The sequence below is a fragment of the Paraburkholderia sp. A3BS-1L genome, from assembly GCF_051125215.1.
GTDB lineage: Bacteria > Pseudomonadota > Gammaproteobacteria > Burkholderiales > Burkholderiaceae > Paraburkholderia.
In genome coordinates, this window is sequence record NZ_CP120443.1 from 509780 (window position 1) to 625122 (window position 115343).

At 65.2% G+C, this 115343-nt stretch carries 90 protein-coding genes, 4 tRNA genes, 6 rRNA genes and 2 pseudogenes (2 of these 102 running past the window's edge); 56 read left to right on the plus strand and 46 right to left on the minus strand.

Annotated elements, in window-relative coordinates; genetic code table 11:
* From pgaC to glmS, 4 genes are all read left to right on the plus strand, one after another.
* Positions 1 to 162: the final stretch of a poly-beta-1,6-N-acetyl-D-glucosamine synthase gene (pgaC, locus tag P5W99_RS17495; RefSeq protein ID WP_421026455.1), read on the plus strand. Its footprint begins 1107 nt before the window's first position; 162 of the gene's 1269 nt are visible here — the last part of the coding sequence; its start codon lies beyond the left edge, outside the window; its stop codon occupies positions 160 to 162.
* On the plus strand, positions 140 to 733 hold the full coding sequence (locus tag P5W99_RS17500) for a Biofilm PGA synthesis auxiliary protein PgaD (protein WP_421026456.1): 594 nt from the start codon (positions 140 to 142) through the stop codon (positions 731 to 733). Before pgaC ends, P5W99_RS17500 begins: the two co-directional genes overlap by 23 nt.
* Positions 734 to 921: 188 nt before the next feature.
* Positions 922 to 2127: a hypothetical protein gene (locus P5W99_RS17505; RefSeq protein WP_421027060.1), complete on the plus strand. Its 1206-nt coding sequence runs from the start codon at positions 922 to 924 to the stop codon at positions 2125 to 2127.
* Between the two features lie 11 nt (positions 2128 to 2138).
* Complete coding sequence (gene glmS, locus P5W99_RS17510; RefSeq protein WP_421026457.1) at positions 2139 to 3956, plus strand: glutamine--fructose-6-phosphate transaminase (isomerizing); 1818 nt, start codon at positions 2139 to 2141, stop codon at positions 3954 to 3956.
* 387 nt (positions 3957 to 4343) lie between these two features.
* On the opposite strand, the pseudogene P5W99_RS17515 reads toward glmS, so the two are convergent.
* Positions 4344 to 4481: pseudogene (locus P5W99_RS17515) on the minus strand (acyl-CoA dehydrogenase); the annotation flags it as partial.
* 471 nt (positions 4482 to 4952) lie between these two features.
* On the opposite strand from P5W99_RS17515, the gene P5W99_RS17520 reads away from it, so the two are divergent.
* From P5W99_RS17520 to P5W99_RS17565, 10 genes are all read left to right on the plus strand, one after another.
* A 16S ribosomal RNA gene (locus P5W99_RS17520) occupies positions 4953 to 6485 on the plus strand.
* A gap of 65 nt (positions 6486 to 6550) precedes the next feature.
* Positions 6551 to 6627 (plus strand) — tRNA-Ile (locus tag P5W99_RS17525).
* A gap of 49 nt (positions 6628 to 6676) precedes the next feature.
* Positions 6677 to 6752, plus strand: a tRNA-Ala gene (locus tag P5W99_RS17530).
* A 292-nt stretch (positions 6753 to 7044) separates the two neighbouring features.
* Positions 7045 to 9924 (plus strand): 23S ribosomal RNA (locus P5W99_RS17535).
* A 169-nt stretch (positions 9925 to 10093) separates the two neighbouring features.
* A 5S ribosomal RNA gene (rrf, locus tag P5W99_RS17540) occupies positions 10094 to 10207 on the plus strand.
* Together the 16S, 23S and 5S rRNA genes with 2 tRNA genes alongside form the textbook arrangement of a ribosomal RNA operon.
* Positions 10208 to 11016: 809 nt before the next feature.
* Positions 11017 to 12900, plus strand: a complete 1884-nt coding sequence (locus tag P5W99_RS17545; protein ID WP_434664014.1) for a DUF2138 family protein — start codon at positions 11017 to 11019, stop codon at positions 12898 to 12900.
* Between the two features lie 2 nt (positions 12901 to 12902).
* Complete coding sequence (locus tag P5W99_RS17550) at positions 12903 to 13592, plus strand: DUF1175 domain-containing protein (protein WP_421026459.1); 690 nt, start codon at positions 12903 to 12905, stop codon at positions 13590 to 13592.
* Between the two features lie 8 nt (positions 13593 to 13600).
* Positions 13601 to 18514 carry an alpha-2-macroglobulin family protein gene (locus P5W99_RS17555; RefSeq protein WP_434664017.1) on the plus strand — a complete coding sequence of 1638 codons (4914 nt, stop codon included), beginning with the start codon at positions 13601 to 13603 and terminating at the stop codon, positions 18512 to 18514.
* A gap of 13 nt (positions 18515 to 18527) precedes the next feature.
* Positions 18528 to 20237: a DUF2300 domain-containing protein gene (locus P5W99_RS17560; RefSeq protein WP_421027061.1), complete on the plus strand. Its 1710-nt coding sequence runs from the start codon at positions 18528 to 18530 to the stop codon at positions 20235 to 20237.
* 72 nt (positions 20238 to 20309) lie between these two features.
* Positions 20310 to 21128 (plus strand): YfaP family protein, encoded by an 819-nt coding sequence (locus P5W99_RS17565; RefSeq protein WP_434664020.1) that lies wholly within the window; start codon positions 20310 to 20312, stop codon positions 21126 to 21128.
* Positions 21129 to 21155: 27 nt separating this feature from the next.
* Here P5W99_RS17565 and P5W99_RS17570 read toward each other — a convergent pair whose 3' ends face one another.
* Positions 21156 to 21989: an isocitrate lyase/PEP mutase family protein gene (locus P5W99_RS17570; protein ID WP_434664023.1), complete on the minus strand. Its 834-nt coding sequence runs from the start codon at positions 21987 to 21989 to the stop codon at positions 21156 to 21158.
* Between the two features lie 296 nt (positions 21990 to 22285).
* Here P5W99_RS17570 and P5W99_RS17575 point away from each other — a divergent pair, with 296 nt between their 5' ends.
* Positions 22286 to 23470 (plus strand): pyridoxal phosphate-dependent aminotransferase, encoded by a 1185-nt coding sequence (locus P5W99_RS17575; protein WP_421026463.1) that lies wholly within the window; start codon positions 22286 to 22288, stop codon positions 23468 to 23470.
* A gap of 50 nt (positions 23471 to 23520) precedes the next feature.
* On the opposite strand, the gene P5W99_RS17580 is transcribed toward P5W99_RS17575, so the two are convergent.
* Both P5W99_RS17580 and P5W99_RS17585 read right to left on the minus strand, forming a co-directional pair.
* On the minus strand, positions 23521 to 23754 hold the full coding sequence (locus P5W99_RS17580; protein ID WP_421026464.1) for a hypothetical protein: 234 nt from the start codon (positions 23752 to 23754) through the stop codon (positions 23521 to 23523).
* A 37-nt stretch (positions 23755 to 23791) separates the two neighbouring features.
* Positions 23792 to 24256, minus strand: coding sequence for an Lrp/AsnC family transcriptional regulator (locus P5W99_RS17585; RefSeq protein ID WP_035534757.1), 465 nt, complete (start codon positions 24254 to 24256; stop codon positions 23792 to 23794).
* 136 nt (positions 24257 to 24392) lie between these two features.
* On the opposite strand from P5W99_RS17585, the gene P5W99_RS17590 reads away from it, so the two are divergent.
* Positions 24393 to 25019, plus strand: a complete 627-nt coding sequence (locus tag P5W99_RS17590; protein ID WP_421026465.1) for a LysE family translocator — start codon at positions 24393 to 24395, stop codon at positions 25017 to 25019.
* Positions 25020 to 25046: 27 nt separating this feature from the next.
* Here the strand turns inward: P5W99_RS17590 and P5W99_RS17595 are convergent, their stop codons facing one another.
* Positions 25047 to 25562: a DUF1993 domain-containing protein gene (locus P5W99_RS17595; RefSeq protein WP_421026466.1), complete on the minus strand. Its 516-nt coding sequence runs from the start codon at positions 25560 to 25562 to the stop codon at positions 25047 to 25049.
* A 380-nt stretch (positions 25563 to 25942) separates the two neighbouring features.
* Here P5W99_RS17595 and P5W99_RS17600 point away from each other — a divergent pair, with 380 nt between their 5' ends.
* The 3 genes from P5W99_RS17600 (at position 25943) to P5W99_RS17610 (ending at position 28781) form a co-directional block, all read left to right on the plus strand.
* Positions 25943 to 26551: a hypothetical protein gene (locus P5W99_RS17600; RefSeq protein WP_421026467.1), complete on the plus strand. Its 609-nt coding sequence runs from the start codon at positions 25943 to 25945 to the stop codon at positions 26549 to 26551.
* A gap of 290 nt (positions 26552 to 26841) precedes the next feature.
* A complete protein-coding gene (locus tag P5W99_RS17605; protein ID WP_421026468.1) occupies positions 26842 to 27126 on the plus strand; it encodes an RNA-binding protein in 285 nt (94 codons plus the stop codon).
* A gap of 377 nt (positions 27127 to 27503) precedes the next feature.
* The gene (locus P5W99_RS17610) at positions 27504 to 28781 is read left to right on the plus strand and encodes a L,D-transpeptidase (protein WP_434664028.1); all 1278 of its coding nucleotides are present in this window, start codon (positions 27504 to 27506) and stop codon (positions 28779 to 28781) included.
* 45 nt (positions 28782 to 28826) lie between these two features.
* Here P5W99_RS17610 and P5W99_RS17615 read toward each other — a convergent pair whose 3' ends face one another.
* Together P5W99_RS17615 and P5W99_RS17620 are read right to left on the minus strand one after the other, a co-directional pair.
* Complete coding sequence (locus tag P5W99_RS17615; RefSeq protein ID WP_421026470.1) at positions 28827 to 29726, minus strand: DMT family transporter; 900 nt, start codon at positions 29724 to 29726, stop codon at positions 28827 to 28829.
* Positions 29727 to 29858: 132 nt separating this feature from the next.
* Complete coding sequence (locus P5W99_RS17620; RefSeq protein WP_434664031.1) at positions 29859 to 31499, minus strand: ABC1 kinase family protein; 1641 nt, start codon at positions 31497 to 31499, stop codon at positions 29859 to 29861.
* 227 nt (positions 31500 to 31726) lie between these two features.
* Here P5W99_RS17620 and P5W99_RS17625 point away from each other — a divergent pair, with 227 nt between their 5' ends.
* The 12 genes from P5W99_RS17625 to rrf (P5W99_RS17680) all read left to right on the plus strand — a co-directional run bounded on the left by P5W99_RS17625 (position 31727) and on the right by rrf (P5W99_RS17680) (position 44177).
* Positions 31727 to 32482: a DeoR/GlpR family DNA-binding transcription regulator gene (locus tag P5W99_RS17625; protein WP_421026472.1), complete on the plus strand. Its 756-nt coding sequence runs from the start codon at positions 31727 to 31729 to the stop codon at positions 32480 to 32482.
* 444 nt (positions 32483 to 32926) lie between these two features.
* A complete protein-coding gene (gene phnS, locus P5W99_RS17630) occupies positions 32927 to 34012 on the plus strand; it encodes a 2-aminoethylphosphonate ABC transporter substrate-binding protein (protein WP_421026473.1) in 1086 nt (361 codons plus the stop codon).
* 101 nt (positions 34013 to 34113) lie between these two features.
* Positions 34114 to 35241 carry a 2-aminoethylphosphonate ABC transport system ATP-binding subunit PhnT gene (phnT, locus tag P5W99_RS17635; RefSeq protein ID WP_421026474.1) on the plus strand — a complete coding sequence of 376 codons (1128 nt, stop codon included), beginning with the start codon at positions 34114 to 34116 and terminating at the stop codon, positions 35239 to 35241.
* The gene (locus P5W99_RS17640) at positions 35219 to 36142 is read left to right on the plus strand and encodes a 2-aminoethylphosphonate ABC transporter permease subunit (protein ID WP_421026475.1); all 924 of its coding nucleotides are present in this window, start codon (positions 35219 to 35221) and stop codon (positions 36140 to 36142) included. Before phnT ends, P5W99_RS17640 begins: the two co-directional genes overlap by 23 nt.
* Positions 36132 to 37022, plus strand: a complete 891-nt coding sequence (gene phnV, locus P5W99_RS17645; protein ID WP_434664035.1) for a 2-aminoethylphosphonate ABC transport system, membrane component PhnV — start codon at positions 36132 to 36134, stop codon at positions 37020 to 37022. The genes P5W99_RS17640 and phnV overlap by 11 nt, the downstream gene beginning before the upstream one ends.
* A 117-nt stretch (positions 37023 to 37139) precedes the next feature.
* Positions 37140 to 37826 (plus strand): GntR family transcriptional regulator, encoded by a 687-nt coding sequence (locus tag P5W99_RS17650; RefSeq protein WP_421042735.1) that lies wholly within the window; start codon positions 37140 to 37142, stop codon positions 37824 to 37826.
* Between the two features lie 68 nt (positions 37827 to 37894).
* The gene (locus tag P5W99_RS17655; protein WP_421026478.1) at positions 37895 to 38449 is read left to right on the plus strand and encodes a phosphonate degradation HD-domain oxygenase; all 555 of its coding nucleotides are present in this window, start codon (positions 37895 to 37897) and stop codon (positions 38447 to 38449) included.
* A gap of 473 nt (positions 38450 to 38922) precedes the next feature.
* Positions 38923 to 40455: ribosomal RNA gene (locus P5W99_RS17660) — 16S ribosomal RNA — on the plus strand.
* Positions 40456 to 40520: 65 nt separating this feature from the next.
* Positions 40521 to 40597 (plus strand) — tRNA-Ile (locus tag P5W99_RS17665).
* A 49-nt stretch (positions 40598 to 40646) separates the two neighbouring features.
* A tRNA-Ala gene (locus tag P5W99_RS17670) sits at positions 40647 to 40722 on the plus strand.
* Positions 40723 to 41014: 292 nt separating this feature from the next.
* Positions 41015 to 43894, plus strand: a 23S ribosomal RNA gene (locus tag P5W99_RS17675).
* A 169-nt stretch (positions 43895 to 44063) separates the two neighbouring features.
* Positions 44064 to 44177 (plus strand): 5S ribosomal RNA (gene rrf / locus P5W99_RS17680).
* A gap of 147 nt (positions 44178 to 44324) precedes the next feature.
* On the opposite strand, the gene P5W99_RS17685 is transcribed toward rrf (P5W99_RS17680), so the two are convergent.
* Positions 44325 to 45332 (minus strand): LysR family transcriptional regulator, encoded by a 1008-nt coding sequence (locus P5W99_RS17685; RefSeq protein WP_421026479.1) that lies wholly within the window; start codon positions 45330 to 45332, stop codon positions 44325 to 44327.
* Positions 45333 to 45534: 202 nt separating this feature from the next.
* Here P5W99_RS17685 and P5W99_RS17690 point away from each other — a divergent pair, with 202 nt between their 5' ends.
* From P5W99_RS17690 to P5W99_RS17700, 3 genes are all read left to right on the plus strand, one after another.
* Entirely contained in the window at positions 45535 to 47757 is a 2223-nt protein-coding gene (locus P5W99_RS17690; protein ID WP_434664039.1) for an FUSC family protein, read from the plus strand.
* Positions 47758 to 47896: 139 nt separating this feature from the next.
* Entirely contained in the window at positions 47897 to 48100 is a 204-nt protein-coding gene (locus P5W99_RS17695) for a hypothetical protein (protein WP_421026481.1), read from the plus strand.
* Between the two features lie 190 nt (positions 48101 to 48290).
* Positions 48291 to 49820 carry an acetyl-CoA hydrolase/transferase family protein gene (locus P5W99_RS17700; protein ID WP_421026482.1) on the plus strand — a complete coding sequence of 510 codons (1530 nt, stop codon included), beginning with the start codon at positions 48291 to 48293 and terminating at the stop codon, positions 49818 to 49820.
* Positions 49821 to 49889: 69 nt separating this feature from the next.
* On the opposite strand, the gene P5W99_RS17705 is transcribed toward P5W99_RS17700, so the two are convergent.
* The gene (locus P5W99_RS17705) at positions 49890 to 50141 is read right to left on the minus strand and encodes a GlsB/YeaQ/YmgE family stress response membrane protein (protein WP_035533039.1); all 252 of its coding nucleotides are present in this window, start codon (positions 50139 to 50141) and stop codon (positions 49890 to 49892) included.
* 315 nt (positions 50142 to 50456) lie between these two features.
* Here P5W99_RS17705 and P5W99_RS17710 point away from each other — a divergent pair, with 315 nt between their 5' ends.
* Genes P5W99_RS17710 through P5W99_RS17725 form a run of 4 tightly spaced genes read left to right on the plus strand, consistent with a single transcriptional unit; the run spans position 50457 to position 54022 of the window.
* Complete coding sequence (locus P5W99_RS17710) at positions 50457 to 51485, plus strand: LysR family transcriptional regulator (RefSeq protein WP_421045593.1); 1029 nt, start codon at positions 50457 to 50459, stop codon at positions 51483 to 51485.
* A 25-nt stretch (positions 51486 to 51510) separates the two neighbouring features.
* Positions 51511 to 51867 carry a hypothetical protein gene (locus P5W99_RS17715; RefSeq protein ID WP_421026484.1) on the plus strand — a complete coding sequence of 119 codons (357 nt, stop codon included), beginning with the start codon at positions 51511 to 51513 and terminating at the stop codon, positions 51865 to 51867.
* 2 nt (positions 51868 to 51869) lie between these two features.
* Complete coding sequence (locus P5W99_RS17720) at positions 51870 to 52568, plus strand: heavy metal response regulator transcription factor (RefSeq protein WP_421026485.1); 699 nt, start codon at positions 51870 to 51872, stop codon at positions 52566 to 52568.
* Entirely contained in the window at positions 52565 to 54022 is a 1458-nt protein-coding gene (locus P5W99_RS17725) for a heavy metal sensor histidine kinase (RefSeq protein WP_421026486.1), read from the plus strand. The genes P5W99_RS17720 and P5W99_RS17725 overlap by 4 nt, the downstream gene beginning before the upstream one ends.
* Positions 54023 to 54076: 54 nt before the next feature.
* Here the strand turns inward: P5W99_RS17725 and P5W99_RS17730 are convergent, their stop codons facing one another.
* Both P5W99_RS17730 and P5W99_RS17735 read right to left on the minus strand, forming a co-directional pair.
* A complete protein-coding gene (locus P5W99_RS17730; RefSeq protein ID WP_421026487.1) occupies positions 54077 to 55171 on the minus strand; it encodes an AI-2E family transporter in 1095 nt (364 codons plus the stop codon).
* 32 nt (positions 55172 to 55203) lie between these two features.
* On the minus strand, positions 55204 to 56361 hold the full coding sequence (locus P5W99_RS17735) for a metallophosphoesterase (RefSeq protein WP_421026488.1): 1158 nt from the start codon (positions 56359 to 56361) through the stop codon (positions 55204 to 55206).
* A 452-nt stretch (positions 56362 to 56813) separates the two neighbouring features.
* Here P5W99_RS17735 and P5W99_RS17740 point away from each other — a divergent pair, with 452 nt between their 5' ends.
* Positions 56814 to 57137 (plus strand): hypothetical protein, encoded by a 324-nt coding sequence (locus P5W99_RS17740; RefSeq protein ID WP_421026489.1) that lies wholly within the window; start codon positions 56814 to 56816, stop codon positions 57135 to 57137.
* 5 nt (positions 57138 to 57142) lie between these two features.
* Positions 57143 to 57742 (plus strand): alpha-ketoglutarate-dependent dioxygenase AlkB family protein, encoded by a 600-nt coding sequence (locus P5W99_RS17745; protein ID WP_421026490.1) that lies wholly within the window; start codon positions 57143 to 57145, stop codon positions 57740 to 57742.
* 140 nt (positions 57743 to 57882) lie between these two features.
* Here P5W99_RS17745 and mdcH read toward each other — a convergent pair whose 3' ends face one another.
* From mdcH to P5W99_RS17785, 8 genes are read right to left on the minus strand one after another with little or no spacing between them, the layout of a single operon-like run.
* Positions 57883 to 58839 (minus strand): malonate decarboxylase subunit epsilon, encoded by a 957-nt coding sequence (mdcH, locus tag P5W99_RS17750; protein WP_434664046.1) that lies wholly within the window; start codon positions 58837 to 58839, stop codon positions 57883 to 57885.
* Entirely contained in the window at positions 58836 to 59522 is a 687-nt protein-coding gene (locus P5W99_RS17755; RefSeq protein ID WP_434664049.1) for a malonate decarboxylase holo-ACP synthase, read from the minus strand. Before P5W99_RS17755 ends, mdcH begins: the two co-directional genes overlap by 4 nt.
* Entirely contained in the window at positions 59522 to 60343 is an 822-nt protein-coding gene (gene mdcE / locus P5W99_RS17760; RefSeq protein ID WP_421026493.1) for a biotin-independent malonate decarboxylase subunit gamma, read from the minus strand. Before mdcE ends, P5W99_RS17755 begins: the two co-directional genes overlap by 1 nt.
* Positions 60340 to 61209, minus strand: coding sequence for a biotin-independent malonate decarboxylase subunit beta (locus P5W99_RS17765; protein ID WP_421026494.1), 870 nt, complete (start codon positions 61207 to 61209; stop codon positions 60340 to 60342). Before P5W99_RS17765 ends, mdcE begins: the two co-directional genes overlap by 4 nt.
* Positions 61206 to 61520 carry a malonate decarboxylase subunit delta gene (locus tag P5W99_RS17770; protein WP_421026495.1) on the minus strand — a complete coding sequence of 105 codons (315 nt, stop codon included), beginning with the start codon at positions 61518 to 61520 and terminating at the stop codon, positions 61206 to 61208. Before P5W99_RS17770 ends, P5W99_RS17765 begins: the two co-directional genes overlap by 4 nt.
* A complete protein-coding gene (locus P5W99_RS17775) occupies positions 61508 to 62479 on the minus strand; it encodes a triphosphoribosyl-dephospho-CoA synthase (protein WP_434664053.1) in 972 nt (323 codons plus the stop codon). Before P5W99_RS17775 ends, P5W99_RS17770 begins: the two co-directional genes overlap by 13 nt.
* A 5-nt stretch (positions 62480 to 62484) precedes the next feature.
* Complete coding sequence (gene mdcA / locus P5W99_RS17780; RefSeq protein WP_421026497.1) at positions 62485 to 64176, minus strand: malonate decarboxylase subunit alpha; 1692 nt, start codon at positions 64174 to 64176, stop codon at positions 62485 to 62487.
* Positions 64160 to 65005: a GntR family transcriptional regulator gene (locus tag P5W99_RS17785; RefSeq protein WP_434664056.1), complete on the minus strand. Its 846-nt coding sequence runs from the start codon at positions 65003 to 65005 to the stop codon at positions 64160 to 64162. Before P5W99_RS17785 ends, mdcA begins: the two co-directional genes overlap by 17 nt.
* Before the next feature lie 131 nt (positions 65006 to 65136).
* Here P5W99_RS17785 and P5W99_RS17790 point away from each other — a divergent pair, with 131 nt between their 5' ends.
* Positions 65137 to 66435 (plus strand): MFS transporter, encoded by a 1299-nt coding sequence (locus P5W99_RS17790; RefSeq protein WP_421026499.1) that lies wholly within the window; start codon positions 65137 to 65139, stop codon positions 66433 to 66435.
* 43 nt (positions 66436 to 66478) lie between these two features.
* Here the strand turns inward: P5W99_RS17790 and P5W99_RS17795 are convergent, their stop codons facing one another.
* Positions 66479 to 67417, minus strand: a complete 939-nt coding sequence (locus P5W99_RS17795) for a DMT family transporter (RefSeq protein WP_421026500.1) — start codon at positions 67415 to 67417, stop codon at positions 66479 to 66481.
* Between the two features lie 112 nt (positions 67418 to 67529).
* Between P5W99_RS17795 and P5W99_RS17800 the strand changes: the two genes are divergently transcribed.
* The 3 genes from P5W99_RS17800 to P5W99_RS17810 all read left to right on the plus strand — a co-directional run bounded on the left by P5W99_RS17800 (position 67530) and on the right by P5W99_RS17810 (position 70038).
* Positions 67530 to 68399: a LysR family transcriptional regulator gene (locus P5W99_RS17800; protein WP_421026501.1), complete on the plus strand. Its 870-nt coding sequence runs from the start codon at positions 67530 to 67532 to the stop codon at positions 68397 to 68399.
* A 65-nt stretch (positions 68400 to 68464) separates the two neighbouring features.
* Positions 68465 to 69307 (plus strand): arylamine N-acetyltransferase family protein, encoded by an 843-nt coding sequence (locus P5W99_RS17805; protein WP_421026502.1) that lies wholly within the window; start codon positions 68465 to 68467, stop codon positions 69305 to 69307.
* 41 nt (positions 69308 to 69348) lie between these two features.
* A complete protein-coding gene (locus tag P5W99_RS17810; protein ID WP_421026503.1) occupies positions 69349 to 70038 on the plus strand; it encodes a methyltransferase family protein in 690 nt (229 codons plus the stop codon).
* 55 nt (positions 70039 to 70093) lie between these two features.
* On the opposite strand, the gene P5W99_RS17815 is transcribed toward P5W99_RS17810, so the two are convergent.
* The 7 genes and pseudogenes from P5W99_RS17815 to P5W99_RS17845 form a co-directional block, all read right to left on the minus strand.
* On the minus strand, positions 70094 to 70891 hold the full coding sequence (locus P5W99_RS17815) for a hypothetical protein (RefSeq protein WP_421026504.1): 798 nt from the start codon (positions 70889 to 70891) through the stop codon (positions 70094 to 70096).
* A gap of 62 nt (positions 70892 to 70953) precedes the next feature.
* Entirely contained in the window at positions 70954 to 71109 is a 156-nt protein-coding gene (locus P5W99_RS17820) for a hypothetical protein (protein WP_421026505.1), read from the minus strand.
* The gene (cydB, locus tag P5W99_RS17825; protein WP_421026506.1) at positions 71084 to 72088 is read right to left on the minus strand and encodes a cytochrome d ubiquinol oxidase subunit II; all 1005 of its coding nucleotides are present in this window, start codon (positions 72086 to 72088) and stop codon (positions 71084 to 71086) included. Before cydB ends, P5W99_RS17820 begins: the two co-directional genes overlap by 26 nt.
* Before the next feature lie 136 nt (positions 72089 to 72224).
* Positions 72225 to 73568 (minus strand): annotated as a pseudogene (locus P5W99_RS17830) (cytochrome ubiquinol oxidase subunit I); the annotation flags it as partial.
* A 403-nt stretch (positions 73569 to 73971) separates the two neighbouring features.
* Complete coding sequence (locus tag P5W99_RS17835; protein ID WP_421026508.1) at positions 73972 to 74220, minus strand: 4-oxalocrotonate tautomerase; 249 nt, start codon at positions 74218 to 74220, stop codon at positions 73972 to 73974.
* Positions 74217 to 74993 carry a class II aldolase/adducin family protein gene (locus tag P5W99_RS17840; protein ID WP_421026509.1) on the minus strand — a complete coding sequence of 259 codons (777 nt, stop codon included), beginning with the start codon at positions 74991 to 74993 and terminating at the stop codon, positions 74217 to 74219. Before P5W99_RS17840 ends, P5W99_RS17835 begins: the two co-directional genes overlap by 4 nt.
* Positions 74994 to 75026: 33 nt before the next feature.
* Positions 75027 to 76019 (minus strand): urea transporter, encoded by a 993-nt coding sequence (locus tag P5W99_RS17845; RefSeq protein ID WP_421026510.1) that lies wholly within the window; start codon positions 76017 to 76019, stop codon positions 75027 to 75029.
* Between the two features lie 230 nt (positions 76020 to 76249).
* Between P5W99_RS17845 and P5W99_RS17850 the strand changes: the two genes are divergently transcribed.
* On the plus strand, positions 76250 to 76807 hold the full coding sequence (locus P5W99_RS17850; protein WP_421026511.1) for a putative glycolipid-binding domain-containing protein: 558 nt from the start codon (positions 76250 to 76252) through the stop codon (positions 76805 to 76807).
* A 20-nt stretch (positions 76808 to 76827) separates the two neighbouring features.
* Here the strand turns inward: P5W99_RS17850 and kch are convergent, their stop codons facing one another.
* From kch to P5W99_RS17870, 4 genes are all read right to left on the minus strand, one after another.
* Positions 76828 to 78012: a voltage-gated potassium channel protein gene (gene kch / locus P5W99_RS17855; protein WP_421026512.1), complete on the minus strand. Its 1185-nt coding sequence runs from the start codon at positions 78010 to 78012 to the stop codon at positions 76828 to 76830.
* A gap of 54 nt (positions 78013 to 78066) precedes the next feature.
* Positions 78067 to 78939, minus strand: a complete 873-nt coding sequence (locus tag P5W99_RS17860) for a mechanosensitive ion channel family protein (RefSeq protein WP_421026513.1) — start codon at positions 78937 to 78939, stop codon at positions 78067 to 78069.
* A gap of 178 nt (positions 78940 to 79117) precedes the next feature.
* Complete coding sequence (locus tag P5W99_RS17865; protein WP_421026514.1) at positions 79118 to 79684, minus strand: GNAT family N-acetyltransferase; 567 nt, start codon at positions 79682 to 79684, stop codon at positions 79118 to 79120.
* Positions 79685 to 79820: 136 nt separating this feature from the next.
* On the minus strand, positions 79821 to 80738 hold the full coding sequence (locus P5W99_RS17870; RefSeq protein ID WP_421026515.1) for a DMT family transporter: 918 nt from the start codon (positions 80736 to 80738) through the stop codon (positions 79821 to 79823).
* Between the two features lie 117 nt (positions 80739 to 80855).
* Between P5W99_RS17870 and P5W99_RS17875 the strand changes: the two genes are divergently transcribed.
* Positions 80856 to 82340, plus strand: a complete 1485-nt coding sequence (locus P5W99_RS17875; RefSeq protein ID WP_421026516.1) for a PLP-dependent aminotransferase family protein — start codon at positions 80856 to 80858, stop codon at positions 82338 to 82340.
* A gap of 20 nt (positions 82341 to 82360) precedes the next feature.
* Here P5W99_RS17875 and P5W99_RS17880 read toward each other — a convergent pair whose 3' ends face one another.
* Together P5W99_RS17880 and P5W99_RS17885 are read right to left on the minus strand one after the other, a co-directional pair.
* Positions 82361 to 83665 (minus strand): MFS family transporter, encoded by a 1305-nt coding sequence (locus P5W99_RS17880; protein WP_421026517.1) that lies wholly within the window; start codon positions 83663 to 83665, stop codon positions 82361 to 82363.
* Between the two features lie 184 nt (positions 83666 to 83849).
* Complete coding sequence (locus tag P5W99_RS17885) at positions 83850 to 85358, minus strand: MDR family MFS transporter (protein ID WP_421026518.1); 1509 nt, start codon at positions 85356 to 85358, stop codon at positions 83850 to 83852.
* A 137-nt stretch (positions 85359 to 85495) separates the two neighbouring features.
* Here P5W99_RS17885 and P5W99_RS17890 point away from each other — a divergent pair, with 137 nt between their 5' ends.
* The 3 genes from P5W99_RS17890 to P5W99_RS17900 all read left to right on the plus strand — a co-directional run bounded on the left by P5W99_RS17890 (position 85496) and on the right by P5W99_RS17900 (position 88390).
* Complete coding sequence (locus tag P5W99_RS17890; protein ID WP_421026519.1) at positions 85496 to 86230, plus strand: TetR/AcrR family transcriptional regulator; 735 nt, start codon at positions 85496 to 85498, stop codon at positions 86228 to 86230.
* Positions 86231 to 86291: 61 nt separating this feature from the next.
* Positions 86292 to 87812 (plus strand): cryptochrome/photolyase family protein, encoded by a 1521-nt coding sequence (locus tag P5W99_RS17895; protein WP_421027062.1) that lies wholly within the window; start codon positions 86292 to 86294, stop codon positions 87810 to 87812.
* Between the two features lie 167 nt (positions 87813 to 87979).
* Positions 87980 to 88390: a response regulator gene (locus P5W99_RS17900; RefSeq protein WP_035533084.1), complete on the plus strand. Its 411-nt coding sequence runs from the start codon at positions 87980 to 87982 to the stop codon at positions 88388 to 88390.
* 72 nt (positions 88391 to 88462) lie between these two features.
* Here P5W99_RS17900 and P5W99_RS17905 read toward each other — a convergent pair whose 3' ends face one another.
* Both P5W99_RS17905 and P5W99_RS17910 read right to left on the minus strand, forming a co-directional pair.
* Positions 88463 to 89110: a Fur family transcriptional regulator gene (locus tag P5W99_RS17905; RefSeq protein ID WP_421026520.1), complete on the minus strand. Its 648-nt coding sequence runs from the start codon at positions 89108 to 89110 to the stop codon at positions 88463 to 88465.
* Between the two features lie 52 nt (positions 89111 to 89162).
* On the minus strand, positions 89163 to 89789 hold the full coding sequence (locus P5W99_RS17910; RefSeq protein ID WP_421026521.1) for a glutathione S-transferase family protein: 627 nt from the start codon (positions 89787 to 89789) through the stop codon (positions 89163 to 89165).
* Between the two features lie 418 nt (positions 89790 to 90207).
* Here P5W99_RS17910 and P5W99_RS17915 point away from each other — a divergent pair, with 418 nt between their 5' ends.
* A complete protein-coding gene (locus tag P5W99_RS17915; RefSeq protein WP_434664074.1) occupies positions 90208 to 91938 on the plus strand; it encodes an ATP-binding domain-containing protein in 1731 nt (576 codons plus the stop codon).
* A 58-nt stretch (positions 91939 to 91996) separates the two neighbouring features.
* On the opposite strand, the gene P5W99_RS17920 is transcribed toward P5W99_RS17915, so the two are convergent.
* Positions 91997 to 92944, minus strand: coding sequence for a phosphoribosyltransferase (locus tag P5W99_RS17920; RefSeq protein WP_421026523.1), 948 nt, complete (start codon positions 92942 to 92944; stop codon positions 91997 to 91999).
* Positions 92945 to 93222: 278 nt separating this feature from the next.
* Here P5W99_RS17920 and P5W99_RS17925 point away from each other — a divergent pair, with 278 nt between their 5' ends.
* Positions 93223 to 93816 carry a molybdopterin-dependent oxidoreductase gene (locus P5W99_RS17925; RefSeq protein WP_421026524.1) on the plus strand — a complete coding sequence of 198 codons (594 nt, stop codon included), beginning with the start codon at positions 93223 to 93225 and terminating at the stop codon, positions 93814 to 93816.
* 7 nt (positions 93817 to 93823) lie between these two features.
* Complete coding sequence (locus P5W99_RS17930; RefSeq protein WP_434664078.1) at positions 93824 to 95842, plus strand: ATP-binding response regulator; 2019 nt, start codon at positions 93824 to 93826, stop codon at positions 95840 to 95842.
* On the opposite strand, the gene P5W99_RS17935 is transcribed toward P5W99_RS17930, so the two are convergent.
* From P5W99_RS17935 to P5W99_RS17945, 3 genes are all read right to left on the minus strand, one after another.
* Complete coding sequence (locus tag P5W99_RS17935) at positions 95829 to 96683, minus strand: helix-turn-helix domain-containing protein (protein ID WP_421026526.1); 855 nt, start codon at positions 96681 to 96683, stop codon at positions 95829 to 95831. The genes P5W99_RS17930 and P5W99_RS17935 overlap by 14 nt on opposite strands.
* Before the next feature lie 220 nt (positions 96684 to 96903).
* On the minus strand, positions 96904 to 97860 hold the full coding sequence (locus tag P5W99_RS17940; RefSeq protein WP_421026527.1) for a LysR family transcriptional regulator: 957 nt from the start codon (positions 97858 to 97860) through the stop codon (positions 96904 to 96906).
* Positions 97861 to 98141: 281 nt separating this feature from the next.
* Complete coding sequence (locus P5W99_RS17945; protein WP_421026528.1) at positions 98142 to 99194, minus strand: NAD(P)-dependent alcohol dehydrogenase; 1053 nt, start codon at positions 99192 to 99194, stop codon at positions 98142 to 98144.
* A 264-nt stretch (positions 99195 to 99458) separates the two neighbouring features.
* On the opposite strand from P5W99_RS17945, the gene P5W99_RS17950 reads away from it, so the two are divergent.
* On the plus strand, positions 99459 to 100415 hold the full coding sequence (locus P5W99_RS17950) for an AraC family transcriptional regulator (protein WP_421026529.1): 957 nt from the start codon (positions 99459 to 99461) through the stop codon (positions 100413 to 100415).
* 198 nt (positions 100416 to 100613) lie between these two features.
* Positions 100614 to 102716 carry an EAL domain-containing protein gene (locus tag P5W99_RS17955; protein ID WP_421026530.1) on the plus strand — a complete coding sequence of 701 codons (2103 nt, stop codon included), beginning with the start codon at positions 100614 to 100616 and terminating at the stop codon, positions 102714 to 102716.
* Positions 102717 to 102734: 18 nt separating this feature from the next.
* Here the strand turns inward: P5W99_RS17955 and P5W99_RS17960 are convergent, their stop codons facing one another.
* From P5W99_RS17960 to P5W99_RS17970, 3 genes are all read right to left on the minus strand, one after another.
* On the minus strand, positions 102735 to 104042 hold the full coding sequence (locus P5W99_RS17960) for an MFS transporter (RefSeq protein WP_421026531.1): 1308 nt from the start codon (positions 104040 to 104042) through the stop codon (positions 102735 to 102737).
* A 189-nt stretch (positions 104043 to 104231) separates the two neighbouring features.
* Positions 104232 to 105452: a CaiB/BaiF CoA transferase family protein gene (locus tag P5W99_RS17965; RefSeq protein WP_421026532.1), complete on the minus strand. Its 1221-nt coding sequence runs from the start codon at positions 105450 to 105452 to the stop codon at positions 104232 to 104234.
* A gap of 10 nt (positions 105453 to 105462) precedes the next feature.
* Positions 105463 to 107226, minus strand: a complete 1764-nt coding sequence (locus tag P5W99_RS17970; RefSeq protein WP_421026533.1) for an acyl-CoA dehydrogenase family protein — start codon at positions 107224 to 107226, stop codon at positions 105463 to 105465.
* Between the two features lie 150 nt (positions 107227 to 107376).
* On the opposite strand from P5W99_RS17970, the gene P5W99_RS17975 reads away from it, so the two are divergent.
* A complete protein-coding gene (locus P5W99_RS17975) occupies positions 107377 to 108264 on the plus strand; it encodes a LysR family transcriptional regulator (protein ID WP_434664083.1) in 888 nt (295 codons plus the stop codon).
* 18 nt (positions 108265 to 108282) lie between these two features.
* Here the strand turns inward: P5W99_RS17975 and P5W99_RS17980 are convergent, their stop codons facing one another.
* The 3 genes from P5W99_RS17980 to P5W99_RS17990 form a co-directional block, all read right to left on the minus strand.
* Entirely contained in the window at positions 108283 to 110172 is a 1890-nt protein-coding gene (locus tag P5W99_RS17980; protein WP_434664086.1) for a putative bifunctional diguanylate cyclase/phosphodiesterase, read from the minus strand.
* A gap of 138 nt (positions 110173 to 110310) precedes the next feature.
* Positions 110311 to 112821, minus strand: a complete 2511-nt coding sequence (locus tag P5W99_RS17985) for an adenosylcobalamin-dependent ribonucleoside-diphosphate reductase (protein WP_434664089.1) — start codon at positions 112819 to 112821, stop codon at positions 110311 to 110313.
* Positions 112822 to 113108: 287 nt separating this feature from the next.
* Positions 113109 to 113399 carry a DUF3331 domain-containing protein gene (locus tag P5W99_RS17990; RefSeq protein WP_421026537.1) on the minus strand — a complete coding sequence of 97 codons (291 nt, stop codon included), beginning with the start codon at positions 113397 to 113399 and terminating at the stop codon, positions 113109 to 113111.
* A gap of 382 nt (positions 113400 to 113781) precedes the next feature.
* On the opposite strand from P5W99_RS17990, the gene P5W99_RS17995 reads away from it, so the two are divergent.
* Entirely contained in the window at positions 113782 to 114849 is a 1068-nt protein-coding gene (locus P5W99_RS17995) for an AI-2E family transporter (protein ID WP_434664092.1), read from the plus strand.
* Positions 114850 to 114898: 49 nt separating this feature from the next.
* Here the strand turns inward: P5W99_RS17995 and P5W99_RS18000 are convergent, their stop codons facing one another.
* Positions 114899 to 115343, minus strand: the 3' portion of a protein-coding gene (locus P5W99_RS18000) for an alpha/beta hydrolase (protein ID WP_434664427.1). The gene runs 314 nt beyond the window's last position; 445 of the gene's 759 nt are visible here — the last part of the coding sequence; its start codon lies beyond the right edge, outside the window; the stop codon is at positions 114899 to 114901.

The following is a 115343-nucleotide window of genomic DNA, read 5'->3' on the forward strand; positions in this document are numbered from 1 at the left end:
TACGTGATGGACACCGTCTGGTATCCGCTTGCGTTCTGGCTGATCAACATGGTCACCACTGTCGTGGCGCTGCCGGTCATCGCCTTCGGGCGCCGTGGCAAGCGCGCAGTCTGGACTAGCCCCGATCGAGGAATTCAACATGAACAACACGCCCGTCATTGACCTCTCACTTCACGCTCCGCAGCAAATCATCTCGGACCAGGGCATCGCGCGCGGCGTCGTGCTGCTGCTGTGGTTCCGGCTGCTGCGGCCGGCTTGCGTCGGCTCGATGTGGGCGGGCATCACGATCTACGCATACCGGTATCTGTTGCCGTTCGAGCAGGGCGATCTCTCCTGGCCCGAGCTGGTGTCGTATTTCGCGGCCATCGGGGCCATCGCTTCGGTCTTGACGATGTGGATGATTCTCGCGCGCGTGGCGCACCCGTTTGCTTCGAAGTCGCGTACGCAGCGGCTGCTGCGCCGCAAAGCCGGGCTGACGGTCGAACCGGGGCCGTTTGCAGGTGCGGCTTCTCGCGAATTGAACGCGGTAGCGCGGGTGTTCGTGGCGTCGCACGATGCCAATGGGCTCATTGCAGCGCTGCGCGTGCTGTCCGTGACGGGGCCGGCCGCAGACGGCGCAAACGGGGCAAGCGGTGCGGGCGGCCGCCAATCCAGCAGCGGCGCATATGGTCACGCAAAGCCGCCGGTGTATTCGCCGCCGGTCGTATCCCCCCGCCGGACGCCGCGGCAGTGAGTGAGCGCGGCTCGCGCCACTCGAGTGCATTGCAGGGCGACCAGGACGGCGACATGGATCGCACCATCGCACGTGCCGGGCGCGGCTTCTATCGCTGGCGCCGCTTCGGCTGGCTGGCGGCGCTCGGACTTGCTTTGCTGGTCGCGGCGTACCCGGCGACCGGCGATAGCGACGATGCTGGCGCGCAGATGATCGGCATGCGGCGGGCACCGGCCGGAGCGGTCGTTGCGGTGCCTGCGCCCGGCGTGGGCGACGAGCGGCGCTTCATGCACGGCATCGGCTGGGCCAGCGACGCGGACGACAAGCGCTGGGTTTTCTTCAGCAGTTCCGGGTTGCCGCCGCGCGGCGCGCATCGTGATGGCAGCTGGCCTCACGATGTTTATGTCGGCGAATGGTCGCCAGCGCACGCGCGCATTTCCAACGTTCATCTATTCATTAGCCGACCGGAAGCACAGGAGCCCGTATCGATTGCGCAAAACACGCAGGGCAATATCTTTGTCAGCTTCGAGGACGGCTGGAATACGCCAAACGAAGTCAGCCAGCGCTATGGCGTTTATCGCTCGAACCTTACGCCCATCAAGCCCTATCCGAACGATGTCGAATCGGGGGGGCATTCCGGTCATGTGGCTGCCGTGGGGGAGCGCTTTGTCGTGTTCTATTCGGAAGACTGGATAAATGGCGGCGGCGTCGACAATCTCGGCACTGGCAACGGCGTCTATGTGAAGGTCTACAACGGCTCGGGCAAGCTGCTGCGGCGCGAGAACGTGGCGGCGCATGTCCGCGAATGGTGGCCCATGATCGCGGGTTCGCCCACGCGGGCGCTGCTCGTATGGCAGAAGTACATTCCTGGCAAGCTCGTCGCAGATCTGGAATTTGCCGTGTACGACCCAGTGAGCGGCAAGCTCACAAGGCCCGATGATGGCGTCGACGTTTTCCGCGTGCAGTACTACACGTATGCCGCGGCGTGGGTGCCGGAAGTGAAGCGCTTCATTGTCGAAGCAACGCTGGAGAGCGGACGCTCTTCGATGCTGTTGATCGACGAAGCGGGACACGTCACGGCAAAACTCGAGTGCCTGCCCGCCTCGGTGCGCGAAGCGAGCATTGCGGTGAACGGCGACGTTGCCTATGTGCCTGCGCGCGATGGCCGCTTGATGGCGCTTGCATTGACCGGCGACTCGATCGACTTGCGCGGCGTGATGCGTGCGCCGTTTGCATGGGGCAACACAGGGGCGATCGGTATTCCGTACGGTCCCGGAACGATTCATTTTGTTTCGCTTTCGCCGGTTGGCTTGCGTGAAGCGGACTTTAACGCGCGCAACGAAGTGGCGCCTTCCGCATCGGATCGCTGCCGCCCCGAAGGCGCGCACACACAATCGAATGTGTCGAACGAGTAAAGGAGGCGATCATGTGCGGAATCGTTGCGGGCGTGTCCCAGCGCAACATCGTTCCTTCGTTGCTGGAAGGTTTGAAGCGGCTCGAGTACCGCGGGTATGACTCATGTGGGGTGGCGGTGCTCCAGCGCGGCCAGGCGCGCCGGGTGCGCACCCTTTCGCGCGTGTGCACGCTGGAGGCCGATGCGCGTGCGGTCGACCTCGATGGCGCGACCGGCATCGCGCACACCCGTTGGGCGACGCACGGCATGCCGGTGATCGACAATGCGCATCCCATCTTTTCCGGCGAGCAAATTGCGGTCGTGCATAACGGCATCGTCGAGAATCACGAGCAGCTGCGCCAGGCGCTGCGAGAAAAAGGCTATGAGTTCGCGAGTCAAACCGATACCGAAGTGATCGCGCATCTCGTTCACGAACACTATCGCGGCGACATTCTCGCGGCGGTACGCGATGCGACACAGTTGTTGCAAGGCGCATATGCGATCGCCGTGATGTGCCGCGACGCGCCCGGACGGGTGATCGGCGCACGGCAGGGGTCGCCTCTGGTGGTCGGCATCGGTGCGGAAGGCATATTTCTTGCCTCAGATACATTCGCGCTCGCGGGCTGTGCCGAACGATTCGTATATCTCGAGGAAGGCGATCTCGTCGATATCGAAGGTAGGGACGTCAAGATTATCGACAAGGCAGGGCAGGCGGTTGCGCGCCGCGAGATTACCTTCGTGCGCCATGCGTCGGATGCGGAGCTGGGCGCTTACCGTCACTTCATGCAGAAGGAAATCTTCGAGCAGCCGGTGGCGGTCGCGCGCACGATCGCGACAGTCAACGATCGCGAACCGCATCAGGCGGGCATGCCGAATCCGGAGGATCTGGCCGACGTGACGAACGTGATGCTGCTCGGCTGTGGCACTAGCCATTACGCGGCGCTGACCGCTTGCGGCTGGTTCGAGCGTTTTGCCAACGTTGCCGCGCGAGCGGAGATCTCCAGCGAATACCGCTATCGCGACTACGTATCGCCGGGCAACACGCTGGTGGTCGCGGTTTCGCAATCGGGGGAGACGGCCGATACGCTTGCGGCGCTGCGCTATACGCAGTCGATGGGCGAGCAGCGAACGCTGGCGATCTGCAATGTCGCGGCAAGCGCGATGGTCAGGCAGTGCCGCTGGGCATTTATCACAGAGGCCGGCCCCGAGGTGGGAGTGGCCTCGACCAAGGCTTTTACGACTCAACTCGTCGCGTTGTTCATGCTTGCAATCCAGATGGGCAAACAGCGCGGACATGTGAGCGAGAGCGAAGCCGCGAACTACCTGCGCCAGCTCGCTGCGCTGCCGGACGCGATGCGTAATGTGCTGGCGCGGGAGCCGGAGATCATGGCGTGGGCAGAAGCGTTGTATCAATCCGATCACGCGCTGTTTCTCGGGCGCGGCACGCACTATCCGATTGCACTGGAAGGCGCGCTCAAGCTCAAGGAGATTTCCTATATTCACGCGGAAGGCTATCCCGCCGGAGAGCTCAAGCACGGGCCGCTCGCGCTCGTGACCGACGCGATGCCTGTGATCGTGACCGCGCCCAACGATACGCTGCTGCATAAACTGAAGTCGAATATGGAGGAGGTGCGGTCGCGAGGCGGGCGCCTTTTCGTACTCGCCGATTCGGACACGGGTTTGACGGCGGAGTCGGGCCTGCGCCTGATTCACATGCCGGCGTGGTTCGGGGCGCTTTCGCCGGTGCTTCACGTGGTGGCGCTGCAGTTGCTGGCGTATCACGTGGCGTGCTTGCGCGGGACCGATATCGATAAACCGCGCAATCTTGCCAAGTCGGTGACGGTGGAATAGTGCGGTGCGCATGGCCTTAGTCAGGCTCCCTAGAATAGTTGCGAGCCCACTTTGGCGCGACGCGTCTCCACACGCCCCGTACGAAATCGCCGATCGTCGAATCTTTTGCATCGAGCAGCCCCCGTCCGATGACCTCGTGCCAGCGCGTCTCCGAGCCATGAGCGAGACGCCGAGTGCAGGCAACGGGGGTACTGCTGCAGGTGGTATTCCCGGTGACGCCGATGGCGTCGTGCACCGCATGAGCGACCGAGGCCGCGAGGGTCGCCGCCTCGCTGGCGCGCGCTTTGGCGATGGCGGCGAGGAGGAAGGCACGGAAGACCTTGGGGAAAAAGCGCTGACCGTGGCGATGCGCGCGGCGGCCACGTGTTCGGCCATCGTCGCGATCTGGTGCTGGATCGCCTGGAATTTGCCGATCGACCGGCCGAATTGCGTGCAGTCGTTGCCGTACTGCAGGGCGGGTTCGAAACTCCGCACCAGCCCCCCCACAAGCAGAGCCGTGTGCAATGCGGCGCCCGAGGCGCGCATGCTGCCGGCTGGGGTGCTCCCATGCAACGGCTGGGCCGCGTCAGGTTAGTTGAGGTGAGGCGCACGCACGGTCGCCATGCCCGATCTCAGACGGCTTCGCACCGCGAGTTTGCTGCAAGGGGCGTGGCGGCGTTTGTCGTCGGGTTGAACGAGGGAAAAATAGGCCCTGAAAAAATTTTCGAAAAGGCGCTTGACGGCCCCGCGAATGACCCGCATAATTCGCCTCCTTCGCTGATCGCTGCGAACGAAAACGAAGCGATTAAGACGAATTGCTCTTTAAAAATTTACAGCCGATAAGTGTGGGCGCTTGATGGGTTTCGTGACCTGGTGATTCTTTCGGGGATGACCGGGAGTAGCGAAAGTATCAAGAGTCTCACACAAAAGTAAGTCAGGTTTTTGAATTTATTCAGAACCTGTCAGCTTTGAGTGAGCGACCTGTCTCGAGAGGGACAGAAAACAGTAACAGGTATTGAACTGAAGAGTTTGATCCTGGCTCAGATTGAACGCTGGCGGCATGCCTTACACATGCAAGTCGAACGGCAGCACGGGTGCTTGCACCTGGTGGCGAGTGGCGAACGGGTGAGTAATACATCGGAACATGTCCAGTAGTGGGGGATAGCCCGGCGAAAGCCGGATTAATACCGCATACGATCTTAGGATGAAAGCGGGGGATCGCAAGACCTCGCGCTATTGGGGTGGCCGATGGCGGATTAGCTAGTTGGTGGGGTAAAGGCTCACCAAGGCGACGATCCGTAGCTGGTCTGAGAGGACGACCAGCCACACTGGGACTGAGACACGGCCCAGACTCCTACGGGAGGCAGCAGTGGGGAATTTTGGACAATGGGCGCAAGCCTGATCCAGCAATGCCGCGTGTGTGAAGAAGGCCTTCGGGTTGTAAAGCACTTTTGTCCGGAAAGAAAACCTCTGGGTTAATACCCCGGGGGGATGACGGTACCGGAAGAATAAGCACCGGCTAACTACGTGCCAGCAGCCGCGGTAATACGTAGGGTGCAAGCGTTAATCGGAATTACTGGGCGTAAAGCGTGCGCAGGCGGTGATGCAAGACCGATGTGAAATCCCCGGGCTTAACCTGGGAACTGCATTGGTGACTGCATCGCTAGAGTATGGCAGAGGGGGGTAGAATTCCACGTGTAGCAGTGAAATGCGTAGAGATGTGGAGGAATACCGATGGCGAAGGCAGCCCCCTGGGCCAATACTGACGCTCATGCACGAAAGCGTGGGGAGCAAACAGGATTAGATACCCTGGTAGTCCACGCCCTAAACGATGTCAACTGGTTGTCGGGCCTTCATTGGCTTGGTAACGTAGCTAACGCGTGAAGTTGACCGCCTGGGGAGTACGGTCGCAAGATTAAAACTCAAAGGAATTGACGGGGACCCGCACAAGCGGTGGATGATGTGGATTAATTCGATGCAACGCGAAAAACCTTACCTACCCTTGACATGGACGGAATCCTGGTGAGAGCCGGGAGTGCCCGAAAGGGAGCCGTCACACAGGTGCTGCATGGCTGTCGTCAGCTCGTGTCGTGAGATGTTGGGTTAAGTCCCGCAACGAGCGCAACCCTTGTCCCCAGTTGCTACGCAAGAGCACTCCGGGGAGACTGCCGGTGACAAACCGGAGGAAGGTGGGGATGACGTCAAGTCCTCATGGCCCTTATGGGTAGGGCTTCACACGTCATACAATGGTCGGAACAGAGGGTTGCCAAGCCGCGAGGTGGAGCCAATCCCAGAAAACCGATCGTAGTCCGGATCGCAGTCTGCAACTCGACTGCGTGAAGCTGGAATCGCTAGTAATCGCGGATCAGCATGCCGCGGTGAATACGTTCCCGGGTCTTGTACACACCGCCCGTCACACCATGGGAGTGGGTTTTGCCAGAAGTGGCTAGTCTAACCGCAAGGAGGACGGTCACCACGGCAGGATTCATGACTGGGGTGAAGTCGTAACAAGGTAGCCGTATCGGAAGGTGCGGCTGGATCACCTCCTTTCCAGAGCTCATTGCGAAGTTCATTGAAGCGCTCACACTTGTCGGCTGTAGAAAAGACAGACTCAGGGGTCTGTAGCTCAGTCGGTTAGAGCACCGTCTTGATAAGGCGGGGGTCGATGGTTCGAATCCATCCAGACCCACCAATTTGTCTGCGCGGTGGCTGACTGGTAACCCCCTTGAGTATGCATGACTGGGGGATTAGCTCAGCTGGGAGAGCACCTGCTTTGCAAGCAGGGGGTCGTCGGTTCGATCCCGTCATCCTCCACCAATCCCTAATGCACAGCATCCTGCAGGAGCAGTTAAATGCAGGGAGTTTTGCATTGGCGATTGAGCCAGTCAGAGCGGTATGTGAAAACGTATCGGCTGTCGTTCTTTAACAATCAGGAAGAAGTAGTAAAGAGATTTATCTGAAACACACTTAGAGATGGGTGTGGAGTAGGTGAATCAGGGTTGTGATTGTATCGATGTATTTTTAAGTTCCTCGAAAGAGGGCTTTGGAATACGGCACAACGCGAAAACTCAGCCTGTAGCGAGTGAGTCGAGAGACGCACCCGTTATAGGGTCAAGCGAACAAGTGCATGTGGTGGATGCCTTGGCGATCACAGGCGATGAAGGACGCGGTAGCCTGCGAAAAGCTCCGGGGAGCTGGCAAACAAGCTTTGATCCGGAGATGTCCGAATGGGGAAACCCACTCCGAATGGAGTATCCGTGACTGAATACATAGGTCACGTGAAGCGAACGCGGCGAACTGAAACATCTAAGTAGCCGCAGGAAAAGAAATCAACCGAGATTCCCAGAGTAGTGGCGAGCGAAATGGGATCAGCCTGCATTCTTTATCTGTACCGTTAGTCGAACGCTCTGGAAAGTGCGGCCATAGCAGGTGATAGCCCTGTAGACGAAAACGGAATGGAAGAACTAGGGATGCGACAAGTAGGGCGGGACACGTGAAATCCTGTCTGAAGATGGGGGGACCATCCTCCAAGGCTAAATACTCGTGATCGACCGATAGTGAACCAGTACCGTGAGGGAAAGGCGAAAAGAACCCCGGGAGGGGAGTGAAACAGATCCTGAAACCGCATGCATACAAACAGTCGGAGCCTCGCAAGGGGTGACGGCGTACCTTTTGTATAATGGGTCAGCGACTTACATTCAGTGGCAAGCTTAACCGAATAGGGCAGGCGTAGCGAAAGCGAGTCCGAACAGGGCGATTAGTCGCTGGGTGTAGACCCGAAACCAGGTGATCTATCCATGGCCAGGTTGAAGGCACGGTAACACGTGCTGGAGGACCGAACCCACTAACGTTGAAAAGTTAGGGGATGAGCTGTGGATAGGGGTGAAAGGCTAAACAAACCTGGAAATAGCTGGTTCTCTCCGAAAACTATTTAGGTAGTGCCTCGTGTATCACCTTCGGGGGTAGAGCACTGTCATGGTTGATGGGTCCATTGCGGATTACGTCGCCATAGCAAACTCCGAATACCGAAGAGTGCAATCACGGGAGACAGACATCGGGTGCTAACGTCCGGTGTCAAGAGGGAAACAACCCAGACCGCCAGCTAAGGTCCCCAAATATGGCTAAGTGGGAAACGAAGTGGGAAGGCTAAAACAGTCAGGAGGTTGGCTTAGAAGCAGCCACCCTTTAAAGAAAGCGTAATAGCTCACTGATCGAGTCGTCCTGCGCGGAAGATGTAACGGGGCTAAGCCATATACCGAAGCTGCGGATGCACATTTATGTGCATGGTAGGAGAGCGTTCTGTAAGCCTGCGAAGGTGCACTGGAAAGTGTGCTGGAGGTATCAGAAGTGCGAATGCTGACATGAGTAGCGATAAAGGGGGTGAAAGGCCCCCTCGCCGTAAGCCCAAGGTTTCCTACGCAACGTTCATCGGCGTAGGGTGAGTCGGCCCCTAAGGCGAGGCAGAAATGCGTAGCTGATGGGAAGCAGGTCAATATTCCTGCACTAGTGTTGAATGCGATGGGGGGACGGATCGCGGAAGGTTGTCCGGGTGTTGGAAGTCCCGGTCGCTGCATTGGAGAAGGCGCTTTGGCAAATCCGGGCGCGTAATTCAAGGGTGTGGCGCGAGCTTCTTCGGAAGCGAAGCAACTGGAAGGGGTTCCAGGAAAAGCCTCTAAGCTTCAGTTCAACATTAACCGTACCGCAAACCGACACAGGTGGGCGAGATGAGTATTCTAAGGCGCTTGAGAGAACTCGGGAGAAGGAACTCGGCAAATTGGTACCGTAACTTCGGGATAAGGTACGCCCTGGTAGCTTGAGGAGCCTGCGCTCCGAGGGTGAAGGGGTTGCAATAAACTGGTGGCTGCGACTGTTTAATAAAAACACAGCACTCTGCAAACACGAAAGTGGACGTATAGGGTGTGACGCCTGCCCGGTGCCGGAAGATTAAATGATGGGGTGCAAGCTCTTGATTGAAGTCCCGGTAAACGGCGGCCGTAACTATAACGGTCCTAAGGTAGCGAAATTCCTTGTCGGGTAAGTTCCGACCTGCACGAATGGCGTAACGATGGCCACACTGTCTCCTCCCGAGACTCAGCGAAGTTGAAGTGTTTGTGATGATGCAATCTCCCCGCGGCTAGACGGAAAGACCCCATGAACCTTTACTGTAGCTTTGCATTGGACTTTGAACCGGTTTGTGTAGGATAGGTGGGAGGCTGTGAAGTGTGGACGCCAGTCTGCATGGAGCCGTCCTTGAAATACCACCCTGATCTGTTTGAGGTTCTAACCTTGGCCCGTGATCCGGGTCGGGGACAGTGCATGGTAGGCAGTTTGACTGGGGCGGTCTCCTCCCAAAGTGTAACGGAGGAGTACGAAGGTACGCTAGGTACGGTCGGAAATCGTGCTGATAGTGCAATGGCATAAGCGTGCTTGACTGCGAGACTGACAAGTCGAGCAGGTGCGAAAGCAGGTCATAGTGATCCGGTGGTTCTGTATGGAAGGGCCATCGCTCAACGGATAAAAGGTACTCTGGGGATAACAGGCTGATACCGCCCAAGAGTTCATATCGACGGCGGTGTTTGGCACCTCGATGTCGGCTCATCTCATCCTGGGGCTGTAGCCGGTCCCAAGGGTATGGCTGTTCGCCATTTAAAGAGGTACGTGAGCTGGGTTTAAAACGTCGTGAGACAGTTTGGTCCCTATCTGCCGTGGGCGCTGGAAGTTTGAGGGGGCCTGCTCCTAGTACGAGAGGACCGGAGTGGACGAACCTCTGGTGTACCGGTTGTCACGCCAGTGGCATTGCCGGGTAGCTATGTTCGGAAGAGATAACCGCTGAAAGCATCTAAGCGGGAAACTCGCCTCAAGATGAGACTTCCCCGGGGACTTGATCCCCTTGAAGGGTCGTTCGAGACCAGGACGTTGATAGGTCAGGTGTGGAAGCGCAGTAATGCGTTAAGCTAACTGATACTAATTGCCCGTAAGGCTTGATCCTATAACAGGTGTGTCTTCCTCCCGGTGTGGAGTGAAGGACGCGCAGGTTGAGAGATCGGTGTTGTGCCGGAAACAACACAACCCCAAGAAACAGCACCTCTTTACGCTTCTTCCCGATTGGCTGTGGCGCCAGGTTCACCCAAACCCGTGCGACGCAGCAACCCGTCATGCCTGATGACCATAGCGAGCTGGTCCCACCCCTTCCCATCCCGAACAGGACCGTGAAACAGCTCCACGCCGATGATAGTGCGGATTGCCCGTGTGAAAGTAGGTAATCGTCAGGCTCCTCATGCAGTATGTCCAGAACCCCGGTGGCTCCGAATGAGCGCCGGGGTTCTGGCGTTTGCGTGCGTGGAAAATGGCGGCCCGGCGCAGTGCGCATGCGCAGGATGACTGACGCACCGCATTGCCGGCGGGAACGTACTTGATCTCGAGTGCCTTGCCGGACTTGATCGCAATGCAAGTATGCCCGGGACGGCGTGGGCAAATCCGCATAGCTTTTGGCTCTACTCGAGCCCTCGAGTGTCCACCAACAAAAAGAAGCATGGTGCCGTTGCCTTGCGCGGGCGTCATGCCTTGGGTTCGTGGGCGAGTTTGCTGGACTACTCAGAGAATGGCTGGACTCTATACGGTAAGCGGCCGCGACCTTTGAGGTGAGAAGCCTGGCGACCTGGTTTCTGCGGTCGCGCCCGCGAAGGCCATGAAATTGCGGCGCGCGAGCACGTGTGGGACCGAAGTGAAGGTCGTCTTGCTGCGTTGTCGTGAATGACGCCTCCTGTTTGCCCTGTTGATGAACTCATTCTAGTGCGCTGCCACACGGCGCACATCGACTCAATTCAGCGCCGCAATTCGGGCAATCAATAATGCGTCATGCAACGTGCACGACGATAAAACGTGAAAATATATGGATATTTCACGCACCCGGAATCATTCGCGGCATTTAGATAATTTTTACGGTAGTATCGCTGGCAACCGAAAATAGTCGCTCGCAGAGAGAGAACCGGCGTGCGGCAAGCAAGCGGCCGTGCGCCCTGCCAATGAGGGGTGCCGGTACAAAAGAAAACCGATACTCCAGTTCAGGGCGATTGATTCGATGAAGTTAACGCGCAAAAGAGCCGCGCTAACAGCCGCGGTTTTAATCGTTGCACTGGTCGCCATTCAGGCGATCTGGCGTCCATTCGGTGGAAGATCGACATTTCGGTCTCACGAAGTCGCTTTTGATATTCATTATCCCGACGCCATTATCGACAGCGCGGCCCTTTCGCGTTTGCCGCGCGACATGATTCGCGTGCCGTTGCTGCATACGCTGCTCACGCGCGATTTTGTCGACTATTACGAGTCCAATTCCACGCGTCTTTCCGCAGAAGGCGCTGTCCGGCGGCTCGCATTCGAACACGATCTCGACTGGAGCGACGAACTCATCAAGCGTGTATTCGATGAACCCTCGCGTGTGCTGCTATGGCGCTCGCCCGACGGCCGCCTCGGTTATTGGGTGATGACGGTGCGTCGCAACGGCCTCGCTAAGCTGATGCAGGCCGTGGGTAACGTCGCGACCGGCGACAGCCAGTTGAACCAGGCGGCCACGCTCTCCGGCGACGTGCCGGTCTACGCGCTCAAGCTCGCGGTCGGCCATACGCTGCTGTTCGCGGCGAAGGGCGAGCGGCTCATCATCATGTCGGAGCCAGGCATTTTGCTCGACGCGGACGGCAAGACGATCGGCGAGCGCGCGCAGGCGCTTGCGAAGATGCTCGATGACGGCGGCGACGATGCTCTGCGCACGTATCATCTCGAACGCGCGCCTGCCGAGGTGAACGGGCATCGGCTGATCGTCTCGGTCAATTATCTTTCATTCGGATATCAGGCTTTTTTCTCGGGCGTCAATGCGCTGCGTTTCGATTTCGGCGCGTCGGGCAAGAACGATGCGAGCGCGAGCGGCGCGTGGAGCACGGCCGCGCTCGTCGATCCCGCTCATCTGCCGCAGCACTGGGACAGCGCCGATCTCTGGCATGCGTTGCCCGCGAACGCGGCGGCCTGCGCGAGCCTGCCGGTCGACTGGAACGATGCTGCCGAATTACTCGGCAAGCTGGGCGAGGGCGAACAAGTGGCGTCGAAAGTTTTGCGCGAACGCTTCCCCGGACCCGCGGGCGTGTGCTGGTATGCGAAGTCGACAGTCGTGGCGCCCGTGTTCGTGGCGCGCCTCAAACCCGGGGCGGCGCAGGATCCGGCCCAACTGGCAGTGGTCAAAGGCGCGCTTGCGAGCGTCTTTGGTGACGCCATTGGCGCGTATGAAGCGAAGGCGGGCAATGAGGCAGGCTATCGCCGTTTGCCGGTGACGACGAAGGAGCCGTCTGCTGGCGTCACGCTGTGGACGCGCGCGGTGAGCGCGCGCTCAGGCACGGCGCAGAGCGCGGGCTCGTCCTACGCGGCGCAGCTTTCCGCGCCGCGCTACTTTCCGGTGACGCTCGCGCTCGCGCACGGCTATGTGGTGTTCTCGCCCGACGCGCGTCTCGTGGACGACACGCTCGCCGTGCTGGACAAGCGCTACCCGGCCATTGCCGATACGCTCTCGCCGCAGCGCCTGTCGACCACCATGGTGTCGATCACGCCGTCCACCGCGGCGGCGCTTGTGGAGCGCGAGGCCGGGCGCGCATTGCCGGTCGATCAGGAGGCGATCTTCCGCAACGCCGCGCGCACGCATTTGCTGCCGAAGCTGCACGCGGTGGCGAGCTACCCGCCGCTGGCGTTGAGCCTGCCGGGCTCGCTGCCTTCGTCGGCGGGCTGGGTGCCCGTGGAGTGGCATGTCGAGCCGCGAGCGGGCGTGGGACCGCGCGGCGACGCGGCAGCGGGGCATCCGCTGGGCGCAGGCCCGAAAGACGCGGACAACGATGCCGGCAAAGCCACCCTCGGCGACGCCAGCACAGACTCCGCACAGCATGCCGAAGACCAGCCGGCGCAGCCCGGCGCGAGCGGCGACTGATCGTGCGCCGCCGCTTTTTCCATCGATGCGCGGCGGCCGGAGCGGCCGCGCTCGGCGTGGCGCTTGCGGGCCCGGTGCGAGCGCTCATGCCAACGCAATCCGCGCCCGACCCCGACGCACTCACGCCCGGTCAGTCGACGATATTTCGTGCGTGGTTCGTGCGCATCGTCGATCAGCAGATGCGTCGCGGTCCCACGCCGCGCTGGACCCAGCGTGACTGCGCCGGCCTCGTGCGCTTTGCCGCCGTGGAGGCGCTGCGCGAGCATGACGCTCGCTGGCTCAAGGCTAACGGCATGAACGGCGCGGGCGACGCAAGCCGGCTGCCGCCCGAACTGCAACTGAGCCCGCAGCAGCGCGCGCTCGCGAGCCGCTGGACGCGCATCGATGGCAGCGTGGGCGCCTATGCCTCGGCTATTGCGCTCATTCAACGCAATAGCCGCTTCGTTTCGCGCGACGTCAATCAGGCGCTGCCTGGCGACCTGCTGTTCTTCGATCAGGGCGACGACCAGCATCTGATGATCTGGCTGGACCGCTACATCGCCTATCACACGGGCACCGTCACGCCGACCGATAGCGGTCTGCGCGCCGTCGCCATTTCCGACCTGATGCAATGGAAAGATTCCCGCTGGCAGCCGTTCGATGGCAATCCGAACTTCGTCGGTGTGTTTCGTTTCTCGTTCCTGACGCCATGAGTGCCGCCATGCAACGTCTGCTCTTCTCTCTGCGTTGCGCCGCGCCGTATTTCCCGCGCGTTTCCAATGCGAAATTCTTGGCACAGGCACGGATTTCCTATACGAAATACGGCGCATGTTCGGGCGCAGCGGCGCAGCTTGCAGCACTGATCGCGTTACTTGCGCTGTGTCTGGGCCTGGGGGCGGCGCCTGCCTGGGCTGACGAGGGCGACAACGCCGCACAGCAGAGCATCGACGCGAATCCCACGCTGGGCGCGCCGCCGCCCAGTGGCTACGACAGCCAGGTCGTGCAGGGCCAGCCGTTTTTCCTGCTTTCCGATGCGAGCTACGGCAGCAACCAGCTCGCGCAGGTGCGTCTGGAAGCACCGGGCCGCGAATTCCAGTCGGAGCTCGAAAGCTATGGCGGCGCCGATATCGTCGTCTACAGGGTGCCGAATCCACTCGAGTTTCTAAAGGCGCAGAAGAACCTGCATCGACTGAACATCAAGCCGAACTATCAGGGCGAGGGTCTCGCGAATACGCTCTCGTACCTGTGGGACCGCTGGCTCAGCGATGCGCGCCGCGCGTGGCAGCGCGTACTTTCGTTCGCGACGCGCAGCAAGGTCACCGAGGCGAAGCCCGAATTCAAGCTCGGCGAGCAACCGAACGCGCCCACGCATTTCGAGCCTCAAGCGCGCTTCGCGCCGCTGCGGGGCTACGAACTTGTCACGCGCTTCCGCTATCCGATCTGGAACGCGAAGACGATTCAGCCACCCAAGGGCGTGAACCTCGCAGGCAGTAGCAGCAACTTCCTGGAGGCGCAGTCGGGCAACGTGATGATTCCGGTCGGCAAACTGCCGCCGGGGCTCTATCTCGTCGAGGCGATGATCGGAAATTACCGCGCGCATACTCTGTTGTTCGTTTCCGATACGGTCGCGGTCGTGAAGGCTGCGTCGAGCGGTTTGCTGGTGTGGACGGCGCGGCGCGACAACGGCAAGCCGGTTGGCGGCACGGAAGTGAGCTGGACCGATGGCGTGGGCGTGCTGCAAAGCGGCTCCACCGGCGCGGATGGCGCGCTGATGCTCCAGCACGTCTCACCGGAGCGCAGCTACGTGATCGGCGGCGATCCGCAGGGCGGTGTTTTCGTATCGGAAAACTTCTACTACGACAGCGAGATCTACAACACCAAAATCTACGCGGTAACGGACAGGCCGCTCTATCGCCCTGGTGACGCTGTCCACGTGAAGTTCATCGGCCGCACGTTTCAGAGTGCGAATCAGTCGACGCCCGCCGCGCCCGCGCAGCTCAAGCTCGACGTGCTCGATCCGAACGGCGCGCCGATCGCGACGCGCAACGTGGATTTCGCATCGGAAAGCGGCGGCGAAACGACCTTCACGCTGCCGGCGGCCGCGCAGGGGGGCGGCTATACGCTGCGCTTCGACTACAACGGCAATAGCTACGGCGGTGCATTCCGCGTAGCGGAGTACGTGAAGCCGCACTTCGACGTCAATCTCACGATGGACAAGTCCGATTACGCGACCGGCGACGCGCCCAAGGGCAAGATCGCGCTGCGCTACCCGGACGGCAAGCCCGTGAAAAACGGCAAGGTGTCGGTCACGCTGCGCGCACAGAAAGTGGCGATCGTGGACGGCGAGTTGCGCTATTCGGGCCTCTTTCCCGTGAAGCTCGAACAGCAGGAACTGAAGACCGATAGCGACGGCAACGTCACGCTCACACTGCCCGCCGCGAAGGAGCCGAGCCGCTACGCGCTCACCCTGTTCGCGCAGGACGGCGCCGCGTATCGCGTGCGCGTGACGCGCGAAGTGCTGATCGCGCGCGGCGCGACGCAGTATCGCTTGAACACGGCCAAATCATTCTCGCAGCCGCACGAGCGCGTGACGTTCACGCTGGCCGGAGCGGCTGGGTCGGCCGGGGCGGCGAGTGCCAGCGCCAACCCAGGCAGCAACACGAACGCGGTGCCGGCGCACAAACCGGCGAAGTGGGAACGGGTGCGTCTGGAGTCGCAGACGAAGGCCGACGGAACGCTACCCGCAGCGAGCCCGGACGGCCGCGTGAGCTTCCCGATTCAATTCGACGAACCGGGCTCGTACATGCTCTCGGTAAAGGACGACGCGGGCAACCTGCTCGCAGCGGTCAGCCACTGGGTGGCGGGCGATGGCCTCAAGGCGATTCCCGGCAGCGTCGAAGTGGTGTTCGACCGGGACCGCTACAAGATCGGCGATACGGCCGAAGCGCTCATCACGTTCCCGTATGCCGTGGACGATGCGTTGCTCACGCTCGAACGCGACAGCGTGGAAGCGCGCGCACTGCTTTCGACGGGCGCGGACTGGCTGACGCTCACGCGCGTTGCCCCTGCGCAATGGAAAGCGCGCATCAAGGTCGGCCCGGAGTTCGCTCCCAACATGACGTTCTCGGTGCTCTACGTGCACGACGGCGAATACGTATTCCAGAACGCTGGCATCGTGGTCGCGAAGCCGTCGATCGATCTCGCCGTGAAGAGCGACAAGTCCGTCTACGCGCCGGGCGAAACCGTGACGCTCGATCTGGGCAGCACGCTTGGCGGCAAGGCGCTGCCCGCTCGTCTCACCGTGAGCGTGGTCGACGAAATGGTGTACGTGCTGCAACCCGAAATTGCGCCTGACATCGTGGACTTCTTTTATCATCCGCGCCGCAACAATGTGCGCACGACGTCGAGTCTTTCGTTCATTACCTACGACCTCGCGCTTTCGGCGATGCGCGGCGCGACCGGTGGCCCGCAGCGCGGGCAGTACAACGAACGCGGCGTGAAGGTGCTGGAGCGCCCGCGTCGCGACGACATCGACACGGCAGCATGGCAGGCCGATCTGCAAACCGATGCGAGCGGCCACACGCGCATGACCTTCCGCATGCCCGATGCACTCGCGCGCTGGCGCATTACCGTGCGGGCGATTTCCGCGGACGGCACGGTGGGGCAGCGCACTGCGTATGTGCACTCGGACAAACCGCTCTATCTGAAATGGAGCGGCCCTGCGAGCTTCCGCAGCGGCGACCAGCCGGCGATCGACATGCTCGCGTTCAACCAGGGCTCGTCCGATGTGGATGCGCAATGGACGGTCGACGGCGCGGGCCTCGCGCTCGATCGCAAGGTCACGCTCAAGCCCGGCGCGAATTACCTGGCACTGCCGCGCGTGGCGCTCACGCCGGGGCTCGTCGATGCGAGCCTGCGCGTAGGCGGCAAGGAGATGGACCGCCTGCAGACTTCGGTGAGCCTTGGCGCGCCGGGCTGGCTCGATCTACGCGAAATGCCCGTCGCGCTAGACGCCAATCCGAAGCCGCTCGCGCTCGCACCCGATGCGCAGGACGTGCGCGTGCGCATCGTTTCGACGGGAACGAGCCAGTTTGCGCGCGTGGCCGACGATCTCATCGCTTACCCATACGGCTGCGCCGAGCAGACCTCGAGCCGTCTGATTCCGCTCGCACTTGCACACGATGCGCTGGGCAGCGATGCCGATGGTTCAGCGGCGGGCGTCGCTACGCCTCAGAGCACGGCGCTGGGTCTCGAGGCGCGTTTGCGTAATCAGCGCCAGCGGCTCGCGTTGCTCGCAGGCATCAATGGCGCGTTCGGCTGGTGGGGCGACACCACAGGGGGCAGCGCGTTCATTACGGCCTACGCGTACTACGCGGACTGGCTCGCGAGCCGCAGCCTCGGCATCTCGCTGCCGGACAGCAACTGGCAGCACGCGCTCGATATCTATCGCGACAGCGGCGCGAAAGAGCCGTTGCTGCATCGTGCGCTGGCGCTCTGGCTGCTGCAGCAGATGGGGCAGCCCGTGGCGACGCCCGTGTCAGGCGTCGCAGGGCAGCTCGCGCAACGGGCGTCGTCGATGTTCGATCAGGATGCCAAATCATCTCGCGACGCATACGGCGTGGAAGACAGTCTCGTGTTTGCCGCGCCAGATTCGCCGCGCGGCCTGCAAACGGCCGTGGTGCTGACTGCGTGGACGGCACGTGCAACGAACGCGAGCCTGCCCGAAGGTTTCGATGCGCTGGCCGCGCGCGCACGCGCGTCGCTCATGACGAATCCGACGCCGCTGATCCAGGGCTTGCTGGCCATGGCCGGCGACGCAGGCACACCCGTGGATGCAAACGCCGTGCTCGCGCAGAGCAGTGCGACCTATCCGACCGTCGACCGCGCGCTCACGTTGCTGTGGCTGCGCAAGGCCATGGGCGGCGCGCGCGCGCGAGATGCGGCACAGCCGTTGCCCGCACTGCACGGCAGTGGCTGGGCGCGCACGACGACGCCCACGGGCGCAACCCTCTGGAAGTGGACGGGCGCGGCTTTGCCAACTTCGCTCGACGTGGGTGGCGCAAATCCTGATGTTTCGGCGCTGGTTTCGTACCGCAGCCGTGCGGGCCACGCGAGCCGCCTGCCCGTGAAGATCGAGCGCACGCTTTATCGGCTCGATCCGATCGCGCCGTCGAGCGACGCTGAAAAGCAGGCGGGTCGCGCCACGTTCGAGGCGCATCGCATGAAGACCGGCGACGCCATCGATAGCAACGCGCTTTACGTCGACGAAGTCACGCTCACGCCGCAGGACAAATCGGCGCTGCATTACGGCTTGCTCGACGTGCCGCTGCCGCCGGGCGGGTCCGTGGAGGCGACGAGCTGGGGCGTGAGCATTGCCGGGCTGCCCCGCCCAGGCGAGGGCGGCAGCGGTCCGCAGCCGTTCGCGCGCGCGGCCAGCTACGAAATGGGCGAGCTCGGCTATCACCAGCCCGTGCCTTTGCTCGATCGTCCCGTGGCGCTGCGCCAACTCGTGCGCTTCGCTCTGCCTGGCATGTTCACGATGCCGCCCGCACGCTACTTCCGCATGTACCAGCCGGAGCAGAAGGCGTATGAAGGCGGCCGCAGCGACCGCATGGTCACGCTGCGCATCGAGTGAGGCCGGCGTGAGGATGCGTATTGCCGGCTTGAGCGCGGCGCTCGTCTTCGCAATGGTTGCGTTTGCAATCAGTTTGCCGCGACCTGCGCAGGCTGCGGCGCCGTCGGCCCTGCGCTTTGCCTGGCTGCACGATGGCAGCGCGCGACTATGGACATTCGATGCCGCGGCCGAGGCCAGCGCACCGGGTCCCGGCACGCCGTTGCCGCCGACGCTCAAGACGCAGCTCGGCAGCGTCTGGAAGCTGTTCGTATATGCGTATCTCGTCGACCAGCGGATTCCCGCGCCCGACTATCAATGCGATGGCAGCGATCGCGAGGAGGTGTACTGCTGCATGATCGGCCGCCATATCGACCGCGATCGCGCGCTGGTGCAGTCATGCGGCCTCTTTTTCGAGCCGCACAGATTGCAGCTCGATCCGGCGGGCTGGCGCCAGTATTGGCGCGCCCGGAAGGCGCCCGCATGGCTGCAGGATCTCTACGCACTGCGCCCGGAGCGCCGCGTGCGTGTGGCCGATCTGCTCGATGCCTTGCAGGCCGTGCCGGCGCGCGCCCGCGACGACACGGGGGGCACGCTGGTGTCGGTCGTCACGAGCGGGCGCGGCGAGGGCACCGTATCGCTCTATGGCAGCCTGTTGCGAGCCAAGACTTGGACCATGCCCGATCCAGCGGACTCCGGCGGCTACGAAGGCGGCGCGGCCGGCTGGCTGGCCGATGGCACGCCGGTCTGGCTTGACGGGCGCGGGGGCAGCATGCGCGTGCTGGCCGCTGCGGCGCCGCGTATTGCGCCGCTGGTCGCGCAGAGCGCCGTGCCTGACGACCGTGCCTGTGTGGTCGTCGACTTTTTTTCTCGTTATCCGATCCGAAACGTGATCGATATGCGCGCGGGCGGACGACCCGCGCAGCCCGGTCTGCTCGACGGCAAATTCAGCGTGAGATTTGAGAACGGCAACTGGCTGCCCATCGAAAGCCATGGCGAGTTGCTGCTCGATCGGGACGAGAACGGCAAGCCGCGCATCGTCGGCCGCTTTGGCATGAACGACTATGTCGCGCGCGTGGTCGAGCGCGAAGGCGACACTGCGCTGCCGCAGGCGGCGCGCGCACTCGCAGTGGCCGCGCGCAGCTATCTCGCGCAGAACGCAGGCCGCGCGCGTGGCTGCTACCGCATCGACGACAGCAGCCGCACGCAGCGCGTCTTGCCGCGCGCGCCGCGCGGCGCTGCGCGCAGCGCCGCCGATTTCACTGATGGGCTCGTGCTTGCTGGCGTGCCGGTGCAGTTTCATCACGACAAGGCGGCGCCCGGCCAGATGAGCTGGCTCGACGCGAAGGCCGCGGCGCAACGGGGCCTCGCGTTCGATGCGATTCTCGCGCGCACCTGGCCGCAGGCTACGCTCACCTCGTTCGCGAGCCCGCTCGCGGGCGACTGCGAACCGGTGGCGGGCGCGCGCGACTGGCTGAGCCGCGAGGCGCCGGTCTGGGCGCAGCGTCTCGCGGGCGAGGCGGGCTACGAAGCCCCCGAGCTGCCGGCAGTCTGCGAGGTGACGACGGGCCGCCCCTATGCCGATGCCGCGCGTAATCGCGTCTATATCCGCCGCCTGCGCTCCGATGACGACCGCATTGCGCTCGCGCACGAGTATCTGCATCTCGCGTTTGCGCACCATCCGCGCGGGCAGGACGAGGCATTTATCGAGCAGACCGCGCGCAAGCTGATCCTCACTGGAAGTTGAATGAACATGAAAGCGTTCAATATATTTGCCCCCTCCGCGCATGATCGCGACACGACAACCAGGCGAACCCGCATGCATCCGATCCGGCTCCCTCGTCGCTTCTCTGGTCATTTCTCGCGCCACGGGCTCGCGGGCGCTGCGCTTGCGCTCGGTGCGTTCACGAACGCCGCGCATGCCGACACCATCGATTTAGCCGCGCCGCTGAACGGCTGGCGCAATTCGGCCGGCGACGAAGCGCGCTATACGCAGGACGTCCACTATCCCGCCGTCGCCGTGAGCACGCCCGAGGGCCAATCGGCTAACGCGTTGATCGCGGGGCACATCAAGGCGGCGCCCAAGGCCAGGCCGGGTACCTCGGTGGGCACGCTCGTGGTGAACGGCACGCCCATGCCTCAGCGCATCGAGGAAGACGGCGAGTTCTCGCGGCCGTTTGCGTTCGGCGCGGGCAGCAACAGCGTGGAGCTGCGCACGGCGGACGGCACGCGCAAACGCGTGCAGTTCTACGACGCCTACACGGGCAAGACCCAGGCGCGCCTGCGGATCGTGCTCGCGTGGGACACCGACGGCACCGACCTCGACCTGCACGTGGTGTCGCCCGACGGTGTGCACACGTTCTACGCCGACCGCGTGGCGCCGAACGGCGGTGCGCTCGACGTGGATGTGACGACGGGCTACGGCCCCGAGATCTACTCGAGCGCTGCACCACTGCACGGCACGTATCTTGTCTACGTGAACTACTATGGCAGTGGCCACAGCGGCAGCGACATGACTGTGGCGCAGATCACCATCATCACCGACGAAGGCACGCCGAACGAAAAGAGCGAGACGATACGCGCACCAATGCGCAAGCCCGGTGAGCTGACGCTCGTGAAGCGCTTCGTCGTGCCGTGAGCGACGGAACGGCAGCGTCGAAAAAAATCAGGAAGGATCCCTGGATAAATCGTTGAGCTGATTGCCCTGCGCAGCATCGACGAAACCGTCGAAGCGACCCTGCACGAGCGTCTGGGCGGCACGCATGAAGCCACCCCATGCGGAACGTGCCAGTGCGCCGCCCACGCTCACGCGCCGCACGCCCAACGCCGCTAGATCCTGGAGCGTGAATGCCGAAGCCGTGCCGATCAGCACGTTGACGGGCTTGGGCGCAACGGCCGCAACCACCGCAGCGATGTGCTCGCGTGCGTGGATGCCCGGCATGTAAAGGCAGTCTGCGCCCGCCGCCGCATAGGCCTTGATGCGCGCGAGCGCATCTTCGAAATCGGGTTCGCCAGTGAAGAAGTTTTCCGCGCGCGCGACCAGCAAGGTATCGCCGCCGCGTTCGTCGATGGCGCGTCGCGCGGCCTTCACGCGCTCCACGGCGATCTCCAGCGGGAACAGCGGCGCGGCGGGGTCGCCAGTCGAATCCTCTATCGAGAGCCCAGCGACACCCGTGTCGACGGCGAGACCCACGCTCTGCGCAACGTCGGCGGCATCGGCGCCAAAGCCATTTTCGAAGTCCGCGTTGAGGGGCAAATCAGTGGCCGCGACCATCTCGCGCAGATGCGCGAGGATCGCCTCGCGAGGCAGTGAATTGTCGGCGCGGGCGCGCGACCACGCAAAACCCGAACTGGTCGTGGCGAGCGCCTTGAAGCCGACGCTCTCTAGATAGCGCGCGCTGCCCGGATCCCAGGGGTTGGGCAAGAGGAAGCAGCCGGAAGTATGCAAGGCTCGGAATGCGGCGCGTTTTTCCGCGACGCTGCGTGGCGAAGAGGGCATGGCGTGTCTCCAGGAGTGGCAGAGGACTGGGCGGCGAGCCGACGATATGGCGCGGCCGCGACCGCATCGAGCGGGGTGAGCGAGAGCCGGTGCGGCAAGGCCGGCCAGCGTGCATTGTGCTCCGGTGTGCGCCGGCGCGCTCGCGCGGTGCCGGGGGCACAGAAACCTTCCCGCTATTTTTCCACGATCGCGTTCCTTGGTATCGTGATGCTCGCGCCGTGCGAACGCGCATCACGCCATGCGCACGGATTGAACATGAATCGACGCAGGCGGCGTCGCAAGGAGACTCGCTGACGATGAAATATTCGAATCTGGTGGAGCGCTTGCAGGGGCGGCGCACGTCGGCGTGGGAGATCCATCACGCCGCGATTCAGGCGGCGGCGCGGGGCGAAGACGTGATCGTGTTGAGCGTGGGCGACCCGGATTTCGCAACTCCGGAGCCTGTCGTCGAGCGGGCCGTGGCGGCATTGCGCGCGGGCGATACGCATTACACGGCGATCATGGGGCGCGAGCCGCTGCGCGAAGCCATTGCCCGGCAGCACGCGGCGGCGGGCGCGCCGGACGTGAGCGCGCAGAACGTGATTCTGTGCGCCGGTGCGCAGAATGGTGTTTTCGCCGCGTCGCTATGCCTGTGCGAAGCCGGCGACGAGGTGCTCGTGCCGGAGCCGATGTATCTGACCTACGAAGCTGCGATTCGCTCGTCGGGCGCGACGCTCGTGCCGGTACCCGTCGACCCGGACAACGGCTTTCATCTCGATTGCGATGCCCTCGAAGCGGCGCTTACGCCACGCACGCGGGCGATCTTCCTCGCCACGCCGTGCAACCCGACCGGCGCGGTGATGCCGCGTGAGCATCTCGCGCGTATCGCGCAACTCGCGCAGCGTCACGATCTCTGGGTGGTTTCCGACGAGGTCTATGCCGATCTCACGTTCGAGCGCGAGCACGTAAGCATTGCGATGCTCGACGGCATGGCGCCACGCACCGTGACGATCGGCAGCCTTTCGAAATCGCATGCGATGCCGGGTTGGCGGTTTGGCTGGGTGATTGGGCCCGAAACGTTGATTGGCCATCTGGGGCGGCTTGCCTTATGCATGTTCTATGGCTTGCCCGGCTTCATCCAGGAGGCCGCGCTCACGGCGCTGGAGCAGCGCGAGCCGATCGTCGCGCAAATGCGCGCGATTTACCGGCGCAGGCGCGACCTTGTTCATGCGCGCCTGAGCGGCGTGCCGGGGCTGCGTTGCCTGCTGCCGGAAGCCGGCATGTTCATGATGATCGACGTGCGCGGCACCGGCCTCGATCCGCACGCGTTCACGTGGCAGCTATTCGAGGCGCAAAAAGTGTCGCTGCTCGACGCGAGCGCATTCGGCGAAACGGCAAGCGGCTATGTCCGGTTCGGCTTCGTGGTCGACGATGAGCGGCTCGTCGAGGCCTGCGAGCGGATTGCGGCCTTTGTCCGGCAACTGCCCGGGAAGGGGCGCTAGCGTTCGTCGAAATTCAGGCGCGCTGGCGGTCCGCGCCTGAAGCAAGTCCGTCAACGATTGCCATCGAACAGGTCGTTGAGCATTTCGTCGAAGGCCGTCTGGGCGTCTTCCAGCTCCTGCAGCGCGGCGTCGAACGTCTGTAACGCGAACTGCGACGGCCGGCCTTCGCCTTGCGGCGGGAATTGCGTCTGCAACGCGGCGAATGCCGTCTTGACGCGTTGCGTGGCGTTCAGCACGCGGTCCATTGCGGCGGCTTCTTCAGCTCGCGCCTGTTCTGGGTTCATCGAAAGCTCCGTTATGAGAAAAGAAAGTGTGGGGCGCTCACGGCAAAGGCAGCCGGCCCTCGGACTTCACCGCGCGCAGCGAGAGCGCCGATTCGACCGATGTGACACCCGGCAGACTGCGCAATTCGTCGCGCATGAATGTGCCGTAGTCGTCGAGGTCGCGTGCCACGATCATCAGAATATAGTCCGCCGTGCCGGCCACGTTGTGGCACGAAAGAATCCGCTCGATTGCACAGACTTCGCGCTCGAAGCGGTCGGCCAGCGCCCGGTCGTGCACGGCGAAGCGCACCGAGACATAGGCGAGCACGCCGTAGCCGAGCGTGCGCCGCGAGAGCATGGCCCGATAGCGTTCGATATAGCCTTCCTGCTCGAGCCGCTTGAGGCGGCGTGCGCAGGGCGTTTCGCTCAAGCCGACGGTTTCGGCGAGCCGCGCGATCGGCATTCTGCCGTCCGCCTGCAGGGCGCCGAGGATCGCGCGGTCGAGTTTGTCCAGATCGCTCATGGCGCGGAGTGCTTTCCTGATTTCGATGACGAAATTGTAGGGTATTCCGCTTCATATTGAAGAGTTATCCACAAAAAACGTCAGAAATCGCTCCGGCATTGGCGGCAATATAGAGCCTCTTCCAAATGAGGCCAACATGATTTCCGCTCACCTGCTTTTGATGTTCATTGCCGCTCTGGTGGTGGTCTGTGCATTGCCGGGGGCGGACATGGCACTGGTGATGCAGACCAGCATGAGCCGCGGCGCGCGGCGTGGTTTCGCGGCCGCTTGCGGCCTCGGGCTCGCGCGCGCCACGCATGTCACGCTTTCCGCCTGTGGTCTGGCGGCGCTGCTCCATAACGCACCGTGGCTCTATGAGATCGTGCGCTATGCCGGCGCGCTCTACCTGACCTGGATTGCCGTGCAGATTTTCCGCGCGCCGGGTTTTGCCTTGCCGGATCAGGCCGCTGCGATGGCCGAGCGCCCGCTGCGAGCGGACTTCTTCAAAGGCCTGCTCACCAACCTGCTGAATCCGAAGGCGCTGCTGTTCTGCTCGGTGCTGCTGCCGCAGTTCATTCGCCCCGAGGCGGGGTCGGTCTGGCTGCAGGTGACCGAGTTGGGCATCCTGCTCGTGATCGTGTGTGCGCTCTTCGACATGATCTATGTGCTGGGCGCGTCGCGGATCGCCGTGTGGCTGCGCCGACATCCGCTGGCGCAGACCGTGCAGAAATGGGCCTTCTCTTCGGCGCTCATTGGTTTCGCGGTGCGGCTTTCGCTCGATTGATGCGCGAAAGCCGCGCGCCCGTGTGCCTCAGGCGTTCGGCTTGTTGCCCAGATAGTCGAGCTTGCCAAGTTCGACGCCGTTGTGACGCAGGATGTCGTACGCCGTCGTGACATGGAAATAGAAGTTGGGCAGCACGAACGCCAGCAGGTAGTTCTGGCCCGTGAACTCGATCGGACCCGAGCGCATCTTCAGCGTGATGGTCTTGCCCTCGGAACCATCGATTTGCTCGGGCTTGAACGTGTTCAGGTAGTCGATCGTCTTCTGAATGCGCGCGTGCAGGTCGTCGAAGCTGACTTCCACGTCTTCGAATTTCGGTGCGTCTACGCCTGCGAGGCGCGCGGCGCAGCCCTTCGCTGTGTCCGTGGCAATGTGGATCTGGCGCGCGAGCGGCAGCATGTCGGGGAATAGCCGTGCGCCGGTCAGCACCGAGGGGTCGATCTGCTTTTCAGCTGCGTGCGCCTGCGCCTTGCCGATGATGTTCTGCAGGTTGGCGAGGCCGCGCACGAGCACGGGCACCGAGGCGTGATACATGGTGATGGACATGGGAATTCCTCGTTTCCTTGAATGTGCACGCCGGACTCCGGGGCGGAGATGGGCGGGCGGATCATTATGCGCCATCGGATTTGCCGCTGCCATTGCCTGAACGGCCGATCTTGCGGTGGCGCGCGAGTTCCGGCGCTTGCCCGTCGAATTGATCTGCATGACGAAGTAAAAATTCCGTTATGGATCGCGTAGTTCGCGCATGGCTTGTTCATGGTCTGGTGCGCTTGTCTGGCGGCGCTCAGGTAGTGGCGAATGCCGGGTGCTGTCTGCCGGGCGTGGCCTGATGCTGCATATTCACCACGTGAAATTTGGATGTGTTTTAATTGTCCGGCATTGACCATCCATTTCGCGTCGTACGGCAGCGTACGATGCGCCTATCCATGAACGCAGAATTGGCAGAAAAACGTCGCGCCGGGCGTCGCATGGCAGAGGGCAGGGCATACCGGAGGGGCTTGTGCGGCTGGCGCTCGCTCGGTTGCACGCTGCATGGCGTGCTGCTGGCGCTTGCCGTCGGCGGCGTGGCGCGCGGTGCGCCCGCCATGGCGCAGGAGGCGCAGCTTTTCGATGCGCGCGTTACCCAGGAGTCGGTGGCGGAGACGATTTGCCGGCCCGGGTATGCCGATACCGTGGCGCCCCCGTTCGACGAGACGATGGCGCAAAAGGGCCGTCTGCTCGCGGCACGCGGGATCGATTCCGATGAGGGTGTCGCTTACGCGCTCGACCGGCGCGTGCCAATCCTGCTCGGCGGTTCGCCGGATGCGGCCGCGAACTTCGACTTGCTGCCGTGGGGCGGCCATGCCGGCGAACGGCGCAAGTCGCTCCTTACGGTGCGGCTCAAGCGTTGCGTCTGCGCCGGGAGGATATCGCTCGCCCAGGCGCAGGCGGCCATCTCCGGCAACTGGGCGCACCGGTACGATCAACTCACGCGCATGCAATGTGGCACGGATATGGGCGATACCACTTCAGCGAGCAGCGACGAAGGTCAATAGCTCGCGCGCGGTCGTGGCCATTGCCGGCACGTTGATTGCGCACGCTCCAGAATCGACGGTGCTGAACGGCGAGTATTTGACAATATGACGCAGCGCGCTGGCTGGAGATTAGGCATATCCTGACTATCATCAATAAAAGTGGAGTGAGCGAAATGCTACCGTCGACTCTTTTCCTGCTTGTAACCGTGATCCTGCTCGGACAGGCGGTTGGAGCCCGCGCAAAGGCGCGCGCGAGTCTTCAGCCCGTGCGGGTGCGAGCCGACCGAGCGCGCCGCCAACGGTAGTTCGACATGCACCTGACCGTCTGGAACGTCCCCGAAACCTGTAGCGAAGAAGAAGTGCGCGACTTCGTCAAACGTGAGCTCGGGCATTACGCCAAGGGTGTCACGGTGTACGACGTGGGCACGTCGAACGCACACGCAGACATCGAACTCGATTCCGATGTGCCCTACGTGGGCGAAGCAGTTGCGCGCGAGTTGCAGAGCCGGCGCCTTGCCGGTGTCGCGCTGCGCGTGAGTGCCGCGCCGTTCGACGGCGAGGCGCAGCAGGATGCACGGCCAGCGTCCGTGCGCTGATTCTCAGAGATGGCCTCGACGATCGTGCCCTTCTCGTATCGGCGCGATGGCTTTTCCCGCCTGGTTTGCTTCTTCGCCGTGTTTTCGTCGGCGAATTGAGCTTCCTGTCCGGTCGCAACGGCCGCCAACTGCGCGAGCCGGCTGACCGTTTTCATATCCATCCCATCGCCGCCCATGCATTGTCGTGCGCAGACCGCTTGCGTGCAGCGTGCCTCGCGTGCCTGTCGCCTTGTGCTGCGATTTGCGCGTTTTGTCTGGTTTAATGGCGGGTGGTCCTGCCGGGACACTGGCACGGTGTGCGCGTCATGGCGTGCACGCGCACCGGTCGGCGTCGTGGCAATCTATTCCAGACAAAACAGAAATTAGCCGGATTCACAATGAACGAAGACTTTTCGCGCTGCGCTCTTGCGCGCGTGAACGGTGGTGTCCGGGGCGACACCACGAACGCCCATTCCAGGGGGGCGTTGCGTGCGCCATGGCGGATTCGCCGCGTGCTGGGCGCAGCTTTCTGCGCGTGGTGGGCTGCCAGCGCCTGGGCTGCGGGTGTCGCCGGGGCTGCGTCGGGCCCGCATGCGACGTCGGGGGCCGTGCAAGCGGCTCGGGCAGCGTCCCATCCGGCGGCGGCATCGGCTGGTGGGGCGGCATCGGCGCCTGTGCGGGCATCGTCCGCGCAGGGCGTAGCCGCGACATCGGCGGCGGCTTCGTCAGCGAGGCCGGCTTCATCGGCGTCGAGCGCAGCGGAGCTTTCGCCGGCTGCATCAGCGGCTTCAGCGGCATCGGCATCGTCCGCATCGTCCGCCGCGGCGCCGGCGCAGCCCGCGTCCGTGCCTGCGCCGCTCGTCTTGCCCGAGCACCCGGATCTCACGCCCGAGCAGGCCGCCGAGGAAACGCACCGTGCGCTGGCCATGCGCCGGACCTTCGCGAGCAGCGTGAAGCGCCGTCTGCGCGTGCCGCCCGCCGATCAGCGCGCTTACGGTCAACGCCTGCAGGCCGCGCTCGACGAAAAGAATCTCGGTGCGCTGGCGGGCGAGTTCGTCATCCTCGTGGATCGCGCCGCGACCGTCCAGGCGCTCTTTATCTACTTCCGCGCGATGCCGCACGAGCCGTGGCAGATGATCGGCGCTTCGCCGGTCGCGACGGGCCGGCCCGGCGAGTTCGATCACTTCCTCACGCCGCTCGGCGTGTTCGAGCACACGCCCTCGAACATGGACTTTCGCGCGGAGGGCACGATGAACGAGAACGGCATTCGCGGCTACGGCGCGCGCGACATGCGCATCTACGATCTCGGCTGGGTCGACGGCGAGCGCGGCTGGGGCAAGGGCGGTTTCTCGCCGATGCGTTTCCAGATGCACGCCACCGACCCCGACCGTCTCGAGCCGCTGCTCGGCATCCGCCATTCGAAGGGCTGTGTGCGCATTCCCGCGTCGTTGAACGCTTTCATCGATCACTACGGAATCGTCGATGCCGAGTATCAGGCGCTCGTCGATTCGGGCAAGTCGCTGTGGGTCCTGCACCCCGGCCGCGAGGTCACGCCGTGGGCGGGGCGCTTCATCGTCGTAATCGATTCGCAGCGCAAGACGCGGCCCGCGTGGGCGCCGGCGCCGGGCAGCAAGGCGCGTGCGAACATGCCCAAGGGCGGCGACACGGCCGATTGATGGCAGATTGACGGCCGGTCGATGGCCGGTCGATGGCGGATCACGTCACCCGCGCCGCGCGAGCACCACGCCTGCGAGCGCCACGCCGAAGCCCGCCATCTGCACCGGCGCGAGCGTTTCGCCGAACAGCAGCCAGCTTTCGAGCGCGGCGAGCGGCGGCGCGAGAAAGAGCAGCGCCGTGGCGCGGGCCGCATCGCCGTGGCGCACCATCCAGACAAGCAACGTCACGCCCACGCCGGAGAGCATCGCGATGCCCCATGCAAGCGAGATCCAGAGTGTCGTCGAGGCAATCCAGCGATGCTCGCCCAGCGCGAGCGCCAGCAGCGCTGCAACCACCGTCGCGCCCGCATTCTGGACCGCGCTCGCGCTGCGGATGTCGGCCTTGGCCAGCGAGGTCTTTTGATAAAGCGTGCCTGCGGTGATCGCCCCGACCGCGAGCACCGCGACGAGCACGACCAGGAGCGGGCTCGCATGCGTGCCCGAGGCATCGGCCGCCGCTGCAGCCGGGACGCCCGCAGCGGCGGCGCGCAGTTTCGGCATCAGCACGAGCACCACGCCCGCGAGCCCGAGCGACAAGCCTTGCCAGCGCCGCATCGTGAGCCGCTCGCCGAACAGCGGCGCGGCAAGTGCGGAGGTCAGCAGCGGCTGCAACGCACCGAGTAGCGCCATCACGCCCGCGCTCAGGCCCTGCGCAACGGCCCAGTAGCTCGCCCCCAAATACACGCCTTGCAGCAGCGCGCCCGCGAAGAGGTGCTTGCCGAACTCGCGCCCGCGCGGCCATGGCGCGCGCAGCGCGAGCGCGACGCAGGCGAACAGCAGCGCGGTCCCGCCGAAGCGCGCGAGCAGGAACAGGTTGGGATCGGCATACGGGGCGATCGCGCGGGCGACCACGAAGCCAGTCGACCACAGGACGACGAAGAGGGCGGGAGCGAGCGAGTCAAGCATCGGTTCTGGTAAAGGTGGCGCGGCGCCCATACGGGAGTTTGTCGCGAACGAACGGCGAACGAACCATGGCCATCGCGCGGGCAACGTGCGGAAGACCGGGAGTATCGCCGGGGCGAACCGTGCCGGTCTTGTTCAGGGCTGCACTGAGGCGGGGTAGGAAGGTCCGGGATGCGGCGCGCTCTCGCGGCTCGCCTGGCTGACGGGCGGCGTGGCGAAGAGCGTCGCGGCCACGCCGATCAGCGCGGCGGTCAAGGCGCAGGCGATCAGCAGTGCGCGCGTGCGGCGGTGCTCGCGGCGCAGCGCCGCGAGCACCGCGGCCTGGGCTTGCGCCGCGTTCGGGCCGTGCTCCGTGTGCGTGTGATGCTGCATGAAGTGGTAGATGAGTTGCGGCACGCGCGGCGCGATCTGCGCGAGATGCGGCAACTCCTGGGACAGCCGCTTGATCCACCCTTGCGCGCCGAGATCGCGCTTCGCGATATCCCTGAGCGTCGCGCTTGTAATGCCCCAGGCGTCCACGCCCGGATGAATCGTGCGTGCGAGCGTCTCGGCGTTGCCGAATGCGCGCTGCGCTGCGGCGAGCCGCGGCGACACCTCGCCGCCGAACGGCTGCACCGAGTGCAGCAGATGATGAAACAGCGCCCCCGCACTGCGTGTGCTGGCATCGCTGGCGAAATGCGCTTCGCTGCGCGTGCGCAACTCGGCTTCGATCTGCTCGGCGCGCGCGTGCCCGGGCACGTGGCCCGCAACGTGATGCAGCGCGGCGAGGCGCGCGTAGTCCTGTTCGAACAGCGCCGTTGCGCCGTGCACGAAGAATTCGCGCTCCGGCGAAGACAGGCTCGTCATCAGCGCCGCGCTCGCGAACACGAGGCGGCCGCGCGTTTGCGGCTCGATGCTCACGGCCACGCGCCGCGCGTCGATGGCCGTGTGGAAGAAGCCGTGCTCGAATGCCTGCTGCGTGACGACTTCGATCAGATGCGCAGCCACGCGCGTCACGTTGATGTGATGCTCCGCGAGGCCGGTGAGGTCGGTCACGCGCACGGTGTCGAGGTGCTCGACCGTGAGCGTCTGTGCGGTGCAGCAGTCCCAGATCACGTCGGGCACGAGGACGCGCGTGTCGTTGGCGAGATGGTGTCCGGTCTGGCTCAGATTCGCGGCCTGCGCGCGCAGATCGAACCGGCGTTGCAGGTCCTCGCGCAGCGTTTGCGCGAGCGCGCGCAGGCCGAGCTTGCGCGCCGCGCCCGAGAAGCGCTCGAGCCAGCGCGCGACGGCGCACAGCAGCGCGGCATCGTCGTCGACTTCCTGTGCCTGTTTCGCGCGCAGTACGCGCACCGTCACCATCTGATGGCCATTTACCGGCAGCGCGAGGCGCGCGACGTGGGTTTGCTCGCACCAGCCGTTATGACAGGGCGCGGGATCGATCCACGAAAAGATCGTTTGCGGCGGCTTGCCGAACGCGGCGTGCAGGGCGGCATCGAGTTGCGGCGGCGAGAGCGGCGCTTCGAAGTGATCGATGGCGTCGATGGCGTCGTGCAGCGTGGCCGCGGTGAGTTCGGGCCTGGTGACGAGCGTCTGCGCGAAGGCGCCCGCGAGCGGCGCGAGGCGCGGCAGGGCGCTCGACAGATGCGTGGCGAGGCGCTCGTCATCGCGCATGCGCGCGGCGAGCGAGACGATCCAGTGCAGCTTGTGATGCTCGGGCGCTGCGAGCCAGATCAGCCGGATGCCGTAGCGCAGCGCGCAGAACAGAAGACGCAGTTGGCGAAGTTGTGAGCGCATGGGGAGCGGCCGTCGACGGAACGACAAATCGACAAAACGGAAAGCCGCCCAGTTCCCGGACGGCCGACATCAGATTAACAGGGATGACCGCGCGCTGGCAGCCGTTTCGATTCGCTTCGGCGCGGTGTGCGCGACCGGAGCGCTCCGTCACGGCACGCGCAATCCGGCACGCGTAATACAATACGGCGGCTCTTTCGATAACACGCCGCGCAATCGCGCTCACCGAGATGCTCGCAGAACAACGCCATCAGTACATCCTTTCGCAAGTAACCCGGACCGGCGCGCTTTCCGTGGCAGATCTCGTGCGCGAGCTGCGGGTCTCGCGCGAGACGATCCGGCGCGACCTCAACACGCTCGCGGGGCGCGGGCTGCTCGTGACGACTCACGGCGGCGCGCTGTCCAGCGACCGTAGCGAGCCGGACCTCGACGTGCGCGAGGCCGCCAACGCGAACGCCAAGCGCGCCATCGGCGAGCGCGCCGCAGAGTTCGTGCCCGACGGCGCCTCCATCATCATCGATTCGGGCAGCACGACGCACGCGCTCGCGCGCGCGCTCATCGACCGCCATCGCCTCACGGTCTACACCAACGACTGGCGCATCGCGCTGCTGCTCGGCCGGCGCAACGAGAATCGCGTGACGATGCTGGGCGGTGAGCTGTCCGATCAGGAAGAGGCCACCTTTGGCCTCGATACGGTGCAGCAACTCGCGCAATATCACGTCGATTATGCGTTCGTGGGTGCGGGCGGCATCACCGCCGACGGCTGGCTCACCGACTACACGCGCATGGTCGCCGAGGTGCGCAGCCACATGCTCACGGCCGCGACCTGCGCGATCGTCGTGGCCGACAACTCGAAGTTCGGTCGCGTCACGCCGGTGCGCATCAACGGCTTCGAGCGCGCTCGTTATGTGATTACCGAACTCGCACCCGAAAAGAGCATTGCCCGCGCCATCGCCGCGCGGGGGCCCGAGCTCCTCGTCGCCTGATTTTCTTCGCCCGGGTTTCCCGCCGCTATGGCGCGCGCCCGCGCGGCGCGGCCTGCTCTATTTCCCTCGTTCCCCGCCTCCCGGGCGGATCCGCCGATCTGCGCTTGTGCACTGCCGCGAGCGTTTCTGCGGCCAATGTCGTATGCTGATTTTTGGCGAATTGTGGAATTTTTTGACATTTGCCACAATCGTCATGGCCTTGTCACGAAAACCTGTGATTCTTGCCGGGCCCGTTCAGACGGGGCCGGCGCGCTTGACGAGGCAACTCCTGGTGTGCAGTGGGTCCGGTGACTTGCGGGTGGCAATGACAAATTGCAGACGATCTACAATTTGTTTGCCGCACCGGACGGGTACGAAAGGCGGCGCAGTCCGTCGACGTTCGACATTCGACTAAACACGCATCGGGTATCCCCGAGCATAGGTTTTTTGCCTTCGGAGAGCGACATGAACCACAGGAATTCCACTCGCGCGGGTTTCGCACGCAAGCTGTTGCCCATGATGGCCGCCGCCGCGCTGCTGCAAGGTGCGGCCCTGAGCGCCCACGCCGCTGGCTCGGTTGTGCTGTACACGGCTGACGGCCTCGAAAATCTCTACAAGGACGTGCTGCCCGCCTTCGAGAAGAAGGAAGGCGTGAAGGTCAATATCGTGACCGCGGGCAGCGGCGAAGTCGTGAATCGCGCCAACGTCGAAAAAGACGCGCCCAAGGCCGACGTTCTCATCACGCTGCCGCCGTTCATCCAGCAGGCGCAGCAAAGCGGCCTGCTGCAGCCGTACCAGAGCGTGAACTACAAGAACGTGCCGGCGATTGCGAAGTCCGCAGACGGCTCGTGGGCGACCTTCGTGAACAACTACTTCTCGTTCGCGATCAACCCCGAAGTCGTGAAGAACCAGCCGAAGACTTTCGCCGACCTGCTGCATCCGGACTACTCGGGCAAGGTGGCGTACTCGAACCCGGCCACGGCCGGCGACGGCATGGCCGTGATCATCCTCACGACCTCGCTGATGGGTGAAGACAAGGCGTTCGAGTATCTGAAGAAGCTCGAGCAAAGCGCCAAGTTCCACACCAAGGGCACGGGCTACCTCGACGTGCTGCTCTCGCGCAACGAGATCGCAGTGGCCAACGGCGACCTGCAGATGGATCTCGACGATGCGGCCAACGGCGGTCTGTCGCTCAAGCCGATCTTCCTCGCTGCCGAAGCAGGCGGCCATCCCACCACGTTCCAGCTGCCGTACGCCATCGGCCTGATCAAGAACGGTCCGAACCAGGCGGCGGGCAAGAAGCTGATCGACTACCTGATGTCGACGGAAGTGCAGTCGAAGGTGCCGGACATCTTCGGCATTCCGGGCCGCACGGACGTGGCGCTCTCGGGCAAGAACGGCGCGGCGGTCAAGCAGGCGATCGAAGGCGTGAAGCTGATTCCGGTCGACTGGAACCAGGTGATGGAGAAGAAGGCCGGCTGGACCGCACGCTGGAAGAACGAAGTGATCGGCTCGTCGGGCAAGCAGATCGAAGTCGTGAAGCCGAAATAAGTGGTTGCAGCAGGCAACTGAGCACTACCTGAGTACGGTGTATGGGATGAGATCCGGCGCTGGAGCGAAGCGCCGGCTCTCATCGAGAGGAGATGAACCCGGTGAATACCGCAAGCCTTGCGCCGGCCCAGATGGCCCGCGCACTGCCGGATGTGTCCGGCTTGACCGATGTCGCTGATGCCGCCGATACGGGCCGGCTGGGCGGCGCCGCGGGCGTGCAGATCGAGCGCCTGAGCGTGCGCTTCGGCACGCGCACGGTGCTCGACGACCTGTCGCTCACCATCCGCCGTGGCGAATTGCTGACCGTGCTGGGCCGCAGCGGTTGCGGCAAGACCACCTTGCTGCGTTTCATCGCCGGGTTTATCGAAGCCGACGCGCTGGCGGGCTCGCTCACCGTCGCGGGACGCGACCTGACTCACGTGCCGCCGCATCAGCGCAACCTGGGGCTGCTGTTTCAGAGCTATGCGCTGTTTCCGCATCTCTCGGTGTTCGAGAATGTCGCGTTCGGGCTCAAGGCACGCCGCGTGCCTGCGCGCGACATCGCGCGGCGCGTGGCGGATGCGCTCAAGCTCGTGCAGCTCGGCGACGCGGGCCACGTGATGCCCGCGCAGCTCTCGGGCGGTATGCAGCAGCGCGTGGCGCTGGCGCGCGCGCTCGTAATCGAGCCGGACGTGCTGCTGCTCGATGAGCCGCTTTCGGCGCTCGACGCCAATCTGCGCGCGTCGGTGCGCTCCGAACTCAAGGCGCTGCACGAGCGCCTGCCCGATCTCACGATTGTTTGCGTGACGCACGATCAGGACGACGCGCTGGTGCTTTCCGATCGCACGCTCCTGATGCGCGACGGCCACATCGCGCAGCTCGGCACGCCGCAGCAACTCTACGACACGCCCAACGATGCCTACGTCGCGCGCTATCTCGGCGCGGCGAACCTGTTGCCGCCGAGCGTGGCGTTTCCGGTGGGCGACGCGCGTTACGGCGTGCGCGACAAGCTCGCGTGCCTGCGCCCCGAAAGCCTGCGCATCGTGCCGCTCGGCGAAGGCGGCCTGCACGGCACGATCGAATCCGTCGAATGGTATGGCTCGGTGCTTTCAGTACCGGTGCTGCTCGACGCGATGCCGAACGAACCGGTGCTCGTCACCATGCAGCGCGGCCACGGCATGACGCCGGAAAAAGGCATGCGCGTCTCCCTGCATTACGAGGCTGACGATGTCGTCCTTATCAACCCCTGATTCTGCTTTCCCGGGCGCGCCGCTTCCCGGCGCCGAAGCGCATGCGGCCGTCCAGCGCCGCCGCGAGCGGCGCGCGCAATGGCACATCGCTTTCTTGCTCGTGTTCGTGCTGGGGCCGCTCGTGGTCTATCCGCTCGTGCGGCTCGTGCTGCTCAGCTTGACCGGCGCCCACGGCCTGAGCTTGCACGCCTATGCGGCGTTCTTCGGCAATCCCGATTCGCGCGGCGTGATTGGCACGACGCTGTGGATTCTGTTCCTCAGTGCGGGCATCGCCTCGTTGCTGGGTGTGGCGATCGCCGCAATCCTGTTCTTCAAGCCGTTTCCGGGCGCTCGCCTCGTCACGCGCTTTCTCGAACTGTTCGTGGCGTTTCCGTCGTTTCTCGTCGCCTTCACGCTGATCTTTCTTTATGGCTCGCAAGGCTCGGTGAGCATCGGCCTGCAGCGGCTCTTCCATCTGCAGGCGCCGCCGCTCGATTTTCTGTTCGGCATCGGCGGCGTGGTGCTCGCGGAAGTGGTGTTCTATGCGCCCTTCGTGGTGCGCCCGACGCTCGCCGCGTTCGCGCTGCTCGACATGCGCCTGATCGAGGCCGCGCGCAGCCTGGGCGCGAACAACCGCATGGTCGCCGCGCGCGTGATTCTGCCGCTCGCGTGGCCGGGCATCGCCGCGGGCACGATCCTGTGCTTTCTGCTGACGTTCAACGAGTTCGGCATTCTGCTCGTGCTCGGCAGCGCGCATCTGGTCACGCTGCCGGTGGCAATCTATAGCTCGGCGACCGTCGATCTCGATCTGCCGACCGCCGCTGCGGGCGCGGTCGTCATGCTGGCGATGTCGCTTTCTTTGTATGCGCTGTATCGGCGCGTGAATCGCCGCAGCCATGGGGGCGCGCGCAATGGCAAATAATCCGGCAACCAATCCGGTTGCGGCGTCGTCGGATCACATCGCGCTGCCGCTCAAGCATCTGCGGGCGCGGCCTGTCGAGCGCAGCGCGTTCGCGCGCATCGGCAGCGGCGTGCTGCTCGCGCTCGCGGCGCTGCTGTGTTTCTGGCTCTTCGTTCTGCCGGTGATCGTGGTCGCGCTCTCGAGCGTGGCCTCGCATTGGTCGGGCACGATCCTTCCCGACGGCTTCAGTACGCGCTGGTTCGAGCGCCTCGGCTCGAGCGACTTCGACGCGGTCGTCACGAGCCTCGAAATCGGCTTCGGCGTGGCGGTGCTCGGAACGGCGCTGGGGCTGTGGCTTGCGCTGGCGCTCGAAGGGCGCGACCGGCGCGGCCTCGGCGCCATCGCCGACGCGCTCGCGATGGTTCCCAACGGCGTGCCGAGCGTCGTGCTCGGTCTCGCGGTGCTGATCGCCTATCACAAGGCGCCCGTCGATCTGTCGAGTTCGGCGGCGATCGTCGTGTTCGTGCAGCTCGCGCTGGTGTTGCCGTTTTGCTATCGCTGCGCGGCGGCGGGGCTGCGTCCAGAGTTGAGAGTGCTGCGCGAAGCGGCCGCGAGCCTCGGCGCGCCGCCCTCGATGGTGCTGCGCCGCGTGGTGCTGCCGCAGCTGGTGCCGGCTATCCGCGCGAGTCTCGCGCTGGGCTTCGCAATCTCGCTCGGCGAACTTGGCGCGACGCTCACGGTTTATCCGCCGGGATTCGCGACGGTGCCGATTGTCGTGGTCGGTGCGGTCGAGCGCGGGTACTACCTGCCGGCGTCGGCGCTCTCGCTGATCCTGCTGATCGTGTCGCTGGCGGCGCTGTCGCTGATTGCGGCGCGTGCGCCGCGTCGCCGTGCGGATTGAAACCATGGCCAGCACGCGGGCTGACACGCAGCGCCGCCTCGCGGGATGGTCCAGCGGCGATGCCGACGCGGCAGACGGCACGCGGGCCGCGACCTGAAAGGAGTGCGCGTGGCAACGTTGACGCGCGATGTCGATCTACGGAGCGCCGCGCATTGTGATGCGGCGGCGCCGCTCGCGCTGGTGCGCGAGCGCTCGCTGACCGACCTGGTGCGCGACGAGATCGAGCGCTGCATCGCGGACGGACGGCTGGTGCCTGGCGCGAAGCTTGTCGAGTCCGAATGGGCAGCTCGATTGCAGGTGTCGCGCGGACCGGTGCGCGAAGCGTTTCGGGTCCTCGAGCAGGCAGGGCTCGTGCGCAACGAGAAACATCGCGGCGCGTACGTGCGCAGCGTGTCGAAAACCGAGGCGGGCGAGCTTGCTTTGCTGTGCTCGGCGCTTGAGGAGGCGGCTTGCCGGATGCTCGCGGCGCGTATCGACGCGGCGCAGGTCGCCGCGCTGCGCGACCGGCTCGATGCCATGCGCGGCGCGCTCGCCGACGACGCTGCGTTTGCGCGCGCGCGCGAGGCGTTTCGCGACGCGCTCGTCGAAGCGGCCGGCAACGGCAAGCTGTTCGAAGCGCATCGGCGCGCCGTGAACGAATGGCGGCTGGCACCGCGCTTGCCGCAAACCGACGCGATGCGGCAGGCGACCTATGCGCGGCTCCGGGCGGTCTTGAATGCGCTAGCGTCGCGCGATGCCAATGAAGCCGCCGCCCGGATGCGCGCGCAGCAAACGCCGGGCGAACTGGATGGCGGCGACGCCTGATGAGCGACAGGAGTCGTGACGGGGAGTAGCGACGCTTCGGAGCAAAGCGAATACAGGGGGTAGCAAGCATGGCACTGAGTCTGGAAGACATTCGCGGCTTGTTCGAGCAGCATGGCGGGCAGGCGTATAGCGGCGAGCCGGTGACGCAGCTTGAGCATGCGCTGCAAAGCGGTGCGTTGGCCGAGGAGGAAGGCGCGAGCGAGGAGCTCGTGGCGGCGGCGTTTCTGCACGACCTCGGGCATTTGCTGAATCGCCAGGGCGAAACGCCGACCGAGCGCGGCATCGACGACCTGCACCAGTACTATGCGCTGCCGTTCTTGCGGCCGATTCTGCCGGCAAGCGTGCTGGAGCCGATCAAGCTGCACGTCGATGCGAAGCGCTACTTGTGCGCAACCGACGAAGCGTACTTCGGCCGCTTGTCGGCCGATTCCGTGCGCAGCCTGCAATTGCAGGGCGGCATTTTCGACGCTGATGGCGCGCGCGAATTTGCCGAGCGCCCCCATGCAGACGACGCCGTGCGTCTGCGTCGCTGGGACGACCTCGCGAAGGTCGCCGGCAAGCAAACGCCGGATCTCGACCACTACCTGCAGATCGTGGATCGCCTGATGCAGCGCCACGCGTGAAGCGGTTGCGCGTCTTTTTTCGAGGGGTTCAAAAACCCCTTGCCAGATCGCATTCGCGTGACTAGAATTCCGCTCCTTCGCCCGCTGAAGTCCGGCAGCGAAGCCTGCCGCGAGAAACGGCGGGGCGTGAAGTCATCAGTTTTTAAACGGCGACGTTAAAAAAGATGTTGACGAAACGCGAAAGAGTCTGCATAATCTCGTTTCTCTGCTGCTGACGCAGCAACGCAGAAAGCGCCGGGTGGTTTGAAGTAGTTCCGGTGTCTTGTGCGACGCGATCTTTAAAAATTTACAGCCGATAAGTGTGGGCGCTTGATGGGTTTCGTGACCTGGTGATTCTTTCGGGGATGACCGGGAGTAGCGAAAGTATCAAGAGTCTCACACAAAAGTAAGTCAGGTTTTTGAATTTATTCAGAACCTGTCAGCTTTGAGTGAGCGACCTGTCTCGAGAGGGACAGAAAACAGTAACAGGTATTGAACTGAAGAGTTTGATCCTGGCTCAGATTGAACGCTGGCGGCATGCCTTACACATGCAAGTCGAACGGCAGCACGGGTGCTTGCACCTGGTGGCGAGTGGCGAACGGGTGAGTAATACATCGGAACATGTCCAGTAGTGGGGGATAGCCCGGCGAAAGCCGGATTAATACCGCATACGATCTTAGGATGAAAGCGGGGGATCGCAAGACCTCGCGCTATTGGGGTGGCCGATGGCGGATTAGCTAGTTGGTGGGGTAAAGGCTCACCAAGGCGACGATCCGTAGCTGGTCTGAGAGGACGACCAGCCACACTGGGACTGAGACACGGCCCAGACTCCTACGGGAGGCAGCAGTGGGGAATTTTGGACAATGGGCGCAAGCCTGATCCAGCAATGCCGCGTGTGTGAAGAAGGCCTTCGGGTTGTAAAGCACTTTTGTCCGGAAAGAAAACCTCTGGGTTAATACCCCGGGGGGATGACGGTACCGGAAGAATAAGCACCGGCTAACTACGTGCCAGCAGCCGCGGTAATACGTAGGGTGCAAGCGTTAATCGGAATTACTGGGCGTAAAGCGTGCGCAGGCGGTGATGCAAGACCGATGTGAAATCCCCGGGCTTAACCTGGGAACTGCATTGGTGACTGCATCGCTAGAGTATGGCAGAGGGGGGTAGAATTCCACGTGTAGCAGTGAAATGCGTAGAGATGTGGAGGAATACCGATGGCGAAGGCAGCCCCCTGGGCCAATACTGACGCTCATGCACGAAAGCGTGGGGAGCAAACAGGATTAGATACCCTGGTAGTCCACGCCCTAAACGATGTCAACTGGTTGTCGGGCCTTCATTGGCTTGGTAACGTAGCTAACGCGTGAAGTTGACCGCCTGGGGAGTACGGTCGCAAGATTAAAACTCAAAGGAATTGACGGGGACCCGCACAAGCGGTGGATGATGTGGATTAATTCGATGCAACGCGAAAAACCTTACCTACCCTTGACATGGACGGAATCCTGGTGAGAGCCGGGAGTGCCCGAAAGGGAGCCGTCACACAGGTGCTGCATGGCTGTCGTCAGCTCGTGTCGTGAGATGTTGGGTTAAGTCCCGCAACGAGCGCAACCCTTGTCCCCAGTTGCTACGCAAGAGCACTCCGGGGAGACTGCCGGTGACAAACCGGAGGAAGGTGGGGATGACGTCAAGTCCTCATGGCCCTTATGGGTAGGGCTTCACACGTCATACAATGGTCGGAACAGAGGGTTGCCAAGCCGCGAGGTGGAGCCAATCCCAGAAAACCGATCGTAGTCCGGATCGCAGTCTGCAACTCGACTGCGTGAAGCTGGAATCGCTAGTAATCGCGGATCAGCATGCCGCGGTGAATACGTTCCCGGGTCTTGTACACACCGCCCGTCACACCATGGGAGTGGGTTTTGCCAGAAGTGGCTAGTCTAACCGCAAGGAGGACGGTCACCACGGCAGGATTCATGACTGGGGTGAAGTCGTAACAAGGTAGCCGTATCGGAAGGTGCGGCTGGATCACCTCCTTTCCAGAGCTCATTGCGAAGTTCATTGAAGCGCTCACACTTGTCGGCTGTAGAAAAGACAGACTCAGGGGTCTGTAGCTCAGTCGGTTAGAGCACCGTCTTGATAAGGCGGGGGTCGATGGTTCGAATCCATCCAGACCCACCAATTTGTCTGCGCGGTGGCTGACTGGTAACCCCCTTGAGTATGCATGACTGGGGGATTAGCTCAGCTGGGAGAGCACCTGCTTTGCAAGCAGGGGGTCGTCGGTTCGATCCCGTCATCCTCCACCAATCCCTAATGCACAGCATCCTGCAGGAGCAGTTAAATGCAGGGAGTTTTGCATTGGCGATTGAGCCAGTCAGAGCGGTATGTGAAAACGTATCGGCTGTCGTTCTTTAACAATCAGGAAGAAGTAGTAAAGAGATTTATCTGAAACACACTTAGAGATGGGTGTGGAGTAGGTGAATCAGGGTTGTGATTGTATCGATGTATTTTTAAGTTCCTCGAAAGAGGGCTTTGGAATACGGCACAACGCGAAAACTCAGCCTGTAGCGAGTGAGTCGAGAGACGCACCCGTTATAGGGTCAAGCGAACAAGTGCATGTGGTGGATGCCTTGGCGATCACAGGCGATGAAGGACGCGGTAGCCTGCGAAAAGCTCCGGGGAGCTGGCAAACAAGCTTTGATCCGGAGATGTCCGAATGGGGAAACCCACTCCGAATGGAGTATCCGTGACTGAATACATAGGTCACGTGAAGCGAACGCGGCGAACTGAAACATCTAAGTAGCCGCAGGAAAAGAAATCAACCGAGATTCCCAGAGTAGTGGCGAGCGAAATGGGATCAGCCTGCATTCTTTATCTGTACCGTTAGTCGAACGCTCTGGAAAGTGCGGCCATAGCAGGTGATAGCCCTGTAGACGAAAACGGAATGGAAGAACTAGGGATGCGACAAGTAGGGCGGGACACGTGAAATCCTGTCTGAAGATGGGGGGACCATCCTCCAAGGCTAAATACTCGTGATCGACCGATAGTGAACCAGTACCGTGAGGGAAAGGCGAAAAGAACCCCGGGAGGGGAGTGAAACAGATCCTGAAACCGCATGCATACAAACAGTCGGAGCCTCGCAAGGGGTGACGGCGTACCTTTTGTATAATGGGTCAGCGACTTACATTCAGTGGCAAGCTTAACCGAATAGGGCAGGCGTAGCGAAAGCGAGTCCGAACAGGGCGATTAGTCGCTGGGTGTAGACCCGAAACCAGGTGATCTATCCATGGCCAGGTTGAAGGCACGGTAACACGTGCTGGAGGACCGAACCCACTAACGTTGAAAAGTTAGGGGATGAGCTGTGGATAGGGGTGAAAGGCTAAACAAACCTGGAAATAGCTGGTTCTCTCCGAAAACTATTTAGGTAGTGCCTCGTGTATCACCTTCGGGGGTAGAGCACTGTCATGGTTGATGGGTCCATTGCGGATTACGTCGCCATAGCAAACTCCGAATACCGAAGAGTGCAATCACGGGAGACAGACATCGGGTGCTAACGTCCGGTGTCAAGAGGGAAACAACCCAGACCGCCAGCTAAGGTCCCCAAATATGGCTAAGTGGGAAACGAAGTGGGAAGGCTAAAACAGTCAGGAGGTTGGCTTAGAAGCAGCCACCCTTTAAAGAAAGCGTAATAGCTCACTGATCGAGTCGTCCTGCGCGGAAGATGTAACGGGGCTAAGCCATATACCGAAGCTGCGGATGCACATTTATGTGCATGGTAGGAGAGCGTTCTGTAAGCCTGCGAAGGTGCACTGGAAAGTGTGCTGGAGGTATCAGAAGTGCGAATGCTGACATGAGTAGCGATAAAGGGGGTGAAAGGCCCCCTCGCCGTAAGCCCAAGGTTTCCTACGCAACGTTCATCGGCGTAGGGTGAGTCGGCCCCTAAGGCGAGGCAGAAATGCGTAGCTGATGGGAAGCAGGTCAATATTCCTGCACTAGTGTTGAATGCGATGGGGGGACGGATCGCGGAAGGTTGTCCGGGTGTTGGAAGTCCCGGTCGCTGCATTGGAGAAGGCGCTTTGGCAAATCCGGGCGCGTAATTCAAGGGTGTGGCGCGAGCTTCTTCGGAAGCGAAGCAACTGGAAGGGGTTCCAGGAAAAGCCTCTAAGCTTCAGTTCAACATTAACCGTACCGCAAACCGACACAGGTGGGCGAGATGAGTATTCTAAGGCGCTTGAGAGAACTCGGGAGAAGGAACTCGGCAAATTGGTACCGTAACTTCGGGATAAGGTACGCCCTGGTAGCTTGAGGAGCCTGCGCTCCGAGGGTGAAGGGGTTGCAATAAACTGGTGGCTGCGACTGTTTAATAAAAACACAGCACTCTGCAAACACGAAAGTGGACGTATAGGGTGTGACGCCTGCCCGGTGCCGGAAGATTAAATGATGGGGTGCAAGCTCTTGATTGAAGTCCCGGTAAACGGCGGCCGTAACTATAACGGTCCTAAGGTAGCGAAATTCCTTGTCGGGTAAGTTCCGACCTGCACGAATGGCGTAACGATGGCCACACTGTCTCCTCCCGAGACTCAGCGAAGTTGAAGTGTTTGTGATGATGCAATCTCCCCGCGGCTAGACGGAAAGACCCCATGAACCTTTACTGTAGCTTTGCATTGGACTTTGAACCGGTTTGTGTAGGATAGGTGGGAGGCTGTGAAGTGTGGACGCCAGTCTGCATGGAGCCGTCCTTGAAATACCACCCTGATCTGTTTGAGGTTCTAACCTTGGCCCGTGATCCGGGTCGGGGACAGTGCATGGTAGGCAGTTTGACTGGGGCGGTCTCCTCCCAAAGTGTAACGGAGGAGTACGAAGGTACGCTAGGTACGGTCGGAAATCGTGCTGATAGTGCAATGGCATAAGCGTGCTTGACTGCGAGACTGACAAGTCGAGCAGGTGCGAAAGCAGGTCATAGTGATCCGGTGGTTCTGTATGGAAGGGCCATCGCTCAACGGATAAAAGGTACTCTGGGGATAACAGGCTGATACCGCCCAAGAGTTCATATCGACGGCGGTGTTTGGCACCTCGATGTCGGCTCATCTCATCCTGGGGCTGTAGCCGGTCCCAAGGGTATGGCTGTTCGCCATTTAAAGAGGTACGTGAGCTGGGTTTAAAACGTCGTGAGACAGTTTGGTCCCTATCTGCCGTGGGCGCTGGAAGTTTGAGGGGGCCTGCTCCTAGTACGAGAGGACCGGAGTGGACGAACCTCTGGTGTACCGGTTGTCACGCCAGTGGCATTGCCGGGTAGCTATGTTCGGAAGAGATAACCGCTGAAAGCATCTAAGCGGGAAACTCGCCTCAAGATGAGACTTCCCCGGGGACTTGATCCCCTTGAAGGGTCGTTCGAGACCAGGACGTTGATAGGTCAGGTGTGGAAGCGCAGTAATGCGTTAAGCTAACTGATACTAATTGCCCGTAAGGCTTGATCCTATAACAGGTGTGTCTTCCTCCCGGTGTGGAGTGAAGGACGCGCAGGTTGAGAGATCGGTGTTGTGCCGGAAACAACACAACCCCAAGAAACAGCACCTCTTTACGCTTCTTCCCGATTGGCTGTGGCGCCAGGTTCACCCAAACCCGTGCGACGCAGCAACCCGTCATGCCTGATGACCATAGCGAGCTGGTCCCACCCCTTCCCATCCCGAACAGGACCGTGAAACAGCTCCACGCCGATGATAGTGCGGATTGCCCGTGTGAAAGTAGGTAATCGTCAGGCTCCTCATGCAGTATGTCCAGAACCCCGGTGACTCCGAATGAGCGCCGGGGTTCTGGCGTTTGCGTGCGTGGAAAATAGAAAAACAGCCGTCGCATGGACGGCTGTTTTGCATACGGCATTCGAATCACCATGCCGAAAAACGGCGCTTCAATGCACCGCTTTAGTCGGATGCGCTGCGGATTGCGCATCGGGGGTCGAAATTGCGGCAGCATCGGCAAGCTGTTCCCGCGTGAGTTCCTCGAGCAATGCCATATCGCGAGCGATCACCTGCGGGAGATGCGCACGCAGGAATTCCACCCAAGTCTTGGTCTTTGCATCCACGAATTTGCGTGACGGATACAGCGCATACACGTGGTTCTTCTGCAGGATGTGCTGGGGCAGCACACGCACGAGCGTGCCGTTGCGCAATCCCTCTATTGCCGCATACACCGGCAACATGCCAATGCCCATTCCCTCACGGATCGCCACTGCAAGCGACTCGGCGATGTTCACCTGAACAGGTCCGTCCACCTGCATCTCGACGCTGCCTTCCGGGCCTTCGAGCACCCATTCATGTGCGGGCGCGGTCGGCGTCTTGAGAATCAGGCAGTCATGATGCGCGAGGTCCGCAGGCGTGCGCGGCGCACCGTGCGTATGCACATAAGCAGGCGACGCACACAGGATGCTGCACGACGAACCTAGTTGGTGCGAGACGAGATCGGAGTTCGGCAGCGAAGCTGCGGTCACCACCGATACATCACTGCTGCCCTCGAACAGATCGGGCATGCGCTGCGAAAGCGTAAGCTCGACCGTCACTTCAGGGTGCAAGGCGCGATAGCGCGAGATCGCGGGCAGCACGTACTGTTGCCCGATGCTCGCGAAGCTGTGCATACGCAATGCGCCAGCAGGACGCTCGTGGGCGCAACTGGCTTCTTCCTCGGCGCTGTCCACGTCCGCGAGAATCTGCGAGCAGCGTTTCAGATAGCGTTCGCCGGCGGGCGTGAGTGCGAGCCGGCGCGTCGAGCGGTTCAGCAGGCGCGTGCGCAAATGCGCTTCCAGTTCCGAGACCGCGCGCGACATCGCACCGGTGGTCGAATCGAGCGACTGAGCCGCGGCGGTGAAACTGCCGGCTTCGACAACGCGGACAAACACCCGCATATTTTGTAGCGTATCCATCAGACCTTCTTCGAGAACTTCTTGTTTGACACGAAAACGATATTGTCCGCCTCGCGGACGCCGGCATTGTTGAGTGATCTGGAACGGATGTTCCCCGCCCGTCCCGTTAATTCGCTCAACTGAGGCTCCTACAATCGGCGCCTGCCGACTCAATTCGCGACGGCATTCTTCGTAACAATCCGAGCGTAGCGCGCTGTTTTAAATGAACCGCCAGCCAGCGATACATCGAGCGATTGCCCCGCGTCGCCGCGGCGAAATCATATGGCGAGCCGCACGGCGCGGCCTGAGAGACTGGCAGGGCAGCCATGGCGCGATCTGGCTGCATCTGCTGAAAACAGTCATGGCGGGATTGCTTGCCTTGGGCATTGCGATGCGGCTCGATTTGCCCCAACCGCGCATTGCAATGACGACTGTGTTCGTGTTGATGCAACCGCTTTCCGGCATGGTGTTCGCGAAGAGCGTCTACCGCATCGTGGGCACCGCGGTAGGCATGGTCGCAGCGGTGGTGCTGGGGGCCGTCTTTATCCAGCAACCCGAGCTCTACATACTCGGGATGACAGGGTGGGTGGCCGCGTGTACCGCAGCCGCGATGCGTAATCGTCATTTTCGTTGGTACGCTTTCGTGCTGGCAGGCTATACCGCGGCGCTGATCGGCATTCCGCTCGTGACGCAGCCCAATGGGCTGTTTCTCGCGGCGCTTGGGCGCGGAGCCGAAGTGGCCGTGGGAATCCTTTGCTCGGGGATGGTCAGCGCCGTTATCGTGCCCCGGCAATCGGGCTCGCTGCTCGAGCGCACTTTACGCGCTCGCTATATCGATTTTACTGCGTTCGCTGCGCTTGTGTTGTCCGGCAGTCTGGAAAGAGGCGTGTTTGAAGGGCGATTCGCGAGACTCGTCGATGAGATCGTTGGCTTCGAGGCCACGCGCGCTTTCTCATTTTTTGAGGATCCGACGATGCGCGCGCACAGCCAGTTGCTCGCGCGTCTGAACGGCGAGTTCATGGACGTCTGCGCGCGCCTGCACGCGCTGCGGCAGTTGAAACGGCGTCTGCGCAAGAATAACGAAGCCATCGCACCACTTACGCCGTATTTCAGCGAGCTTGCGGCGCTGCTTGCGCAACGTCCTCGTCAGGGCGAAGCCGATCGTGCATACGCATTGCGTATCGAGCAAGACCTTGCGTCGTTCATGCGCACACTGCCACGCCGCGTGCGCGAAACACGGCGGCCGCTTGAAACGGGCGCGCCCGATGCGCTGCAAGACTTCGACAGCTCCGCTGAGCTGATCTACCGCTTCACGGCTGAAATAGCCCGTTATAGCAGTACGTGGGCGTCGCTCACGCAGGCAGGTCTGCCGCCCGAGCCGCGCATGACGCGCTATGTGCCGCGTACGAGCTGGTACGTGGTGGGATTCACCTTCATGCGCACGGCAGTGGTGGTGGCGGCGCTCGGCTGGTTCTGGGTGGAGACTGACTGGCCGAGTGGCGGCCTCGCGATGATCGCCGCCGCGCTCACCTGCGCGCTCACATCGTCGGCGCCGCGCGCCACGCGCATGGCGTTTCAGATGGCGGCGGGCGCGGGCTGCGCCGCGCTCGTCGGCTATCTGCTCACCTGCTACGTGTATCCAAACGTCGATGGCTTTCCACTGCTTTGCGTCGCGCTCGCGCCGTTGCTAGCACTGGGAGCGTACTTTGCGACGCGTCCGTGCATCGCTGGCTTCGGCGTCGGATTCTCGGTGTTTCTCTGCCTGCTCGCCGGTCCCGACAACGTCATCGTCTATACGCCCGATCTGCTGATCAATAACGGGGTCGCGGTCGTGCTGGCGATGATCGTGGCCGCGCTTGCGTTTGCCGTGGTTTTTCCGCCGCACATGAGTTGGCTCGTCGAGCGCATGTGCGTGGCGTTGCGCGCTCAGGTTCAGCTCGCCTGCCGTGGCGAGCTGCAGGGCCTCGGCCAGCAGTTCCAGTCGGGCACGCACGACCTGATGCACCAGTTGCGGCTGCTGCTCAATGGCCGCAAGCAGGCACACCGGCGCGCGTTGCGCTGGATGCTGATCACGCTCGAGGTGGGGCATGCCGTGATCGATTTGCGACACGAGGCGCAACGCGCCACGTGGCTCGATATGGCCGGGCGCGGATGGCAAGCGGGCCTCGACCAGGTGCTCGACGATATTGCGCGCCTTTTCGAGGACCCGGGCGCCGCGCCGCTGAAGCGTGCGCTTGCATCGGTGCGAGCGGCCACCCGGATCACTCAGGAAGCGCTTCCGGGCGTTCGCCATGATCGTGAGCGCAGGCACGACGCGCAGCGGATCCTGAGCCATCTGCATTTCATTCACAGCGCGCTCATCGACCGCGATGCACCATTGGCCGCGCTCGCGCGCCAGGCACGCGGCCGTCGTTCCCGTCGCTCATTCCACACAAAAACACCTTGAACCAGCAATCTGGACGGCAGGTACGCGATCTTGCTGCAGTCTGGAAATATGCCTTCCATCTCGACCTCTTAATCGTTCCGGATCCGAGTCATATAGTCACATCGCTGCTTCGCAGTAACCGTTAGCACTGGAGAGTGAAATGAAGTCCCTGAAGTTCGCTGTTGTTGCCTGTTCGTTGTTCGCCGCCGCCTCCGCCTTTGCACAGAATGCAGCATCGGACGCGAGCGTCCCTCAACAGGCCGCGCAAAGCGCAGCGCAGCCTGTCAATCAGATCGCAAAGCCGGCAAAGAAAGACGAATGCGTCGGTCCGGCCAGCTTTTGCAACCTCTATTTCGGTAGCTGAGATCGAGTGACTGCCCGCCATGAATGAGCGAGGCGCTAGCTTGAATTCCTTGCCGCGGCGCCTTCGCATGAGGTTCCGCGGCTTTGCGCATGGTGGCTGCAAAAGGGTATTGCAGAAGCCGTAAAGCAACGCCACCGAAACGAGACCTGCGAAGGGCACGTGGCATTTCCGGTAGTTAGTGGAGACTTTGATGTACGAAGACCGTATTCGTTGTGCCGCGTTGCGCGGGAAAATCACTTCGGCTGCCGAGGCGGCAAAACTCGTGCGCAACGGCATGCGTGTCGGCGCGAGCGGCTTCACGCGCGCAGGCGACACGAAGGCCGTGCCCATCGAGCTGGCGCGCCGCGCGCGCGAAGAGCAGGAGCCGCTGCGCATCACGCTGATGACGGGCGCCTCGCTCGGTCATGACGTGGACCGCATGCTGACCGAAGCCGGTGTGCTCGAGCGCCGCTTGCCGTTCCAGGTGGACACCACACTGCGCCGCGCCATCAATCGCGGCGAAGTCATGTTCGTCGATCAGCACCTCTCCGAGACCGTTGAGATGCTGCGCGCGAACCTGCTCGGCAAGCTCGATCTCGCGATCATCGAGGCCGCTGCGATCACAGAAACGGGCGGCATCGTCCCCACGACCTCGGTGGGCAACTCGGCGAGCTTCGCGATTCTCGCCGAGAAGGTGATCGTCGAGCTCAATCTCGCCCAGCCGCTTGCGCTCGAAGGCCTGCACGACGTGTGGATTCCGGGCCGCCGTCCGCATCGCGACCCGCTGCCGATCCTGCATCCGCACGATCGCGTGGGCACGTCCATCATCGATATTCCAGCGGAGAAGATCGCCGCCATCGTCATCACGAACGAAGCAGACAGCCCTTCGACCGTGCTGCCGGCGGACGAAGAAACCGCTCGCATCGCGGGCCACCTCATCGAGTTTTTGCAACACGAAGTGAAGCACGGCCGCATGAGTGCGCAGTTGCCGCCGCTGCAGGCCGGCATCGGCACGATCGCGAATGCGGTGCTCTCGGGCTTCGTGGATTCGCCATTCGAAGCGCTTACGATGTACTCCGAAGTACTTCAGGATTCCACCTTCGACCTCATCGATGCTGGCAAGATGGTATTCGCCTCGGGGGCGTCCATGACGCTCTCGGCGCCGCGCCAGGCTCAGGTGCTCGCCGATCTCGACCGCTATCGCGACAAGCTCGTGCTGCGTCCGCAGGAAGTGAGCAACCATCCGGAAGTGATTCGGCGCCTCGGACTCATCGCGCTGAACACGGCGCTCGAATGCGACATCTATGGCAACGTGAATTCCACGCACGTGGGCGGCACGCACATGATGAACGGCATTGGCGGCTCGGGCGATTTCGCACGCAATGCCTCGTGCGCGATCTTCGCAACCAAGGCCATTGCTAAGGACGGCCGCATCTCCAGCATCGTGCCGATGGTGCCACACGTCGACCACAACGAGCACGATGTGGATGTGATCGTCACCGAGCAGGGCCTGGCGGACTTGCGTGGCCTCGCGCCGCGCGAGCGCGCGAAGCTGATTATCGATCGCTGCGCGCATCCGCTCTATCGCGAACTGCTGCGCGACTATCATGACGACGCGCTGAAGATCGGCGGCCAGACGCCGCACAATCTCGCCAGGGCCTATGAAATGCACCTGCGCTTCAACGAGACCGGTTCAATGCTTCCTGATCGAACGGGTGGTCTCGTCGCCAGCGGCGCATAAGCATCAAAGCGAAAAAAAGCGGGAGCACCAGCGATGGTGCTCCCGCTTTTTATTGGCGATCGCAAATTGCTACGCTCTTCGGAACAGCCTGATGATGAAGAGCAGGATGACCGCGCCGACAATGGCCGTAATGATCGAGCTGATCATGCCGCCGCCGATGTGGATCCCGAGCAGGCCCGCCAGCCAGCCGCCGATAAATGCCCCGACGATCCCGACAATGATATCGACGATCAAACCGAAGCCGCCGCCCTTGACGAGCAGCCCGGCAAGCCAGCCAGCGACTGCGCCGATGATGAGCCACGCGATGATGCCGTGTTGCATATGGAGGACCTCTCTCGTTGGTGTGAAGAATGAAACTCAACGAAGTGGAGCTTAGTTCATGGATGGGGTCGAGTCCATGAAACGTGGCCAGAATTGACAGTTCTTGTCGTCCGCGGCGGAGCGTTTCAAAAACTGCAACGAAAGCGAAATGTATTCGTAAGCGAGCACGTCTTCGCTCGTTAGGCCCTGAATGTCTCAGGCGCGGAAGAATGCGGCTTGCCAAGCTGGCGCGGCTGCCATGTACGGGTCAGCATGGGGTCACGGCCTGGCAGTGAGACTGGCGCTATCGATGATGGAATGGGCCAGGAGTCGCGTATGGATACGCTGCGCAATATGCGGGTCTTCGTGAGGGTAGTGGAATCGGGCAGCTTCACGCGTGCTGCAGTGAGCGAGTCGATGACGACCGCGCAGGTTTCGCGCGCGGTCACGGACCTGGAGTCGCGGCTGCGCGCGCGTCTGTTGAACCGCACCACGCGGCGCATGTCGCTGACCGAGGCGGGCGAGCGCTATCTGCAAAGTTGCAGGCGCATTCTCGCCGATATCGAACAGGCGGAATCCGAAGCGGCCGACGCGCAGGGGAATCCGGCGGGCAAGCTGCGCGTCTATGGCGGCACGAGTTTCGGTCAGCATTATGTAATGCCGTTGATCGCGCGCTACCAGCAGCATTTGCCCGATGTCGCCGTTGATTTGACCATCGCTCAGCAGATGCCCGACATCATCGAGGAAGGCTTCGACGTGGCGGTGGTGGTGGCAGCCGAGCTCGGGGATTCGGCGCTGATTTCGCAGCAACTGGGCAGCACCGCGGCCATTCTGTGCGCGTCGCCTGCATATCTGGATATGCGCGGCGAGCCGCGCTCGTTCGACGATCTCGGCGCGCACACCTGCCTGCATCTGACCGATGCGAGCCTGCCCGCGGGCCAATGGGTCTCGGAGGGGCCGCACGGAGAAACGTTCCGCCATACCGGCGTGACGCCTTTCCAGGTGAACAATCCCGAAGCGCTCGCGCTTGCCATACGCGAAGGCATGGGCATTGGTCCGCTGCCGGTGCCGGTGGCGCTGCCGGGTCTCGCCGACGGCTCGCTCGTGCGCGTGCTGCCCACGCATCGTCTGCAAAAGCTCAACATCTACGCGCTCTATGCCTCGCGCCGCTATCTGGACGCGAAGATCCGCACGTTCGTAGAGTTCCTGCGCGAGAAGGTGCCGGCAGTGCTGGCCGAGCAGGAAACATCGCTTGCGGCCTGCGATGTGCCGCAACGTCAGCGCGCTACGGCGCGCGCGCGTTTGCGCGAGGCGCGCCAGGCGCGCGACATGCATGAAGTCGAGCACTTGCGGCTCGTGAACTGAGCAGCATGCGTCACCCATCGAAGACATGAGCCAATCGGAGCAGCAATCGTCTTCCGCCATAGCAGCGAGCAGCGGGCACGACATCGATCTACCCGGGCGTGCGCGGGCCGGCGAGCGTGCGTGCGTCGCGGCGATCGTCGTCGCCGTGATGCTGTGCGTCGGCGCGACACGCACGATCGTCGCGAACGTGATCGACGTGATGAATGCGCGCCATCCGGCCAGCCTCACGCAGCAGCAGCCGCTTGCCAGCGAGCGCAAGGAGGCGCAGATTCATGGTCTGCAGCCTGCTACGACGGTTTATCTGGCGCGGGTGCCCGGCGGCGCCTGTAGCGCGGGCCCTTGCCGCGAAGCGCCGTCCGGCGCGCCGCGAAGAGGAGGATGACGATGAAAGTATTGGTGATCGAGGATGAGCGCAAGGTCGTGGATTACCTGCGCAACGGATTGAGCGAGCAGGGCTGGGTTGTCGACGTGGCGATGGATGGCGAAGAGGGCGCGTGGATGGCGACCGAGTACGACTTCGACGTGATCGTGCTCGACGTGATGCTGCCGAAGCTCGACGGTTTCGGCGTGCTGCGCGCGGTGCGCGCGAAGAAGGACACGCCGGTGATCATGCTGACCGCGCGCGACCGCGTGGACGACCGTGTGCATGGTTTGCGCGACGGCGCCGACGACTATCTGACCAAGCCGTTCTCGTTTCTCGAACTCGTCGAGCGTCTGCGCGCGCTCACGCGCCGCGCGCGGGTCCAGGAGTCCACGCTCGTCGCCGTGGGCGATCTTCAGGTGGACCTCATCAGCCGCCGCGCGACGCGCGACGGCGTGCGGCTCGATCTCACCGCGAAGGAGTTTCAACTGCTCTCGGTGCTCGCGCGGCGGCACGGCGAGATTCTCTCGAAGACGCTCATCACCGAGCTCGTGTGGGACGTGAATTTCGAGAGCAATGCCAATGTGGTGGAAACCGCCATCAAGCGGCTGCGCGCAAAACTCGACGGCCCGCACGCGTCCAAGCTGCTGCATACGATACGCGGCATGGGTTACGTGCTCGAAATGCGCGAGGCACGCGAAGACGGAGGCCAGGTGTCATGAAGCGCTCGATCTCGCTGCGGCTTTCGGCGATGTTCGCGGCGGTCTCGCTGATCGTATTTACGCTCACCGGCACGGGGCTGTTTTTGCTTATGCAGCATCAGCTCTTCAACGAGCTGCGCGAAACGCTCGACGCGCGGGCGCGCATCGCGGGCCTGATTGTTGCGCACGCATCGGATGTGAAGAAATGGGCGTTTGTGCAGGAGAAACTGCACGACCTTTCGCCCGTGGACAGTCGCATGCACTACTACGTAGACGCCGCCGATCCGCGCTTTCGCTTTGGCGCACCCATCGCGGGCAAAGTCACCGGAGATGTCGGTCCGGATTATCGGCTCGTGCGGCCGGCGAGCTACAACTACGACCTGATCGTCACGAGCATGACGGTGCCCGCGAACGGCGAGCGCCCCGAAGTGAAACTCGTGGTGGCGAGCGATTGCATGCGCACGGAAAGCATGTTGCGGCGCTTCGGCATGGCGCTCGGCGTGCTGATCGTGCTTTCGACCATCGCGGTAGCGCTGCTGAGCCGCGCCGTCACGCGCTTCGGTCTTGCGCCGCTTACGCGGCTCTCCCACGAGGCGGCGCAACTGAGTCCCTCGAACCGTCGCCAGCGGCTGCATGCCGGCGAGCTGCCCGAGGAACTGCATGAACTGGCCACCTCGTTCAATGGCGCGCTGGAGCGGCTCGACAAGGCCTACGAGCGACTCGAATCGTTCAACGCCGACGTCGCACACGAACTGCGCACGCCCGTGAGCATCCTGATTGGCCAGACCCAGGTGGCGCTCACGCGCGACCGCTCGGTTGCGCAGTTGCAGCATACGCTGCAATCAAATCTTGAGGAATTCGAACGATTGCGTGTGATCGTCAACGACATGCTGTTCCTTTCGCGCAGCGATCGTGGCGAGCGCGCGACCGAACTCACGGAGGTTTCGCTGCGGGCCGAAGTCGAGCGCATGCTGGAGTTCCTGGAGATTCCACTGGAAGAGGCGCAGTTGAGCGTGCAGGTCAGGGGCGATGCGCGCGCGTGGGTCAATACCTCGCTGATAGGCCGCGCAATGAGCAATCTGTTCGTGAACGCGATCCAGCACTCGCCGCTCGGAACCGTGCTGCAGTCGACTATCGCGCCGCAGGACGGTCACGTCGAAATCGCCGTATCGAATCCTGGCGAGCCGCTCGACCCGGTAGTGCGCGAACATATTTTCGACCGCTTCTATCGCATTCAGGAAGCGCGCTCGAATAGCCACGAGAACCACGGTCTCGGGCTTTCCATCGTCAAGGCGGTAGCCGAGATGCACGGCGGCGCGGTATTCGTGCGCAGTGCGAATGGTGTCAATACGTTTGGTTTCTCGGTGGCCGCGCATGCGGGTGCAGCGATGGGCGATGCGGCGGGTAGTGCATCCGATGCATCGGATGCCGCGCGCCAGGGGCGCGCGGGGGTGCCGTTGCACGTGTCTTCGTGAGCCAGCGGCGCGTGCGCTTCGCGCCGCCAGACGTTAGATGTTAGACGTCTGGCGCTAGACCGGATCGTCATCCGCCGGCTGGCTGACAACGCCGTCGTGGTGGTGCTGGTCGCGGCGCAGCAGGTCCCAGCAACTGATGAAGAGCGCGGCAATCAGCGGTCCGATCACGAAGCCGTTGATGCCCATGAGCGAGATGCCGCCCAGCGTGGAAATGAGCACGACCCAGTCGGGCAGGCGCGTGTCCTTGCCCACCAGCACCGGCCGCAGCACATTGTCCACGGTGCCGATCACGAGCACGCCGAACAGCGTGAGGCCGATGCCTTTGGCGAGCGCGCCGGTCGAGATGAAGTAGAGCGCAATGGGCACCCACACGAGCGCCGCGCCTACGGCCGGCAGCAGCGACAGCAGCATCATCACGAAGCCCCACAGCAGCGCGCCCTGAATCCCCAGCACCCAGAGGGCGATACCGCCCAGCGTGCCCTGCACGAACGCCACGGCCACATTGCCCTTCACGGTCGCGCGAATCACGGTCGTGAACTTGCGGATCAGATGCTGCTTGTGCGATTCGTCGAGCGGAATTGCGTCGCGCACGAGCCGGGAAATCTCGCGGCCGTCACGCACGAGAAAGAAGAACATGTAGAGCATCACGCAAAAGCTCACCATGAACTGCACCGTGATTTGCCCGACGCTCAGCGCGCGCGTGGCGATGAACTGGCTGATTTGCGCGGCGCCCGCGGAAAGGCGCTGCTGAAGGCCAGGCAGATCCATCAGGTCGTAGCGTGCGAGCAACCCTTGCAGCGACTGCGGCAGCGCATGCACGATCTGGCTGAAGTACGCACCGAAGTCGAGATTGCCCGAGCGCACCTGCGCATAGGCGTAGCTCACCTGCTGGATCAGCGTGCCCGCCACGAGCGTGAGCGGGAAGATCACGATGACGAGACAGATCGTCAGCGTGATGAGCGCGGCGAGATTGCGCCGCCGCCCGAGGCGCGCAACGATGCGGCGCTGCACGGGCTGGAAGATCAGCGCGAGTATCGCGCCCCACAGCACGGTGCTGAAAAACGGCGCGAGCACGAAGCACAGCGCAATCGAGACGACGAAGAGCAGCAGGTAGAACGCGGTCTGGTGGAGGTGCTTGTTGCCATCCATGAGCAGTGAATTCCTTTGTGTTCCGGTCAGGCTCAGCGAACGCCGACGAGCCGCACGCGCGTGATTTCCGAAGGTGCGCCGAGCCGCTTGGGCGGCCCCCAGTAGCCCGTGCCGCGGCTCGTGTAGACCCACAGTCCGCCGAGTTTTTCGAGGCCGGCAGTGAACGGCTGCTGCAGCCGCACGAGAAAATTCCACGGGAAAATCTGCCCGCCGTGCGTATGGCCCGACAACTGCAGCGTGTAGCCCGCATCGGCGGCGGCATGCGCGGTGCGCGGCTGATGGGCGAGCAGGACGCGCGTGTTCACGTCGGCCGGCGCGCCGCGCAAGGCGCCCTGCGGATCGCTGCGATGCGCGGGATCGAAGTTGCCTCCGGTGTAGTCGGTCACGCCCGCGAGCACGAGCTGCGCGCCGCCGTGCTCGATCACCACGTGCTGGTTCATCAGCACCGTGAGGCCGATGCGCCGGAACTCGGCGACCCACGCATCGGCTCCCGAGTAGTACTCATGATTGCCCGTGACAAGATAGACGCCGTAATTCGCCACAAGCCGTCCGAGCGGCGCGGTGTGATTCGAGAGGTGCTGCACGCTGCCGTCCACGACATCGCCCGTGATGGCCACCACGTCGGCGTCGAGCTGGTTCACGGCGCGCACGATTGCATCCACATAGTCGTGCTTGATGGTGGGCCCGACGTGGATGTCGCTCAACTGCACGATCGTGAAGCCGTCGAGCGCGGCGGGCAGCCCGCGGATCGGCACCTCGACGTCGCGCACGCGCGCGCGACGCCGCGCATTGAAAAAGCCAAATGCGCTCGAGCAGAACGCGAGCGCGACGACAACAGCGGCGCTGCCCGTGCGCCAGTGCGCGAGGTCGATGCTGTGAGGCCAGATCGAATCGATGGTCATGAGCGAAGCGAGCACGAGATCGCGCGCGATCGTCAGCATGAGCAGCGACGAGAAAAATCCCATCGCGAGCATGCCGGTCCATGCGAGACGGTCGCCGAGCGGCTGACGCTTGAAACGGCGCGCGAGCATGCCGGGCGGAATCGCCGCCACGGAGAGCACGAGCCACAGCGTGGCGAGCCACTTGCCCGTGGCGGGCACAGGCAGGTCGGGAATCAGCCGGAAGCCGACATAGACGTGCAATAGCACGCCTATGGAAATGAAGCGGAGCAGAAACGAAAGTCGGGGCATGTCGGGCCGATGGGTGGCGCAGGCAACCGGTGCAGATAACCTGCGCAGGTAACGAGGTTGGACAACTCAGTCCCACGGAGCGGGAAGCGCGGAAACCGGCTGCGCCGCAATGCGCGACTGACCGCGCGCTCCGCATGGCCCGCTACACCGTTTGTGCGGATGCGCCGCTCGCGCATTCGTCGCATTTTACCGGCAGTGAAGGGTTCGTGCCGGGGCGTTGCGGGGCGCGGCTTCGGCGCATTGCAGCAACGCACGCCCCATGTACGCACGGCGGTCCGGCGAGTCGAGTGTGGCGCTGCGGCATAACCCTGGATTGCCAACCTCGGGCCGCCGTCGCACTATTTTCTCGAGGGCCCGTGAACGCTATTAAACGTTCATTGAAGTGGCCTGGCCGATGGACTATGCTCGAATCGAGGCCCGTGCGGTTTCGGGCGCTCTGGGGGAGACGGGTCATGAAAATTACCAGGCCGAACGTGCAAGGGCTTCATGGTCGTCATGTGAGTTACGAGGGTAGCCACGTCATGCTGCCAATGGTCGTGCTGTCGATCATGGCCGTGGCGCTGTACTTCGCGGTGCGGCGCGTCGACATCCTCGAACTCGGCCGCAGCGCGCTATTCGACATCGTGATGGTGTTCGTCGCGCTGGGCATCGCGGGGTTCTTCGGCGTGGTGGGGGCGTGGTTGCGCTCGCGCACGACCGATGAACCGCCCGAAGGCTTTTGTTTCGCCGGCGCGCTCATTGGCGCGCTGGTGTTCTATATCGCGTTGTTGACCTGAGGCTGATGTTCGATCTCTTCGACGATACCCCGCAACCCGACGTCGACTGGCATCCCGCGTGGCTCGCGCCCACGGCGGCGGCCGAGTGGCTTGCGCGCGTCGTCGCCGAAACGGATTGGCGCCAGGAGCGCATCCGTACGCCGGGCGGTTGGGTCGACCAGCCGCGTTTGACCGCATGGCAGGGCGATCCCGGCGCCATCTATATCTATTCAGGAATCCGCAATGTGCCGCAGCCGTGGACGCCGGCCGTGGCCGAACTGCGCGACGCGATTGCCGAGCTTTGCGGCGTGCGCTTCAACAGCGTGCTGCTCAACCGCTACCGCAGCGGCACCGACAGCATGGGCTGGCACGCCGACCACGAACCCGAACTCGGCCCGCAGCCCGTGATTGCCTCGCTGAGCCTCGGCGCAACGCGGCGCTTCGACTTGCGCCACAACGCGACCGGTGTGACACGCTCGTTCCAGCTTGCGGGCGGCAGTCTGCTCGTGATGCGCGGCAAGACGCAGGCGCAGTGGCGTCACCGGGTGCCCAAGGAACCTGCGAGCGGCGGCGAGCGGGTGAATCTGACGTTCCGTGTGGTGATGCCGGAATTGCGTAAAAAGTAGGCGATTTGATGTGTGTTGCAGTGAATTCTGCGCTGTTTGGCAGAATTTGCGCTGTCAGAAAATATAGCGCTAAAAATAAAATTCGACTTTATGCGCATAAATATATTATTCGCGGATTTACAGCGATAGCCTGCACATCCTCAATCCACGCCCAGGCGCCGCCGCACCGTGGCCGCGAGCCGGTCGAGCGGTAGCGTCGCCGCGCTCAATGTCGCGACTTCCGGGTAATGCTCACGGGCGATGTCGGTGAGCACCTGGCCGGGCGGCGCTTCGACCAGCACGGTCGCCCCCGATTCGATCATGACCGTGAGCGCGTCGTACCAGCGCACCGTATAACGCATGTTGGTGGCGAGGTCGGCGCGAATCGCATCGCCGTCATGGAGCGGGCGGCCGCCGCGATTGTCGACGTAGACGCCTTCGGGCGAGCGAACCGGAATGTCGCGCGACCACGCCACGAGCCGTTCCGTGGCGTCGGCCAATAGTTCGCAATGCGAAGGGACGGAAACGGCCAACCGCTGAACTTTGCGTGCTCCCGCCGCGAGCGCGCGCGTGGCGAACGCTTCGAGCGCGGCGTCGGCCCCGGCCACGACGATCTGGCGCGGCGCGTTGACGTTGGCCACATAGACGTGCGCGTCGCTGGCCCGCGCGGCGCTGTCCTGCGTGGGTGCAGTTTTGTTAGCGAGCGCCTCCACCTGCGTCTCGCTGAGCCCCGAGACTGCCGCAAGGCCATAGCCCGCCGGCCAGGCGGACTCCATCAGCTCAGCGCGCTTTTGCACCATGCGCAGCGCGTCGGCGAAGTCGAGCGCGCCGCAGCACACGGCAGCGGGATACGCGCCCACCGAGAGGCCGGCGCTGAACTGCGGCGTCAATCCCGCTTGGGCGAGTGCGCGGGCGTGCGCCACGCCAGCCACCACGAGACCGATTTGCACCGCCACCGTGGATTGCAAGGCCTGTGCGCTATCGAGCGCGAGGATGTCGAGGCCGAGCGTCGCCGAGGCTTCGTCGAGCGTGGCGCGCACGACCTCGTGCTCGGGCAGCCGGTGCAGGTAACCGGGACTTTGCGCGCCCTGGCCGGGAAAGAGGCAGGCGAAACTCATGATGTTTGCCACGGATCGGCGACGAGGCGCGCGCCGTCGCTCGCGCGCGCGAGCACGCGCGCCTTGCCGGACGTCCACTGCGCGAGTTCGGCGAGCGCGACGCCACCCGCCGGCGTTTCCAGCTGAGCGTCCACGCGTGTGCCGGCGTGCTGCGCGGCGCGTGCGAGTGTAGCGGCGAGCGCTGCGATCGTTGCTGCATTGCTGCGTCGGGGCATGCGGATCAGCAGGTCAAGATCGCTGGATTCCGTAGGTGTGTGGACCTGCGTGGCCAATTCGAACCCCGCGCTGCCGGTCGGTCCCCAGACGAAGTCGCGCAGCGGGCCTGGGGCTTCGCGCAGCGACGCAAGGGCCACGAATGCCGCTAACGCCACGCGTTCTGGCGAGGGGGCTATTGCGAGCAGCGATTCGGGCGATACAGACGATTCGATATCCTCAGCATTGACCCATGTGCCGAAGCGCTCCGCACGCGTGCCGCCGCGCAAGCCCGCCGCCACGAAGCCCGGTGCCGCCTGAGCGCGGCGCACGACGGCGAACGGCGCGCGCGCGAAGGCTTCCGGCACCCAGGTGGGCTCGTCTGACACGGGTGCGAGGCGCGCGAGCCGCAGCAGATCGTGCGGGCGCCAGCGCGATTCGTCCGTGCATGGCGTGTCGGGCGCGAACGGCGGTGCGGCGCACAGTCGCATCAGCTGGCGTCCCACTGTTGCGCGAGCCGCTTGCGCACTTCGATCGATGCCGCGCGCGTGTGTTGCGCCGCTTCACCCTGAAGACGATGCGCGAGACCACTGCGGTCGTTGCGGGCTTCGCGCACCCTGCGCGCAAGCACTTCGCGCACGCGCGCGATTTGGGCGTCGTCTGGCGCGTCGGCGTCGACGCCCGCGATCAATTCGTCCAGTAGCCCGAGCTTCGCGAACGAGGCCATCGAGTACGACATCGGCACGATCTTCTCGCCGAGTGCGTCGAGGTCTTCTACGCTGCGCCGCGTGACGCGCGCGGCGGCCTCCTTGCCCATCGCGTGCACCATCGTGCCGGGCGCATCGAGTGCGACGATGCGATTGGCCTGATAGCCATGCGCGAGGAACGCGCCCGACATGGCGGGACCGACGATCAGCGCCACCACGGGATGCCCCGCGAGGCGCGCGCTCGCATAGGCGTCCACGGCGGCCGCGCAGGCGAGGTGGATGCCGAGCATCTCTTCGCGATAGCCATACGCCTGGCTCTTCACATCGACGATCGCGACGATCGGGCGGCGCGTACCGCTGGCGGCGTCTTCGTCGATCGCGCCACGCACGGCCTGTGCGAGACGCCAGCCCTGTTCGAGGCCCACCACGTTGTCGCGCGCGCGGGGAAAACGGTTGTCGGGGTCGGGCGCGACGGTGATGAAGCGCGCCGTCTCGCCATCGAGCGGTGCATCGGCATAGGGCACGCAGTGCGCACTCGCATCGTTCGGCGCACCTGCGAGTGCGCGCAGCCACAGCGCGCCCCGGCTCAAGTTCGTCTCGCTCATGCGGGCTCTCCGTGTGTTTGGGACGATGGCGTTTCGAACATCGCGCCCATGGTGTCGGGCGCGATGCTAGCGGGACCGATCCGCGCGAGCTTCGCGAGCGTGGCGTCGACCTGCACGGTGCGGTGCGCTTGCGGTATGCCGCGTGCGAACGCGGCGCGCACGGCGGCGCGCACGTCGTCGACGGCGTCGTCCACGAGCGCATCGGCATAACCGGTGCGTGCACGCTGCTCGCCGCCGATCAACTGCCACACGTGGCGGCGATCGCTCGAATCGAGTTCCTCGATGCCGGCTTCCTGCTCGATCACTTCAGGGCCGTTCATGCCGAGACGTCCTTGCTTCGTCATCACGAGAGACGAGCACAGTGCCGCCGCGAGCGACATGCCGCCGAAGCAGCCGACCATGCCCGCGATCACGCCGACCACGGGCACATGGCGGCGCAGCGCGACGATCGCCGACTGGATCTCGGCAATTACGGCGAGGCCGAGATTGGCCTCCTGCAAACGCACGCCGCCGGTCTCGAACAGCACGACGGGGCGCACGATCGTGCCGCGTTCGCAGTCGGCGAGTGCGAGCTCGAGCGCAGCGGCGATCTTGCTGCCCGACACCTCGCCGATGCTGCCGCCCTGGAACGCCGATTCGATCGCGCAGACCACGGCGGGCTCGCCGTCGAGCGTGCCGCGCGCGATCACGGCGCCGTCGTCGGCCTGGCAGACGATGCCCTGCAGCGGGAGCCAGGGCGACTCGATGCGGTCGAACGGGCCGAGCAGTTCGCGGAAGCTGCCTTTGTCGAGCACGGCGGCGGCGCGCTCGCGCGCGGAGAGTTCGATGAAGCTCTCGCGCAGCAGGGTCTGGATGCCTGCGCTCATGCCTTGTCTCCTTGCGTGCTGTCCTGCGCGGCTTCCACGGCTTCGGCGAGACGCAGCGCCACGACGCCGGGCGTCGCGCCGAAGTCGTTGATCTCGATGAGCGCCGCGCCGTCGTAGCGCGTGAAGAAGCGATCGAGCACGCTCTTCCAGATATGGCCGTAGCCGTCCACGCTCGTATGCACGACCACGCGCGCCTGCATGTCGCCGGCGGGCTGCAGCAACACTTCGAGATCGCCCGAGCCCACCACGCCCACGTGGGCGCGCGTCGTCACGGCGCGCTGCGCCGGATAGTCGAATGTCAGTTGTTCCATGAAACCGTCCTCCCGCCGATGCGGTGGTGAACCAGTCTGTCGATGAAGAGCGTCGCGGCGAGCAGATCGGCCGCGCCGCCCGGTGATGCATTGAGCGCGAGCAGCGCGCGTTCGAGCGCGTCGAACGCGGCGCGGCCCGCGCGCGTGGCGATGCCGCCCGCGTCGCGCACGCGCTGCGCGCCCGCCTGCGCGGCCTCACGGCCCGCGAGGCCGGCGCGGTGCAGCACGCAGGTGTCGTCGAGCGAAGCCATGATGGCGAGCAGGGCGTCCACGCGCGCCGCCGCTTCGTCGCGCCCTTGTGCGCGCGCCGCGTGGAGCGCAGGCAGACCCACGCGAATCACGTGCGGAAAGCCGTCTTGAGCCTCGCGCCGCGCGCCGCCTACGTGGTAGCGCTGGCGCACGCGTTCGCCGTTGCTTTGCGTGGGCTGCCGCACGGTGGGCGCGAGCAGGTCGTCGAAACGCGCGATGCGTGCCGCCGTTTCGGCAATCTGCGCAGCATGCGGTGCGAACGCGTCCATGTCGTTCTGCGGCGTATGCGAAATCGTTGCGCCAGCAACCAGCAAGCCAACGATCCAGATTGCGCCGCGATGCGCATTGCTGCCGCCGGTCGCGCGCATCATTGCGGCTTCGCCGGCCCGGCCAATGCGTGCGAGATCGGTGCGCAGCGCGTGGCCTGGTGTCGCGCCGCGCGCAGCGCGCGCGAGCGCCTCGAAGGTGGGTTCGAGCGCATGCGCGGAACGCAGCATCGTCGCGAGATCGAGATCGACGTGTGCGCCGCTGCCGCGCGCGTCCACGAGCGCGGGCTTGGGCGTGAGGCGCGCTTCCTCGATCAGCGCATCGCGTGCGAAGCGCGCGAGTTGCGCGTCGGGCATGAGCGCGGCCGAGCACGCGCTGCGTGGCGTCGCGCCATACGAGGCCGCAGCGCCTTCGGCCAGCCGGTCCAGGGAGAGCGTGCGCATCGCGCTCACCAGCTGCGAAAGCGTGCGGGCGGCGTATAGAGCCCACCCGACCACGTCACGAGATCGTCGATGCTGCGCGCCGCGAGCAGCGAGCGTTTCGCGTCGCCGCGACGGATGCCGAGATCTTCGGGAAACTGAACGATGCCGCGGCGGCGCAGTTCCTCGGTCTTCTGCGGCTGCGCGCGCAGGCCGATGGGCGTCACGCCCGCGACCGCCGCGAGCGCGGCGCGCCGCTCGTCGATGCCTTCCGCGCGATGCAGATGCACGATGCCTTCCTCGGTCACGACATGGCTCACGTCGTCGCCGTAGATCATCACGGGCGCGATCGGCATGCCGCTTTTCTCGCCCACGGCGATGGCGTCGAGTTCGTCCACGAAGGTCGGCTCGCCGCCTTTCTTCCACGTTTCCACGAGTTGCACGACCAGCTTGTGGCCCCGCGCAATCGATGCCTGCGGGCCGTCCGATTTGAGCAGCTTGAGCCACGCGTCGCTCGCGTGGCGGCGCCCGCGCGGATCGTGGCCCATGTTCGGCGCGCCGCCGAAGCCGGCCAGCCGCCCGCGCGTGACGGTGGACGAGTTCGCGTCGGCGTCGATCTGCAGCGTCGAGCCGATGAAGAGGTCGACGCCATACTGGCCCGCGAGCTGGCACAGCACGCGGTTCGAGCGCAGGCTGCCGTCGCTGCCGGTGAAGAACACGTCGGGGCGCGCGGCGATGTACGCCTCCATGCCCACCTCGCTGCCGAAGCAATGAATGCTCTCGACCCAGCCCGACTCGATGGCGGGAATCAGCGTGGGATGCGGATTGAGCGTCCAGTTGCGGCAGATCTTGCCCTTCAGGCCCAGCGACTCGCCATAGGTGGGCAGCAGCAGTTCGATCGCGGCAGTGTCGAAGCCAATGCCGTGATTGAGCGAGGTGATGTTGTACGGCGCGTAGATGCCCTTGATGGCCATCATCGCGGTGAGCACCTGCAAGTCGCCGATATGGCGCGGATCGCGGGTGAACAGCGGCTCGACCGCGAAGGGCCGGTCGGCCTGCACGACCACGTCCACCCACGATCCGGGAATGTCCACGCGCGGCAGCTCATCGACGATTTCGTTCACCTGAACGATCACGATGCCCTGGCTGAAGGCGGCGGCCTCGGCAATCGTGGGCGTGTCCTCGGTGTTCGGGCCCGTGTACAGGTTGCCGTGGCGGTCGGCCTTTTCCGCGCACAGCAGCGCGACCTGCGGAATCAGGTCGACGAACATGCGCGCGTAAAGCTCTACGTAGGTATGGATCGCGCCCACTTCGAGCCGGCCGTCTTCGAGCAGCTGCGCGACGCGCAGGCTCTGCGGACCCGCGAATGAGAAGTCCACGCGGTGCGCGATGCCGCGCTCGAACAGCGTCAGATGTTCCGGGCGGCTGATGCTCGAAATCAGCAGATGCACGTTGTTGAGTTTCGCGGGATCGGCTTTGGCGAACGAGCGCGAGAGAAAGTCGGCCTGCTTCTGGTTATCGCCTTCGAGGGCGACGCGGTCGCCGGGGCGGATCAGCAGTTCTAGCGCTTCGGTCGTTCGCGCGGCGGGCAGGATGCCGTCTTCGAGCCAGCCCGCAATGGCGGCGAGGCGGCGAGCCTTTTCATCGCGGCGCGTGGTCCACGAGCGCGGCGCCGCATTGGCAAGATCGGGCGAAGTGAGCGTTTCAGCTTGAGGCTTCATCGGGAGTTCGGCTCCGTGAGCGGGGTGTTGCGGGAGAGGCAGAAGAAGCGCGGGCGCGCTGTTTTTTGGCGGCCGGCTGCGCCGCTGCGCGCTCGGTGAGGAAACGGTAGATCAATTCGCCCGTGCCGAGCAGATGCGCGGCCACGAGCGCCTGCGCGGCGGGGATGTCGCGGCGCTGCACGGCGTCGAGGATCTCGGTGTGCTCGGCATCCGATTCGCCCTTGTAGGCGGGAAAGCCGAATTTCAGGCGCAAATAGCGCTCGCCGCGGCGATGCAGGGTGGCGAGCATCTCCATCAGTTGAGGGCGGCCGGCGGGCGCGTAGAGGCTCATATGGAAGGCCTCGTTGCGCGCCACGTAGAGCGACGGATCGCGCTCGCGCGAGGCCGCGGCGGCCAGCGCGCTCACTTCGCGCAGCGTGGCCTCTGTGTGATGCGGAATCGCGAGCCCGAGCGCGAGGCTCTCAAGCGCCGAGCGGATCTCGTAGATCTCGCGCGCTTCGTCGCGTGAGAGCGAGGCGACGCATGCACCCTTGTTGACCTCGATTCTTGCCCAGCCCTCGCTCGCGAGTTGGCGCAGCGCCTCGCGCACGGGAATGGCGCTCACCGAAAAGTGGCGCGCGATCGCGTCCTGACGCAGCGGTGCGTCGGGCGCGAGCGTGCCCTCGACAATGGCGGTGCGCAAGGCATCCGCGATCATGCGCGACGTGCTGGTGCGCGGCGCCGCTGCTCCCGGCAGGCCCGGCAATCCTTGCGGGGCGGGCTGCATGGGGGGCTGTGGGGCAGCCTCGGCGCTACCTTCCAGGGGAAAACCATCCGTTGCGTGGCTCATGAGATCAAATATTATATATAAAACGATGACCTTGAAAGTCTGGGAAACCCGAAATCCGCAGCCAGGCGGGTCGCTGGCGCATGCGTCATGGTAGTGCGGCGCGTGCAGAAACCTCATGGAGAGAGACGCGTATGAACTCGATAACCGGGGCCGCGCAGCGTGCCCGGAAAACGCCCCTCAATCGCTCGCAGATCGTGGGCTTCTGGGGTGCCTGGGCAGGCTGGACGCTCGATGGCATGGACTCTTTCATCTACGCGCTGGTGCTCACGCCGGCGCTCACCGAGTTGCTGCCGCGCTCGGGTTATGCGGCCACACCCGCAAACATCGGCCTTGCGGGCTCGATCCTGTTCGCGCTGTTCCTGGTGGGTTGGGGCCTCTCGTTCATCTGGGGGCCGATGGCGGACCGCTTCGGCCGCACGCGCGTGCTGGCCGGCACGATTTTCATGTTCGCGATCTTCACGGGACTCTCGGCCACTGCGCAAAGCGTCTGGGCGCTCGGCATCTTCCGCTTTCTCGCGGGCGTGGGCATCGGCGGCGAATGGGCGCTGGCTGGCACTTATGTGGCCGAGTCGTGGCCCGAGGATCGTCGCAAGATGGGCGCGGGTTATTTGCAGACTGGCTATTACGCGGGCTTCTTTATTGCTGCCGCGCTCAATTACACGGTGGGCGTGCACTTCGGCTGGCGCGCGATGTTCCTCACTGGCGCGCTTCCCGTGGTGGTCGCCATTCTCGTGCTCACGCGCGTGGAAGAGCCGCAGACATGGAAGCGCTCCGAAGCCAGCCACGTGCATCGCGGCCACCCGCTGCGCGAGATCTTCGGCAGTGCTTATCGCGTGCGTACCGTGGTGGCTTGCGCGCTCCTGACCATCGCGATCATCGGCTTGTGGGCCGGTGCCGTGTACGAGCCTTCCGCCGTGATCCAGCTCGCGACGCGCGCGGGCGCGAACAAGGCCGAGGCCATCCGCACGGCATCCATCGCCACCGGCATTCTCTCCATCGGCACGATTCTCGGTTGCCTCGCGCTGCCCCCGATGGCCGAGCGCATCGGCCGCAAGTGGACGCTCGCGGTGTATTTCGCGGGCATGGCCGTGACGGTTGCGGCGAGCTTCGGCTGGGCCTATTACCTCGAGAACGGACTCGTGCCGTTCATCGCGCTGCTGTTCGTGCTGGGCTTTTTCGGCGGCAACTTCGCGCTGTTCAGCCTGTGGCTGCCCGAGCAGTTCGAAACGCGCGTGCGCGCCACGGCGTTTGCGTTCTGCACGTCGTTCGGGCGTTTCGTGGGGGCGGGCGTGAATTTCCTGCTGGGCGCGGCGGTGCTGCACATGCACACGCTGGGCGTGCCGGTCGCGCTCACCGCGCTCGCGTTCGTGCTCGGTCTGCTCATCATTCCGTTCGCGCCGGAGACGAAGGGCGAGACGCTGCCCTCGTGAAGCGGGCAGCGAATCGCCGTTAGACCCGCAAGGGCGACGCGCTTCAGCGCCGCCTGAGCGCGAGCCCCGGTGGCAGCAGGCGCCAACCGAGATTCACGCCGAGGCTCGCCAGCACGATCAGCACCATGCCCGCGAGTTGCAGCGCGCTCAGCGCGCGGCCATAGACGATGGCGTCGACGGCGATGGCCGTGAGCGGATAGACGAACAGCAGCACCGCGATCACGGGCGTGGTGAGCTTGGGCAGCGCGCCGTAGATCAGCACATAGGACAGCCCCGTGTGCAGCACGCCCATGCCGATGAGCCAGCCCCATTGTGCGGGCGCGATATGCGCGAATTCGAGCGGTGCGATGAAGGGCGCGATGAGCGGCAGGCAGATCGTTCCTACCGCGCATTGGATCAGCGTGAGCAGATGCGGGCGGAGCTCGCGCAGGCTCTTCGCGATCAGCGTGACGCTCGCGTAGAGCACGGAGCCGCCCAGCGCTTCGGCGAGGCCAATCAGATAGCGCGGATGGTCGGCGACCTGGCTTTCCGCTAGCACGCCCGAGGCGAGCACGAGTCCCGCGAAGGCAATCGCGATCCAGCTAAGCCGGTCCGCGCCCAGTCGCTCGTGAAAAAGCGCCGCGCCCATCAGCACGACCCAGAATGGCTGCACGTGAAACACGACCGTCGCGACCGCGATGCTCGTGCGATGAATCGAATCGAAGAAGCCCACCCACTGCGTGACCATCAGCACGCCGGAGGCGAACGCGAGCGCGAACGTGCGGCGCGTGAACTGGCGCTTGATCTGGCCTCGGGTCAGCCAGCCCTTGCACGCGCAATACGCGGCGAGCGCGAGCATGCCGAAGAAGCAGCGGAAGAACACGAGTGTGAGCGCGCCAAGGTGCGCCTCTTCGACGAAGATGCCGATCGTGCCCATCAGGAGCCCGCCGCCCGCGAGCATGACGACGCCTTCGCGGCGGCCGGTGTGGGGTCCGGATTGCATGGCTGGAACGTGCAAATGGGAAGCGAGTTGAAAACCGGGTCAGTATTCGCCAGTTGCGGGGTATCGGCAAACGAATTAAATTGAAGAATTCCATCAACGGGACTTATGAATCATGAATCCCGAGTTTGATCTCGACCTGTTGCGCACCTTTGCGGCCGTCGCGGATGCCGGCAGCTTCACGAAGGCGGCCGTGACCGTGCATCGCTCGCAGGCGGCGGTGAGCATGCAGATCAAGCGGCTGGAGCAGATGCTCGGCACCACGCTGTTCACGCGCGATACGCGCAATCTCGCGCTCACGCGGCCTGGCAATACGCTGCTCGAATATGCGCGGCGCGCGCTCGATCTGCAGGAAGAGGCGTGGTCGGCGCTGGTGCGGCCCGAGGTGACGGGAAGGGTGGTGCTGGGCGCGCCCGACGACTACATGGCCGCACTGCTCTCGCCGGTGCTCAGGCGCTTTTCGACGCTCTATCCGCATGTGGAAATCGAGATCGTGTGCGCGCAGAGCGTGGCGCTCGGCCCGATGCTGGCGGACAACAAGATCGACATCGCCTTCGTGACGCGCGATAAAAAGCTGCGCGGCGAATTCGTGCGCAGCGAGGACATGGTGTGGGTCGGCTCACCCGACGATCCCGCGCCGCTCGCGATGTCGCCATTGCCGGTGGGCCTGTACGAGCACGGCAGCGTGGCGCGCGCGCATACGGTGGCCGCGCTCGATGCGGCGCATATCCGCTATCGCGCGGCCTATAGCAGCGCGAGCCTGATGGGGTTGATGGCGACCGTGGAGGCGGGCATCGCGGTGGTGGCGCTCACGCGTTGCAGCGTGCCGCCGCGCTTCGACATTCTGGGCGAGGCGCAGGGGCTGCCCAGGATCGAGCCGCTCGACATCGTTGTTGCGCGCAGTGTGAAATCGAACCGGCCCACCTGCGATTATTTCGTACAGCAGATGGTTCAGGATCTTTCGGTGCGTCGTCCACGGGCATAATATCATCGCAACTTCCGGCTGTTTTTTCGAGCCATTTCGATTCCTTCGAATAGCGAGTCGCCGCCATGTCCGACCTCGATTTCCATTTCGACCTCGATCGTTATTTCGCGCGCATCGGCTACAACGGAGAAGGACGCGCGTCGCTCGACGTGCTGCGCGCGCTGCACCGCCTGCATCCGCGTGCGATTGCATTCGAGAACCTCGATCCGTTTGCCGCGCGCCGCGTGTCGGTCGCGCCGCCCGACGTGTTCGCCAAGCTCGTGGCGTCGCGGCGCGGCGGCTATTGTTTCGAGCACAACACTGTGCTCGCGCATGCGCTCATGCAACTGGGCTTTCGCATCGAGCCGCTGGCCGCGCGCGTGCTGTTCGGCCGTCCGCCCGGCACGATCACGCCGCGCACGCACATGCTGCTGCGCGTGCATGTGGACGGTGCGGCCTGGCTTGCCGATGTGGGCTTCGGCAGCGCGTCGCTGTGTGCGCCGCTGGCGTTCGCTGAGCGCGGCGCACAAGAGACGCTGCTCGAGCCCGCGCGGCTCACGCCGCTCGGCGAGCGCGAGTGGAAGCTCGAGCAGTACGACGGCAATGACTGGATCGACGTCTATCGCTTCGACGATGCGCCCGCGCAATGGGTCGATTACGAAATGGCGAACTGGTTCACCTCGGCGTCGCCACAATCGTTCTTTACGGAGAGTCTGATTGCCTGCATCGCGCGCGAAGACAGCCGCGCGATTCTTTTCAACGACCGCTATACGGAGCGCGACGCGAAGGGGCAGCGCACGATCGAGCGTACGATCGCGAATGCAGCGGAACTCGCGGGCTGCCTGAACGAGCAGTTCGGCCTGGATACTGCGGGCTTCGACACGAGCGCGCTGTTCGCGCGCGTGCAAGGGCGGGGTGCGGCTCGCTGAGGTATGTGTCGAGGCGCATCATGACGACACAGGAGGACACGTTGGATAACGCTCTCGTCAAGCGTCTGCTCGTCCAGACGTTCGTCTGGCTGGTGTTCCAGGGCGCGCTGCTGTTCGTCGCGGCTGGCACGCTGGCCTGGGCCGCCGCATGGCTCTGGCTGCTCGAATGGGCCGCGCTGGGCTCGTGGATCGGCCTGTGGCTCGCGCGCACCGACCCCGGCCTGCTTGCCGAACGCCTCGCGCCTTTCGCCCAGCGCGAGCAGGCGGGCTGGGACCGCATCTTCATGATGGCGGTCTCGGTGGGCTGGTGTGCGTGGCTGTGCCTGATCGGCATCGACGCCATGCGCTTTCGCTGGTCGCATGTGCCGTTCTGGCTCGGCGTGTGCGGCGCGCTGGGGATCTTCGCCAGCCTGTATGCCATGCGCGCGGTCTTCGCGGCCAACCGCTACGCCGCGCCGGTGGTGAAGATTCAGCGCGAACGCGGCCACACGGTGACCGATAGCGGCCCCTATGCCTACGTGCGCCATCCCATGTACGCGTTCGCGATCCCGCTGCTGGCAGGCACGCCGCTCATGCTCGGCTCGTGGTGGGGCCTCGCTTGCGTGCCGTTGATGGTGGCGGGGATCGGCTGGCGCGCGGTGCGCGAGGAACGTGTGCTCGCTACGGAACTGCCGGGCTATCGCGCCTATCTGGAGCGGGTGAAGTACCGGTTCGTGCCCGGCGTCTGGTGAATGCCGCGCGGGCTGCGCGCGTCAGCGCCGCCAGGGCGCGGCGCGCCCGGCACCATCAGCGGCCGCGGACGTCATTTGCGCCGCCGCCGCTCTCCAGTTCGTTCGCATAGCGTCGATAAAGCCAGGCCAGCGCCGTGCTGGTGAGCAGTGCGAAGGTGACATTGACGACGCTTTGCCCGATGGCGAGCACGGTGATCCACGCGGGCGTTTCCACGTCCTCGGGCGTGACGCCGGCGACGCCGAGGCCAATCAGCGCGAGCACGCCGCAGACGAGCAGCGGCAGCGCCGCGACGCACGAGACGCCCAGCACGCTCCAAAAGTGTCCACGGCTGTCGCGCCATGCGGCGCCCAGCGCGAAGCGTCCGCCGATGGCGAGTGACGGATAGAGCAGGCTGAGCCGCACGCCGACGAACACCCAGATCGCGCCGACGACCAGCGAAAGAAAGGCCACGCCGCCCTCGTGGCGCGGGCGCAGCACCAGCCAGAAGGCCGCCGCGATGCCCACCAGCGCGAGCATCATGACGAGGCCCAGCATCACGATGCGCAAGAGCGGCTTCGCACCGGACGCGATGAGCGGCGTGGCGGGCTCGCCGAGCAGCACGAAGCGGTAGACCTTCAGCGTGAACCAGATATAGACGAGCGCATTGAGCAGCGAGGCCAGGTTGGCGAGCAGCACGAGGCCGGTGGACGGCCCCGCGCCTTCGCCCGGCAAGGGTCGGCCGGCCAGCGCGAGCCCGCCGAGCACCGCGTAGGCGACGAAGGTGCCGAGCACGAGCGCCGGCATGCGCGTGAACGCTTCCCGTGCGCTTGCCCACGCGTGTTTCACGCATTCCATGAAGGTCATCTGCTGCATGGTTTTTATCGTTGAAGTTACAGATGGCCAACAGTTTAGGGCATGCCCTGACGCGGCGTGCGCTATTTGACGGCGAAGAGCGTGAGGTTCATGAAGACCTTGAACGCGAAGCCGAGCGAGACCGCCGCGCCCACGCCGCCGCACCAGAGCAGCACGAACCAGAGCCAGCCGGGCAGCGCGCGTGTTCGCGCCCTAATGGTAGTGATGGATGTCGCCATGACGGAGCTTGCCTCGGAAGACCCAGTAGCTCATCGCCGTGTATGCGACGATGATGGGCAGGATGAACGACGCGCCAATCAGCGTGAAGGTCTGGCTTTCGCGCGGCGCGGCCGCTTGCCAGAGCGTGAGCTGCTGCGGAATCGCATAGGGCCACAGGCTCACGAGCAGTCCCAGGTAGCCGAGCAGCACGAGTGCGAGCGCGGCGGCGAACGGCGTCTTGTGACGGCGCGACTGCACGGCCCAGCGCATCCAGATGGCGCTCGCGAGCACCAGCAGCGGCACCGGCGCGAGCCGCCAGAACAGACCCGAGCCGAACCAGCGCTGCGCGATGACGGGGTCCTGCAGCGGCGTCCATACGCTCACGAGCGCGATGAAGCCGAGCAGCATGACCGTGAGCGGCCACACCAGCTTGTGCAGGCGGCGCTGCAGGTCGCCCTCGGTCTTGGCGACGAGCCAGCAGCTGCCGAGCAGCGCGTAGGTCGCCACGAGCCCGAAGCCCGAGAGGAGGCTGAACGGCGTGAGCCAGCCGAAAGCGTCGCCGGCGAAGCGCCCATCGCTCATCGGAATGCCCTGCAGGAAGGCGCCCAGTGCGATGCCCTGAAAGAACGCCGCGCCCGTCGAGCCGCCGATGAACGCGAGATCCCAAAGATGCTTCGTGCGCTTGGCCTTCGCGCGAATCTCGAAGGCCACGCCGCGGAAAATCAGGCACACGAGCATGAACACGAGCGGCAGATAGAGCGCCGAGAGCACCGTCGAATAGACGATGGGGAACACGGCGAACAGCCCCGCGCCGCCGAGCACGAGCCAGGTCTCGTTGCCGTCCCAGACGGGCGCGACCGTGTTCATCATGAGGTCGCGCTCATCTTCGTCGGGGAACAGCGGAAACACGATGCCGATGCCCAGATCGAAACCATCCAGCACCACGTAGAGTAAAAGGCCGAGCGCGATGATCGCGGCCCAGATGATGGTGACATCCATGCTTGTTTTGCCTCGTTTCGATTGCGGATCGTGGAGTTCGTGCGGGTTCCGGTGTCACGCGTCGATCAGCTGATCGGCGGCGCGCGGGTTGGCCCGTGACACGCGTGGCGGGAACGATGGGGGCGGCGGGTGCCGCAGGCGTGCTTCGCGCGCGCTCGTCGGGCAGCGCGGGGCCGGCGCGCATGAGCTTGAGCATGTAGTAGATGCCCGTGCCGAATACGAGAAAGTACACGACGACAAAGGTCATCAGCGAGACGCTGACCTGCTGCGCCGTGAGCGGCGAAACGGCCTGCGAGGTGCGCATCACGCCATAGACCACCCACGGCTGGCGGCCCGCTTCGGTTGTGATCCAGCCTGCGAGCAGCGTGACGAAACCGGTGGGGCCCATCGCCAGCGCGAAGCGCTGGAACGCGCGCGATTCGTAGAGCGTGCCGCACCGGTGCAGCCACCAGCCGGCCACGCCCAGCACGATCATCAGGATGCCCAAGCCAACCATCACGCGGAAGGTCCAGAACAGCAGCGTCGAGTTCGGGCGCTCCTCGGCGGGGAACGATTTGAGGCCCTTGATTTCGCCGTCCCAGCTATGCGTGAGGATCAGGCTGCCCAGATGCGGAATCTTCACGGCGTAGCGCGTGGTTTCCGCTTCCATGTCGGGCAGGCCGAACAAGTTGAGCGCAGTGCCGCCCTGCTCGGTGTCCCAGATGCCTTCGATCGCGGCGATCTTGGCGGGCTGATATTCGCGCGTGTTCAGTCCGTGGGCGTCGCCCACGAGGGCCTGCAGCGGCGCGAGCACGAGCAGCAGGCCCAGCGCCATCGCGAACATCTTTTTCACAGCCGCGTCGCGCCGGCCCTTGAGCAGGTGCCACGCACCGGTTGCGGCCACCACGAGCGCGGCCACGATGAAAGCGGCAATTGCCATGTGCGCAAGGCGGTACGGAAACGACGGGTTAAAGATGATCTTGAACCAGTCGGTGGGGACGACGTGGCCGTCCACCACCTTGAAGCCTTGCGGCGTCTGCATCCAGCTATTCGAAGCGAGAATCCAGAAGGTGGAAATGAGCGTGCCGATGGCGACCATCAGCGTCGCGCCAAAGTGTGCGCGCGGGCTCACGCGGTTCCAGCCGAACAGCATGATGCCGAGGAAGCCCGCTTCGAGAAAGAACGCGGTCATCACCTCGTACATGAGGAGCGGCCCCGTGACCGGACCCGCGAACGACGAGAAGCCGGACCAGTTGGTGCCGAACTGGTAGCTCATGACCACGCCCGAGACGACGCCCATGCCGAACGCCACGGCGAAGATCTTCGACCAAAACAGGCACAGGTCCTTGTAGAACGGTTTGCGGGTCTTGAGCCAGCAGGCTTCGAGCACTGCGATAAAGCTCGCGAGGCCGATGGAGAGCGCCGGAAAGACGATATGAAAGGAGACGGTGAAGGCGAATTGCAGCCGGGCCAGATCGAATGCCGAGAGTGACGATTGCATGTGCGTGCCTGCTAGATGCTTGCGTAGCGGAAAGCGTTTTCGCGCGCGTGATGCGGCGTGCGAATGGACGTAAGCGTAGGCGAACAGGCGGGTTCTTGCTGCGCTGCGACATGTGCCAGCGTGTCGCAGTAGTCAATCATCAAACGACTAGTTTGTGCGCTAAATCATTGACGTTAATCTGTTTAGATTAAAACATTCGCTGCGAAATGATTTGGCGCATGGAGTGCGCACTGCGTCAATTTGCGTCAAATTGGGCGCGATTCGTGCAGTGGACGTATGCGTTGCGTCAATTCGTCCAGGTGCGGGAATTCGAGATGTTCGAATCGGGTGGGCGGGGGCAGTTGGCGAGGCCGCGCCGCGGCCTCTCGTCAGATCATCAGGACGACGATCTAATTGGGCGTGCTCAGCGCGGATCGCTCCACAGCTTGCCGCCGGTCGCCCAGTTTTCGGTCTTCACGTCGGTGAAGATGATGTCGACCGATTGGGCATCCACGCCCAGAACCTTGCAGGTGGTCTCGGTGAGCGCGGCGGCGAGCTCGCGCTTTTTCTCGACGCTGCGGCCCTCGAACATCTCGATGTGGAAAGTCGGCATACGGATCTCCTTGTTTGCGGGGGTAATGAAACGGGTTGGGTCGCGACCAGCCGCAGTCATTCACGATATGACGTGTCGATGCGGTCGAGCTTGCGCAGCAGCGCGGGCCATTCGAGCACGCCTTCGATCGCGCCGCCGTCGCGCAGCTGCTCGGCCGTGTGCGCGCAGACCTCGGGCGTGGGCAGCACGAGCGGCACGCCGCCGGCCTGGGCCTGCAACTGGATTTCGCAGGCCTTGATGAGCGTCGCCATCAGCACGAATGCCTCGGCGACGGTGCGGCCCGTGGTGAGGGTGCCGTGGTTGCGCAACAGCATCGCGGGATGCGCGCCCAGGCTCGCGGTGAGGCGTGTGCCTTCGGCAGGCGAGAACGACAGTCCTTCGTAATCGTGCCAGCCGAGCTGGCCATAGAAGCGCAGCGCATGCTGCGAGGCGGGCAACAGGCCGTCGCGCTGGATCGAGACGGCGATCCCCGCCGTATTGTGCAGATGCATCACGCACACGGCGTCGGGGCGGGCGAGGTGCACGGCCGCGTGCAGCGCGAAGCCGGTTGCGTTGACCGGATGCTCGCTGTTGCCGACGATGCGCCCTTCGGTGTCGATCTTCACGAGATTGGAGGCGCGCACTTCGTCGAAGGCGAGACCGAACGGGTTGATCAGGAAGCGGCCGGGCTCGCCGGGCACGGCGGCGGAGACATGCGTGTAGATCAGGTCGTCCCAGCCGTAGAGCGCGATGAGCCGATAGGCGGCGGCAAGGTCCACGCGCATCTGCTGCTCGGCAGCGGAGGGCGGCGCGGCGTCGGCGGCGATGCTGGCCGGACGATGGGCGAATGACATGGACGGCTCTCCTTCAGCGAACTTCAGTGGACTTCAATGAACATCGGCGGAATTCGGGGCGGGCTGCTGGCTCGGCCGCGTCCGGTACGGCGCGATCAGGCGCCATGCGCTGTGGACGGTCCATCCGGCGAGCGCGAACGGCGCAGTCATGCCGGGTAGCCCCAGGCGCATGGCGGCCAGATGCAGCGCCGCGGCAAGCATCGTCGCACAAATTGCGGCGCGCGGGCCGAGCGAACTGGCCGCGAGCGCCGCGAGCGCGCCGTTGAAACCGCACAGGCCCGCCGCGAAACTCGCGGGCGGCACACCGATGGCGTGTTCGATGACGGTCGCGAGCACCGCGCCGCCGAGCGCATAGGCCGCGGCCCGGCGCGACGACCAGGCGAGCCCCGCGAGCAGCACGAGGCCCGGGAGCGCGCCGGTGGCGAAGGTGGTTTGCGCGACGCCGCTCAGGACGCCCGCCGCCGCGTCGAGCCAGGACGGGGCCAGATGGGCCGGCGCGATTGCGCTGGTCACGGTGGTGCGCGGGTTGCCGAAGCCCAGCGCCATCCAGGACCAAGTCGCGAGGAGGCAGGGCGCCGAATAGACACAGAGGCCCGCGCGGCGCAGCCAGCGCACGAGCGGCGCGCCGATCCATGCGGTGGCCGCCGCCGCGAGCACGGCGAGCACCGCCGCCGTGAAGTTTTCTCCGGCAAAGGTGACGGCTGCCAGTCCGGCCAGCGCGCCATTGAAGCCCACGAGGCCGTCGCGGACTTCCGCGCACGGGTGGCCGGCCCGCCGCGCGCAGAGATTGGCCGTTGCCGCGCCAATCAGCGCCGCGCAGGCGAGCCACGGGTCGCACAACGCGAGCGCCGCGAGCAGGCAGACGCCGGTGCCGGCGTGCCGCTGGAGGACGATCTGGCCGAGGCTGCGCAGGAGCGTGCGCACGCGCCCGGTGAAGCCCGGCGGGGCGTCCGTGGACGCAGCGTGGGCGGATGGGCTGACGAAAGCGGCGTCCGGATTGGCTTGAGCGGGCGCTGGGGTGGACATGATGGGCAAACGGGAACGAGGAAGGCGCGGCCTGTGAAATGCGGATTCGAGCGGGTCGGGGCCTGGGTCGACCAGGAGGGCGGACCAAAACAAAAGCGGCGGGCCGCAAACCGCGCCCGGTCGGCCCGCAGCGCGAGGATAGGCGAAGCGGCCCATCTTGCGCATGCGCGGGCGTTGATAGTCGCTATTTGCCGGTAGTATTGCCGCTGCGGTCAGCAAGGAGACGAGCCATGCGCGAGCTACGTTGGGTGTCGGAAGAGGGCGAAGGCATCGAGCATCTGTCCTTCGATTCGAGCGGCGGCGCGATCCGCGTCGAGAGCGTGGTGATCGGGCAGCGCTACGGCCAGGCTTATGGCCTGTGCTACACGGTGCATTGCGACGCGCACTGGCGTGCGACTTACGCGGCGTTTCGCGTGATGGGCGGCAAGGCGTTCGCGATGCATGGCGACGGCCACGGCCACTGGCGCGATGGCGAAGGCCGCGTGCTCGAGGCCATCGAAGGCTGCATCGATATCGACATTGCGGCCACGCCCTTCACGAACTCGCTGCCGATACGGCGCCTGAATCTCGCGCGCGGCGAGCGGCGGCCGATCGAAGTCGCCTATATCGCCGCGCCGGGACTCGACCCCAAACGCGTCGAGCAGGCCTATGTCTGCATCGAGCCGGATCGCGAGTACCGCTACGAAGGCATCTTCCGCGACTTCACCGCGAACCTGCGCGTCGACGAAGACGGCCTCGTGATCGACTATCCCACGCTGTTTCGCCGCTTGCCGTCCCCCGCGCGCTGAAGCGGCGCAGCGTTGCCGCATCATGTTGCTTCGCCGGCCGGCGTCTTGCCGAACAGCAGATGCTCGATGAGCGTGTTGTCGATGGTCTCGTTGTTGAGCGTGCGCGCGAGCAGCTCGCCCGCGAGCAGCTGCGGCGAGAACACCATGTCGGGCTGTAGCAGGCGCAGGCGCTGCAGGTTGCGGCTGTCGTTCACGAGCGCCACGGTGCGCACGTTCGGCGCGAGCTCCTTGATCGCGAGGATCACGAAGGCGTTCTCGGCATCGTCCATGCGCAGCGCGAGCACGGAGAGCGCGGTTTCCGCGCTCGCGTGGTGCAGCGTGGCCGTGTCGCTCGCATCGCCTTCCACCAGATCGGCGTCGGGCGGATAGGTGTGCGGCGTGCCCGGCGACACGATCACCGTGACGGCGTAGCCGCGCTTTTTCAGGCCCGCGTACACGCTGTGCGCGAGCGGCGAGGCGCCGACGATCAAATAATGGTTCTTGCGGGTCACGTTGGAGATGCCTCCGGTCACGATGCGTTTGAGCTTGCCGCCGATCACCGGCCCGAGCACGGCGCTGATCGACGTGGCGAACACGGTGATGCCGAGCACGATGATCGAGGCCGTGAAGAGCCGCGCGGTGTCCGAGCGCGGCACGATATCGCCGTAGCCCACGGTCGACATCGACACGATCGAGAAATAGAACGCCGTCACCATGGTGCGCACGGGCGGCGCGAACTCGTCGCCGAGATAGAGCGCGCCGAACATCGCGTAGATGAGCAACGAGCCGATGCTCAGGATCGCGAACAATGTGCTGGCGGCGAAGCTCGAGCGGTCGAAGCGCCGCCAGTAAACCAGCAGCGCGACGGCCAGCGCGAGCGTGAAGGCGAACATCACGCCGCTGCGATAGTCGCCCCACCGGCTGATGCCGGCCGCCGCCGCGAGCAGCAGCAGCGAGATCACCCATGCCACGCGGGCGCGCAGCGCGATGCCGATCGCCATGGTCGTGAGGCCCGCCGCGATCACGGCCTGCGGCAGCGCGAGCACGCCGAACGCGTTGATGAGCGTGATCCAGTCCTCGTACCACGAGCCGCGCGAGCGGCGCAGCGCGTTCTCGGCCACGGGGCGCAGCAGCATCAGCCCATCGACGACGAGCAGCAGCGCGAGATACCCGTGCGGCACCAGCTGGGTGGCGAACGTGCGCAGGCGGCGTGCGAAGGTTTTCATGCGGGCGGTGGTGGTTCGGGCGGTGCGGTGTCGCGCAGGTCAGCGTCGCGCGGATCAGGCGCTGCGCTGGGCGGCTGACGGCGTCGATTGCGCCGGCGGCGCCTGCACGATATGCAGCTCGCGCGCGCGCAGCGGCAGTGCGCATTGCGCATCGTTGAGCGCCTGGCGCACCTTGCTCGCGAGGCTCCAGCGCATGTCCCAGAACGTGTCGATGTTGGACCAGACGCGAATATTCAGCACGGCGGTGCTGTCGTCGAAACGGCTCACCATCACTTGCGGTTCCGGCGACGCCAGCACGTGCGGCTCCGCGGCGGCCAGTTTGCGCAGCACGTCGATGGCGCGATTCATATCGTCGCTCATCGAGACCTCCACTTCGAGATCGAGGCGGCGCGTGGGATTGCGGCTGTAATTGCGGATCGAGTTGCTCCACAGGCCGCTATTGGGCACGTATTCGCAGATGCCGTCGGGTTTGGTGAGGCGCGTCGTGAAGAGATTCACCTCTTCCACGGTGCCCGCGACGCTCGCGCTGCTGCCGCCGTCGATATAGTCGCCTACCTTGAAGGGCCGCAGCAGCAGCAACATGATGCCGGCGGCGATGTTCTGCAGCGTGCCTTGCAGCGCGAGGCCGATGGCGAGGCCGGCGGCGCCGAGCACGGCCACGATGCTCGCGGTCTGCACGCCGATCTGCGAAAGCGCGCCCACGATTGCGACGAGGCGCACGCCCCACAGCGACGAATCGCGCATGATCGGGCGCAGCGTGGCGTCGATGGTGTCCTGGCGCGCGAACCAGTTGCCGACGCGCCGCGCGATCCACCAGCCGATCCAGAGAATGGCGATGGCCGCGCAAAGTCGCAGCGCGAAGCTGGTGAGCGCGTCCCACAGGAAATTCCAGTTGGACGGTTGAATGTGAGCGAACAGGGATGCCATAAGCGCGAAGTCCTCGAATTCTGCTGAACCGGCGCGCGGCCGGTCTGACTGGAGGACGTATTGTAAAGGCGCGTGTATGGCAGTGAGCCATACGGTGCGCATTTCGCATTCAGGCTCGTGTTCGGGGTGGCGCGCTCGTATGCGCCGATGCGTGCGTTACGCGTGGGTTACTTGTGCGTTATGTGTGCGCCGAGTTATGCGGCAGCGTCTGCGCGCCGTCACCCAGCGCGCGCTGCATGAGCGTCGTGTCGCGCCACGCGCCGTGCTTGAAGCCAACGGCGCGCAGCGTGCCCACAAGCTCGAAGCCGAGGCGCTCGTGCAGCGCGAGCGAGCCGCCTTTCGGGTCGGCGATCACGGCGATCATCTGCCGCCACGGGCCAGCCTCGCAGCGCGCAATCAGCGCTTCGAGGAGCGTGCGGCCGAGACCGCGTCCGCGAAACGCTTCGTCGATATAGATCGAATCCTCGACGGTATAGCGGTACGCCGCGCGCGGACGATAGGGCGTGGCGTAGCAATAGCCAGCCACCTGGCCGTCGATTTCGGCGACGAGCCACGGCAAGCCTTGCTCGCGCACTGCGGTGTGGCGGCGCAGCAGCTCGTCCTGCGCGGGCGGCTGCTCTTCGAACGAGGCCGCGCCGTGCAGCACGTGATGCGCGTAGATCGCGGCGATGGCGGGGAAGTCGGCGGGCGTGGCGTCGCGCAGCAGCGGCGCGTCGATGCGAGGGGGATTCCGGGATGCATTCATGAGGCGGGCGCGGGTAAGTGAGCGCCGCGCGGGCGATCTGCGCAAAGGCATGAACGGCGCGGCAACGCCGTTCACTATGCCTCGGGTAGGCAGCGAAATGAAGCGCGTCAAAAATGGCGCGCCACGGGCGCCGACGTCAACCGCGCTGCGCCTGCGGCGCGCGAGTCGACGCCGCGGCACGGCGCCCGAAGCGGCGCGCCCCCGCCACGCAGCCGATCACCACGGCCGTCACGGCGATCATCGCGGGCGGCACCGCTTCGTGCAGCAGCAGCGCCGCAAGCACGAAGCCGAAGAACGGCTGCAGCAATTGCAGCTGGCCCACGCCCGCAATGCCGCCGAGCGCGAGGCCGCGATACCAGAACACGAAGCCGATCAGCATGCTGAAAAGCGACACATAGGCGAGCCCCCACCACGAAGCCGCGCTCACCGCCGCGAACGAAGCAGGCAGGAACGCCCACGCGAGCGGCGCCATAACGGGCAGCGAGATCACGAGCGCCCAGCAGATCACCTGCCAGCCGCCGAGACGCCGCGAGAGCCGCGCGCCTTCGGCATAGCCCAGCCCGCAGGCGACGATGGCGGCCAGCATCAGCGCGTCGCCGACGGGCGAGGCGTCCACGCCGTGACGCAGCGCGAACGCGACCACGGCGCCGCTGCCGATCGCCGAGAAGACCCAGAACGCGGGCTGCGGACGCTCGCCGGCGCGCAGCACGCCGAAGATCGCCGTGGCGAGCGGCAAAAGGCCGACGAACACGATCGCGTGCGCCGAGCTCACATGGCGCAGCGCGAGCGCGGTGAGCAGCGGAAAGCCCACCACCACGCCGAGCGCCACGATCACGAGTGGCCAGATCTCGCGCCGCTCGGGCCGGGGCGCGCGCAAGACGAGCAGCAGCAGCGCGCCGAGCGCGCCCGCGAGCGTGGCGCGCGCGCCGGTGAGAAAGAGCGGGTCGAGGCCGAGCACGGCCAGACGCGTGGCGGGCAGCGAGCCGCTGAAGATCAGCACGCCCGCGAGGCCGCAGAGCCAGCCGTCGGTGGTGGAGTCGAGAGATTTGCGCATGAGCCGTGGTCGAAAAGAGCTTGGGCGAATCGGTGCATCATGCGCGAGCAGCGGCGAACCGGTAAGCCAAGGATCAGTACAATATGGACAAACTGTATTGAACACGGAGCAGTACAGATGGAAAACACCCGGCAGACAGGCATCCTCGCGCTGACTCGCGTCGAGCAGGTGATGCAGGCGTTGCGCGAGCGCATCGCCTCGCGCGCGCTGGCGGCGGGCGCGCGCGTGCCGTCGATCCGCATGACGAGCGAGCAGATCGGCGTGTCGAAATCGACGGTGGTGGAGGCGTACGAGCGGCTGGTGGCCGAAGGCACGCTGATTGCCCGGCGCGGCTCCGGCTTTTTCGTGGCGGCGCACGCGCTGCCGGGCGCGCTCGGAGCTTACGGAGCGCCCGGCACATTCGCGGCGCGCGGGCTCTTGGGTTCGGTCGGCGCGGCGGGCCCGCGCCTCGACCGCGAGATCGACCCGCTCTGGCTCACGCGCCAGTCGCTCGAAACCGATGCGCGCGCGCTGCGGCCGGGCTGCGGCTGGCTGCCCGCGTCGTGGCTGCCGCAGGAGGCCGTGCGGCGTGCGCTGCGCGCGATCGCCCGCGATCCGCACGCCCAGCTCACCGACTATGCTTCGCCGCTCGGCCTGCCGGCGCTGCGCCAGCAACTCGCATGGCGGCTCGCGCAGCATGGCGTGGAAGCCGCGCCGGAGCAGATCGTGCTCACCGACGGCGGCAGCCAGGCGCTCGACCTTTTGTGCCGCTTTCTGCTCGAGCCCGGCGATACCGTGGTCGTCGACGACCCGTGCTATTTCAACTTCCAGGCGCTGTTGCGCGTGCATCGCGTGAAGGTCGTGAGCGTGCCGTTCACGCCCACGGGCCCTGATCTCGCGGCGTTCGCGCGCGTGCTCGCCGAGCATCGCCCGCGTCTTTACGTGACCAACTCGGCGACCCACAACCCCACCGGCGCGACGCTCGCGCCCGCGGTTGCGCACCGGCTGCTCAAGCTCGCCGAGGAGCACGACCTGCTGATCGTCGAGGACGATATCTTCGCCGACTTCGAGACCGATCCGGCGCCGCGCCTCGCCGCGTTCGACGGCCTCGGACGCGTGGTGGCCATCGGCAGCTTTTCGAAGACGATGACGGCGGCGGCGCGCTGCGGCTATATCGCGGCGCGCGCGGACTGGATCGAACCGCTCGTCGACCTGAAATTGTCGGTGTCGTTCGGCAATGGGGAACTGGCCGCCGATCTCGTGCAGCGGCTGCTGGTGGACGGCACGTACCGGCGCTATCTGGACGGCTTGCGCGCGAAGCTTGCCGATGCGATGGGCGAGACGCTGCGGCGTCTGGCGGCGGTGGGCATCACGGCGTGGACGCGCCCGCAGGCGGGCATGCTGATATGGGCGCAATTGCCCGGCGGACTAGACGCCGCGCGGGTCGCGCGCGAGGCGCTCGCGCATGGCGTGGTGCTCGCGCCGGGCAACGTCTTCAGTGTGTCTCGCAGCGCGGGCGGGTTCTTGCGCTTCAACGTTTCGCAGTGCAATCGGCCGAAGGTCTACGAAACGGTGCAGCGTGCAATGGAGCGGGCCAGGCACGAGAGCACCGAGCCCGCTTGAATCTGCTTGAATCCGCCAAATCAAGGCTCGTGGCGCAGATACCCTTCCTTGCTCGGGTCGCGCATGCGCCACGACACGATCAGCGAGATCGCGCACAGGGCGGTCACGTACCAATAGAAAGTCGATTCGCTGCCGACCGACTTGAACCACAGCGCCACATACTCGGCCGAGCCGCCGAAGATCGCGTTGGCCACCGCATACGAGAGGCCCACGCCCATCGCGCGCACTTCGGGTGGGAACATCTCCGCCTTGATGAGGCCGCTGATCGACGTGTAGAAGCTCACGATCGCGAGCGCGACCACGATGAGCCCGAACGCCGCGTAGGGGTTCGACACGTCCTTGAGCGCGTGCATGAGCGGCACCGTGCCGAGCACCGAGAAGATGCCGAACAGGATCATCGACATGCGGCGGCCGATCTTGTCGGAAAACGAACCGAACACGGGCTGCAGCAGCATGTACACGAAGAGCGCGGCAGTCATCACGTTGCTGGCGGTTTTCGCGTGCATGCCGGCCGTGTTCACGAGGTACTTCTGCATGTAGGTCGTGAACGTGTAGAAGATCAGCGATCCGCCCGCGGTGAAGCCCACCACGGTGAGGAACGCGCCCTTGTGCTGCCACACGCCGCGAATCGTGCCCGCGTCCTTCTTGTGGCGCGATTCGCTCGTGGAGGTCTCGTCGAGCGACTTGCGCAGATACAGCGAGATCAGCGCGGCGGCCGCGCCCACCACGAACGGAATGCGCCAGCCCCAGGCCTTGAGCTCGGCGGTCGAGAGCGTCTGCTGCAGGATCACGAGCACGAGCAGCGCGCAGAGCTGCCCGCCGATCAGCGTCACGTACTGGAACGAGGCGAAGAAACCGCGCCGGCCCTTGAGCGCGACCTCGCTCATGTAGGTCGCGCTGGTGCCGTACTCGCCGCCCACCGAAAGCCCCTGGAACAGGCGCGCCACGAGCAGCAGCAGCGGTGCGAACGAGCCGATCTGCGCGTAAGTGGGCAGTGCCGCGATGACGAGCGAGCCGCCGCACATCATCAGCACCGAGATCATCATCGCGGCGCGGCGGCCGTGCCGGTCGGCGATGCGGCCGAACAGCCAGCCGCCGATCGGGCGCATCAGGAAGCCGGCCGCGAACACGCCGGCGGTGTTCAGCAACTGCGTCGTGGTGTTGCCGCTGGGGAAGAAGGCGGGCGCGAAATACAGCGCGCAGAACGAGTAGATGTAGAAGTCGAACCACTCGACGAGATTGCCCGAAGAAGCGCCGACAATGGCGAGCACACGTCTCCTGGTGTCGTGCGCGCTGGGCACGGCTAGCTCGGTCTTGACGTTCATGAGTTGGTCTTTTCCTGTAAATGCGCCTGATATTGCACTTTGGGGCACGACGGCGGAGTGAGCGTCGCGTGCGATTGCGTCGTGGTGCGCGCGTCGCCCTGTCAGGCGTGCGGCTACAGGATTTTAGCCAATCGTAATATTTTTTCCAGAAAACGTAAGCAATGCGGTAAGCAAGACGTGCCGCTCAAGGATGCTTGCGCAGCGGCACGTCGCGTAGCAGCCAGGCCAGCGCGAACGCCAGCACGACCACGCACGCAGCCGAAAAATAAACCGTGTGCAGCGCACCCGCGAAGGCCTCGAGATACTGGACGCGCACCGTGTCTGGCAGATGATGGATCGCATCGGGCGTGAGCGGCTGGGGCAGTTCGACGCCGCTCGCGAGCAGGGAAGCGAGGCGCGCGCTCAGGCCATGCGAGAACACCGCGCCGAACGCGGCCACGCCCACCGAGCCGCCAATCGAGCGAAACAGCGTCGCGCCCGAAGTGGCCACGCCCATGTGCCTGAACGCGACGGTGTTCTGCACCGCGAGAATCAGCACTTGCATCACCATGCCGAGCCCGCAACCGAGCAGTCCCATATAGAGATACATGCGCGCGAGCGGCGTTTCGATGTGTAGTTGCGCGAGCAACATCATCGCGGCGGCCACGAGCGCGGTGCCCACAATTGGAAACACGCGGTACTTGCCGATCTTGCTGATGATCCGGCCCGAGATGACCGACATCGTCAGCACGCCGCCCATCATCGGCAACATTTGCATGCCGGCTTCCGAAGGCGTCGAGCCCTTCACGACCTGCAGATAGAGCGGCAGGAACGTGACCGAGCCGAACAGCGAAACGCCCACGATAAAGCCGATCAGGCTCGACAGCACGAAGGTGCGCTCGCGAAAGAGTTCGAGCGGCATGATGGGCTCGAGGGCATGCTTCTCCTCGTGGATGAACCCCGCCACCGACACCGCGCCGAGCACCAGCGTGAGCCACAGTTGCGGCGAACTCCACGGCAGCAGCGAGCCGCCCTCGCTCGTGAAGAGGATCAGGCAGGTGAGAGCGGCGGCAAGCCACGCCGCGCCCATATAGTCGATCACGTGCTTCACGTGCGCGACGCGCGGCTTGAACACGGCGCCGATCACGGCGAGCGCCACCGCGCCCAGCGGCAGATTGATGTAGAAGATCCAGCGCCACGAGAGGTGCTCGACGAGAAAGCCGCCGAGCAGCGGCCCGACCACCGTGGCGAGGCCGAACACGCCGCCGAACAGGCCTTGGTACTTGCCGCGCTGCGCAGGAGAAATGACGTCGCCGATGGCGGCCATCGTCACGACCATGAGACCGCCGCCGCCCACGCCCTGGAGTGCGCGCAGCGCGATGAGCTGCGCCATGTTTTGCGCCACGCCGCATAGCGCGGAACCGATGAGGAAAATGACGATGGCCGCCTGCAGCACGATCTTGCGGCCGTACAGGTCGCCGAGCTTGCCGTAGAGCGGCACCACGATGGTGGACGTGAGCAGATAGGCGGTCACGACCCACGAGAGCCGGTCGAGCCCGCCCAGCTCGCCGACGATGGTAGGCAGCGCCGTCGACACGATGGTCTGGTCGAGCGCGGCAAGCAGCATGACGAGCAGCAGCGCGGGAAACAGCAGCCGGATCGGCGGATGCCCGGCGGTCGCGGACCGGACGACGTCTTGTGCGGTGTCTTGCATGGGGGAGCCATCGGGGAAGTTCGGCGGCGCCCGAACGCGTCAGGCACCGCTTTCGATCTTGAAATTAATTAACTTGAAAATTAATATTAGGATAATTCTTGATGGTCGTCAAAACCTGAAAACGTGAGCGTAATCCGATGAAAGAGTCCGGCTCGCGGGCGGCGTCCCCGCACGCCCATCCATCCGTTGCTGCAACGGGCGGCACGCCTGCTGCCAGCCCTGCCGCCGGCAAGTCCGCGCCGCGCCGGCCTGGCCGCCCGAGCGGCGGCCAGGCCGGCGCCGGGCAGCGCGAGCGTCTGATTGCCGTGGCGCTCGCGCTGTTCGCGCGGCAGGGCATCGTCGATACGACGCTGGCCGCGATCGCACGCGAGGCCGGTGTTACGCCGGCAATGGTGCACTATTATTTCAAGACCCGCGACCAGCTCATCGACGTGATCATCGACGAGCGTTTCGTGCCGTTGCGCTCGGCCATGGGCGGCTGGCTCGAAGCCTGGCCCGACGACCCCGTGGCCGCGCTCACGGCGCTCACGCAGCGCTTCGTGGAGGTGGGGCAGACGCACCCGTGGTTCGCGCCGCTGTGGGTGCGCGAGGTGATCAGCGAGGGCGGTTTGCTGCGCCAGCGCATGCGCGAGCGCTACGGCGACGAGCACCAGCGCGCCGCGCACGAAGCGATCGAGCGCTGGCAGCGCGAAGGCAAGCTCAACGCGGCGCTGGAGCCTTCGTTGCTGTTCCAGTCGCTGCTCGGGCTGACGCTGCTGCCCCTCGCCACCGCGCAGGTGTGGCGCGACGACCTGGTGCCGCGGCGCGTGGGCGCCGAGGAGATCGCGCGCCACGCCGTGGCGCTCATCACGCAGGGCATCCGGCCCGCTTAGCCCGCAAGCCGGCGCGAGGGCAACTCATCGCCGCATAGCGGCATTTGTTCGATCGAGGTTCATTCTGACTTCCGCACACTCCGCTCATGCTCCCGTCGTCGTCTGGTTCCGCGACGATCTGCGCCTCGCCGATCACCCCGCGCTGGCCCGTGCGGCCGCCACGGGACGGCCGCTGATCTGCCTCTATATTCATGATCCCCAAGCGGCCGGCGAACGAGCGCCCGGGGGCGCGGCGCGCTGGTGGCTGCACGAAACGCTGGCCGCGCTCGACGCGGCGCTGCGCGAGCGCGGCGGCCGGCTCCTGCTGATGCAAGGCGCCGAGAGCGAGGCGCTGCAGGCATGCGTCGCGGCGAGCGGCGCGGCCTGCGTCTTCTGGAACCGACGCTACGGCGGCCAGGAGCGCGACGGCGATGCGCGCCTGAAGGCGGGGCTGCGCGAGCGCGGGCTGACGGCCGAGAGCTTCAACGCAACGCTCCTTTATGAGCCGTGGACGGTGCTCAACCAGGCCGGCGAGCCCTTCCAGGTGTTTTCGGCCTGGTGGCGTGCGTGCCGGCGCGCCGGCGATCCGCCGTTGCCGGGCAGCGCACCGCAACGGTGGAATTTTCAATCGCTACCGGCACGTCTTGCCCGGCTCGCATCCACGCTCGACGATCTCGGCCTTGCTCCGCGCAAGCCCGACTGGGCCGCAGGCCTGCGCGAAGCGTGGCCGGCGGGCGAGGAGGCCGCGCTCGAACGTCTGCGCGCGTTTTTCTCCGACGATTTCGAGGCCTACGCAGGCGAGCGCGACGCGCCGGATCTCGCGGCAACCAGCCGCCTGTCGCCGTATTTGCGCGTGGGCGCGCTCTCGCCGCGCCAACTGTATGCAGCGCTGCGGGCCGCGCAATCCGACGGCGCGGCGGGCTCGTCCGCGCGCCGCGAAGCCAGCGCGGAAAAATTCGCCAGCGAGCTGGGATGGCGGGAGTTCTGCTACTACCAGCGCTACCACTACCCCGATCTGGCACGGCGCAACCTGCGTCCGGCATTCGATGCCATGCCCTGGCGCCGCGATGCCCGCGGCCTGCACGCTTGGCAGCGCGGCCTGACGGGCTACCCATTCGTCGACGCCGGCATGCGCGAGCTGTGGCGCACCGGCTGGATGCACAACCGCGTGCGCATGGTGACCGCCTCGTTCGCGACCAAGCATCTGCTGCTGGACTGGCGCGCAGGCGAGCAGTGGTTCTGGGACACCCTCGTCGATGCCGACCCGGCCAGCAACCCGGCCAACTGGCAGTGGGTCGCCGGCTCGGGCGTCGACGCCGCGCCATACTTTCGCATCTTCAATCCCGTATTGCAGGGTCAGAAGTTCGACCCGCGCGGCGCGTATGTCAGGAAATGGGTGCCCGAGCTTGCGTTGCTGCCCGACCGGCTGATCCATCAGCCCTGGAAGGCGAGCGCGCAAGAGCTGGCGGCGGCCGGCGTGCGGCTTGGCGTGGATTATCCGCATCCGTTGGTGGCGCATGAGGCGGCGCGCGAGCGGGCGCTCGAGGCGTTCGCGAAAACCGGCAAGGCGCAAGGCAAGCCGGCGCGGCTGTCATCGGCTTGACGCCGACTGCGGCTATCGTGCGCGTCGCATCGTTGAACGCGCGGCATCGGGATTGCTCTAATTGGGCGATCGGGCACGTTGCCCGTAGTGTGTTGCCCGCTGCGTGCCGCGCGCCCATTGCGCCGCGCGGCACGCGAAACAGACAGAATGGCACTCAAGCAAACACAATGAACGCAGTACACAAGCTCGACCAGACGACCATCGTGCTGGTCGAAGACGACCCGCAAAGCCGGGACTCCCTGACCTCGCTGCTGGAATCCGAAGGGGCCAGGGTCGTGGCGGTGGAGGACGCGGAAACGGGTATCGAAGCGGCGCTGAGCCTGCTGCCCGACGCCGTGGTCTGCGACCTGGACCTGCCCGCGATGGACGGCTTCTACCTGATCCAGCGACTGCGCGATCATGAGATCCGCGGCGATCATGCCCCGGTTGTGGCGGTGGCGCTCACGGGCCATACCGACGAAAGCTGGCGTCTGCGCAGCATCGGCGAGGGCTTTCAGCACTTCATGACCAAGCCGGCACGGCCCGAGGCGCTGGTGGCGCTGCTGAGCGACGCAATCGACGCGCGCCAGATGCCCTGACAAGTGCTTTCGCGACGCCGGGTGGTGGTCCGGCGCCGGTCAGGCTCGAGGTCAAGGTCTCCTGGTGCCGCTTCAGGGCTGTGCGGCGGCCTGCGTGCGTTCGGCGGCCGTTTCGGCAGTTGCCGCATCGGCGGTCTGGCATTGCGCGCAGACGCCCTTGAGCTCGATGCCGTCGCCGGAGAGGCGGTAACCCGCCGCTTCTATTTGCGCGACCAGCGCCTGGCGAAGCTTGGGCTCGTGGAGTTCCGTGACGTTGCCGCATTGCTGGCACACCACGAGAATGCCGTGCTGGCATTGCGTGAGGTCGTGGCAGACGGCAAACGCGTTGATCGACTCGATGCGGTGGATGAGCCCCGCTGTTAGCAGGAAGTCGAGGGCGCGATAAACCGTGGGCGGTGCCGATCCCGGATGGATCTGGCGCATTTCGTCGAGCAGCGAATAGGCTTTGGTGGCGCGGCCCGAGGCGAGCAGCAACTCGAGCACCTTGCGGCGGATTGGCGTGAGTTTCTCGCCGCGCTCGCGGCAGTAGGTCTCGGCCATCGCAAGCGCGTTTTCGAGCGGTGCGCCTGCAATACCCGCAACCCCGCCCGCAACTCCGTTCACGCCACCCGCGCCGTGACCGTGATCGTGCGCCTCGTGAGCGCGATCGTGATCAAGCGGATGATCGTGCGCGTGGCCGTGCGAGGCCGCGGCGCTGATGGACGGTTTGGCTGTCTTCATGCTGCGATTATACGGGGCGCGTCGCGCGTGCGCCGGCGCGCCCCGAGACGGCTCAGGTCAGCGGCAGATCGATGTACTTGCGAAAGCCCTGGCGCTGCGCGAGGCGCTGATACCAGCGCTCGAGATTCGGCAGCGCGGGCCGCTCGATGCCTTCGAGCCCGAACCAGCGCCGCGCGTACGCGCCCAGCACGATGTCGGCGAGTGAGAAGCGCTCGTTCTCGAGGAAGAAGCGGCCTTGCAGATGGCGGTCGAGCAGCGTCCACAACGCGGCCACGTTTTGCACATCGGCTTCGATCTTTGCGGGGTCGCGCTTTTCCGGCGGCGTGCGCACGAGCGCGAGAAAGAGCGGCCGCTCGGCGGGCGCGAGCGTGCCGATCGACCAGTCGAGCCAGCGCTCGATCGAGGCGCGCACCTTCGGGTCGGTGGGGTAGAGCAGGCTCGAGGGGCCGTATTCCATCGCCAGATAACGGACGATCGCGTTCGATTCCCACAGCACGAAACTGCCGTCCGCAAGGGTCGGAATCTTGCCGTTCGGATTCATCGCGAGGTAGGACGGGTCGTCGAGATGGCCGAACTGGCCGCCCGCGTCGATACGTTCGAACGGCAGCACGAGTTCGTCGCAACACCACAGCACTTTCTGGACGTTCACCGAATTGGCGCGTCCCCAGATCTTGATCATCCGGCGCTTTCTCCTTTGCCGCAAAGATAGCAACGATACACGATCCGGGCGCAACGAGAGGGGCTGCCAGTGGCATGACCCGCCGAAAGACATCTTTAGCGTCACCGCGGAGTCTGCAACGCTGCTGGGTGACATTTGTGCATTGATCGAGGCATCGCGCCAGCGCGCAGTCCAGGCAGTCAATGCGGAGTTGACCCTGCTGTTCTCGGCCAGCGCATTGATACGGAAGTCATGGCAGTGCAGCGGGCACAGTTGCAAATCGGGCAACGCAGGGGCGTCAGCGATTAAGCTTGTTCGCACATGCGCCCGGCCTCATCCGTAGAATAGCCGCAGCCCACTCAACCCACGCCCACCCCGAGTCAGGCCGAACCCGGCCGAACCCGGCCCAACCCGACTCACCGCGCGACGAGAACCGCCCATGGCTCGCATTGTCCCCGACGACTGGCAGCATCTGGAAGCGACCGGCGCGGCCGCGCGCGAACGCGAGACGCTCGCGCTGTTCGAGCGCGGTCTGCCCGCTGGCTACACCGTCTACCACGGCGTGCACTGGACGCGCATCGTGGAAGGGTTCTCCGTGTTCGGCGAAGCGGACTTCGTGATCGTGAGCCCGTCCGGGCGCGCGCTGATCGTCGAGCAACGCACCGGCTTTCTGCGCGAGACGAAAAACGGTCTCGTGAAGGCGTATCTGCAAACCGAGCGCAATGTCGCGGTCGGGCTCGCGCGCACGGTGGAACGATTGCACCGGCGCTTCACGGCCGCGTTCGGCGCGGGCAACTACGGTCTCGAAGCGCTCTTTTACTGTCCCGACCACGTGGTGCGCGAGCCGGCGATCGCGGGCGTGCAGCCCTCCCGCATCGTCGACGCCACGCGCAAGTCGCAGCTCGCGGCCATCGTGCGCGAGGCGTTGCCCGCCGACGAGCCGCGCCTGCCGAGCGCCGCGAAGATCCATCATTTTCTCGCCGACGAGCTCTCGCTCACCCCCGACGCGAGCGCGCTGGTGGGCACGGCTGGCACGCTTGTCACGCGTCTGGCGGGCGGGCTCGCCAGCTGGGCGCGGCGCCTCGAGTTCGAGCCGTTTCGCCTGCGCGTGATCGGCACGGCCGGCTCGGGCAAGACGCAGCTCGCGTTGCAGGTGATGAAGGACACCGTCGCGCGCGGCGCGCGCACGCTCTATGTGTGCTTCAACCGGCCGCTCGCCGATCACATAGCGAAGGTCGCGCCGCCCGAGGCGAAAGTGGCCAACTACCATCAGCTATGCGACTGGGTTTCGCGCGACAGCGGCCACGTACCCGACTTCGAGGGCGCCAATGTCTTCGACGATCTGGAGCGGCGTTTCGCGCAGGCGCCCGTCGACGCGCGCTGGCAGTTCGACGTGGTGATCGTCGACGAGGGCCAGGATTTCCAGCCGGCATGGGTCGATGCGCTCGCGCGGCTGCTGCGGCCCGGCGCGGCGTGGTGGTGGCTCGAAGACCCGTTGCAGAACCTCTATGTGCGCGAGCCGGTGGCCTTGCCAGGCTGGACCGTGCTGCGCGAGACCACCAATTACCGCAGTCCGCGCGACATCCTCGCGTTTCTGCGCGAGGCGGCGGGTGAGGCCGCGCCCGCGCTCGCGCAACTGGTTGCGGGCAGCCCGTTCGACGGTTCGGAGGTCACGTTTGCCGTATGGGACGAGCGCGCCGAGCAAGGCGCTGCGCTCGCGCAGGAGAGCGCCGTGGCGGCGGCGACCAAGCGCGCCATCACCCAGGCGCTCTCGTTCGGCTTTCGCAAGCAGGACATCGTGGTGCTGTCGTTCCGGGGCCGCGAGCACTCGCACTTCACGGCGCTCGACCACCTGGGGCCGCACCGGCTGCGCAGCTTCACGGGGCAATACGACCTGTTCGGCAATCCGCAGTATCGCGACGGCGACGTGCTGGTCGATTCGATCTATCGCTTCAAGGGGCAGTCGGCGCCCTGTGTGATCCTCACCGATGTCGACTTCGAGACGCTCGACGAGCGCACCGCGCGCAAGCTTTTCGTGGGCGCGACGCGGGCGACGATGAAGCTGATCGTGGTGGCGTCGGCGCGCGCCGCGCGGGCGATAGGGCATGATCCGGCGGCGTCCGGCGAGCGCGCCGGGCCGGGCGGGAGGCGCGAGGCACGCGCGCAATAGCGGCGCGGGAAAAGCCGGCAGCGGCTGCGCGCGGGAAGGAGCCGGAGCGCCGCGCGCCTCAACCCCAGGCCGAAGCGCCGATCAGCGTGCCCACGCGCACCTGGGCATTCCACCAGATCACGCGCAACAGCGGCGCGCGCCGCGCGATATAGATGGCCTGCACCGGATCGCTCTCAATGAAATGCGTCACGCCGCAGCGCACCGCGGCTGCGGCCTTGTGCCCGGCCGCGCCCGAAGGCGTGTCGTCGTGCTCGCCCGGGGCGCGCATCATCAGCTCCAGATGCCCGAAGCCGTGCCGGTCGAGCCAGGCCTGGGTGCGCTCGCGATCGATCTCGGGGCGTCCCGTGATGATTGCGCGCGCATGCTTCAGATCGATGTCGGGGATGCGCTCGAGCGGCAGCAGCGCATCGCGCTCGGCGAGCGCCGCCTCGAGATCCTCGTCGTAGCGCGAGAGCGGAATGTCAGGCAGGAGAATGCCGTCTAGGTCGATCGCATAGACCGTGTAGTCGTGATCGTTGGCCATGCCCGTGCCTTCGCGCACGCCGTCGCGCGTCCAGTCGGCGCGGTATCGGTCGGTGTAGGCCTGGCGCTCCCACGGGAACAGCGCGAAATAGCCGCTCGCGTCGATCGAATAGTCGGGGCGCAGGCGGCTCAGGTCGTCGTAGGCGCCGGTGAGCGTGCGCACCACGAGGCCGTGCTCGCGCAGGAATGCAATGCAGTCGACGAGTGTGTGGCCGCGTCCTGCAATGTCCTCGCACACCAGCACTTTCGAGCCGGGCTCGGGCATGGGCAGCGTGGAATCCCAGCGCACTTCGCGCGTTTCACGCGAGTAGCGCAGGAACGCGACGTTCGCGCCGGTTGCGTGCGAAACCATCAGCGCGAGCGGCGCGCCGCCGCGCAGGATGCCGACGACCGCGGCGAAATCCTCCTCGATCAGCAACGGCTGCAGCGATTCGACCCAATGGTCGAGCTGTTCGTAAGTGAGCGGGACGACGGGCTTGTTCATGGAATGGCAGTGCGAGGACGGTCCGTTGCGCCGCGCCGCCGCGCGCTGCGGGAGCATGCACGGGAGAACCGGATGGCGAACGAGACACCTATGGCTGGATCAATGTTTGACGATATTATGCCTATGCTTGCCAGCTCATGCAGACCGGCGCGGTGCGAGCCACGCAAAGGCACAAGCAGGCACAAGCAGGCACAAGCAGGCACAAGCAGGCGCGAAGGGCCGGATCGTCAGGCCGGCGCATGACCGCACCATGAATTTGCGCAAGGGGAGCAAGAGCGATGCAGGAACCCGTTGTCGTGCAAGACGGCTGGCAAGAGCGCAGGGAGGAGCGCAGGCCGGCCGGCCGGCTCGCCTCCCTCGAACGCAGGCGCTTCACGGCCGCGCTCGCGGGATGGCTGGCGGCCGCGGCCGCCCCGCCCCGGCTTGCGCTGGCGGCCCCGGGCGATTCGCTCCAGCTCGACGTGAACGGCGAGGTGCGCGCGACCAACAACGCCGCGCACACCGCATGGCACTTCAGCGCCGAGGCGCTGCTCAAGCTGCCGCCGCATTCGATCGTGACGTCGACCACCTGGACGCCGCGCTCGACCTTCACGGGCCCGCTGCTCTCGGACGTGCTCAGCATCGTGGGCGCTTACGGCAGCCAGATCGAGATCCACACCATCGACGACTATACCTGCGTCGTGCCCGTTTCCGATGCCACGCGCTACGGCGCGGTGCTGGCCTACGAGATGAACGGCCAGCGCCTGAAGGTGAGCAATTTCGGCCCGCTGTTCCTGGTCTATCCGCGCGACCAGTTCCCGCAGGAGCTCGACGGCGCGGCGGGCGACGCCAAGTTCGCCTGGCAGATCGTTTCGATGACCATCAAGCAGTGAGAGGGTGATGCGACGTCCGTTGCGGCGCATGCTGCATGTGTTGATCTGGATTGCCGCGCTGGCGCCGCCGGTGGTGGCCGTGGGCTACCTGCTCTACGCGAACCTGCTCAATCCCAACGTGGTGCAGCGCCTGACCGGCAGCTACGACGGCCTCTACTGGGACGCCGCGCAGATGCAGATCGCCTACGCGCGCTTCGAGAGCCAGTTGCTGATCTACGCCGATGGCCTCGACCGCGACCTCGACAAGGTGCGGCTGCGCTACGAAGTCCTGCAATCGAAGCTCAACGTGATGAAGGGCTCGACGCGCGAGCTCGCGGGCAAGCCCGACCTCATGCGGCGCCAGCACGACGACCTTGCCGCGATCGACGTCGCCATTGCGCCGTTCGACGCCGAGATCGACACGCTCGCCGACAACCCCGAACGCGCCGTGCCCATGCTGATGGCGCTCGACACGCACTGGACCCAGGTGACCGATCTCGCGCTGAACCGGCGTTTTGCCGACGTGACCGAGCGCGAGGGCATGCGGCGCGACTTCATCGCCAAGCGCCGCGATCTGTTCGCGGCGGGCATCGTGCTGCTGATGCTGTCGGCGGCTGCGGGGGTGCTGCTCGTGATGAACGGCTACCGGCGCACGCGCCTGATCCGGCAGCAGCACGCGGCGCTCGAGGCGGAGGCCCAGGCGAGCCGCGCCGCGCGCGAGGCAAGCATGGCCAAGGACGCGTTTCTCGGCATGATCAGCCACGAATTGCGCACGCCGCTCCATGCGATCGTGTCGTCGATCGAACTGCTCGGCTTCAACTCGCACTCCGAGGCGGACAGCAAGGTGATCCAGCGGCTCGAAACCGCCGCGCGCCAGCTCGAAGCGCAAATGCGGGACCTTACCGACTACGCGCGCCTCGGCGCGGGCAAGCTCGAATTGCGCCAGGAAGCGTTCGACGTGCGCGAGCTTCTTCAGTCGATCGTCGACGAAAACGAGCAGGCCGCGCGGGTTCGCGGTCTGGCGTTCGAGCATGCCTGCCACGGCCTGCATCAGACGCTCGTGGCCGATCCACACCGCATTCGCCAGATCGCCAACAATCTCGTGACCAACGCGATCCGCTATACCGAGCGCGGCTCGGTGTGCATCGAGTTCGTCACCGGCAGCGTGACGCCGGGCAGTGCGCCGGGCAGTGCGCCGGGCAGTGCGCCGGGCAGTGCGCCAGGCGGCGTGCCGCTCGCGCAAACGTTAGCGATCATCGTGAGCGACACCGGGGCGGGCGTATCCGCCGCGCAGATTCCGCTCATCTTCAAGGAGTTCACGCAGCTCGACACCTCGAGCACGCGCCGCTACGAAGGCGCGGGCATGGGGCTGGCGATCGTGCGCGGGCTCGTCGACCTGTTCGGCGGCACGATCGACACCGATAGCCGGGTGGGAAAGGGCACGACCTTCACGGTGACGATACCCGTCACGGCGGTTGCCGCGCCGCTAGCCGAGGTGGCCGCGCCGCAAACTCATGACAAGGCGCAGCAGCAGGTGCTGGTCGTGGACGACAACCCGCTCGTGCGCGAGTCGCTCTGCGAGATGGTTGCGCATATGGGCTACGCGGCGCTCGCCGCCGCCGACACGGACAGCGCGCTGGGCCGCCTCGACGAGGCGCAGTGCGAAGTCGTGCTGCTCGATCTGCACATGCCGGGGCGCGACGGCTACGCATTCGTGGCCGAGTTGCAGGCGCGCGAGGGCGCGGGTGGGGACGGGAGCGAGGAGATGAGCGGCAGCGGCGGGCGCACGCGCGTGATCGCCGTGAGCGCCGACGTGGCTGCGCTCGCGGCTACCGCCGCCGACAGCAGCAATCCGTTCTTCGATCTGCTGCCCAAGCCGGTGCACTACGAAGTGCTGCGCAAGACGCTGCTGCGCGCGTTCAATGCGCGGCCCGTTCCAGCAGCCGCGGGCGGCGCGAGCGCGGCTGGCCAGCCAATGGAGCAGACGCAGCGGCCGACGCAGGATGGGGCAACTGAAGTGGTGAGCCGCGGCGTCAGCCTCGATTGAGCCGCTTGGAAAGATCGGCGACGAGAATCGCCATGCGCGCGGGTTTTTCATAGCACGCCACGTTGTAGTGACGCACCACCTGACTGATCTCCGACTCGCTCGCCTTGCCCGTCAGCAATTCGCCCGTCAGCACGAAGATGGGCGCGTCGGGGTTCTCGGAGGCGCGCACCTGGCGAATGGCGCCGGCGGAAGTCTGGCTGCCGAACAGCCAGTCGATCACCACGCCGTCGAACACGTTGTGCTCCAGCGCCTGCTCGAACGCGGCGAGGCCATACAGCGCGTGCGCCGCATAGCCGCTGTGCTCGAGATAATCGCGCAGGTTGTCTGCGGAGGCCTGGTCGTCGTCCACCACGGCGATGAGCGGCTTGTCGGACTCGGCGCGGCGCGGATAGATCTCGATCTTGTGGACTTCGCGCGCGTTCTGGTACAGCGCGCCGTCGGGGCGCACCACGCGCCACTGGCCCTGCTTCTCGTAGGCGACGAAGTCCGGGCGGCTGCCCGGCTCCACGGGCGCGCCAATCCAGGCCGTGCAGGCGAGCTCCACGGCGCTCACGCATAGCAGCGCTTCCTGCGCGCTCGCGCCCACCGTGCCGGGGTCGAGCAGCTGCGCGCCGAATAACTGCCCGGCGGGCTCGTCGAACGCCTCGGCGACTTTCTTGATTTGCGCGAGCGTCCACGGGCTATTGCCGCGCAGCTTGCGATGCCCTTGCGAAAAGCTCAGGTCGAGAATCCGGCACAGCTCCGTCGTTTGCTGACGTTTGCCGATGCCATGACGGCTCATCAACTCGCGGACGCGTTGCGCGACCGCGGCCGAGTCGGTTGAAGCTTCAAGGTTCGACATGCTGCAAATGGGGGAAGGATCGAGGGGCGGTTTAGACTAATTATCTCGTGTCGCGACGCGGCGTCACAAACGAATAATTCTGACAGAACGCCGGTGCGCAGAATATTCTAAATGCATAATTTTACAATTACGCAAGTCCGTAATCGTCAACATCCGGTGATGAGTCGATATCCCTTGCAACGAGTGTTCCCGGTGCACGCCAGTTCGACCTGCAGCGCCCTCAAGCCGGCTGCAGTCCCTCCAGCAACTGCCGCACGCGGGACAGATCGCGATTGATCGTGCCGGCGTCCTCGAACAGCGCGGCGAGCCAGTCGACGAAGATGCGCACGCGCGGCGAGATCTGGCGTGACTTCACGAACGCCACCGAGACCGGCGTGGGCAGCGGCTTCCATTGCGGCAGCACTTCGACGAGCGCGCCGCTGTCGAGATACGGCTGCGCCGCGAGCAGCGGCGGCTGGATCAGCCCGTAGCCCTGCAGCCCGCAGGTGAGGTAGGCGAACTCGTCGGAGACGTGCACGAAGCCGTCCACCTTTACCTTGGTCGCGCTGCCGTCCACTTCGAAATCGAACTCGAACGGGCGGCCCGTGAACGGCGATAGAAAATTCACCACGGGGTGCCGCGCGAGGTCATCGAGCGACTGCGGCGCGCCGTGGCGCGCGAGATACGCGGGACTCGCGCAGGTCACGTGCTCGAGCACGCCGAGGCGGCGCGCCGCGAGCCCCGAATCGGGCAATTCGCCGAGCTGGATGCTGCAATCCACGCCTTCGCCGACGAGGTCGACATTGCGCAGGCTCACGCCGATCACGAGATCGATTTGCGGATAGCGCGCGTGAAAGTCGTCGAGCGCGGGCAGCACGATCGCGTTGGCGATCAGGCCCGGCATCTCCACGCGCAGGCGGCCGCCGATCGCGCCGGGCGACTGGCGCACGCTGGCTTCGGCATCGTCGATGTCGGCGAGGATCTGCGCGGCGCGCTCGTAGTACGCCGCGCCTTCGGGCGTGAGCGAAAGACGGCGCGTCGTGCGCACGAGCAATTGCGTGCCGAGCAGCGCTTCGAGGCTCTGCATCAGCGTGGTCGCGCTGGCGCGCGGCATGTCGAGCGATTGGGCGGCTTTGGTGAAGCTGTTGGTATCGACGATGCGAACGAAGGTGCGCATCGCCTGAATGCGGTCGATCACGGGCGAGCTCCTGGTTAACGGGAATAAGCGGGAAAAAAACCGGCAAAAACACGCCAGGCAACGAACTCAAACGGCTGGAACGAAATCCGCGCCACGGCACGAAGCAGCGCAAAGCGGCTATAGCGGTTTCAGGGCGGCGCGCCTCGCGCGAGGCGGCGCCGCTCGACTACGCGAGGCTGGGAAAAGCAGGCCTCGGTGCAACGGCACGAAGGGAGCTGGGTGGGCCGTCAGGAACGGACGGCCCGGCGGGAACAGGCGTTGTGTCAGGCGTAAGAGGTCACTTACTGGCGCAGCGAATCGATGTCGATCACGAAGCGGTACTTCACATCGCTCTTGAGCATGCGCTCGTAAGCGTGATTGATGTCCTGCATCTTGATCATTTCGATATCGGACGTAATGCCATGCTGTCCGCAAAAATCCAGCATTTCCTGCGTTTGCGCGATGCCGCCGATCAGCGAGCCCGCCAGACGGCGGCGCTTGAAGATCAGGTTGAACACCTGTGGCGACGGGTGATCGTGCTCGGGCGCGCCCACGAGAGTCAGCGTGCCGTCGCGCTTGAGCAGCTCGATGAACGGGTTCAGGTCGTGCTGCGCGGCCACCGTGTTGACGATCAGATCGAAGCTGTTGGCGTGCGCTCGCATCTGCTCCGGGTCTTTCGAAATCACGACTTCGTCCGCGCCGAGTCGTTTGCCGTCTTCGATCTTCGAGGGCGAGGTGGTGAACAGCACCACCTGCGCGCCCATCGCGTGCGCGAGCTTCACGCCCATGTGACCGAGACCGCCGAGCCCCACGATGCCGACTTTCTTGCCCGGGCCCGCGCCCCATGTGCGCAGCGGCGAATACGTGGTGATGCCCGCGCACAGGAGCGGCGCCGCGCCCGCCGGGTCGAGGTTCTCGGGTACGCGCAGCACGAAGGCTTCGTCGACCACGAGTTGCGTGGAATAGCCGCCGTAAGTGAGCTCGCCGCTCACGCGGTCGATGCCGTTATAGGTGCCCACGAAACCGTTCTCGCAATACTGTTCGAGGCCTTCGGCGCAGCTCGCGCAGGTGCGGCACGAGTCGACCAGGCAGCCGACGCCCACGAGCTCGCCCACCTTGAAGCGCGTGACGCCCTTGCCCACTTCCGTCACGCGGCCGACGATCTCGTGGCCCGGCACGACCGGGTAAAGCGTGTTGCGCCATTCGTTGCGGGCCTGGTGGAGGTCCGAGTGGCACACGCCGCAGAACTGCACGTCGATGCGCACGTCGAGTTCGCGCAGGTCGCGGCGCTGGAATTCGAACGGGGCGAGCGGCGAGGCGGCATCGCGGGCGGCATATCCGTAAGTGGCGTACATAGGCTGGCTCCTGAGGCTGAACTGACTTGCTGAATTAGCAAGCCGTGCGGACGCAAATACCGGTTCGCAGCGCGTGAGGAAGCGCTGGATCAATGGGTGTTGCGGCAGGGTTCCCATGCTAAGGATCGCGCTCTACCCAGGGAATACCTGAAGCTATCGAAGACTTGCCTGATTCTCCTGGTGCGCAGCACGAGCGTGCGTTCGGTGATAGATTGGCAAGCCTGTTTCTCCGCTTCTATCGATGAATTCAGGAGCGCTACTGTCATGAAAAGTCCACAAACCGACGACGTCACGCAAAGCCGCATCGTCGAGCTGCTACTGCAACTCACGCAGCGCGACGGCGTGCATCCCACTGCGATCGACTGCGTGCGCCTGTTGCGCGGCAGCGAGAGCCATCCGCGCAGGCCGGTGATGTACGAGCCGAGCATCGTGATCGTGTGCCAGGGCCGCAAGCGCGGCTTTCTTGGCGACCAGGTGTTCATCTACGATGCGCAGCAATACCTCGTGCTCTCGGTGCCGCTGCCATTCGAGTGCGAGACCGAGGCCACGCCCGAGAAGCCGATTCTTGCGATTTCGATTCGCGTCGATCTGACCATGGTGGCCGAGCTGCTGATGGCGCTCAACGACACCCGCGGCAGCGCCGTGGCGGAGCCGGTGGGCATCTACGCGACGCCGCTCGACGCGACGCTTTCGAATGCCGTGCTGCGTCTTGTCGAAGCGCTCGCGCAGCCGAGTGACGCGCGCATTCTCGGCACGTCGATCGTGCGCGAGATCTGCTATCGCGTGCTGACCGGCGAGCAGGGCGACGCGATCCGCGCGGCGCTCACGCATCAGCATCATTTCGGCCGCATCGCGAAGGCGCTGCGCCGCATCCACGTCGATTATCGCGGCGACCTCGACGTGGAGACGCTGGCCGCCGAGGCGGGCATGAGCCTCGCGGTTTTTCATGCGCACTTCAAAGCCGTTACCTCGACCTCGCCGATGCAGTACGTGAAGACCACGCGGCTGCATCAGGCGCGGCTGTTGATCACGCACGACGGCATGAGTGTGAGCGCGGCGGCCACGCGCGTGGGCTACGAAAGCGCCTCGCAGTTCAGCCGCGAGTTCAAGCGCCTGTTCGGCTGCAGTCCCGCCGACGACATGCGCCGCGCACGCAACGTTGCCGAAGCCGCCGCGCCGCGCGTGGAAGCGGCGGCGCGCTACGCCGGCGCTGCGGTGTGAGTGAGTGAGTGCTGTGCCGGCCGATCAATCTGTATGTGCGCTGGCCCACGTCCCGAGGACAATCTCCACTGTGGCGGCCCTTCGCGCATTCATGCATGCCGTATCATTGCTCGTTGAGCGATGAGGCTTCGCTCGCCGCCTTGCGCGCGGTGCGCGGCCGGTCGACTTTTTCCGCCCCGGCGCCCTGACACGTCATACATGCAAACATTGATCGAGGCATTGCAAGCCACTGCCGACCTCGTGGTGAACCACTTCTATGAGGAACTGGCGCGCTTGCCCAAGTCCCGGCGCATCCTCGAAATGCTGTCGGCGCAGGAGCTTGCGGATCTCAAGGAGCGGCAGGTGCAGAACCTCCGCGCGCTCGCCCAGCCGAACCTGAACGCGCAGGAGCACGCCGCCATGGCGATGCGCATCGGGCGCATTCACGCGATCGTCGGGCTCGGCAAGGAAGAACTCGTGCGCAGCCGGGGCATCCTTCAAGAACTCGTCTACAAGCAGATCGGGCGCAGCGTGAGCAGCCAGGCGCTTTCGCTCTACGCGCGCCGCCTCACCTCGGACACCGCCTGGCAGCTCAAGGCCTATCAGGCGGTGGAGGATTCGCAGCAGGAGGTGCTTCAGCGCATCACCCGCATCGTCTGGGCGGCGGGCAGCTATACGCATTTCATCGACCAGGTGATCGGCGCGCTTGCAGCCCACGACGAGGTGGCCGCGTGCGCGATCGGCCGTCCCGACCGGGACGGCATCTTCCACTTCGAGGCCGGCGCGGGCGGCAGCGGCCCGGACGGCGGCGGCTTGCTCGCGTCGCTGGCGTCGCAGGGGCTCGATATCAGCGTGCGCGCCGACCACGCGTGCGGCCAGGGCGCGGTGGGGCGCGCGTGGCGCAGTGGCAAAGCCGAGCGCGTGGTGAACTATCAGACCGATCCGCTCGTCGCGCCCTGGCGCGAGATGACGGCGCGCGAGGGCTTGCGCTCTGCCGTCGCGCTGCCGCTTGCCACAGCCGGCCAGCCGCCGATCGCGATCCTGATGCTCTTCAGCGCCTGGCCCGGCGGTTTCGTCGGCCCGGACCAGGTGGCTTTCGTCGAGTTATTGCAGACGCTGCTCGGCTGCGCGGTCACGCGTTTGCAGACCCACGAGGGCATGCACGGCGCCGCCGTGCCGGTGAGCGTGCGCCAGCATTGGGCCGCGCTCGTGCGCACCGGCGCGCTGGAGATGCACTACCAGCCGCTGCTGAATCTCGCAACGGACCGTTGCGGCAAGGTGGAGGCGCTGGCACGCCTGCGCGACGGCGAACGGCTGCTCACCCCCGACGAATTTCTGTTTTCGCTGGCCTCCGACGATCTGCTCGAACTGTTCGCGCGCGGACTGCATCAGGCGCTCGCCGACCGCCGCCAGTGGCTCGCGGCGGGGCACGACCTGGATATATCGATCAACCTGCCGCCGGCCGCGCTCAACGACATCCGCTACTTCGAGGCAACCCGCGAGGCGCTTCAGGGCCACGCTTGCCCGAGCGCGCGGCTCACGCTCGAAGTTCTGGAGACCGAATCATTCACGCTGGACGACGGGCGGCGCTCGATTCTCGCGAAGTTTCGCACGCTGGGCGTGCTGCTCGCGCAGGACGATCTGGGCTCGGGGCATAGCGGGCTCGCGCGGCTGCGCGAACTGCCGTTCGACTGGATCAAGATCGACCGCGAGATCGCCCAGATCGATGGCGACGCGGCGCTCGACGCGCTGCGCGTGGTGTATCAGGTCACGCGTCTGGGCCACGCGCTGGGCAAGCTCGTGCTCGCGGAAGGCGTCGATTCGGCGGATCTGCTGGCCGCGCTCGCGATACTCGGCGTGGATGGCGCACAGGGCTACGTGATCGCGCGGCCCATGCCGGCCGCGCAATTGCCTGGCTGGATCGAAGGCGCGAATGCGCATGGAGCGTGTGATGCGTGTGGCGCGCGCGACAAGCCTGCCGCAACGGCGGGCGACAGCGTGCTGGCCCGGCTTGCGCGCTTCGTGGTGTGGGAGGACCGTGTGCTGCTGATTGCGGGCGCGCCCGGCGCGGTGCGCGATCGCTTGAGAGCCTCCGGGTTTGTCCCGCCCACGCCGCTGGCCGAAGAACTCCTGGGTCTCGGCGACGTGCTTCCAGCGAGTGAGGCACGCGACGCGCTTCAGCTCGATTTGCTGCGCGCCCTGCTGGACGGCGGCCGCGAAAGCGATGCATGGCGCACCGCGCTCGATCGCCTCAAGAGCGCGATCGCCGCGACGGCGCACGCAACCCCGCCCACTGAACCGGCGCCCTCGCACACACACTGAGCGAGCGGCGCCTATGCTTCACTCGGTCAACGCGATGGTGGCGCTCGCTTGCGCGGCCGCGGGCTGTCTGCGCTGCAGCGCCGCGATGCACACGAGCGAGATCGCCGCAAGCGCGCTATAGAAGAGCGCCAGCGGCCACCATTGGCCGGGAAAGTCGTGGGCGAGCAGCGTGCCCACGAGCGGCGTGAGACCACCCGCGAGCGCCGCGCAGCATTGGTAGGAGATCGAAATAGCCGAATAGCGCACGCGCACCGGGAAGGCGTTCGTCATGAAGCCTGCCATCACCGCATACGAGCTCGCCATGCACATCACCGCAATGGCAATGCCGATCACGATGGCGGCCGGCTTGCCCGTGGAGACCAGCACGAACATCGGATAAGGCGAGAGCATCGCGAGCCCGGCAGCGAGCTTGAGAAAGCGGCCCGCGCCTACGCGCTGCGCGAACCAGCCCGAGGCGAGCTGGGTGAAGAACTGGATGAACGCCACGACGAACAGACAGTCGAGAATCAGCGCGCGGTCGAGGCCGAGCGTCTGCGTCGTGTAGTTGAGCATGAAGGTGTTGACGAACCACGCCCCCGCCACGCCGATCACGTTGGCGCCCAGGCACAGCAGCACGGTTCGCCAGCTGTCGCGCAGCACGTCGAGGATGGGCAGCGCGGCGGTGCGGCGCTGGGTCTTGAGCGCTTCGAACTCGGGCGATTCGCCCACGCCCGAGCGGATCAGCAGGCCCACCACGAGCAGCACCGCGCTCGCGATGAACGGCAAACGCCAGCCCCACGAAAAAAGCGCAGCCTTGTCCAGATGCGCGACGCTGCGAAACGCGAGCAGCGCGAGAATCAGGCCCGCTGGACTGCCCAATTGCGCGAACGAGGCGAGGAACGTGCGTTTTTCCTTGGGCGCATGCTCGCCCGCCATCAGCACCGCGCCGCCCCATTCGCCGCCGATCGCGATGCCCTGCGCGATGCGCAGCGCGACCAGCAGGGCCGGCGCGAGCGCGCCCGCGCTGGCGTAGGTCGGCAGGAAGCCGATGCCCACGGTGCCGAGCCCCATGATCGAGAGCGTGGCCACGAGCGCCTTCTTGCGGCCGATGCGATCTCCAAGATGGCCGAACACGAGCCCGCCGAGCGGCCGCGCGAAAAAGCCCACGGCGAAGGTGCCGAACGAAGCGAGCGTGCTGTAGAAGGGCTCGGTCGACGGGAAGAACAGCTTGCCGAAAATGAGCGCCGCTGCGGTGGCGTAAATGTAGAAGTCGTACCACTCGATCGTCGTGCCGACGAAAGCGGCCAGTGAAGCGCGCGCGGGTTGGCGCGTGGGGATGCTCGTCATGTTGTCTCCTGTGTCGACCAGAGTTGGCGCTTTAGCTGTCGGCCGGAGTTAGTGCTTCTGCACTTACTCCGGGCCCGTGCAGAGCGCTTGCTCGGGTCTCATGCAACGCATTGGTCGGTCGAGCCGGCTGGGGCCGGTCTTCTGTCCGCGGATGTTTCGCGAGTTTGTCTTCGGGTTGCTACGGATTCCTCATCCTTTCACCACACCCGCATCGAACAGCTTCTGCTGGGTGGCGGCATCAATGCCGAGCGCGTCCAGCACCGCGCGCGTGTCGCCGCCAAGCGCGGGCGGCGGCGTGCGATAGGTGGCCGGTGTGCGCGAGAGCTTGACCGGCGCGCCGGTGCCGCGATAGCCCTCCATCTCCACCAGCATGCGGCGATGCTGCGTGTGCGGATGGGCGGCCACGGCGTCGACGGTCTGCACGGGGCCGCACGGCACGCCGGCCGAGATCAGGTCGCGCGCGAGCGGCTCGCATGCGTGCTGCGCGAGCCGCGCTTCGAGGGCCGCCTTCAATTCGGGCCGGTGCGCGCAGCGGCTGCGGTTGTCGGCGAAGCGCGGGTCGTCGGCGAGATCGGGGAGGTCGAGATGCGCGCAAAGCTTCGCGAACTGGCGGTCGTTGCCCACTGCGAGGAAGATGGGCGCGGTGGCGGTCGCGTAGCTGTCGTAGGGCGCGATGTTCGGATGCGCGTTGCCGCTCCTCTGCGGCGTGCGTCCGTTGCCGAAGAAGTTCGGCAGATGCGGATGCAGCAGCGCGACGCCGCAGTCATAGAGCGCGATGTCGACCGATTGGCCCTGGCCGCTTTTTTCGCGCTCCGCGAGCGCGAGCAGGATGCCGGCGAGCGCGTTCAGGCCCGTCACCATGTCGACGATGGGCAGGCCGATGCGCAGCGCGGGCCCGTCGCTTTCGCCGTTCACGCTCATGAGGCCGGCCATCGCCTGGATTACGGCGTCATAGCCGGGCAGGCCGCCGAGCGGGCCGTCCGGGCCAAAGCCGGAGATCGCGCAATGGATCAGGCGCGCAAAGCGCGGCTTGAGATCGCGTTCGTAATCCATGCCCCAGCGCGCGAGCGTGCCGGGCTTGAAGTTCTCGACGAGGACGTCGGCGCCTTCGAGCAACTGCCAGAGAATCGCGCGGCCTTCGTCGCGAGACAGGTCCACGGCGATGCCCTGCTTGTTGCGGTTCACGCCCATGTAGTACCAGGCGGTGTCGTCGAGAAAGGGCGGGCCCCAGCCGCGCGTTTCGTCGCCGTCGGGCGGCTCGAGCTTGATGACCTCGGCGCCATGATCGGCCAGCGCCTGCGTGCAGTACGGGCCGCCCAGCACGCGGCTCAGGTCGATTACGCGCAGTCCATGCAGTGCGCCATTGACCTTTCCCCGCGCAGATGTTTCGGATATCTGATGAATGTTCATCGCGCGGACCTCACTGTGCGGGCAGCAACTGCATCGCATCGGCGAGCGGTAGCGGGAGTTCGTCGACGAGCGCGCGCAGTTGCGCGGCGCTGGCGTCGCGTTCGTCGAGCGCGAGCGGGTCGCGCGGCAGCAGCTTGTGGCGCACGATCAGGTGCGCGAGCGCGAGACGCCGGTAGTCATGCGCGCAGCGCGAAGAAACCTGCGCGGCTTCGCAAGCCATGAAGGCGGCCGTGGCGGCATGATAGAGCGCGCTCGCGGCCTGGCGCACCGATTCGTCGCGGCCGCACTCGGCCACGCTCTCGAGCGCCGTGCCCGCGCGTTCGAAGGCGGCGCGCAGGAGCGCCGCGCTCGCTTCCGGCAGACCGCTTTCCGCAAGCTGTGCGCGCACGTAGCGCGCGAGCGCATCGAGCGCGCCTTCGCGTTTGGCCGCGCGCGCCACGTCGAGCGCGACGATGTTGCTCGTGCCTTCCCAGATCGAACCCAGATGCGCGTCGCGCACGAGGCGCGGGTCGCTCCATTCCTCGATATAACCCACGCCGCCGCGCACTTCCATGGCGTCGCCGGTCACGCGGCGCGCGTCGCGGCACGCGCGGAACTTGACGAGCGGCGTGAGGATGCGCACGCACTTCGCGGCGAGCTCGTCGCCATGGTCGGCGCGCGCGAGCAGCGTGGCGATCTGCATGAACATCGTGCGGGCCTGCTCGGCGGGCAGCATCATCTTGAGCAGCTGGCGCTGCATCAGCGGCATCTCGATCAGCTTGCGGCCGAACGCTTCGCGATGGCGCGCCACGTGCAGCGCCTCGGTGAGCGCGCGGCGCATGAGGCCCGCCGCGCGCACGCCGTTCGACAGGCGGGACATGTTGATCATGTCCGCCATCTGATGAAAGCCGCGGCCCACTTCGCCGATCAGATACGCCTGCGCGCCTTCGAGCACGATCTCGCCGCTCGCCATCGAGCGGCTGCCGAGCTTGTCCTTCAGGCGCACGATGCGATAGCGGTTGCGCGTGCCGTCGGGCAGCGTCTTCGGCAGCAGAAACAGCGCGAGGCCCTTGATGCCCGCAGGCGCATCGTCGGGGCGCGCGAGCACCATCGCGAGATCGGCGTCGGCGTTCGAGCAGAACCACTTGTCGCCGTGCAGGTGCCAGATGTCTGCGCCACTCGCGCCGCGCTCCTTCGTGGCGCGCGTGGCGATGCGCGCGACGTCCGAGCCCGCGGCCTGCTCGGTCATGAACATCGCGCCCTGATAGAGCGTGTCGAAGTCCTGCGAAGCGAGCATCGGCAGATAGCGCGCGATGAGCTCGGGCGAGCCGAAACGGCGCAGCGTGCGCGTGAGCGAGTCGGTCATGCTCACCGGGCAGCACAGGCCGAACTCGGCCTGCACGAACAAATAGGTGAGCGCGTATTTGACGAGCGGCGCGGGCGGGTTCTCGCGATGGCTCATTGCCGCGAGGCCCAGCTCGGCGTACGCGACGCGTTCGAGCGCGACGTAATCGGGGTGCTTCTCGATGCTCTGGATGGGCTCGCCGCGGCGCGTGCGCGGCTTCAGCGTGGGCGGATTGCGGTCGGCGACGAGCGCCAGCGCATCGAGTTCGTCGGAGGCGCGCTGGCCGAGCGCGACGAGCTGGGGCTCGATGGCCGCGTAGGCCGCATCGCCGAGATAGCTGCGCAGCAGCGGGGCCAGAGCGGGGTCGCTCGTGAAGAAGTTGATGCCGCGGCTGTCGGGAATATTGGTCGAGCCGTCGGCCTGCGCGGCGACGGCGGGAAGATCGCTCATCAGGGTGTCTCCAGGGGTTTGTTCGGATCGGCGCGCGCACTGCGCCGTAATGGAAAGCAAGCTTAGGCAGCGCAACGATAACCGTCCAATACAAACGATGTCCTGTACGATAAGCAGCATCTATCGATAAAGGCACCCGGAGACACCGAAATGGAACTCAAGCAATTGCGCTATTTCGTGGCCGTGGCCGAGGAGCTGCATTTCGGCCGCGCGGCGCGGCGGCTCTTCATCTCGCAGCCCGCGCTGAGCTTCGATATCCGCAAGTTCGAAGAGCAGCTGGGCGTGCAACTGCTGGAGCGCACCAACAAGGCCGTCGCGCTCACGAACGCGGGCTACGTGCTGCTCGAAGAGGCGCGGCGGCTGCTCGAACAGGCCGACGAAGTGCGGCGCATCGCGGCGCGCTCGGCGCATGGGCTCGCGGGGCGGCTGCGCATCGGCTTCGTCAACTCGATGCTGTATCGCGGGCTGCCCGAAGCGGTCCGGCGCTTCGAAGCGGATCACCCCGCCGTGGAGGTTGTGATGCGCGAGATGAACACCATCGAGCAGGTCCATGCGCTGCAGCGTTTGCAGATCGATCTGGGCTTCGCGCACTGGGGGCGCTTTCCCGCTGAGGTGCAATCCGAGCCGCTGTTTTCCGAGCCATTTCTGTGCTGTCTGCCGGCGGGGCACCGGTTCGCGCGGCGCAGGCGCATCGAACTCGCCACGCTCGCGCGCGAGCCGTTCATTCTGTTTCCGCGCTCGGTGTCGCCGCATTATCACGATCAGATCATCGCGACTTGCGTGGATGCGGGCTTCAGTCCGCAGATCCGTCACGAGGCGCGCCTGTGGCAGACCGTGGTAACGATGGTGGAGTTCGGCATGGGCATCGCGCTCGTGCCCGCGGCGCTCGGCAACATGGGCGGCGAGCGCGCGGTGTTTCGGCCATTGGCAAGCAATCCTTATGAGTCGCAGGTGCTCCGGCTGGTGCGCACGGGCGAGACCGACGCCATCGTGCAAGGTTTCGCGGGGTATCTGGCAGTGCAGGAGCCGGGCAGCTAGCCCGTGATGGGGGGGGCCTTACGCGCTCACCTGATCGTCGCGCGTCGCGTGCGACGGCGGCGGCAGCGGGCCGCCATCGGCGAGCAGCTGGGTGATGCGCTTCGCGTCGAGCGGCTTGCTGAAACGGTAGCCTTGCGCTTCCACGCAGCCGAGCGCCAGCAGGAACTCCTGCTGCGCGAGCGTCTCGACGCCTTCCGCAATCACCGATAGTTCGAGCGCCTTCGCCAGCGTGACGATCGCTTTCACGATCGCAGCAGTGTCGTTTTCATCGATCCTGTGCACGAACGCCCGGTCGATCTTGATGCGATCGACCGGCAGCGCGCGCAACTGGCTCAGGCTCGAGTAGCCCATGCCGAAATCGTCGATCGCCACGCTGATGCCGACGCGGCGCAACTCATGAAGGCGGCGCACGACAATCTCGGGCTGCTGGATCAGCGCGGTCTCGGTGACCTCGAGTTCGAGCCCGGCTGGATCGATGCCCGTGTCGCGCAAGCTGGCCTGAAACGTTTCGACGATATTCGCGCGCTGCAGCTGCAGCGGCGACAGATTGATCGAGATGCGCCCCGGCGCAATGCCCATGCGCCGCCAGACGGCGGATTGGCGGCATGCCTCGTGCAGCACCCATTCGCCGAGTCTGGCTACGAATCCCGACTTTTCCGCAATCGGCACGAAGTCCGCCGGGGCGATCTCGCCGTAAATCTCGTCGTACCACCGCACGAGCGCTTCCACGCCCACTACGCGGCCGCTGCGCATGTCCACCTGCGGCTGGTAATGGAGCCGCAGCGCGCCGGCTTCGATCGCCTTTCTGAGGCGCGCCGAAAGAATCAGCTTCGCATCGGCGTCCGCGCGCATGTCGGGCCGATAGCGTTCCCAGCAATTGCGGCCGCGATTCTTGGCCGCGTACATCGCCATGTCGGCGCAGGGGATCAGCGTCTGGGCATCGCCCGCATCGGTCGGAAACACGCTGACGCCCACGCTCGCACTCACCACGAGTTCATGCCCGTCGACGAGCACGGGCTGGGCCATCGCCGCGAGCACGGCATCGGGCAGATCGAAGCGCGCCGCGTCGCCCCGCGCGCCGGGCGCCACGATGATGAACTCGTCGCCGCCGTAGCGGCCGACGATGTCGCCAGGCCGGGCGCACGCGCGCAGACGCGCGGCAACCTCCACGAGCAGTTGGTCGCCGACGCTGTGCCCGAGCGCATCGTTGACGGTCTTGAAGGCATCGAGATCGACGAACACCACATGAACCGCAGCGCCGTCGCGGCCCTGGGCGGCGAGCAGCGTCTGCAGTCTTGCGCTGATCGCCGCGCGATTCAGGAGCCCGGTCAGGCTGTCGCATTCGCTCAGCTCGCGCATGCGGCGCGAGCGATCGAGCAGCTTGACCGAGACGTCATGCGTCGTTTTGGCGAAGAGGAGCGGATAAATGAAGATGATGGGCAGCCAGGCCGGCGCGATCTGCCCATTGAAGGGATCAAGGGCGATGCCAAAAATCGCCACGCCGGCTGCAAGCCCCGCCGCGCTGGCGAGCGTCCCGGCGGCGAACAGCGTCCACCCGCCGATCGCCATATTGTCGAGCGAGAACATCAACAGGGTGACGATCGTCGCAACCGGCTCGAAATGCACGGCGGCGACGAGCCAGCCGCCGAACACCGAATCGATGAGCATGTTCCGTCGCTCTTTGCGCGGTGCATCGGCGATAACGGGGCCCACGAGCCGGTGAGCGAAATGCGGCCAGAGCAGGCAGACGGCCAGCACCACGGCAAGGACCCAGGCGGGCGCCTGCTGCAGGCGCAGCAGGAACAGGACGGGTAGCGTGCCCATTGCGTAGCCCAGGGTCCTGAGCACGTAAATGCGCTGCACAAGGCCAATAGTCCAGGCGTTATCGCCCTGGGCGGACGTGAGCACGCGGTCTCCTGAATGGGTTCATATGATTTAACGAAAGAGTAGACCAGATCGGGTGATCGCGCGCAGGTGATCAAAAACGGGGGAGCATCAATGCCCAAATCTCCCCCCAACCTACCCAACCTCCGCCCGAATTCCGGCCTAACCGCAACTGCCGATTTCCCCGCACGCGGTGCAGAAGTCGCAGCCATCGCGCCGGATGACCGCGTTCGCGCCGCACGAACCGCATTTGCGGCCGAGCATCGCGTGCGGCGCGGCGAGCGCCGCATCGGCGGGCAGCGCATTGGGGCCGTCCAGCACCTGGTCGCCCGCGCGGGCTGCGGCATCGGCTTCGTCGATGGCCGCTGATGCCAATGAGGCGTTCGAGAACGCCGCCGCTTCGGCGCGCCGCTGGGCGAGCAGCCGCGACGGCACCTGGCGCCCCTCGGCATCCAGAAAGCCGCGCCGGTGCAGGATTTGCTGGATCGCATAGGCGATCGCCGCGACCTCGGAGTCGTGCCACCGAGGCGTGCGCGTGCCGTCGAGCCGCTGTGTCTGCCCGTAGCGCACCTGGCCGCGGTCCCACGACACCTTGCGCAAGTCCTGCAGATTGCGCGCGACGAAGCCGCCGCGCGCCGCGAGCGAGAGCGAACGCATCGTCGCCGTGATCCATTGCTGCGACTCGTCGCGCTGGCCGACGGGGATGAAGAATTCGATGGGCCGCTCGATCGTCACGGATTCGCCGCCCACCTGGCCCGTCACTTCGAGGAACGAAACGGCCACGTAGAGCGAGACCTTGCCGGTCTGCGTGAGGTATTCGATTTTCTCGATCACGGCGGGCAGCTCGCCCTTGGGCCGATGGTCGATCGCCACGCGCAGCGGGTCGAGCAGGGCGTCGCCCTGGGCGTCGTCGAGCGCGTTGCCGGCGGCGGGCAGCGTTTGCAGCACCGCGCCGAGCGTCTCGTTGGGCCGATAGGTGGCGAGGCCTTTGAGGCCGCGCCGCCAGGCGTCGAGATAGAGGTCTTCGAACGCGTCGAACGGGTAGTCGGCGGGCACGTTCACGGTCTTCGAGATCGACGTGTCCACGAACGGCTGCACGGCCGCCATCATCGCCACGTGTTCCTGCGCGCTCATCTGCAGCGCGCTCACGAAATAGTCGGGCAAGGTGTCGACGTCGCCGCCGAGCTCGCGATAGACGCGCCACGCGTGGTCCTCGACCATGAAGGTTTCGTTGCTGCCGTCGGCCATGCGGCGGGTGCGCTGGTAGGTCCACGAGAACGCGGGCTCGATGCCGTTCGAGACGTTGTCGGAGAACGCGAGGCTCACCGTGCCGGTGGGCGCGATCGAGAGCAGATGGCTGTTGCGGATGCCGTGCGCGCGGATCTCGGCCTGCAGGTCCCCAGGCAGGCGCGAGGCGAAGGTGCCGGGCGCGAGATAGGTGGCGGCATCGAACAGCGGGAACGCCCCGCGCTCGCGCGCGAGCGCCACCGACGCGCGGTAGGCCGCGTCGCGCATGGTGCGGCCCACGCGCGCGCCGAACGCGCAGCCGGCCTCCGAGTTGTAGCGGATGCCGAGCATCACGAGCGTGTCGCCGAGGCCGGTGAAGCCCACGCCGATGCGCCGTTTGGCTGCGGCTTCAGCCTGCTGCTCGGGCAGCGGCCAGAGCGTGACGTCGAGCACATTGTCGAGAAAGCGCACTTGGGTGGCGGTGCGCGCGGCGAGCTCGTCCCAGTCGAAGGCGGGCTGGCCACCGCGCAGTTGCGCGAACGGCTCGCGCACGAAGCGCGTGAGGTCGAGCGGGCCGAGATTGCAGCAGCCGTAGGCGGGCAGGGGCTGCTCGCCGCACGGATTGGTCGCGCGGATGCTTTCGAGCGCACGCAGATTGTTGTCCTCGTTCATGCGCGAGATGAACACCACGCCGGGCTCGGCCATGTCGTAGGTCGAGCGCATGATGGTGTCCCACAGCGCGCGGGCGCGCTTTTCGGCGTAGACCCACAGGCCGTCTTCGCGCTGCTTGAGATCGCCCGCTGCGCGCAGCGCGGGCGAGGGTTCGGCGCGATGCACGAGCGGCCAGATCTCGTCGTTTTCGACGGCGCGCATGAACGCGTCCGTGACCGCCACCGAGACATTGAAGTTGTTCCAGCGGCCCTTCGAATGCTTGGCCTCGATGAACTCGGGCAGGTCGGGGTGATCGCAGTCGAGCACGGCCATCTGCGCGCCGCGCCGCGAGCCCGCGCTCTCCACGGTGCGGCACGAGGCGTCGAACACGTCGATGTAGCTGCACGGCCCGGAAGCGCTCGATCCCGTCGATTTGACGTGCGCGCCGCGCGGGCGGATCGCCGAAAAGTTGTAGCCGACGCCGCCGCCGCGCCGCATGGTTTCGGCGGCTTGCAAGAGCGCCACGTAGATGCCGGGGCGGCCTTCGTCGTCGGTGCCCTGGATGCTGTCGCCCACTGGCTGCACGAAGCAATTGATCAGCGTGGCCTCGATGCCGGCGCCCGCCGCGCTCATGATGCGGCCCGCGCCCAGCGCGCCGTGGCGCAGGTTGTCGACGAAGCGCGCCTCCACTTCGGTACGCAGCGCGGGCGGCTCGGCCTGTGCGACGCCGTGGGCGACGCGGCGGTAGATGTCGTCGGCGCTCTGCTCGTCGCCCTTTGCGTACTTTTCGAGCATCACGTCGAGCGAGAAGGGCTGGACAGGCGGCTTTGAAGCGGGCTTTGGAGCGGGCGTTGAGGCCGACTTGGAGGCGGACTTTGAAACGGACCTTGAAGCGAGCGGAAGCGGGGGCGTGTTTTCTGCCATGGCGGGGCCTCTCGGAGCGCCGCGCCACACGTGGGCGAAAACAAACGATGCGATGGGCGCGCGGCGGTTGCTGGACGGGGCGTCCGCTGCGCATGCTGTGCGCAACCGGCGCCATCTTGTGCAACCTTACCGCAGTGGCGGCCGGGTGTCGCCGGCGCTTACCGCTCTTCGATCAGGTCGCCGAATACTTCTGCCGCGATCATCACCGAAGCATTGAGCGGGGCCGGTCGTTCGGCGGGCTTGAACACGGCGTCGCCGCGGCGGATCTTGCGGCGCGTGACGGCGCAGGTTCCCGAGGTGTGCGCCGAGCGGCGGCGCCAGCGCTGCTCGCCATAGTGGCAGCGGCCGGGTTCGACCCAGCGGATCACGAGCGCGGAATCCGTTTGTTCGAGGATTTCGATGCGTTCACCGTGGATTCCGTCAAGCGCGAGGCACGCGTTCTTTGTCATTGTCGGCTCCGTAAGTGGGTGTGCCCGGACTGTATTCCTGCGCGCTGTCGAGAGCCATTGTGCCCGCGTAGAAACACCGTTGCGGTTACCGAAACAATCCCCCTGCGACACATTGCGAATGACGAAGGAATGCGGGTTTGCGGGCGATCAAGGTTTGACCTGCCGAATTTGTGCAACGCAGTGTTGTACCAGGCGCGACATGACTGTGGCCTGGAGGAGGGAGTGTTCAAACGCTGGAAGGTGGCGCCCATCTGGTCAAACGCGGCCTGTCGCCGCACCTGGGCGTTCGCGTTTTCAGCGTGCCGCGCTTATGCTGGCGGCTCGCGGCGGGAAACATTTGCTGCACCGCACGCGCCGTCTTGCTGAATTTTTATGAGGTTACATGATTCAACGCCCACCCGCTCCGAACTCCGCAAACGAGCAAAAACTCCAGCGCTTCGCGTCCGCCGCGCTGTTCGCCGTGCTCGTCCTGCTCGCGCTGTGGGTCGTGCGCGAATTTTTGCCCGCCGTGGCCTGGGCGAGCGTGGTCGCGATCGCGCTGTGGCCGGCCTATCAAGCCATCGAGCGGCACCGCTGGTTCAAGTGCCGCACGACCTGGATCGCCACGGTGCTCACGGTGGCCATCGCGCTGCTCGTCGTGCTGCCGATCACGGTCACGGCGATCCAGGCGGGGGGCGAGGCCCACGAGCTCTATCTGTGGCTGCGCGCGGCCCAGGAGAACGGTGTGCCGGTGCCCGACTCCGTCGCGCGGCTGCCGATCGGTAGCCATACGGTGAGCGCCTGGTGGCAGGCGAATCTTGCGCAGCCGCTCAAGGATTCGTCCGCGATGAAGAGCCTGCATGGCGATACCCTCGTCTCGTTCGGCCGGCATTTCGGTGCGCGCGCCTTGCATGCGTCGATGACCTTCGGCTTCATGCTCGTCACGCTGTTCGTGATCTTTCAGGCGGGGCCGAGGCTCTCCGGCACCGTGATGCGCGGCGCGCGGCGCGCGTTCGGCGCGGACGGCGCGCAACTGCTTCAGCGCATGGCTTCGGCCGTGCGCTCGACCGTGACGGGACTCGTGGTCGTCGGGCTGGGCGAGGGTGTGCTGCTCGGCTTTGCCTACGTGCTCACCGGCGTGCCGCACGCGGCGCTGCTCGGCACCGTGACCGCCATTGCGGCAATGGTGCCGTTCTGCGCGCCCGTGGTGTTCTGCGGCGCGGCGCTGTGGCTGCTGGTGCAGGGCTCGGTCATCGGCGCCATCGTGCTCGCGGTGTGCGGCTGCGTGGTCGTGTTCGTCGCCGAGCACTTCGTGCGGCCCGTGCTGATCGGCAATTCGACGCGCCTGCCCTTTCTGCTCGTACTGTTCGGCATTCTCGGCGGCGCAACCACGTTCGGGCTGATCGGCATTTTCATCGGCCCGGCGCTCATGACGGTGCTGATGGTGCTGTGGGTGAACTGGGCCGAGTGACGCGGTTGCTTTTGCCCTCGGCTTCTTGAGGCTCGCGCTCAGCGCACGCTCAGTGCACGCAGGCGAGCGCGTACTTGAGCGCGGCGGGCAGCAACTGGCGCCAGACGGGCCAGACGTGGCCGCCATCGACGATGCGCAGCGCAGCCGGATTGCCGGCCTCGCGCAAGCGCGTGTAGAGCAGCGACGACTCGGCCTGGATCACGAGGTCGTCGTCGCCCGAGGCGATGAAGATGGGGATGCGCCAGGGCCGCCCGAAATAGCCGCTCCAGAGCGCGGGATAGTTGAGCGCGTGCCAGACCTGCGAGTCGAACTGATGCTCGCCGAAGACCCCCACGCGCCGCGCCGACGATGAGCGCGGCGGCTCGCCCGAGTAGATCGCCGGCGAGAGCAGCAGCGTGCCGCAGAACATTTCCGGGTGTTCGAGCGTGTAGCGCAGCGCGCCGAATCCGCCCATCGAGACGCCGCCGATTGCCCTGCCGTCGCGCTGGTTCTCG

Coding starts and splice junctions, on each gene's coding strand:
- P5W99_RS17890 (WP_421026519.1), top strand. CDS start 85,496: ATGAAAGAGTCCGGCTCGCGGGCGGCGTCCCCGCACGCCCATCCATCC.
- P5W99_RS17570 (WP_434664023.1), bottom strand. CDS start 21,989: ATGCCCTCTTCGCCACGCAGCGTCGCGGAAAAACGCGCCGCATTCCGA.
- phnV (WP_434664035.1), top strand. CDS start 36,132: ATGGCAAATAATCCGGCAACCAATCCGGTTGCGGCGTCGTCGGATCAC.
- P5W99_RS17795 (WP_421026500.1), bottom strand. CDS start 67,417: ATGCAATCCGGACCCCACACCGGCCGCCGCGAAGGCGTCGTCATGCTC.
- kch (WP_421026512.1), bottom strand. CDS start 78,012: ATGAAAACCTTCGCACGCCGCCTGCGCACGTTCGCCACCCAGCTGGTG.
- P5W99_RS17640 (WP_421026475.1), top strand. CDS start 35,219: ATGTCGTCCTTATCAACCCCTGATTCTGCTTTCCCGGGCGCGCCGCTT.
- P5W99_RS17765 (WP_421026494.1), bottom strand. CDS start 61,209: ATGAGCGCAGGCATCCAGACCCTGCTGCGCGAGAGCTTCATCGAACTC.
- P5W99_RS17700 (WP_421026482.1), top strand. CDS start 48,291: ATGTACGAAGACCGTATTCGTTGTGCCGCGTTGCGCGGGAAAATCACT.
- P5W99_RS17705 (WP_035533039.1), bottom strand. CDS start 50,141: ATGCAACACGGCATCATCGCGTGGCTCATCATCGGCGCAGTCGCTGGC.
- P5W99_RS17685 (WP_421026479.1), bottom strand. CDS start 45,332: ATGGATACGCTACAAAATATGCGGGTGTTTGTCCGCGTTGTCGAAGCC.
- P5W99_RS17610 (WP_434664028.1), top strand. CDS start 27,504: ATGAACGAAGACTTTTCGCGCTGCGCTCTTGCGCGCGTGAACGGTGGT.
- mdcE (WP_421026493.1), bottom strand. CDS start 60,343: ATGAGCGAGACGAACTTGAGCCGGGGCGCGCTGTGGCTGCGCGCACTC.
- P5W99_RS17545 (WP_434664014.1), top strand. CDS start 11,017: ATGAAGTTAACGCGCAAAAGAGCCGCGCTAACAGCCGCGGTTTTAATC.
- cydB (WP_421026506.1), bottom strand. CDS start 72,088: ATGGATGTCACCATCATCTGGGCCGCGATCATCGCGCTCGGCCTTTTA.
- P5W99_RS17860 (WP_421026513.1), bottom strand. CDS start 78,939: ATGGCATCCCTGTTCGCTCACATTCAACCGTCCAACTGGAATTTCCTG.
- P5W99_RS17560 (WP_421027061.1), top strand. CDS start 18,528: ATGCGTATTGCCGGCTTGAGCGCGGCGCTCGTCTTCGCAATGGTTGCG.
- P5W99_RS17955 (WP_421026530.1), top strand. CDS start 100,614: ATGCAAACATTGATCGAGGCATTGCAAGCCACTGCCGACCTCGTGGTG.
- P5W99_RS17930 (WP_434664078.1), top strand. CDS start 93,824: ATGCGACGTCCGTTGCGGCGCATGCTGCATGTGTTGATCTGGATTGCC.
- P5W99_RS17805 (WP_421026502.1), top strand. CDS start 68,465: ATGTCCGACCTCGATTTCCATTTCGACCTCGATCGTTATTTCGCGCGC.
- P5W99_RS17790 (WP_421026499.1), top strand. CDS start 65,137: ATGAACTCGATAACCGGGGCCGCGCAGCGTGCCCGGAAAACGCCCCTC.
- P5W99_RS17625 (WP_421026472.1), top strand. CDS start 31,727: ATGCTCGCAGAACAACGCCATCAGTACATCCTTTCGCAAGTAACCCGG.
- P5W99_RS17990 (WP_421026537.1), bottom strand. CDS start 113,399: ATGACAAAGAACGCGTGCCTCGCGCTTGACGGAATCCACGGTGAACGC.
- P5W99_RS17995 (WP_434664092.1), top strand. CDS start 113,782: ATGATTCAACGCCCACCCGCTCCGAACTCCGCAAACGAGCAAAAACTC.
- P5W99_RS17915 (WP_434664074.1), top strand. CDS start 90,208: ATGGCTCGCATTGTCCCCGACGACTGGCAGCATCTGGAAGCGACCGGC.
- P5W99_RS17740 (WP_421026489.1), top strand. CDS start 56,814: ATGAAAATTACCAGGCCGAACGTGCAAGGGCTTCATGGTCGTCATGTG.
- P5W99_RS17755 (WP_434664049.1), bottom strand. CDS start 59,522: ATGCGACTGTGCGCCGCACCGCCGTTCGCGCCCGACACGCCATGCACG.
- P5W99_RS17885 (WP_421026518.1), bottom strand. CDS start 85,358: ATGCAAGACACCGCACAAGACGTCGTCCGGTCCGCGACCGCCGGGCAT.
- P5W99_RS17720 (WP_421026485.1), top strand. CDS start 51,870: ATGAAAGTATTGGTGATCGAGGATGAGCGCAAGGTCGTGGATTACCTG.
- P5W99_RS17590 (WP_421026465.1), top strand. CDS start 24,393: ATGATTTCCGCTCACCTGCTTTTGATGTTCATTGCCGCTCTGGTGGTG.
- P5W99_RS17695 (WP_421026481.1), top strand. CDS start 47,897: ATGAAGTCCCTGAAGTTCGCTGTTGTTGCCTGTTCGTTGTTCGCCGCC.
- P5W99_RS17580 (WP_421026464.1), bottom strand. CDS start 23,754: ATGAACCCAGAACAGGCGCGAGCTGAAGAAGCCGCCGCAATGGACCGC.
- P5W99_RS17845 (WP_421026510.1), bottom strand. CDS start 76,019: ATGTCCACCCCAGCGCCCGCTCAAGCCAATCCGGACGCCGCTTTCGTC.
- P5W99_RS17745 (WP_421026490.1), top strand. CDS start 57,143: ATGTTCGATCTCTTCGACGATACCCCGCAACCCGACGTCGACTGGCAT.
- P5W99_RS17620 (WP_434664031.1), bottom strand. CDS start 31,499: ATGCGCTCACAACTTCGCCAACTGCGTCTTCTGTTCTGCGCGCTGCGC.
- P5W99_RS17735 (WP_421026488.1), bottom strand. CDS start 56,361: ATGCCCCGACTTTCGTTTCTGCTCCGCTTCATTTCCATAGGCGTGCTA.
- P5W99_RS17565 (WP_434664020.1), top strand. CDS start 20,310: ATGCATCCGATCCGGCTCCCTCGTCGCTTCTCTGGTCATTTCTCGCGC.
- P5W99_RS17900 (WP_035533084.1), top strand. CDS start 87,980: ATGAACGCAGTACACAAGCTCGACCAGACGACCATCGTGCTGGTCGAA.
- P5W99_RS17870 (WP_421026515.1), bottom strand. CDS start 80,738: ATGCGCAAATCTCTCGACTCCACCACCGACGGCTGGCTCTGCGGCCTC.
- P5W99_RS17710 (WP_421045593.1), top strand. CDS start 50,457: ATGGATACGCTGCGCAATATGCGGGTCTTCGTGAGGGTAGTGGAATCG.
- P5W99_RS17600 (WP_421026467.1), top strand. CDS start 25,943: ATGAACGCAGAATTGGCAGAAAAACGTCGCGCCGGGCGTCGCATGGCA.
- P5W99_RS17655 (WP_421026478.1), top strand. CDS start 37,895: ATGGCACTGAGTCTGGAAGACATTCGCGGCTTGTTCGAGCAGCATGGC.
- P5W99_RS17715 (WP_421026484.1), top strand. CDS start 51,511: ATGAGCCAATCGGAGCAGCAATCGTCTTCCGCCATAGCAGCGAGCAGC.
- P5W99_RS17690 (WP_434664039.1), top strand. CDS start 45,535: ATGAACCGCCAGCCAGCGATACATCGAGCGATTGCCCCGCGTCGCCGC.
- P5W99_RS17575 (WP_421026463.1), top strand. CDS start 22,286: ATGAAATATTCGAATCTGGTGGAGCGCTTGCAGGGGCGGCGCACGTCG.
- P5W99_RS17970 (WP_421026533.1), bottom strand. CDS start 107,226: ATGAGCGATCTTCCCGCCGTCGCCGCGCAGGCCGACGGCTCGACCAAT.
- P5W99_RS17865 (WP_421026514.1), bottom strand. CDS start 79,684: ATGAATGCATCCCGGAATCCCCCTCGCATCGACGCGCCGCTGCTGCGC.
- P5W99_RS17850 (WP_421026511.1), top strand. CDS start 76,250: ATGCGCGAGCTACGTTGGGTGTCGGAAGAGGGCGAAGGCATCGAGCAT.
- P5W99_RS17840 (WP_421026509.1), bottom strand. CDS start 74,993: ATGTCATTCGCCCATCGTCCGGCCAGCATCGCCGCCGACGCCGCGCCG.
- P5W99_RS17945 (WP_421026528.1), bottom strand. CDS start 99,194: ATGTACGCCACTTACGGATATGCCGCCCGCGATGCCGCCTCGCCGCTC.
- P5W99_RS17615 (WP_421026470.1), bottom strand. CDS start 29,726: ATGCTTGACTCGCTCGCTCCCGCCCTCTTCGTCGTCCTGTGGTCGACT.
- P5W99_RS17835 (WP_421026508.1), bottom strand. CDS start 74,220: ATGACTGCGGCTGGTCGCGACCCAACCCGTTTCATTACCCCCGCAAAC.
- P5W99_RS17965 (WP_421026532.1), bottom strand. CDS start 105,452: ATGAACATTCATCAGATATCCGAAACATCTGCGCGGGGAAAGGTCAAT.
- mdcA (WP_421026497.1), bottom strand. CDS start 64,176: ATGAAGCCTCAAGCTGAAACGCTCACTTCGCCCGATCTTGCCAATGCG.
- P5W99_RS17770 (WP_421026495.1), bottom strand. CDS start 61,520: ATGGAACAACTGACATTCGACTATCCGGCGCAGCGCGCCGTGACGACG.
- P5W99_RS17555 (WP_434664017.1), top strand. CDS start 13,601: ATGCAACGTCTGCTCTTCTCTCTGCGTTGCGCCGCGCCGTATTTCCCG.
- P5W99_RS17975 (WP_434664083.1), top strand. CDS start 107,377: ATGGAACTCAAGCAATTGCGCTATTTCGTGGCCGTGGCCGAGGAGCTG.
- P5W99_RS17815 (WP_421026504.1), bottom strand. CDS start 70,891: ATGCAGCAGATGACCTTCATGGAATGCGTGAAACACGCGTGGGCAAGC.
- mdcH (WP_434664046.1), bottom strand. CDS start 58,839: ATGAGTTTCGCCTGCCTCTTTCCCGGCCAGGGCGCGCAAAGTCCCGGT.
- P5W99_RS17925 (WP_421026524.1), top strand. CDS start 93,223: ATGCAGGAACCCGTTGTCGTGCAAGACGGCTGGCAAGAGCGCAGGGAG.
- P5W99_RS17725 (WP_421026486.1), top strand. CDS start 52,565: ATGAAGCGCTCGATCTCGCTGCGGCTTTCGGCGATGTTCGCGGCGGTC.
- P5W99_RS17585 (WP_035534757.1), bottom strand. CDS start 24,256: ATGAGCGATCTGGACAAACTCGACCGCGCGATCCTCGGCGCCCTGCAG.
- P5W99_RS17785 (WP_434664056.1), bottom strand. CDS start 65,005: ATGAGCCACGCAACGGATGGTTTTCCCCTGGAAGGTAGCGCCGAGGCT.
- P5W99_RS17820 (WP_421026505.1), bottom strand. CDS start 71,109: ATGGCGACATCCATCACTACCATTAGGGCGCGAACACGCGCGCTGCCC.
- P5W99_RS17910 (WP_421026521.1), bottom strand. CDS start 89,789: ATGATCAAGATCTGGGGACGCGCCAATTCGGTGAACGTCCAGAAAGTG.
- P5W99_RS17880 (WP_421026517.1), bottom strand. CDS start 83,665: ATGAACGTCAAGACCGAGCTAGCCGTGCCCAGCGCGCACGACACCAGG.
- P5W99_RS17875 (WP_421026516.1), top strand. CDS start 80,856: ATGGAAAACACCCGGCAGACAGGCATCCTCGCGCTGACTCGCGTCGAG.
- P5W99_RS17595 (WP_421026466.1), bottom strand. CDS start 25,562: ATGTCCATCACCATGTATCACGCCTCGGTGCCCGTGCTCGTGCGCGGC.
- P5W99_RS17500 (WP_421026456.1), top strand. CDS start 140: ATGAACAACACGCCCGTCATTGACCTCTCACTTCACGCTCCGCAGCAA.
- P5W99_RS17920 (WP_421026523.1), bottom strand. CDS start 92,944: ATGAACAAGCCCGTCGTCCCGCTCACTTACGAACAGCTCGACCATTGG.
- P5W99_RS17985 (WP_434664089.1), bottom strand. CDS start 112,821: ATGCTCGAAAAGTACGCAAAGGGCGACGAGCAGAGCGCCGACGACATC.
- P5W99_RS17800 (WP_421026501.1), top strand. CDS start 67,530: ATGAATCCCGAGTTTGATCTCGACCTGTTGCGCACCTTTGCGGCCGTC.
- P5W99_RS17905 (WP_421026520.1), bottom strand. CDS start 89,110: ATGAAGACAGCCAAACCGTCCATCAGCGCCGCGGCCTCGCACGGCCAC.
- P5W99_RS17775 (WP_434664053.1), bottom strand. CDS start 62,479: ATGCGCACGCTCTCCCTGGACCGGCTGGCCGAAGGCGCTGCGGCCTCG.
- P5W99_RS17960 (WP_421026531.1), bottom strand. CDS start 104,042: ATGACGAGCATCCCCACGCGCCAACCCGCGCGCGCTTCACTGGCCGCT.
- phnS (WP_421026473.1), top strand. CDS start 32,927: ATGAACCACAGGAATTCCACTCGCGCGGGTTTCGCACGCAAGCTGTTG.
- P5W99_RS17605 (WP_421026468.1), top strand. CDS start 26,842: ATGCACCTGACCGTCTGGAACGTCCCCGAAACCTGTAGCGAAGAAGAA.
- glmS (WP_421026457.1), top strand. CDS start 2,139: ATGTGCGGAATCGTTGCGGGCGTGTCCCAGCGCAACATCGTTCCTTCG.
- P5W99_RS17730 (WP_421026487.1), bottom strand. CDS start 55,171: ATGGATGGCAACAAGCACCTCCACCAGACCGCGTTCTACCTGCTGCTC.
- P5W99_RS17935 (WP_421026526.1), bottom strand. CDS start 96,683: ATGTCGAACCTTGAAGCTTCAACCGACTCGGCCGCGGTCGCGCAACGC.
- P5W99_RS17950 (WP_421026529.1), top strand. CDS start 99,459: ATGAAAAGTCCACAAACCGACGACGTCACGCAAAGCCGCATCGTCGAG.
- P5W99_RS17505 (WP_421027060.1), top strand. CDS start 922: ATGATCGGCATGCGGCGGGCACCGGCCGGAGCGGTCGTTGCGGTGCCT.